99 protein-coding genes, 3 tRNA genes and 2 pseudogenes are annotated in these 97,236 nt (G+C 71.0%); 62 read left to right on the top strand and 42 right to left on the bottom strand.

What is annotated here, in order from left to right; all coding sequences use genetic code 11:
* Positions 1 to 116: 116 nt before the first annotated feature.
* From ACLQ2S_RS19800 to ACLQ2S_RS19825, 6 genes are all read right to left on the bottom strand, one after another.
* Positions 117 to 1,466, bottom strand: a complete 1,350-nt coding sequence (locus tag ACLQ2S_RS19800) for an ABC transporter substrate-binding protein (RefSeq protein ID WP_155221135.1) — start codon at positions 1,464 to 1,466, stop codon at positions 117 to 119.
* A 365-nt stretch (positions 1,467 to 1,831) separates the two neighbouring features.
* Positions 1,832 to 2,326, bottom strand: coding sequence for a TspO/MBR family protein (locus ACLQ2S_RS19805; RefSeq protein ID WP_155221133.1), 495 nt, complete (start codon positions 2,324 to 2,326; stop codon positions 1,832 to 1,834).
* 179 nt (positions 2,327 to 2,505) lie between these two features.
* The gene (locus ACLQ2S_RS19810; protein ID WP_007464364.1) at positions 2,506 to 2,649 is read right to left on the bottom strand and encodes a GPGG-motif small membrane protein; all 144 of its coding nucleotides are present in this window, start codon (positions 2,647 to 2,649) and stop codon (positions 2,506 to 2,508) included.
* Positions 2,640 to 3,416, bottom strand: coding sequence for a metallophosphoesterase family protein (locus tag ACLQ2S_RS19815; RefSeq protein WP_155221131.1), 777 nt, complete (start codon positions 3,414 to 3,416; stop codon positions 2,640 to 2,642). Before ACLQ2S_RS19815 ends, ACLQ2S_RS19810 begins: the two co-directional genes overlap by 10 nt.
* Positions 3,417 to 3,425: 9 nt before the next feature.
* Entirely contained in the window at positions 3,426 to 3,701 is a 276-nt protein-coding gene (locus ACLQ2S_RS19820; protein ID WP_309223697.1) for a hypothetical protein, read from the bottom strand.
* Positions 3,698 to 4,315 carry a nucleotidyltransferase gene (locus ACLQ2S_RS19825; protein WP_309223696.1) on the bottom strand — a complete coding sequence of 206 codons (618 nt, stop codon included), beginning with the start codon at positions 4,313 to 4,315 and terminating at the stop codon, positions 3,698 to 3,700. Before ACLQ2S_RS19825 ends, ACLQ2S_RS19820 begins: the two co-directional genes overlap by 4 nt.
* 130 nt (positions 4,316 to 4,445) lie before the next feature.
* On the opposite strand from ACLQ2S_RS19825, the gene ACLQ2S_RS19830 reads away from it, so the two are divergent.
* A complete protein-coding gene (locus tag ACLQ2S_RS19830) occupies positions 4,446 to 5,147 on the top strand; it encodes a dTMP kinase (protein ID WP_425702278.1) in 702 nt (233 codons plus the stop codon).
* Here ACLQ2S_RS19830 and ACLQ2S_RS19835 read toward each other — a convergent pair.
* Positions 5,132 to 5,827: an SDR family NAD(P)-dependent oxidoreductase gene (locus tag ACLQ2S_RS19835; protein WP_425702279.1), complete on the bottom strand. Its 696-nt coding sequence runs from the start codon at positions 5,825 to 5,827 to the stop codon at positions 5,132 to 5,134. The genes ACLQ2S_RS19830 and ACLQ2S_RS19835 overlap by 16 nt on opposite strands.
* A 169-nt stretch (positions 5,828 to 5,996) precedes the next feature.
* Here ACLQ2S_RS19835 and ACLQ2S_RS19840 point away from each other — a divergent pair, with 169 nt between their 5' ends.
* Together ACLQ2S_RS19840 and ACLQ2S_RS19845 are read left to right on the top strand one after the other, a co-directional pair.
* Positions 5,997 to 6,911: a MurR/RpiR family transcriptional regulator gene (locus ACLQ2S_RS19840; RefSeq protein WP_309223694.1), complete on the top strand. Its 915-nt coding sequence runs from the start codon at positions 5,997 to 5,999 to the stop codon at positions 6,909 to 6,911.
* A 545-nt stretch (positions 6,912 to 7,456) separates the two neighbouring features.
* Complete coding sequence (locus ACLQ2S_RS19845; protein ID WP_196222600.1) at positions 7,457 to 8,446, top strand: sigma-70 family RNA polymerase sigma factor; 990 nt, start codon at positions 7,457 to 7,459, stop codon at positions 8,444 to 8,446.
* Between the two features lie 85 nt (positions 8,447 to 8,531).
* Here the strand turns inward: ACLQ2S_RS19845 and ACLQ2S_RS19850 are convergent, their stop codons facing one another.
* Entirely contained in the window at positions 8,532 to 9,503 is a 972-nt protein-coding gene (locus ACLQ2S_RS19850) for an NlpC/P60 family protein (protein ID WP_425702280.1), read from the bottom strand.
* Positions 9,504 to 9,959: 456 nt separating this feature from the next.
* Between ACLQ2S_RS19850 and ACLQ2S_RS19855 the strand changes: the two genes are divergently transcribed.
* On the top strand, positions 9,960 to 10,514 hold the full coding sequence (locus ACLQ2S_RS19855; protein ID WP_425702281.1) for a DUF6232 family protein: 555 nt from the start codon (positions 9,960 to 9,962) through the stop codon (positions 10,512 to 10,514).
* A gap of 19 nt (positions 10,515 to 10,533) precedes the next feature.
* On the opposite strand, the gene ACLQ2S_RS19860 is transcribed toward ACLQ2S_RS19855, so the two are convergent.
* Both ACLQ2S_RS19860 and ACLQ2S_RS19865 read right to left on the bottom strand, forming a co-directional pair.
* Entirely contained in the window at positions 10,534 to 10,869 is a 336-nt protein-coding gene (locus ACLQ2S_RS19860; protein WP_309223692.1) for a DUF3817 domain-containing protein, read from the bottom strand.
* Between the two features lie 26 nt (positions 10,870 to 10,895).
* Complete coding sequence (locus tag ACLQ2S_RS19865; protein WP_155221122.1) at positions 10,896 to 11,336, bottom strand: hypothetical protein; 441 nt, start codon at positions 11,334 to 11,336, stop codon at positions 10,896 to 10,898.
* Positions 11,337 to 11,457: 121 nt separating this feature from the next.
* Here ACLQ2S_RS19865 and ACLQ2S_RS19870 point away from each other — a divergent pair, with 121 nt between their 5' ends.
* From ACLQ2S_RS19870 to ACLQ2S_RS19880, 3 genes are read left to right on the top strand one after another with little or no spacing between them, the layout of a single operon-like run.
* The gene (locus ACLQ2S_RS19870; protein ID WP_155221120.1) at positions 11,458 to 11,781 is read left to right on the top strand and encodes a DUF6158 family protein; all 324 of its coding nucleotides are present in this window, start codon (positions 11,458 to 11,460) and stop codon (positions 11,779 to 11,781) included.
* On the top strand, positions 11,781 to 12,104 hold the full coding sequence (locus tag ACLQ2S_RS19875; RefSeq protein WP_155221118.1) for a hypothetical protein: 324 nt from the start codon (positions 11,781 to 11,783) through the stop codon (positions 12,102 to 12,104). Before ACLQ2S_RS19870 ends, ACLQ2S_RS19875 begins: the two co-directional genes overlap by 1 nt.
* Positions 12,105 to 12,162: 58 nt before the next feature.
* Positions 12,163 to 12,699, top strand: coding sequence for a DUF1360 domain-containing protein (locus tag ACLQ2S_RS19880; protein ID WP_425702282.1), 537 nt, complete (start codon positions 12,163 to 12,165; stop codon positions 12,697 to 12,699).
* 62 nt (positions 12,700 to 12,761) lie between these two features.
* Here the strand turns inward: ACLQ2S_RS19880 and ACLQ2S_RS19885 are convergent, their stop codons facing one another.
* The 3 genes from ACLQ2S_RS19885 to ACLQ2S_RS19895 form a co-directional block, all read right to left on the bottom strand.
* Positions 12,762 to 12,959: a hypothetical protein gene (locus tag ACLQ2S_RS19885; protein WP_425702283.1), complete on the bottom strand. Its 198-nt coding sequence runs from the start codon at positions 12,957 to 12,959 to the stop codon at positions 12,762 to 12,764.
* Positions 12,960 to 12,997: 38 nt separating this feature from the next.
* Positions 12,998 to 13,279 (bottom strand): hypothetical protein, encoded by a 282-nt coding sequence (locus ACLQ2S_RS19890; protein WP_375335369.1) that lies wholly within the window; start codon positions 13,277 to 13,279, stop codon positions 12,998 to 13,000.
* 219 nt (positions 13,280 to 13,498) lie between these two features.
* Positions 13,499 to 14,605: a 3-deoxy-7-phosphoheptulonate synthase gene (locus tag ACLQ2S_RS19895; RefSeq protein WP_155221114.1), complete on the bottom strand. Its 1,107-nt coding sequence runs from the start codon at positions 14,603 to 14,605 to the stop codon at positions 13,499 to 13,501.
* Positions 14,606 to 14,868: 263 nt separating this feature from the next.
* Here ACLQ2S_RS19895 and ACLQ2S_RS19900 point away from each other — a divergent pair, with 263 nt between their 5' ends.
* The gene (locus tag ACLQ2S_RS19900) at positions 14,869 to 15,084 is read left to right on the top strand and encodes a hypothetical protein (protein WP_155221112.1); all 216 of its coding nucleotides are present in this window, start codon (positions 14,869 to 14,871) and stop codon (positions 15,082 to 15,084) included.
* On the opposite strand, the gene ACLQ2S_RS19905 is transcribed toward ACLQ2S_RS19900, so the two are convergent.
* The gene (locus ACLQ2S_RS19905) at positions 15,051 to 15,782 is read right to left on the bottom strand and encodes a phosphodiesterase (RefSeq protein WP_425702284.1); all 732 of its coding nucleotides are present in this window, start codon (positions 15,780 to 15,782) and stop codon (positions 15,051 to 15,053) included. The two genes, ACLQ2S_RS19900 and ACLQ2S_RS19905, sit on opposite strands and share 34 nt — an antisense overlap.
* Positions 15,783 to 15,932: 150 nt before the next feature.
* Here ACLQ2S_RS19905 and ACLQ2S_RS19910 point away from each other — a divergent pair, with 150 nt between their 5' ends.
* The 8 genes from ACLQ2S_RS19910 to ACLQ2S_RS19945 all read left to right on the top strand — a co-directional run bounded on the left by ACLQ2S_RS19910 (position 15,933) and on the right by ACLQ2S_RS19945 (position 24,413).
* Complete coding sequence (locus ACLQ2S_RS19910; protein ID WP_425702285.1) at positions 15,933 to 17,225, top strand: M16 family metallopeptidase; 1,293 nt, start codon at positions 15,933 to 15,935, stop codon at positions 17,223 to 17,225.
* Positions 17,226 to 17,357: 132 nt separating this feature from the next.
* Positions 17,358 to 18,710: a M16 family metallopeptidase gene (locus ACLQ2S_RS19915; protein ID WP_425702286.1), complete on the top strand. Its 1,353-nt coding sequence runs from the start codon at positions 17,358 to 17,360 to the stop codon at positions 18,708 to 18,710.
* Positions 18,711 to 18,955: 245 nt separating this feature from the next.
* Positions 18,956 to 19,978, top strand: coding sequence for an aspartate-semialdehyde dehydrogenase (locus ACLQ2S_RS19920; protein ID WP_155221108.1), 1,023 nt, complete (start codon positions 18,956 to 18,958; stop codon positions 19,976 to 19,978).
* Between the two features lie 20 nt (positions 19,979 to 19,998).
* Positions 19,999 to 20,439: a PPOX class F420-dependent oxidoreductase gene (locus tag ACLQ2S_RS19925; protein WP_309223689.1), complete on the top strand. Its 441-nt coding sequence runs from the start codon at positions 19,999 to 20,001 to the stop codon at positions 20,437 to 20,439.
* A 67-nt stretch (positions 20,440 to 20,506) separates the two neighbouring features.
* Positions 20,507 to 20,923, top strand: coding sequence for a CBS domain-containing protein (locus ACLQ2S_RS19930; protein ID WP_155221104.1), 417 nt, complete (start codon positions 20,507 to 20,509; stop codon positions 20,921 to 20,923).
* A 171-nt stretch (positions 20,924 to 21,094) separates the two neighbouring features.
* Positions 21,095 to 21,463 (top strand): SCP2 sterol-binding domain-containing protein, encoded by a 369-nt coding sequence (locus ACLQ2S_RS19935; protein WP_155221102.1) that lies wholly within the window; start codon positions 21,095 to 21,097, stop codon positions 21,461 to 21,463.
* Entirely contained in the window at positions 21,463 to 23,523 is a 2,061-nt protein-coding gene (locus ACLQ2S_RS19940) for an amylo-alpha-1,6-glucosidase (protein ID WP_155221100.1), read from the top strand. Before ACLQ2S_RS19935 ends, ACLQ2S_RS19940 begins: the two co-directional genes overlap by 1 nt.
* A 140-nt stretch (positions 23,524 to 23,663) precedes the next feature.
* Entirely contained in the window at positions 23,664 to 24,413 is a 750-nt protein-coding gene (locus ACLQ2S_RS19945; RefSeq protein WP_155221098.1) for a lysophospholipid acyltransferase family protein, read from the top strand.
* Between the two features lie 19 nt (positions 24,414 to 24,432).
* On the opposite strand, the gene ACLQ2S_RS19950 is transcribed toward ACLQ2S_RS19945, so the two are convergent.
* From ACLQ2S_RS19950 to ACLQ2S_RS19970, 5 genes are all read right to left on the bottom strand, one after another.
* Positions 24,433 to 25,134, bottom strand: coding sequence for a hypothetical protein (locus ACLQ2S_RS19950; RefSeq protein ID WP_155221096.1), 702 nt, complete (start codon positions 25,132 to 25,134; stop codon positions 24,433 to 24,435).
* A 74-nt stretch (positions 25,135 to 25,208) separates the two neighbouring features.
* A complete protein-coding gene (locus ACLQ2S_RS19955; protein WP_155221094.1) occupies positions 25,209 to 25,922 on the bottom strand; it encodes a response regulator in 714 nt (237 codons plus the stop codon).
* Positions 25,895 to 27,100: a hypothetical protein gene (locus tag ACLQ2S_RS19960; protein ID WP_155221092.1), complete on the bottom strand. Its 1,206-nt coding sequence runs from the start codon at positions 27,098 to 27,100 to the stop codon at positions 25,895 to 25,897. The genes ACLQ2S_RS19955 and ACLQ2S_RS19960 overlap by 28 nt, the downstream gene beginning before the upstream one ends.
* On the bottom strand, positions 27,090 to 28,268 hold the full coding sequence (locus tag ACLQ2S_RS19965; protein ID WP_425702287.1) for a sensor histidine kinase: 1,179 nt from the start codon (positions 28,266 to 28,268) through the stop codon (positions 27,090 to 27,092). Before ACLQ2S_RS19965 ends, ACLQ2S_RS19960 begins: the two co-directional genes overlap by 11 nt.
* Before the next feature lie 138 nt (positions 28,269 to 28,406).
* Positions 28,407 to 28,952: a GNAT family N-acetyltransferase gene (locus ACLQ2S_RS19970; RefSeq protein ID WP_425702288.1), complete on the bottom strand. Its 546-nt coding sequence runs from the start codon at positions 28,950 to 28,952 to the stop codon at positions 28,407 to 28,409.
* Between the two features lie 349 nt (positions 28,953 to 29,301).
* Here ACLQ2S_RS19970 and ACLQ2S_RS19975 point away from each other — a divergent pair, with 349 nt between their 5' ends.
* Complete coding sequence (locus ACLQ2S_RS19975) at positions 29,302 to 30,081, top strand: HAD family hydrolase (RefSeq protein ID WP_155221086.1); 780 nt, start codon at positions 29,302 to 29,304, stop codon at positions 30,079 to 30,081.
* 95 nt (positions 30,082 to 30,176) lie between these two features.
* On the opposite strand, the gene ACLQ2S_RS19980 is transcribed toward ACLQ2S_RS19975, so the two are convergent.
* The 3 genes from ACLQ2S_RS19980 to ACLQ2S_RS19990 all read right to left on the bottom strand — a co-directional run bounded on the left by ACLQ2S_RS19980 (position 30,177) and on the right by ACLQ2S_RS19990 (position 31,905).
* Positions 30,177 to 30,249, bottom strand: a tRNA-Arg gene (locus ACLQ2S_RS19980).
* A gap of 110 nt (positions 30,250 to 30,359) precedes the next feature.
* The gene (locus ACLQ2S_RS19985; RefSeq protein ID WP_425702289.1) at positions 30,360 to 31,394 is read right to left on the bottom strand and encodes an alpha/beta hydrolase; all 1,035 of its coding nucleotides are present in this window, start codon (positions 31,392 to 31,394) and stop codon (positions 30,360 to 30,362) included.
* Between the two features lie 106 nt (positions 31,395 to 31,500).
* Positions 31,501 to 31,905, bottom strand: a complete 405-nt coding sequence (locus ACLQ2S_RS19990) for an HPF/RaiA family ribosome-associated protein (RefSeq protein WP_155220936.1) — start codon at positions 31,903 to 31,905, stop codon at positions 31,501 to 31,503.
* Positions 31,906 to 32,247: 342 nt separating this feature from the next.
* On the opposite strand from ACLQ2S_RS19990, the gene ACLQ2S_RS19995 reads away from it, so the two are divergent.
* The 3 genes from ACLQ2S_RS19995 (at position 32,248) to ACLQ2S_RS20005 (ending at position 35,870) form a co-directional block, all read left to right on the top strand.
* Positions 32,248 to 33,093: a single-stranded DNA-binding protein gene (locus ACLQ2S_RS19995; RefSeq protein ID WP_425702290.1), complete on the top strand. Its 846-nt coding sequence runs from the start codon at positions 32,248 to 32,250 to the stop codon at positions 33,091 to 33,093.
* Between the two features lie 144 nt (positions 33,094 to 33,237).
* Positions 33,238 to 34,314 carry a cobalamin biosynthesis protein gene (locus tag ACLQ2S_RS20000; protein WP_309223688.1) on the top strand — a complete coding sequence of 359 codons (1,077 nt, stop codon included), beginning with the start codon at positions 33,238 to 33,240 and terminating at the stop codon, positions 34,312 to 34,314.
* A complete protein-coding gene (locus tag ACLQ2S_RS20005) occupies positions 34,311 to 35,870 on the top strand; it encodes a cobyric acid synthase (protein WP_309223687.1) in 1,560 nt (519 codons plus the stop codon). Before ACLQ2S_RS20000 ends, ACLQ2S_RS20005 begins: the two co-directional genes overlap by 4 nt.
* 16 nt (positions 35,871 to 35,886) lie before the next feature.
* On the opposite strand, the gene ACLQ2S_RS20010 is transcribed toward ACLQ2S_RS20005, so the two are convergent.
* Positions 35,887 to 36,288 carry a rhodanese-like domain-containing protein gene (locus tag ACLQ2S_RS20010; protein ID WP_155220933.1) on the bottom strand — a complete coding sequence of 134 codons (402 nt, stop codon included), beginning with the start codon at positions 36,286 to 36,288 and terminating at the stop codon, positions 35,887 to 35,889.
* 92 nt (positions 36,289 to 36,380) lie between these two features.
* Between ACLQ2S_RS20010 and ACLQ2S_RS20015 the strand changes: the two are divergent.
* The 4 genes and pseudogenes from ACLQ2S_RS20015 to ACLQ2S_RS20030 form a co-directional block, all read left to right on the top strand.
* A pseudogene (locus ACLQ2S_RS20015) lies at positions 36,381 to 37,084 on the top strand (uridine kinase family protein); the annotation flags it as partial.
* On the top strand, positions 37,074 to 38,420 hold the full coding sequence (locus ACLQ2S_RS20020; protein WP_196222595.1) for a dipeptidase: 1,347 nt from the start codon (positions 37,074 to 37,076) through the stop codon (positions 38,418 to 38,420). The pseudogene ACLQ2S_RS20015 and the gene ACLQ2S_RS20020, both read left to right, overlap by 11 nt.
* A 70-nt stretch (positions 38,421 to 38,490) precedes the next feature.
* A complete protein-coding gene (locus ACLQ2S_RS20025) occupies positions 38,491 to 38,697 on the top strand; it encodes a hypothetical protein (RefSeq protein WP_155220929.1) in 207 nt (68 codons plus the stop codon).
* Positions 38,698 to 38,964: 267 nt separating this feature from the next.
* Entirely contained in the window at positions 38,965 to 40,542 is a 1,578-nt protein-coding gene (locus ACLQ2S_RS20030) for an ATP-dependent DNA ligase (RefSeq protein ID WP_425702291.1), read from the top strand.
* A gap of 4 nt (positions 40,543 to 40,546) precedes the next feature.
* On the opposite strand, the gene ACLQ2S_RS20035 is transcribed toward ACLQ2S_RS20030, so the two are convergent.
* Positions 40,547 to 41,365 (bottom strand): SURF1 family cytochrome oxidase biogenesis protein, encoded by an 819-nt coding sequence (locus ACLQ2S_RS20035; protein ID WP_309223672.1) that lies wholly within the window; start codon positions 41,363 to 41,365, stop codon positions 40,547 to 40,549.
* A gap of 272 nt (positions 41,366 to 41,637) precedes the next feature.
* On the opposite strand from ACLQ2S_RS20035, the gene ACLQ2S_RS20040 reads away from it, so the two are divergent.
* Positions 41,638 to 43,119, top strand: a complete 1,482-nt coding sequence (locus tag ACLQ2S_RS20040; protein ID WP_425702292.1) for a cobyrinate a,c-diamide synthase — start codon at positions 41,638 to 41,640, stop codon at positions 43,117 to 43,119.
* A 3-nt stretch (positions 43,120 to 43,122) separates the two neighbouring features.
* Here the strand turns inward: ACLQ2S_RS20040 and ACLQ2S_RS20045 are convergent, their stop codons facing one another.
* Positions 43,123 to 45,255: a transglycosylase domain-containing protein gene (locus ACLQ2S_RS20045; RefSeq protein WP_309223671.1), complete on the bottom strand. Its 2,133-nt coding sequence runs from the start codon at positions 45,253 to 45,255 to the stop codon at positions 43,123 to 43,125.
* A gap of 121 nt (positions 45,256 to 45,376) precedes the next feature.
* On the opposite strand from ACLQ2S_RS20045, the gene cobC reads away from it, so the two are divergent.
* The 3 genes from cobC (at position 45,377) to cobA (ending at position 48,874) form a co-directional block, all read left to right on the top strand.
* Positions 45,377 to 46,462, top strand: a complete 1,086-nt coding sequence (gene cobC / locus ACLQ2S_RS20050) for an Rv2231c family pyridoxal phosphate-dependent protein CobC (RefSeq protein ID WP_155220925.1) — start codon at positions 45,377 to 45,379, stop codon at positions 46,460 to 46,462.
* Positions 46,462 to 47,544: a nicotinate-nucleotide--dimethylbenzimidazole phosphoribosyltransferase gene (cobT, locus tag ACLQ2S_RS20055; RefSeq protein WP_155221045.1), complete on the top strand. Its 1,083-nt coding sequence runs from the start codon at positions 46,462 to 46,464 to the stop codon at positions 47,542 to 47,544. The genes cobC and cobT overlap by 1 nt, the downstream gene beginning before the upstream one ends.
* An 88-nt stretch (positions 47,545 to 47,632) precedes the next feature.
* Positions 47,633 to 48,874 carry a uroporphyrinogen-III C-methyltransferase gene (gene cobA, locus ACLQ2S_RS20060; RefSeq protein ID WP_425702293.1) on the top strand — a complete coding sequence of 414 codons (1,242 nt, stop codon included), beginning with the start codon at positions 47,633 to 47,635 and terminating at the stop codon, positions 48,872 to 48,874.
* A gap of 295 nt (positions 48,875 to 49,169) precedes the next feature.
* Here the strand turns inward: cobA and ACLQ2S_RS20065 are convergent, their stop codons facing one another.
* From ACLQ2S_RS20065 to ACLQ2S_RS20075, 3 genes are all read right to left on the bottom strand, one after another.
* On the bottom strand, positions 49,170 to 49,757 hold the full coding sequence (locus ACLQ2S_RS20065) for a hypothetical protein (RefSeq protein ID WP_425702294.1): 588 nt from the start codon (positions 49,755 to 49,757) through the stop codon (positions 49,170 to 49,172).
* A gap of 565 nt (positions 49,758 to 50,322) precedes the next feature.
* Positions 50,323 to 52,929: a trehalose-phosphatase gene (gene otsB, locus ACLQ2S_RS20070; RefSeq protein ID WP_309223669.1), complete on the bottom strand. Its 2,607-nt coding sequence runs from the start codon at positions 52,927 to 52,929 to the stop codon at positions 50,323 to 50,325.
* On the bottom strand, positions 52,926 to 54,326 hold the full coding sequence (locus tag ACLQ2S_RS20075; RefSeq protein ID WP_309223668.1) for an alpha,alpha-trehalose-phosphate synthase (UDP-forming): 1,401 nt from the start codon (positions 54,324 to 54,326) through the stop codon (positions 52,926 to 52,928). The genes otsB and ACLQ2S_RS20075 overlap by 4 nt, the downstream gene beginning before the upstream one ends.
* 341 nt (positions 54,327 to 54,667) lie before the next feature.
* Between ACLQ2S_RS20075 and ettA the strand changes: the two genes are divergently transcribed.
* The 4 genes from ettA to ACLQ2S_RS20095 all read left to right on the top strand — a co-directional run bounded on the left by ettA (position 54,668) and on the right by ACLQ2S_RS20095 (position 58,198).
* Positions 54,668 to 56,344, top strand: a complete 1,677-nt coding sequence (gene ettA / locus ACLQ2S_RS20080) for an energy-dependent translational throttle protein EttA (protein ID WP_309223667.1) — start codon at positions 54,668 to 54,670, stop codon at positions 56,342 to 56,344.
* A gap of 15 nt (positions 56,345 to 56,359) precedes the next feature.
* On the top strand, positions 56,360 to 56,806 hold the full coding sequence (locus tag ACLQ2S_RS20085) for an acyl-CoA thioesterase (protein WP_309223666.1): 447 nt from the start codon (positions 56,360 to 56,362) through the stop codon (positions 56,804 to 56,806).
* On the top strand, positions 56,803 to 57,483 hold the full coding sequence (locus ACLQ2S_RS20090) for a hypothetical protein (RefSeq protein WP_309223665.1): 681 nt from the start codon (positions 56,803 to 56,805) through the stop codon (positions 57,481 to 57,483). Before ACLQ2S_RS20085 ends, ACLQ2S_RS20090 begins: the two co-directional genes overlap by 4 nt.
* Positions 57,484 to 57,613: 130 nt before the next feature.
* Entirely contained in the window at positions 57,614 to 58,198 is a 585-nt protein-coding gene (locus ACLQ2S_RS20095) for a YbjN domain-containing protein (RefSeq protein ID WP_155220921.1), read from the top strand.
* Between the two features lie 36 nt (positions 58,199 to 58,234).
* On the opposite strand, the gene ACLQ2S_RS20100 is transcribed toward ACLQ2S_RS20095, so the two are convergent.
* From ACLQ2S_RS20100 to ACLQ2S_RS20110, 3 genes are all read right to left on the bottom strand, one after another.
* Positions 58,235 to 58,663, bottom strand: a complete 429-nt coding sequence (locus ACLQ2S_RS20100) for a globin (protein ID WP_425702295.1) — start codon at positions 58,661 to 58,663, stop codon at positions 58,235 to 58,237.
* Between the two features lie 62 nt (positions 58,664 to 58,725).
* On the bottom strand, positions 58,726 to 60,105 hold the full coding sequence (locus ACLQ2S_RS20105; protein WP_425702296.1) for an MFS transporter: 1,380 nt from the start codon (positions 60,103 to 60,105) through the stop codon (positions 58,726 to 58,728).
* Between the two features lie 221 nt (positions 60,106 to 60,326).
* Positions 60,327 to 61,394, bottom strand: a complete 1,068-nt coding sequence (locus ACLQ2S_RS20110; protein ID WP_155220919.1) for a mechanosensitive ion channel family protein — start codon at positions 61,392 to 61,394, stop codon at positions 60,327 to 60,329.
* Between the two features lie 234 nt (positions 61,395 to 61,628).
* Between ACLQ2S_RS20110 and ACLQ2S_RS20115 the strand changes: the two genes are divergently transcribed.
* Positions 61,629 to 62,162, top strand: a complete 534-nt coding sequence (locus ACLQ2S_RS20115; RefSeq protein WP_099853138.1) for an HNH endonuclease — start codon at positions 61,629 to 61,631, stop codon at positions 62,160 to 62,162.
* Between the two features lie 71 nt (positions 62,163 to 62,233).
* On the opposite strand, the gene ACLQ2S_RS20120 is transcribed toward ACLQ2S_RS20115, so the two are convergent.
* The 3 genes from ACLQ2S_RS20120 to ACLQ2S_RS20130 form a co-directional block, all read right to left on the bottom strand.
* Positions 62,234 to 63,070: a class F sortase gene (locus ACLQ2S_RS20120; RefSeq protein ID WP_425702297.1), complete on the bottom strand. Its 837-nt coding sequence runs from the start codon at positions 63,068 to 63,070 to the stop codon at positions 62,234 to 62,236.
* 12 nt (positions 63,071 to 63,082) lie between these two features.
* Positions 63,083 to 63,604 carry a hypothetical protein gene (locus ACLQ2S_RS20125; protein WP_230462801.1) on the bottom strand — a complete coding sequence of 174 codons (522 nt, stop codon included), beginning with the start codon at positions 63,602 to 63,604 and terminating at the stop codon, positions 63,083 to 63,085.
* Positions 63,605 to 63,676: 72 nt separating this feature from the next.
* Positions 63,677 to 64,126, bottom strand: coding sequence for an Lrp/AsnC family transcriptional regulator (locus tag ACLQ2S_RS20130; RefSeq protein ID WP_155220915.1), 450 nt, complete (start codon positions 64,124 to 64,126; stop codon positions 63,677 to 63,679).
* Positions 64,127 to 64,273: 147 nt separating this feature from the next.
* On the opposite strand from ACLQ2S_RS20130, the gene ACLQ2S_RS20135 reads away from it, so the two are divergent.
* The 16 genes and pseudogenes from ACLQ2S_RS20135 to ACLQ2S_RS20210 all read left to right on the top strand — a co-directional run bounded on the left by ACLQ2S_RS20135 (position 64,274) and on the right by ACLQ2S_RS20210 (position 77,738).
* Complete coding sequence (locus ACLQ2S_RS20135) at positions 64,274 to 65,173, top strand: tryptophan 2,3-dioxygenase (protein ID WP_425702298.1); 900 nt, start codon at positions 64,274 to 64,276, stop codon at positions 65,171 to 65,173.
* A gap of 16 nt (positions 65,174 to 65,189) precedes the next feature.
* Positions 65,190 to 66,500, top strand: coding sequence for a kynureninase (gene kynU / locus ACLQ2S_RS20140; RefSeq protein WP_425702316.1), 1,311 nt, complete (start codon positions 65,190 to 65,192; stop codon positions 66,498 to 66,500).
* On the top strand, positions 66,497 to 67,828 hold the full coding sequence (locus tag ACLQ2S_RS20145) for an FAD-dependent oxidoreductase (protein WP_309223663.1): 1,332 nt from the start codon (positions 66,497 to 66,499) through the stop codon (positions 67,826 to 67,828). Before kynU ends, ACLQ2S_RS20145 begins: the two co-directional genes overlap by 4 nt.
* Before the next feature lie 20 nt (positions 67,829 to 67,848).
* A complete protein-coding gene (locus ACLQ2S_RS20150) occupies positions 67,849 to 69,330 on the top strand; it encodes a 2-hydroxymuconic semialdehyde dehydrogenase (protein ID WP_425702317.1) in 1,482 nt (493 codons plus the stop codon).
* Between the two features lie 76 nt (positions 69,331 to 69,406).
* Positions 69,407 to 70,228, top strand: a complete 822-nt coding sequence (locus tag ACLQ2S_RS20155) for a 2-keto-4-pentenoate hydratase (protein ID WP_155220911.1) — start codon at positions 69,407 to 69,409, stop codon at positions 70,226 to 70,228.
* Positions 70,229 to 70,346: 118 nt separating this feature from the next.
* Entirely contained in the window at positions 70,347 to 71,276 is a 930-nt protein-coding gene (locus ACLQ2S_RS20160; RefSeq protein ID WP_309223662.1) for an acetaldehyde dehydrogenase (acetylating), read from the top strand.
* A gap of 49 nt (positions 71,277 to 71,325) precedes the next feature.
* Entirely contained in the window at positions 71,326 to 72,381 is a 1,056-nt protein-coding gene (gene dmpG / locus ACLQ2S_RS20165; protein ID WP_425702299.1) for a 4-hydroxy-2-oxovalerate aldolase, read from the top strand.
* Positions 72,378 to 73,151, top strand: a complete 774-nt coding sequence (locus tag ACLQ2S_RS20170; protein ID WP_425702300.1) for a 2-keto-4-pentenoate hydratase — start codon at positions 72,378 to 72,380, stop codon at positions 73,149 to 73,151. Before dmpG ends, ACLQ2S_RS20170 begins: the two co-directional genes overlap by 4 nt.
* A gap of 78 nt (positions 73,152 to 73,229) precedes the next feature.
* Positions 73,230 to 73,658 (top strand): RidA family protein, encoded by a 429-nt coding sequence (locus tag ACLQ2S_RS20175; RefSeq protein ID WP_155220907.1) that lies wholly within the window; start codon positions 73,230 to 73,232, stop codon positions 73,656 to 73,658.
* A complete protein-coding gene (locus ACLQ2S_RS20180) occupies positions 73,655 to 74,179 on the top strand; it encodes a 3-hydroxyanthranilate 3,4-dioxygenase (RefSeq protein ID WP_155220906.1) in 525 nt (174 codons plus the stop codon). Before ACLQ2S_RS20175 ends, ACLQ2S_RS20180 begins: the two co-directional genes overlap by 4 nt.
* Positions 74,179 to 75,198, top strand: a complete 1,020-nt coding sequence (locus tag ACLQ2S_RS20185) for an amidohydrolase family protein (RefSeq protein WP_425702301.1) — start codon at positions 74,179 to 74,181, stop codon at positions 75,196 to 75,198. The genes ACLQ2S_RS20180 and ACLQ2S_RS20185 overlap by 1 nt, the downstream gene beginning before the upstream one ends.
* A gap of 29 nt (positions 75,199 to 75,227) precedes the next feature.
* Positions 75,228 to 75,293: pseudogene (locus ACLQ2S_RS20190) on the top strand (hypothetical protein); the annotation flags it as partial.
* Between the two features lie 19 nt (positions 75,294 to 75,312).
* On the top strand, positions 75,313 to 75,459 hold the full coding sequence (locus ACLQ2S_RS20195; protein ID WP_425702318.1) for a hypothetical protein: 147 nt from the start codon (positions 75,313 to 75,315) through the stop codon (positions 75,457 to 75,459).
* 57 nt (positions 75,460 to 75,516) lie between these two features.
* Entirely contained in the window at positions 75,517 to 76,980 is a 1,464-nt protein-coding gene (locus ACLQ2S_RS20200) for an amidase (protein ID WP_425702302.1), read from the top strand.
* Between the two features lie 70 nt (positions 76,981 to 77,050).
* A complete protein-coding gene (locus tag ACLQ2S_RS20205; protein ID WP_155221016.1) occupies positions 77,051 to 77,338 on the top strand; it encodes an aa3-type cytochrome oxidase subunit CtaJ in 288 nt (95 codons plus the stop codon).
* Positions 77,325 to 77,738 carry a DUF5130 family protein gene (locus tag ACLQ2S_RS20210; RefSeq protein ID WP_425702303.1) on the top strand — a complete coding sequence of 138 codons (414 nt, stop codon included), beginning with the start codon at positions 77,325 to 77,327 and terminating at the stop codon, positions 77,736 to 77,738. Before ACLQ2S_RS20205 ends, ACLQ2S_RS20210 begins: the two co-directional genes overlap by 14 nt.
* A 145-nt stretch (positions 77,739 to 77,883) precedes the next feature.
* Here the strand turns inward: ACLQ2S_RS20210 and pepN are convergent, their stop codons facing one another.
* Positions 77,884 to 80,433 (bottom strand): aminopeptidase N, encoded by a 2,550-nt coding sequence (gene pepN / locus ACLQ2S_RS20215; protein WP_425702304.1) that lies wholly within the window; start codon positions 80,431 to 80,433, stop codon positions 77,884 to 77,886.
* A 218-nt stretch (positions 80,434 to 80,651) separates the two neighbouring features.
* Here pepN and ACLQ2S_RS20220 point away from each other — a divergent pair, with 218 nt between their 5' ends.
* From ACLQ2S_RS20220 to ACLQ2S_RS20235, 4 genes are all read left to right on the top strand, one after another.
* Positions 80,652 to 81,275: a disulfide bond formation protein DsbA gene (locus ACLQ2S_RS20220; RefSeq protein WP_425702305.1), complete on the top strand. Its 624-nt coding sequence runs from the start codon at positions 80,652 to 80,654 to the stop codon at positions 81,273 to 81,275.
* 142 nt (positions 81,276 to 81,417) lie between these two features.
* Positions 81,418 to 81,816, top strand: coding sequence for a hypothetical protein (locus ACLQ2S_RS20225; protein WP_425702306.1), 399 nt, complete (start codon positions 81,418 to 81,420; stop codon positions 81,814 to 81,816).
* A 108-nt stretch (positions 81,817 to 81,924) separates the two neighbouring features.
* Positions 81,925 to 83,130 carry a DUF1015 family protein gene (locus tag ACLQ2S_RS20230; RefSeq protein WP_425702307.1) on the top strand — a complete coding sequence of 402 codons (1,206 nt, stop codon included), beginning with the start codon at positions 81,925 to 81,927 and terminating at the stop codon, positions 83,128 to 83,130.
* Between the two features lie 70 nt (positions 83,131 to 83,200).
* Complete coding sequence (locus tag ACLQ2S_RS20235; protein ID WP_155220894.1) at positions 83,201 to 83,668, top strand: ribose-5-phosphate isomerase; 468 nt, start codon at positions 83,201 to 83,203, stop codon at positions 83,666 to 83,668.
* 81 nt (positions 83,669 to 83,749) lie between these two features.
* Here ACLQ2S_RS20235 and ACLQ2S_RS20240 read toward each other — a convergent pair whose 3' ends face one another.
* Positions 83,750 to 84,076, bottom strand: a complete 327-nt coding sequence (locus ACLQ2S_RS20240) for a hypothetical protein (protein ID WP_425702308.1) — start codon at positions 84,074 to 84,076, stop codon at positions 83,750 to 83,752.
* A 96-nt stretch (positions 84,077 to 84,172) separates the two neighbouring features.
* A complete protein-coding gene (locus tag ACLQ2S_RS20245; protein WP_425702309.1) occupies positions 84,173 to 85,405 on the bottom strand; it encodes a GNAT family N-acetyltransferase in 1,233 nt (410 codons plus the stop codon).
* A gap of 111 nt (positions 85,406 to 85,516) precedes the next feature.
* Here ACLQ2S_RS20245 and ACLQ2S_RS20250 point away from each other — a divergent pair, with 111 nt between their 5' ends.
* Positions 85,517 to 86,056 (top strand): hypothetical protein, encoded by a 540-nt coding sequence (locus ACLQ2S_RS20250; protein ID WP_155220893.1) that lies wholly within the window; start codon positions 85,517 to 85,519, stop codon positions 86,054 to 86,056.
* Positions 86,057 to 86,271: 215 nt separating this feature from the next.
* On the opposite strand, the gene ACLQ2S_RS20255 is transcribed toward ACLQ2S_RS20250, so the two are convergent.
* Together ACLQ2S_RS20255 and ACLQ2S_RS20260 are read right to left on the bottom strand one after the other, a co-directional pair.
* Positions 86,272 to 86,907 carry a response regulator transcription factor gene (locus tag ACLQ2S_RS20255; protein ID WP_309223655.1) on the bottom strand — a complete coding sequence of 212 codons (636 nt, stop codon included), beginning with the start codon at positions 86,905 to 86,907 and terminating at the stop codon, positions 86,272 to 86,274.
* Entirely contained in the window at positions 86,859 to 88,166 is a 1,308-nt protein-coding gene (locus ACLQ2S_RS20260) for a sensor histidine kinase (protein WP_309223654.1), read from the bottom strand. Before ACLQ2S_RS20260 ends, ACLQ2S_RS20255 begins: the two co-directional genes overlap by 49 nt.
* Before the next feature lie 109 nt (positions 88,167 to 88,275).
* On the opposite strand from ACLQ2S_RS20260, the gene ACLQ2S_RS20265 reads away from it, so the two are divergent.
* A complete protein-coding gene (locus ACLQ2S_RS20265; protein WP_155220892.1) occupies positions 88,276 to 89,292 on the top strand; it encodes a fatty acid desaturase family protein in 1,017 nt (338 codons plus the stop codon).
* Positions 89,293 to 89,307: 15 nt separating this feature from the next.
* On the opposite strand, the gene ACLQ2S_RS20270 is transcribed toward ACLQ2S_RS20265, so the two are convergent.
* Complete coding sequence (locus tag ACLQ2S_RS20270; RefSeq protein ID WP_230462800.1) at positions 89,308 to 89,550, bottom strand: hypothetical protein; 243 nt, start codon at positions 89,548 to 89,550, stop codon at positions 89,308 to 89,310.
* Positions 89,551 to 89,663: 113 nt separating this feature from the next.
* On the opposite strand from ACLQ2S_RS20270, the gene ACLQ2S_RS20275 reads away from it, so the two are divergent.
* Positions 89,664 to 90,065 (top strand): hypothetical protein, encoded by a 402-nt coding sequence (locus tag ACLQ2S_RS20275; RefSeq protein WP_155220889.1) that lies wholly within the window; start codon positions 89,664 to 89,666, stop codon positions 90,063 to 90,065.
* 513 nt (positions 90,066 to 90,578) lie between these two features.
* On the opposite strand, the gene ACLQ2S_RS20280 is transcribed toward ACLQ2S_RS20275, so the two are convergent.
* A tRNA-Gly gene (locus ACLQ2S_RS20280) sits at positions 90,579 to 90,652 on the bottom strand.
* 242 nt (positions 90,653 to 90,894) lie between these two features.
* On the opposite strand from ACLQ2S_RS20280, the gene ACLQ2S_RS20285 reads away from it, so the two are divergent.
* The 6 genes from ACLQ2S_RS20285 (at position 90,895) to ACLQ2S_RS20310 (ending at position 96,315) form a co-directional block, all read left to right on the top strand.
* Positions 90,895 to 90,968: transfer RNA gene (locus ACLQ2S_RS20285), tRNA-Pro, on the top strand.
* A 157-nt stretch (positions 90,969 to 91,125) separates the two neighbouring features.
* Positions 91,126 to 92,472 carry a trigger factor gene (tig, locus tag ACLQ2S_RS20290; RefSeq protein ID WP_196222591.1) on the top strand — a complete coding sequence of 449 codons (1,347 nt, stop codon included), beginning with the start codon at positions 91,126 to 91,128 and terminating at the stop codon, positions 92,470 to 92,472.
* A 171-nt stretch (positions 92,473 to 92,643) separates the two neighbouring features.
* Positions 92,644 to 93,285, top strand: coding sequence for a ClpP family protease (locus ACLQ2S_RS20295; protein ID WP_425702310.1), 642 nt, complete (start codon positions 92,644 to 92,646; stop codon positions 93,283 to 93,285).
* Positions 93,286 to 93,299: 14 nt separating this feature from the next.
* Complete coding sequence (locus tag ACLQ2S_RS20300; protein WP_425702311.1) at positions 93,300 to 93,962, top strand: ATP-dependent Clp protease proteolytic subunit; 663 nt, start codon at positions 93,300 to 93,302, stop codon at positions 93,960 to 93,962.
* Positions 93,963 to 94,169: 207 nt separating this feature from the next.
* On the top strand, positions 94,170 to 95,465 hold the full coding sequence (gene clpX / locus ACLQ2S_RS20305; protein WP_309223653.1) for an ATP-dependent Clp protease ATP-binding subunit ClpX: 1,296 nt from the start codon (positions 94,170 to 94,172) through the stop codon (positions 95,463 to 95,465).
* A 52-nt stretch (positions 95,466 to 95,517) separates the two neighbouring features.
* Positions 95,518 to 96,315 carry a carbon-nitrogen hydrolase family protein gene (locus ACLQ2S_RS20310; RefSeq protein ID WP_425702312.1) on the top strand — a complete coding sequence of 266 codons (798 nt, stop codon included), beginning with the start codon at positions 95,518 to 95,520 and terminating at the stop codon, positions 96,313 to 96,315.
* A gap of 5 nt (positions 96,316 to 96,320) precedes the next feature.
* Here ACLQ2S_RS20310 and ACLQ2S_RS20315 read toward each other — a convergent pair whose 3' ends face one another.
* Complete coding sequence (locus ACLQ2S_RS20315; protein WP_155220881.1) at positions 96,321 to 96,548, bottom strand: hypothetical protein; 228 nt, start codon at positions 96,546 to 96,548, stop codon at positions 96,321 to 96,323.
* Positions 96,549 to 97,236: the final 688 nt, after the last annotated feature.

Genomic DNA, 97,236 nt, shown 5'->3' on the forward strand with positions numbered 1-97,236 from the left:
AGCAGCATAATCTGTTGGGGCGAGGGCTGGGAAAAGTCGTTTTTAATCACCCCCCCCCGGGCCCTGGGTAGTGCGGGGGGGCGGGTCCGCGTCCGCGGACCGGCCCACCGCTGGAACTACTTCCAGCTGCTCTCGATGCCCTGGAGGACGGTGGCGGTGTCCCGCCCGTTGATCCAGTCGACCATGCCCTTCCAGAAGGTCCCGGCGCCGACGGCGGCGGGCATCAGGTCGGAACCGTCGAACCGGAAGACCGAGCTCTCGTCCTGAAGGATCTCGACGGAGAGCTTGTCGATCGGGTTGGCGACGTTGGCCAGGTCGACCTTGTTGTTCGCGGACACCCAGTCGCCGATCTTCGCGCGGCTGTTGGCGTACTCACCGGAGGCGAGGTACGTCTGCACCGCCTGGACCTCGGGACGGTCGGTGAAGGCCGTCACGAACTCGCCGCCACCCAGCACCGGCTTGCCCTTGGCCGGGTCGATGGCCGGGAAGTAGAAGGCGAAGACGTCGCCGTCCTCGGCCACCCGGGTGCCCTCAGGCCACTGGTTGGCGTAGAACGACGCCTGCCGGTGCAGCGCGCACTTGCCCTGCGTGATCGGCACGCCGGCCTCCTGGAAGGAGGTGGTGGCGATGCTGCGCACCCCGCCGAAGCCGCCGTTGACGTACTTGTCGTTCTTCAGGATGGTGCCCGCGCGGTCCACCGCCTCCGCGACCCGGGGGTCGTTGAAGGGGATCTCGTGCGTGGTCCACTGGTCGTAGACCTCGGGGGTCTGCGTCCGCAGCATCAGGTCTTCGATCCAGTCCGTGGCCGGCCAGCCGGTGGCCTCACCGGACTCGATACCGGCACACCACGGCTTGATGTCGGTCCCGGCGATGGTGTCGCTGAGCTTGATCAGGTCGTCCCAGGTGGTCGGAACGGTCCAACCCTTCTCCTGGAACATCTTCGGCGAGTACCAGACGAACGACTTCACGTTCGACCCGAGCGGCGCGCCGTAGAAGGTGCCGTTGATGGTGCTGTACTTCAGCCAGTCGGGCGAGTAGTTCTGCTCGGCCATGGCCTTGGTCTCGTCGCTGGCCGGCTTCAGCTGGTTGCGTTCGGCGAACCGGGCGAGCAGGCCGGGCTGCGGGATGAAGGCCAGGTCGGGAGCGTTGCCGCCGTCGACCCGCACGGGGAGCTGGGCCTCGAACTCGCCACTGCCCTCGTGGTTGATCTTAATGCCGGTGCATTCCTCGAACTGCTTCCAGGACTCCGCCAGGCGGTCGGCCTCGATGTCCCGAATCGACGAGTAAATGTTGACCGTCTTGCCGTCGTGGCCCTGGTACTTCTCGTACGGGGCACACTCCGCGGAATCGGCGTTGCTGCTGCCGCCGTTGCTGCTGCTTCCGGTGCCGCAAGCGGTGGCGCTGAGTGCCAGTCCGATCGCGCCTACGATCGCGAGGGCCTGGCGTGGCCTGGCAGAGACCGCCATGCCGTCCTCCTTCCTGTCCGGCGCAGGCCGGGATTTGCTTCCGGTTGACCTTGTGCCGGTCCGATGGGCGTTTTCACATGTAAGCGCTTGCATCCCGCGCGGTCCACCCTTGGACGGACACGACCGAGTAACAATCCGGAAATCTGAGAAACGCCCATGGAGCCGCTTACATCGACGGCAGAGACCCCCGTCTATCAGGGGATGTTTTCTCGGCCACGACATGCGGCAGGAAGAATTACGGTCCCGACGGGCCGCCCCGGGTGGGTGCGGCGACCGCTCTGACGAGCGGGATCATGCGCTGCTCACGGTGCGGCGGGGCCCACCGCCCGGTCCGCGCTCGGCGGACCAGGCGGTGGGCCGACGGGTCAGCTGTTCAGCTGCCAGATCGCGAAGTTGAGGGCCGAGGCGAAGGTGACCCAGGCCCAGTAGGGCAGGAGCAACGCCGCCGCCAGGCGGCTCGCCCGGGAGAACAGCAGCACTGTCACGCCGATCGCCAGCCACAGCAGGATGATCTCGGCGAACGCCAGCCCGTACCGGTCACCGGCGAAGAAAAGGGGCGTCCAGGCGGCGTTGAGCACGAGCTGGACCACCCACGCGCCGAGGGCGGCACCGAACCCCACCCGCCGCCAGACCAGCCAGGCGGCGACCGCGATCATCACGTACAGGACGGTCCAGACCGGGCCGAAGAGCCAGCCAGGCGGCGACCACGAGGGCCGGTCGATGTTCGCGTACTGGTCACTCGCGCCTGCCCCGGCCAGGTTGCCGATGACGGCGACGGCCACTACGGCCAGCGCGAAACCGGCCAGCGCCCACCACTGGCGGGTGCCGTTGCGTCGGGTCTGCTCCGCGGTTGTCCCCATGGATCGGTGGTTCTCCACTCACCGGCGTCGGCAAACCTCGCGAACGGGGCCCGATCGGGTGGTGGCCGACCGACGACAGCACGCCGGGGCCGTCGCGTCCGGTGACTCCTGTCGGGAGGACGGAGTACCGGACACGACGACCCCGGCGGGTTCGGTGAGCGACGCACTGCGCCGCGACGTCAATTGAAGATGCTGACCCCACCCGGGCCGACGAGCAGCCCGACGACGATGAGGACGATGCCCCAGAGGATCTGCCGGCGGAACAGCGCGAGGATGCCGGCGACCACCAGTACGACTGCGAGAATCCAGAGAATCAGCTCCATGGTTGCTGAATACCCCCGGCAGCGACACCGGAAACCTCATCCGGATCAAGGTGATCACCGAGGTGGAAGACGCTGTACGCCTGCTTGATCACCGGATGGGCCACATTCCGGACGCGTACCCCGCCCGGGGTGATGCCGCGCTCCGAGCCGTGATGGGCATGCCCGTGCAGCGCGAGCGCGGTCGGCGCTGAGTCCACCGCCTGCCCCAGCTGGTAGCAGCCGAGGAACGGGTAGATCTCCAACGGTTCCCCGGCCAGGGTGTCCGGCACCGGGGAGTAGTGGGTGAGTGCCACCAGCACGTCGCAGTCCAGCGAGCGAAGTGCCTCGCCCAACCGGTCGGCGCTCTCGGTCGTGGTGCGTACGAACGCCTTCATCTCCGGCTCGCCGAAGTCGCTGGCGCTCCGGCCGGCGAAGCCGCCACCGAAACCCTTCACCCCGGCGACGCCGAGTCGGCCGGCGGGGCAGTCCAGCACCACTCCGTCGCCCTCCAGCACGGTGATGCCCGCCTCCTCCAGCGCGCCGACCACCTGCGGCACCTGGTCGCACTGGTGGTCGTGGTTGCCCAGCACGGCGATCACGGGTACGCCCAGGTCACCGAACTCCCGGGCCACGCAGCGGGCCTCGGCCTCGGTGCCGTGCCGGGTCAGGTCACCGGCGAGCAGCAGCGCGTCGACGGAGCCGGGTAGCTCCTCCAGCGCCGGCCGGAACCGACCGAGCACGTCCTCGTCCAGATGCACGTCCCCCACAGCGGCGATCCGGATAACCATCGAACCTCCTCAGGGCAGTTGCTCGATCTCCGTGGGTGCCTGCGCCCGGATCACCCCGATGTCACTGGTGATCGGCACGTCCGGGATGCGTTCGGCGACCCGACGCAGGATCTCCTCCCGCCGGTGTTCGCTCGCCACCTCGCCGTGCAGCACGAGGGCGCGTTCGGTGCGGACCACGGTGATGCCCTGTTCGGCGATGGACGGATCCTCGGTGAGCAGCCGGTGGATCTCCGCCTCGACGTACTCGTCGGGCGGCCCGGCACCGGAGTCGCGGTGCTCGGTCACTGTCTCCCCCTCTCGTCGGCGGTGTCGGCGTACGGCACGACGTCCAGCCTGTCCAGCAGCACCAGGAACGACTCGGCGTACGGCGAGTGCTGCGTCTCCTTGCGTACCCGTTCCCAGTCGATCTGCTCCCGTAACGAGCGGGCCAGCGGCAGCCCGCGGGCGAAATCGCAGTAGTGCTGGGAGAAGCTCAGCAGCTTGTGCACCATCAGTTGGGTGGCCGACAGCACCGGCATGTGGATGGCGTCGACCGGCCGCACGACCGTGTCGGCGAAGGTCTCCTCGGTCACCGGCGTCTCGATCGGGCGGTGGATCAGGTCCACCATCCGGCCGCCGTCGTAAACCTTGACCAGCCAGTCCTCCGGCGGCCGCTCGGCGGTGAAACCACTGCTCACCAGCGCTTCCAGTGCGGCTTCCACGTCGGACTCGCGGATCAGGAAGTCGACGTCGTGTTCGCTGGAGTGCCCGCCGTGCGCGTAGACGGCGAAGCTGCCACCCAGGGCGAACGGGATCTCCGCCTGCTTGAGTACGGCGGCGACCTTCTTGAGGGTGTGCAGGAGAGTCTCGTCGTCGCGCTCGGCCATCTCGCCTCTCCTGTCGACTCGATCGGATGCCACCGGTGGGATCCCCGATCGGTACCCGGCATTCCGGTCGGCCACACCTGCCCGACGCGGCTAACGGGATGAAAATGACAAAAGAGGATTTATTGCTCGTTCGTAGGTGCGCCGGTCCGATAGCCTTTCCAAAGTGGTCAGACCGACGGGAGCGCCCCGTTCGACGGGTGGCAGGGGGCGGCTCCGCACCGTAGCCCTGATCGGTATCGACGGTTCAGGCAAGACCACCCAGGCGTACCGGCTGGCCGAGGCGCTCACCGCGGCCGGCTACCCGGCCACCTATCACCGCAACGCCGGTGGGCGGCGCTGGCTCGGTCGGGCCGCGCACCGACTCGGCCGGTCGGATGCCCAGGGGCTCCTCGGGTGCCACGGCATGCTCCTGGTGGAATCCGTGCTCCGTTGGCTGGCCATCGCGCTGACCCTGCTCGCCGGCCGGTTCACCGACCGGATCGTCGTGATGGACCGCTACGCGGCCTGCCAGTACGCCAGCCTCCGCGCGCACGGTGGGCACCGCTGGGAGCGGTTGGTCCGAGCTGCCTACCGGGTCTTCCCCCGACCGCAGGTGACGTTCCTGCTGATCGTGGAGCCGATCGAGGCGTACCGACGGATCGAGCGCCGGGGCACCGACCACGAAACCCTGGCCTTTCTGACCGCCGCGGACCTGGCCTACCGCACGCTGCCGGAGTATCCGACGTTCGTGCCGGTCAACGCGGACCTCCCAGCCGAGGAGACGGCCCGCCAGATCCGTGGACACCTGGCCCCCTGGCTGGCGGACGGAGACGAGCCGACGGGCGACGTGCCGATGGAACTGATCCAGGTTCAGGCCCGCCCGTAGACCGGTACGGCCGCGCCGCTGGTGGGTGCCGACTCGTCCGACGCGAGGAAGCGGATCACCGAGGCGATCTCGGCCGGAGCCACCCAGCGGGAGTGATCGGCGTCCGGCATCGCGGCGCGGTTCGTCGGGGTGTCGATGACGCTGGGCAGCACCGTGTTGCAGCGGATCCCGGCTGCCTTGTACTCCACGGCCACGGCGGAGGCGAAACCGAGCACGGCGGCCTTGGCGGTCACGTAGCCGGCGACACCAGGGAAGGGAGCGACCGCCGCGCGGGCCGCGACACAGACCACCGCGCCTCCACCGGCGGCCACCAGATGCGGCAGTGCGGCCCGGGTGACCAGGTGGGTCGGGCGGAGATTGAGGGTGAGCATCCGGTCGAACTCGTCGATCGGCGTCTCGTGCACCAGCCCGCCGCTGGCGTACCCGCCGACGAGGTTGACCACCGCCCGCAGCGGCGCCTCGGGGTCACCGGCCGCCACCTCGGCCACCCGGGCGGCGTCCTGCGGATCGGTCAGGTCCGCGACGATCCGCACTGGAGCGTTGGCGTCGGGACTGCCCACCGGCTGTGGTTGCCAGCGTTGCGGGGCGACCACCCGCCACCCCGCCGCCACGAACGCGGCACTGACCGCTCCACCCAGACCACCAGTGGCCCCGGTCACCAACACACTGCGATTCGCCATGGACCGAGGTTAGTGCGGTGGCCGGTCGGCGGGTGCGCAAGCCCCACCCGACCCGACGGACCCGGCCCGGTGGGGGAGGCGGCCCGGGTCCGCCGATGGCAGGCTGGACCGGCTGGCATCGGCGTACGCCATGATTGGCGTCCTCGAACTCATGAAAGTAAGTCCAACGGTGGCGAAGAGGCCGAAGGTTCCCGACAATCCCGAGCCCGGCGGGCTGATCGTCCACATCAGCGGCTTGCTTCCGGCGTTGTCGCCGGCCGAGCAGCGGGTCGCCCGGCTGGTGGTCGCGAACCCCGCCGACGCTGCCCGTCGCACCATCACGGACCTCGCCGCCGCCGCCGAGACCTCCGAGGCGACCGTGATCCGGTTCTGTCGCTCGGTAGGGGTGGGCGGGTACCCGCAGCTACGGATCCGCCTCGCCGCCGAGGCCGCCCGGCGCGTCGAGCCACCGGACGCACGGGTGGCCGGCGGCGACATCCCGCCCGGCGCGAACCTGGCCCAGATCATCGCGACGGTCGCCTTCAACGACGCACGAGCCGTGGAGGAGACCGCCGAACAGCTCGACCCGGCGGTCTGCGAGCAGGTGGTGGACGCCATCGCCGGTGCCGGCCGGGTCGACATCTACGGTGCCGGCGCGAGTGGGTTCGTCGCCGCGGACTTCCAGCAGAAGCTGCACCGGATCGGCCGCACCGCCTTCTACTTCCCCGACGTGCACACCGCGTTGACCTCGGCGGCCCTGCTCGGCCGTGGCGACGTGGCCATCGGTCTGTCGCACAGCGGCACCACCTCCGACGTGGTCGAGGTGCTGGAGCAGGCCCGGTCCCAGCGGGCCACTACCGTGGTGCTGACCAACTTCCCGCGCTCCCCGGTCACCGAGGTCGCCGACCACGTCCTCACCACCGCCGCGCGGGAGACCACCTACCGTTCCGGCGCGACGGCCAGCCGACTGGCGCAGCTCACCGTGGTCGACTGTCTCTTCGTCGGAGTGGCCGCGCGTCACCGAACCCGGGCCCGCAGGGCCCTGGAGACGGGCGTCGAAGCCGTCCGCGCGCACCGGGTGGGTTCCGGCCGACGGCGGGTGTGACGGGGCGAAGCCGTACGCCCAGCGGATTGCCACGTTGACGTCGTCATCGGGTGGACACCGGACCACGGGTGCGGGGCCCACCCGAACCGGTGATCGAGGTGTCCCGGCCGCCCCGCCGCTGGCGGACGTGACGGACCGGCAGGCCGCGCCGACGACGCCGGGCATAGATCCGGGGTGCGGATTGTTCACCAGAGCGTGGGGTAATACCACCAGCGTGGATGAACCGAGCGGTCCACGTACGCGTATCAGGCAGTGACCAGGATCGCAGCACGGCGGTGACCTGGGTCGCTGCACCCGTCGGCCAGGCAGTGCTGCCATGGACCGGGACGGACGGCGATCCGTCGATCCGTCGACCTCACGGGTGCCCGCCGACGTCAGCCAGGCAGGGTGCTGACAGCAAACGTGGACGCTGTTCTCAGCGGATTATCAGGCATTCGTGACACTTTCGACCCACGACATGGAATCCCCGACACGTCTCATCTGTTGTGTAGATGCCAGCACCGATGGGCACAGCGGAGGTTACGGGGGAGCTGATGGGCGTGGGGATGGCAAGGAACCGGGCAACCGGCGCGAGCGAGGGGACCGTGGGCACCGTGGACAAGAACATCGGAATGCGTACTGACGAGGTCGCCGAGGAGCGCGACCTGGTCGGAGTCTACCTGCACGAGATCTCCCGGACGCCGCTGCTTGACGCCGCCATGGAGGTCGACCTCTCCAAGGCCATCGAGGCCGGGCTGTACGCCGAGCACCTGCTCGGCGAGGACCGCGTCCCCGAGGGCGTCACCCGGGAGGAACTGGAGCGGCTGATCGCCGACGGTGAGCGGGCCAAGGACCTGTTCATCAGGGCGAACCTGCGACTGGTCGTGTCGATCGCCCGACGTTACGTCCGTTCCGGCATGCCCATGCTGGACCTCATCCAGGAGGGCAACACCGGCCTGGTCCGGGCGGTCGAGAAGTTCGACTACGAGCGTGGATACAAGTTCTCGACCTATGCGACGTGGTGGATCCGCCAGGCGATCAGCCGGGCGATCGCCCAGCAGGAGCGCACCGTGCGGTTGCCGGTGCACCTGGTGGAGGACGTCAACCGGATGCGCAACGTGGCCCGGCAGCTCACCCGTGAGCTGGGCGGCGACCCGGAGCCGGAGCAGATCGCCACGGCCCTGGGGGTGACCGTCGAGCGGGTCAACGAGCTGGTTCGCTGGTCGCAGGACACCGTGTCGTTGGACACACCGGTCGGTGACGACGGTGACACCAACCTGGGCGACCTGGTCGCCGACAGTGACGCACCGTCGCCCGAGGAGATCGTCCTCACCGGGTTGGAGCGGCAGCGGATCGAAGGGCTGCTCAACCACCTCGACGACCGTTCGGCCGGCATCATGCGGGCCCGGTACGGGCTGGAGGACGGTCGGGAGCACTCGCTGACCGAGGTGGCGTCGCGGTTCTCCCTGTCCCGGGAGCGGATCCGGCAGCTGGAGATCCAGGCGCTGGGCCGGCTGCGGGAGCTGGCCCGCGCGGAGGGCCTGCAAGCGGCCTGAGTACTGACGGTCAACGGCCGGCGTCCGGTAAGGACGCCGGCCGTTGCCTGTCTGTCGCCGGGTGCGACCCACGCTGAGGCGCGACTCAGCGCACCCTCCCATATCCGTACGGTGACATGAGATCCACGGATCGCTTCTCCACGTTGCGGCCGAAGGTCGGTGCGTGGATGACCTGCCCGTCGCCGACGTAGATGGCCACGTGGCCGAGGCTGCGGTAGAAGACGAGGTCGCCGGGGCGCAACTCGCTGCGGCTGATGTGCGCCACCACACCCCACTGCCGCCGGGTGTTGTGCGGCAGGGACCGACCGGCCGCCCGCCAGGCCGCCGAGGTCAGCCCGGAGCAGTCGTAACTGCCCGGACCGTCCTGGCCCCAGGCGTACGGCTTGCCCAGCGCGCCGTAGGCGTACCGGACGGCGACGCCGGCCTGTCCGGAGACGGCGGGGGCGTCCTGCGCGCTGTTGGGTCGGTTCGTCGGCTGCTCGGTCGCCCGCCCGTACGCCTGCCGGCGCATCTCGTAGAGCTTGGCGAGATCGCGTTCGATCCGCTTCTTCGCCGAGGACAGCTCGCGCGACTGCGCCGCCTGCTGGCTGAGCGTCACGTCCAGCCGGGTCTTCTCGTCGAGCAGGCGCCGCTGGTCGGCGTTGAAACTGGCGATGGTGGCCTGCCGCTGCCGGGTCAGGTGGTCCAGCGTGCCGAGCCGGTCCAGCACCGAGGTCGAGTCATCACCGTGCAGCAGCGCGTCGACGGTGCCGAGATTGCCGGTCTTGTACGCCGTCGCGGCCAGCTCGCCGACATCCGCCCGGCTCTGCTCGGCCTGCTGCTCCAACGGGCCGAGCCGCTCCTGCAACCGCTTCACGGCGGCGCGGTTGTCCTTGATCTTCTCCCGCAGTTCGTTGTGGGCCTCCACCACGCGTTCCAACTCGACGGAGGCCTTCTCGATCCGCCGGGTCAGTTCGGCGGGTGAAGGTTCGGCCCGGACCATCGTCGCCGGCACGAGTAGCGCCAGTGCGCAGGCGGCGACCGTCAGGGCGCGCAGCGTGTGCGTCAGGGACGACAAGAGCTCGAATGCTCCTCTCCGGGGCCGGCGCGGGCGGCTGAGGCTCCGCGACGGCGACGGCCCGGTGCTGCCCGGGTGGGCAGCGGCCGGCCGAGCCGACCAGCCCAACCTAGTACGGGACGGGAGTCATCCGCAGAGAAAGCCGAGACCAATGGGGGTGCTGTGGCACAACCCGCAGCGGCTGGGCCGGATAAGCACGGCATCAGCGATATGTCGGACTGGTCGCTCTCGACATATGACGCCGGATGGCGGGGCGTTTTGACCGACAAACCGGACTTGACGCACTCTCTCCGGCACCGGGCAGGCCGGGACAGGCCCCTGACCATCGGAAACGTTCAAGCCGCAGTGGCGTCGACGGCCCACAATGAATCGCGCGGCCGGGAATCCCGTCAACCGGCGTCCACGCCCAGCCCGACGGGAACCGACCCGGTGCCACCAGCCGTGGGAGGAGGCGTCGTGAATCCTGATGGCGCGACAGTACGACCGCCCCGGAACCCCCGAGACATACGACCGCCCCGGAACCCCCGAGACACCGGCAGAGCGCCGAGGCTGCTCTACGCCCGGCCCGGGATCATCGTCACCGCCGACCGGTTCACCGTCGGCCGCAGCAGTTGGCGCGTTGCCGAGCTGACCCATCTGCACAGCAGCCGGGGGCCGCACGACCGGATGGCCACTCGGGCCGTGCTGGTGTCGACGGTGGTGATCGGTGGGGTGGGACTGCTACTGGGCTTCACCGGAGGGCTGCAACGGCTCACCGCCGGGGCGTACCTCCTGCTCGGGGCTGTCTTCCTGGTGCCGGTGCTGCTCGCGGCGGCGGGCGACCGCTGGCGTCCGCCCGCGTACGAGCTGTGGGGCCGCCGGGCGGGGGCCGACGAGCTGCTGTTCAGCAGCGACGACGAGCGCCAGTTCGGGCAGGTGAGCCGGGCCCTGCGCCGGGCCCGTGAGATGAACAGCTACGGCGGCTGGGAGGACCCGCTGGCCAGTGCCGAACCGTGGCGACCACGACGGTGACGATCGCCGTCGCGCGCAACTACCCGGCGATCGGTTCCGGCGCCGCCTCGCGTTCCCGCTGCTCGGCGGTGACCAGCGCGCTCACCCGTCGCTCCGCCCAGAAGGAGACGAACGGCACGGTGCCGGCCAACATCACCAGGATCATCCGCTTGAGCGGCCAGTCGGCCCGCCGGGAAAGGTCGAACGCGGCCACCAGGTACACCATGTAGAGGAAGCCGTGTGCCTGGCCCACGGTCTCCACCACGACCGGGTTGTCGAAGCCGTACTTCAGCGGCATGCCGATCACGACCAGCAGGATGAGCACCACGCCGACGACCCAGGCGATCACTCGGTAGCGGGTGAGGGCAGCGCGCACGTCTCGTCAGTCCTTCCGGGGCCGGCTCAGCCGGGATAGTCGCCGGGCTTCGCGCCCGGGTTGGCGTTCAACCATGACAGGTAGCGGTTGTAGGCGGCGAGGTCGGCATCGTCCTCGCCCGGACCGTCGGAGACCCGGGTGACCCGTACCGGACGTCGGATGCCGGCCCGTGGGCGCTCCGTACCGTCCTCGCCGGACGCGGCGCGGTGATCGTCGGATGCCGGCGCGGTCACCTCTCCGCCCGGTGCGGGGGCGGGGGCCGCCCGTAGCGCATGGCGTACCTCACGCCACCAGACGAAGACCACGAAACCCGCGAAGATCGGCCATTCGACGGCGTAACCCCAGCTGATGGCGTTACCCGCGGCGGCCCGGCTGACCTGCCACCAGCCGAGCCCGAGAAAGGTGGTCACCAGCACGACCATGGCCACGTGGCGTGCGATCCACGCCGGGGTCCAGAGCCGCTTCATGCCACCGAGGGTACCGGGGTCGGCCGTGGTCTCCGACGCGGTGTCGTAGCACCTTCTGGTTTGGCCACACCCGGTGCGGGCAACCGTACAGACGCCAGCCCACGACGGATGAGGGGGCGAGATGACGGCATCGGGACCACAGGACCCATTTCCTGCCGGCGGTACGGAGGTGAGCCCCGAGCAGCGGATCCCCGAGTGGGGCGACGATCGGACGGCTGCCCCCGCGTCGGACGCCGACCTGCTCGGTATCGACCCGGCGGAGCTGGGGGAGGAGGATCTCATCCGGGAGATGCAGAGTCTGCACCGCACCCGCCTGGACACCCTCCGCCACGCGACCGACTCGGCGCTCGCCAACCACCTGCGGCGTACCGCCGAGCTGGAGACCGAGTACCTCGCCCGGCACCCGGGGCGTGAGGTCGACCCGAGTCGGCTGCGGGACGCGTGATGGGGTACGCGGAGCGGGGGGTCTCCGCGCCCCCGGAGGTCGTGTTCAACACCGCCACCGACCCCAACCGGATCTCCTCCTGGCTGCCCGAGCCACTGCTCTCGGGTGACCCGGCCCGGGAGGACGACGCCGGGCGACTGCGGGCCCGCTGGGCGGCCCGCGACACCGACTGGTCGGCCGATCTCCAGGTCGAGTCGGTCGACACGGGCGGCTCCCGGCTCCGCCTCGAACTCCGCGGCGGTGGCGAGGACATCGACCGGCTCGCCGACGAGGCGCTGCACAGCCTCGCCCGCACGGTGGCCGACAACCTCCAGGCCGGCTGACCGGTCGGAATCCGCCGTCGACGTCGGCGACATCCAACGTGACCCCCGAGGAGGCCGGGTGAGCAACCTGAGACAGAAAGTGGCGCGACTACGCAAGGCGTACGCGCCGCACGAACACCGCCCACTCGGCGGCTACCTGGCGGCGATGGGCACCTACGCCGGCGTGACCGGTGCGATCGCCGGCCTGGCGAAGGTGACAGGTCGATCCGTGCCCGAGCGACCCACCACGTCGGATGTGGTGCTGCTCGCCGTCGCCACCCACAAGCTCAGTCGCCTGTTGTCCAAGGACGCGGTGACCAGCCCGTTGCGGGCCCCCTTCACCCGGTACGACCGACCCATCGGCAGCGGCGAGGTGATGGAACAGGTACGCGACTCGGGCAGCCCCACCCGCCACGCCATCGGCGAGCTGCTCAGCTGCCCGTTCTGCCTGGCCGTGTGGGTGGCTACCGGGCTCACCGGCGGGCTGGTGCTCGCGCCGCGACTGACCCGTCTCGTCGCCACCGCGCTGACCGCGGTGGCGGCCTCCGACTTCCTGCAAATGGGGTACGCGGTGGCCCAACAGGCGGCCGAGGGTGGTGGCAGGGAGGAGGACTGACCGGTTACAAGCGATGACGAGGCCGACCCCACCTGTGGGCCGGCCTCGTCGACGTACCGTGGTCAGCGCTGCATGCCGGACCAGCCGCGCGGCGACTCCGGCTCCCGCTCCTCCTCGTCCTCGCCGGTGACGATGTCCCGGTCCACGGCGGTGCGGTCATGTTCGTTGGCGAAGTCGGGCTCGGGCAGGGTGTCGCGGCCCTCGGGTGGCTGGCCGAGCGCGGGCGTACGGGGGTGCTGATCTTCCTCGCGCTGCGTCATGTGTTTCCCTCTCCTCGTCACCGGCATCGACCGGCTGGTCAGCCCGCCGAGCCACCCAGCAGGTCGGTCACCTCGTCGACCGCGTACTCGCCCTGCGGCAGTGCGTTGAGCCGGGACAGCAACTGCGCCGGCAGTTCCGCGGCGACCGCGCGGCGGTAGATGTCCACCTGGCTGATCCGCTCCTGACCGTGGTAGAGGTCGTCGAGCAGTTCGTCGAGCGGACGGGTGTCCACCTCCTCGATCTCCACCTCGTCACCGAACTCGATAGCCGTCGCGGGCAGGTCGGTGGTCGGTGGATCGAGCGCGGCGGTGTCGACCACGGGCACGTCAGCCAGGGTGGCCTCCGGCAGCTGGGCCTGCGTCGTGGGCACCGTGGGTGCCTCGGTCACGGGTACGTCGTCGTTCACCTCCGTGACCTACCCCCCTCCCACCCCCCAAAACACCCACCCTCCCGCCACCTCGCGGGCGACCGAGAGGTCGTCGCACCCAGAGCGCTCTGCGGTGGCGACGACCTCTCGGTCGACTCGGGTCAGGCGTGACTAGGCGGAGGTGGGGGTGGCCAGGGGAGCGACGGCCCGGCGGGCGCGTACGGCGGTGGCCAGGTCGGTGAGCACCTCCTCGGTGGTGTCCCAGCCGATGCAGGCGTCGGTGACCGACTGACCGTAGGTGAGTTCGCGGGTGGGGTCGAGGTCCTGGCGCCCGGGCACCAGGAAGCTCTCCAGCATGATCCCCACGATGCCCCGCTGGCCGGCGGCGATCTGCGCGGCGACGTCGGCGGCCACCCCGGGCTGGTTGCGGTGGTCCTTGCCGCTGTTGGCGTGACTGGCGTCCACCACCAGCCGCTCCGGCAACCCGGCGGCGCGGAGCAGGTCCAACGCGCCGGCCACCGACGCCGCGTCGTAGTTCGGCCGACCGCCGCCACCGCGCAGCACCAGATGCCCGTCCGCGTTACCGCGCGTGTGCATGATCGCCGGGGTGCCGGAGACGTCGATGCCGGGGAAGACGTGCGGCACCCCGGCGGCCCGGATCGCGTCGACAGCGGTGGCGATGCTGCCGTCCGGGCGGTTCTTCATGCCGATCGGCATGGACAGCCCGGAGGCGAGCTGGCGGTGCACCTGGCTCTCCACCGTCCGTGCCCCGATCGCGCCCCACGCGACGGTGTCCGCGATGTACTGCGGGGTGATCGGGTCGAGGAACTCGCAGCCCACCGGGAGACCGAGCCGCAGCACGTCGAGCAGCAGCGCCCGAGCCCGCCGCAGACCCGTGTTGACGTCCCCGGAGCCGTCCAGCCCAGGATCGTTGATCAGGCCCTTCCAACCCACCGTGGAACGCGGCTTCTCGAAGTAGACCCGCATCACGACGAGCAGGTCGTCGGCCACCCGCTCGGCCGCTGCCCGAAGCCGGTGGGCGTAGTCGAGGGCGGCGGCGGGGTCGTGGACCGAGCACGGGCCGACCACCACCAGCAGCCGGTCGTCGGCCCGGTCGAGCACCTGACCGACCGCCCGGCGGCCGGTCAGCACGGCCGTGGTCAGGGCGTCGTCCAGGGGCAACTCGTGGTGCAGCAGGGCCGGGGTGGTCAGCGGTACGACACGGTCGATCCGCTGGTCGATGACCCGGTGGTCCTCCGGGGTCGTCACGGTGGGCATCCTTCCGCCGACCGCACCCGGGGCCGGTGCCCGGGTCGAGCCGGCTGCTCGTACGCGAAAGGGCAGGAACGAAAGCTCCTGCCCGGCCGGCTCGAAATCGGTGACGTCAGATCATGGTGAGGTCACCGGCCGAGCCGGCTGCCTAAACCATCGATACGACCGCGTCACGCCGGTAAGCGTACCTGAATGTGCCCGAACGCTCACCCTCCCGTCGCCGGAGTCTCACGGAGTGCCGGAGACGCCATCGGGGTATGAGGAGCGGCATGAGTGACGAGCGAAGCGACCAGGAGCGGGTGGAGTCCCGGGCACACCTGCTACCCGAGGAGGCGGCCGCGGGCAGCGACGACGCGCAGGCGCAGGCCGACGCGATCCTCGCCGAGTCCGATGCCCGGGAGGCCGACCAGAACGCCGCCCCCGACACCGTGCTGGAACGGCGTACCTCGGATCAGACTGTCAACCCCGTCGAGCCGCCCGACTGAGCCCGGACGCCACGACCGCGCCGGGATCCCCGGTAGGTGTGTTGCCGCAGCCAGGCAAGTGGTCCGGCCAGCCGCAGTTCCTCCGGGCGGTTGCCGACGGGGTCGAAGGCGAGCGCGGCGTCGTCCCGCGCGCTGAGCTGCTCGCCGATGGTGACCCGCCCGAACGGCCGCCACGGTCCCGTCGCGGAGGCGACCGCGAGGACCAGCCCGGGGCGCTCCGCCGTCACCGCGGCGGAGAGCCCGGCCAGGTCGTGGCCCAGGTCCGGTGACTCCGGGTCGGCCAGCGCGGCCAACCACAGCCGTCGCCGGCCGGCCCGGTAGGACATGATCGAGCTGTAGGTGCCGGCGAAGCGGCGTCGGGGCAACGGCAGGTGGCGTAGCCCCGGCGCGGCGGCGCTGGAGCTGACCAGCAGGTCGAAGGGGCGACCGGTCGGACGGAGTATCCGCACGGCCAGGCCCAGCACGTCGGGCCAGCCGCCCGGGGTGGGTGTTCCCTTGGAGAGGCGGACCACGGCCGGGTAGTGCCCCGGCCGGTCGAGCAGCCGGACACCGGTCGGCTGACCGGACTCACCCCAGACGACGACCTCACCGGCGAAGGACCGGCCGGCCGGGTGCAGCAACCGGCTGCGTCGCAGCCGGGCCAGGGCGCGGGCCGCTCGTTCGGCGACGACGGCGGGCTGCGACCGGGGAAACCTCATGTCTTCCGCATACCCAGGGTCGTACCGTCGATGCCGCCTGCCTGACGGGTGCCGTCGGCGGGTACGGCCACCGTTGGGCGCCCGCGACGCGGCTCGCCGGTGCGAGCGTCCCGGAGCCTGCCGGGGCGGGAGATCGGATAGCGTCGTGCCATGCCCGACAGCGGTTACCCCTGGCCGATCTCGATGACCCGACTGGACAACGGCCTTCGTGTGGTGGTCAGCGAGGATCGCACCGCCCCGGCGGTCGCGGTGAACCTCTGGTACGACGTCGGTTCCCGACACGAGCCGACCGGACAGACCGGCTTCGCCCATCTCTTCGAACATCTGATGTTCGAGGGCTCGACGCACGTCGCGAAGACCGAGCACATGAAGCTGGTCCAAGGTGCCGGCGGCTCGCTGAACGCCACCACCAACCCGGACCGCACCAACTACTTCGAGACGGTCCCGGCCGAGCACCTTGAGCTGGCGCTCTGGCTGGAGGCCGACCGGATGGGCGGGCTGGTGCCGGCGCTGACCCAGGAGACCCTGGACAACCAGCGGGACGTGGTCAAGAACGAGCGGCGACAGCGCTACGAGAATGTGCCCTACGGCGACGCCTGGTTGCGGCTGTTGCCGCTGCTCTATCCACCCGGTCACCCCTACCATCACGCCACCATCGGGTCGATGGCCGACCTGAACGCCGCTGACCTGGCCACCTTTCAGGCGTTCCACCAGACCTACTACGCGCCGAACAACGCGGTACTCACGGTGGTCGGCGACACCACGGTGGACGAGGTGGTCACGCTGGCCGAGAAGTACTTCGGCGGCATCCCGCCCCGGCCGGAGATCCCGCCGGCACCCGACGGCCGCGTCGTGCCGGCCACCGGTGTGCCCGCCGAGGAGACGGTGGTCGCCGACGTTCCGGCACCCCGGGTGTACGTCGCGCACCGCACCCACCCGTTCGGCAGTCCCGGGTACGACGTGGTGACGGTGCTGGCCACCGTGCTCGGCAGCGGTCGGGGCAGTCGGCTCTACCAGCGGCTCGCCGACGGCGAGCGGATCGCCCAGCCCGACCTGGTCGGGGCGTACGGGGTGGACCTGGCGCACGCCCCCGCACCGCTGATCGCCACCGCCACCGCCCGGCCGGGCGTGAGCGCCGAGCAGTTGGCGGCCGGGCTGGCCGAGGTGGTCGACGAACTGGCGACCGTGCCGGTCACCACCGCCGAGCTGGACCGCGCGAAGGCGCTGCTGACCACCGCGTGGTGGCGACAGATGTCCACCGTGGACGGCCGGGCGGACGCGTTGAGTCGCTACGCCACGCAGTTCGGTGACCCGGCCACCGTCGCCGAGCGGCTACCTGGCTGGCTCGCGGTGACCGCCGAGCAGATCGCCGAGGTGGCGACGGAGACGCTCGCCGCCGCCGACCGGGTGACGCTGACCTACCTCCCCGAGGAGGCCCGGTGAGGAGAGCGGCGAGCCCCGCAGTCGCGAACGAAAGGATTGCCCGGTGAGCGCGAGGAGTGAGCGGCGCGGCCTGGTGGGTCGTCGCGGCCCGGTAGTCGCGAGCCCCGCAGTCGCGAACGAAAGGATTGCCCAGTGACGTTGATCGCTGACCGTCCCGCTCCGGGCATCGCCCGCCCGTACCGCTTCCCCCAGGTGGTCCGCCGGTCCGTCTCCGGTGGTCAGGTCGTCGCCGCGCACCTGCCCCGGCAGAACCTCGCCGTGGCGATGCTGCTGCTCGACGCGGGCGCTGGCCGGGAGCCGGTGGGCCGGGAAGGGCTCGGCGGGGTGCTGGCCAAGGCGCTGGAGGAGGGCACCGCACAGCGCGACGCGACCGCGTACGCGCTGGCCATCGAGGCGCTCGGCACCGAGCTGGTGACCGGGCTGGACTGGGACACCTTCCAGGCGAGCGTTCAGGTGCCGGTGGGTCGGCTGGGCGCGGCGGTGGAGCTGCTCGCCGAGGCGGTGCGTACCCCGAGGTTGGACCCGGACGACGTGCGGCGGGTACGCGACGACGAGGTCACCGCGCTGCGGATGGACTGGGCCAACCCGGGACCACGCGCCGACGCGGCGCTACGCGCCGACCTGTTCGGTGCCGGCAACCGGTGGGGCCGGCCGATGTACGGCGACCCCGACTCGGTGGCCGGTCTGGACGTGGAGGACGTCACCGTCTTCCACTCGGAGTGGTTCATCCGCCCGGGCACCCTCGTCGTCGCCGGTGACCTGGACCGGCTCGACCTGGACGCCCTCGCCGCGACGGCGTTCGCCGGTACCGGCGGTGGGCCGGTGGACCGGGGTGCGCCGATCGAGGTGCCGGTGCGTACCGGGCGGCGGATCATCCTCGTCGACCGGCCCGGTTCGGTGCAGTCCACGCTGCGGCTCGGTCATCCCGGGCCGCACCGGGCGCATCCGGACCACGTGCCGATCGCGCTCGCCGGCACGGTGCTCGGCGGGGCGTTCACCTCGCGGCTGAACCACCTCATCCGGGAGGTTCGCGGCTACACGTACGGCATCCGGGGGGATTTCGCCTCGTCCCGTCGGTTCGGCCGGTTCGCGGTCAGCTCCGGTGTGCAGACCGCCGTCACCGCTCCGGCGCTGGTCGAGGCGGTCGGTGAGATCGCGCGTACCCAGTCGGGTGGGGTGACCGAGGACGAGCTGGCGGTGGCCCGGTCCTGGCGGGCGGGCCAGCTCTCGGTCGAGTTGCAGAGCCCCCGGGCGATCGCCGGAGCGCTGAGCACGCTGGTGGTGCACGACCTGCCGGACGACTACCACGCCCGGCTGCGGGAGGAACTGCTCGCCGCGCAGGTGGACCAGGTCTCGGCGGCGGCTGCGACGCACCTGCACCCGGAGTCGCTGACCCTGGTGGTGGAGGGCGACGCCGCGGTGATCAGGGACGAACTGGTGGCGACCGGTCTGGGTGAGCTGATCGATCATCCGGCGGCGGGCTGACCGGCCGGAGGCCGGCCCCCGGGGTCAACCCGGTGGGTCGGCCCCGACTGTGACGTCGGTCGCGGTCGACCGGGGGCCGGGCTGAGATGCTGCGGCCGGCCCCGGTGGTGTGGCGGTGTTCTTCCGGCGGAACCGGCCGGCGAAGGGCTACTGTCCCGCAGCGGTCCGCCTCGCCCTTCCCTGGCTGGTCCCAGCGGTGGGAAAGCATTCCCGGCCGGGGTGTCAGGCTGGGTAGCCTCGCGGGCATGAGGATCGGCATTGTGGGAGCCACCGGCCAGGTCGGTGGCGTGATGCGGCAGGTGCTGGCGGAGCGCAACTTCCCGGCGGAGCAGGTGCGGTTGTTCGCCTCCGCCCGTTCGGCGGGGCGTACGCTGCCGTGGCGCGGCGAGGAGATCACGGTCGAGGACGCGGCCACCGCGGACTACTCGGGGCTGGACATCGTGCTCTTCTCGGCCGGTAAGGGCTCGGCGAAGGAGCTGGCGCCACGGGTGGCCGCCGCGGGTGCGGTCGTCATCGACAACTCCTCGGCGTTCCGGATGGACCCGCAGGTGCCGCTGGTCGTCGCCGAGGTCAACCCGCATGCCGCCGCCGTACGGCCCAAGGGCATCATCGCCAACCCGAACTGCACCACGATGGCCGCGATGCCGGTGCTGCGCCCGCTGCACGCCGAGGCGGGACTGGTCGCCCTGGTCGTCGCCACCTACCAGGCGGTCTCCGGTGCCGGTCTGGCCGGCGTCGCCGAACTGGACGAGCAGGTCCGCAAGGTGGCCGAGAACGCCACCGGGCTCACCTTCGACGGTGCCGCGGTGGAGTTCCCCGCTCCCCGCTCCTTCGCCCAGCCGATCGCCTTCAACGTGCTCCCGCTGGCCGGCTCGATCGTCGACGACGGGTCGGCGGAGACCGACGAGGAGCAGAAGCTCCGGAACGAGACCCGCAAGATCCTGGAGATTCCCGATCTGAAGGTCTCCGGCACCTGTGTGCGGGTGCCGGTCTTCACCGGTCACTCGCTCCAGATCAACGCCCGGTTCGCCCGGCCGATCAGCGCGCAACGGGCGTACGAGCTGCTCGTCGACGCGCCCGGGGTGGCGCTCTCCGACGTGCCGACCCCGTTGCAGGCCGCCGGTCAGGATCCGACCTTCGTCGGCCGGATCCGCGCCGACGAGACCGCCGAGCACGGCTTGGCGCTGTTCTGCTCCAACGACAACCTGCGCAAGGGAGCCGCGCTCAACGCCGTGCAGCTCGCCGAGCTGGTCGCCGCCGAAGGCTGACGCCCGATCCGGAGGATGCCGTGACCGAGGAACAGGTCGAACGTGCCCTGGACGATCTGATCGCCAGCCGGTCGCTGGGGGTGCTGGCGACCATCCGGCGCGACGGTCGGCCGCAACTGTCCAACGTGGTCTACGCGTACGACCGGGTGGCCGGGCTGATCAGGGTGTCGGTCACCGACGGCCGGGCGAAGACGGCCAACCTGCGTCGTGACCCGCGGGCCAGCTTCCACGTCTCCAGCGAGGACGGCTGGGCGTACGCGGTGGCCGAGGTGCGGGCCGAGCTGACCCCGGTCGCGGCGGATCCGGGCGACGACACGGTCGCCGAACTGGTCGACCTGTACCGCGCGGTGCAGGGGGAACATCCGGACTGGGACGACTTCCGTCGGGCCATGGTGGCCGAACGGCGGCTGGCGCTGCGGCTGCGCGTGGAGCGCCGGTACGGTGTGCCGCCGCGTGGCTGACCGGCCACGTTACTGGTGGCGGTGGTCGGGTAGACCCGTGGTTGCCTGACACCCAGAGGGAGGCGCCATGACAACGGTCGGAGAGTTCATGACGACCCGGTTGGTGACCATGGACGGCAACGCCACGCTTGTCGCGGCGGCTCAGGAGATGCGTGACTCGGCGATCGGTGACGTGGTGGTGACGGATGGCGACAACGTGGTCGGCATCGTCACGGACCGGGACATCACGGTCCGAGGCGTGGCGGAGAACCTGGACCCGGAGAGCACCCGGCTGAACCAGATCACCACCAAGGACGTGGTGACGGTGAGCCAGTACGACGACGCGGTCGCCGCCGCCGACCTGATGCGGACGTACGCCGTGCGCCGGCTGCCCGTGGTGGAGGACGGCCGGTTGATCGGCCTGGTGTCCATGGGTGACCTGGCGGTCGAGCGGGAGCCACAGTCGGTGCTGGCCGACATCAGCGCGGACGACCCCAACAACTGAGCGTCGCACCGACCCGAAGCCGGTTCCCGAGCGGGAGCCGGCTTCGTGCCGTTCGCGCCGGACCCGGCCGGGCCGCTCGGGCCACCGGGCGAGTTCACCCCAAGCGGGTGAGGTTGAGCAACCGGGCGGCGGGGACCCTTCCGTGACACGAGCGACCGGGAGGAGGGCCCGATGGGGGATGCGACTACGCGGTTTTTCGAGGACCTCGACCAGCGGGGATACGAGCCCGTGCTGGCCAAGGTCTCCGGAGCCCTGCGCTTCGACCTGCACGAGGGGCCGCAGACCCTGCACTGGCTGGTGCGGATCGATCGGGGCAACATCAAGGTCAGCCGGGAGGACATGGAAGCGGACACGGTGGTCGGCACCAGCCCCGCGCTCTTCGAGGAACTGGTCAGCGGCCGCGAGAACGGTCTGGCGGCGTTGCTGCGGGGGGACATGACGGTCACCGGTGACGGGCGCCTGGTGGTGCAGATGGAACGGATCTTCCCCGGTTCGGCGAACTCCCGGGGGCCACAGCGCTACCGGAAGGGGGTGCAGTGATGCCACCCAGCCACACCGTACGGATCCTCGACGGCAACAACTTCGTCGTCTGCGAGCCCACCGGGGACATCGAGGCGACACCGACCGAGCCGACCGGCCTGTTCTCCATCGACACCCGGTTCCTCTCCAAGTGGGTGCTCACGGTCAACGGCGAGCGACTCAACGCCCTCTCCTACGACGACCTCCAGTACTACGAGTCGCGTTTCTTCCTGGTGCCCGGCCTGGCCACCCACTACGTCGACGCGAAGCTGTCGATCATCCGGGAACGGGCGGTCGGTAACAGCTTCCGGGAACACATCACCATCCTCAACCACGACGAGAAGGCGGTCGATCTGGAGATCCGGATGGACGCCGGTTGCGACTTCGCCGACCTGTTCGAGGTCAAGGACGAGATCCTCAACAAGAAGGGGGAGATCTACGCCGAGGTCGAAGCGGACCGGCTGCGTCTGGGCTACCGGCGCGGCAACTTCAGGCGGGAGACCGTCATCTCGTCCTCGGAGCCGGCCCGGTACGACCGCAACGGCTTCGTGTACTCGATCCATCTGGAGCCGAACGAGCAGTGGGACACCGGCATCGACGTGCAGACCCTGGCCATCGGTCCGGGCGGCCGGGACCTCCGCCTCGGGTTGCGGGTGCACGGCAGCGAGCGGCTCACCCTGCAACAGGACCTCGAAGAGTGGATCGCCAAGGCGCCGAAGGTGAACAGTGAGCACGACGAGGTGGCCGCGACGTACCGCAAGTGCATCGTCGACCTGGCGGCGTTGCGTTTCTCGCCGCTCTCCCTGGGCGGCCAGAACATCCCCGCCGCCGGTCTGCCCTGGTTCATGACCATGTTCGGTCGGGACAGCATCCTGACCTGTTTGCAGACGTTGCCGTTCACCCCGGAGTTGAGCGCGACCACACTGCGGGTCCTGGGCTCGCTCCAGGGCACCCGGTTCGACGACTTCCGGGAGGAGGATCCGGGCCGGATCCTGCACGAGATGCGCTACGGCGAGACCGCCGCGTTCGAGGAGCAGCCGCACTCGCCGTACTACGGATCGGTCGACGCGACGCCGCTGTTCGTGGTGCTGCTCGACGAGTACGAGCAGTGGAGCGGAGACGCCGCGCTGGTCAAGGAGTTGGAGCAGGAATGCCGGCGGGCCTTCAGGTGGATCGACGACTACGCCGACCTGGTCGGCAACGGTTACATCTGGTACGAGCGGCGGAACACCGAGACCGGCCTGGAGAACCAGTGCTGGAAGGACTCCTGGGACTCCATCTCCTACCGCGACGGCACGCTACCGCCGTTTCCGCGTGCCACCTGCGAGGTGCAGGGGTACGCGTACGACGCGAAGATGCGCGGCGCGCGGCTGGCCCGCGAGTTCTGGGACGACCCGGCGTACGCCGATCAACTGGAGCGGGAGGCCGCGGCCCTGAAGGAGCGGTTCAACCGGGACTGGTGGGTCGAGGACGGCGGTTACTACGCGCTCGCGCTGGACCGGGACGGTCGCCAGTGTGACGTGCTCAGCTCCAACATCGGTCACCTGCTCTGGAGCGGCATCGTCGACGAGGACCGGGCCGAGCGGATCGCCGAGCACCTGGTCGGGCCACGGCTGTTCACCGGCTGGGGGGTGCGGACCCTGGCCGAGGGCGAGGTGCGCTACAACCCCATCGGCTACCACAACGGCACCGTCTGGCCCTTCGACAGCTCGTTCTGCGCCTGGGGTCTGCGCCGGTACGGCTTCCCGGAGGAGGCCGCCATGATCGCCAGCGGCATCCTCGACGCCGCCTGGTACTTCGACGGTCGGTTGCCGGAGGCGTTCGGCGGTTACCCACGCGAGCAGACGAAGTTCCCGGTGGAGTATCCGACGGCGTGTAGTCCGCAGGCGTGGTCGACCGGGGCGCCGCTGCTGTTGCTGCGTACGATGCTCGGCCTGGAACCACACGAGGGGCATCTGGCGGTCGAGCCCCGACTGCCCATCGGCATGGGGCGGATCGAGGTGCTGGACATCCCGGGCCGGTGGGGCCGGGTGGACGCCTTCGCCCGTGGCCGGTTGGACCTGGACCAGCTCGCCGATTGAGCGGCGCGGCCGGGTTGCCCGAAGGGCGGACGACGGGCGACCCGGCCGGGGCCGTGAACGACCACTGCCCCCTACCGGCGGCGGGCGCCCCGTGGACCTGTCCCTACCAGCGCGTAACCTACTCGGGGTAAAGTTCCGGAATGCCGGAACTCGTGTACCCGCCCGTGATCGCCGCCGCCAAGACGATGTTCCGGGTCCTCGACCTGAAGCTCACCGTCGAGGGCGACCACCACGTCCCCCGCACCGGCGGGGCGGTGCTGGCCAGCAACCACGTCAGCTACCTGGACTTCATCTTCTGCGGCCTCGGCGCCCTGGAATCCCGGCGACTCGTCCGCTTCATGGCGAAAGACTCCGTCTTCCGGCACCGGGTGTCGGGGCCGCTGATGCGCGGCATGCGCCACATCCCGGTGGACCGGCGGGCCGGGGCCGACTCGTACGCCGCCGCCGTCGGGGCGCTGCGGGCGGGGGAGGTGGTGGGCCTCTTCCCCGAGGCCACCATCAGTCGCTCCTTCACCGTCAAGGAACTCAAGAGCGGGGCCACCCGAATGGCCCGCGAGGCGCAGGTGCCGGTGTTGCCGGTCGCGCTCTGGGGCACCCAACGGCTGTGGACGAAGGGGCGTCCGCGTACGCTCACCCGCCGCCACACGCCGGTCACCATCCTGGTCGGCGAGCCGATGGACCCCAGCGGGTACCCGGACCCCGCCGCGATGACCGAGGACCTGCGCACCAGGCTGACCGCGCTGGTCGACCGGGCACAGCGGGAGTACCCGGACCAGCCGGCCTCGCCGGAGGACCGGTGGTGGCTGCCCGCGCACCTCGGCGGCACCGCGCCGACTCCCCAGGAGGCCCTCGCGCTCGACGCCGAGGAGCGGCCCTCGTCGACCCGGTGACCCCCGCCGCCGCAGCTGTCTACTGCTGCCCGGACGCCGCGTCGTACGGCTGGTCCTCGGCGTGCCTGGGCCGGTAGTAGTCGTCGCGGGAGTGGAACTCCACAGGTAGGGCGCCGGGCAGCAGCACCCGCCCCGTGCGGGGCAGCGACGCGGTCCGGGCCAGGCGGGCCAGCGCGTCCCGCTCCGGTGGGGACAGGTCCACCAGTTCCGGCCGGACCAGCCGGAACGTGGCGATCGCATGGCGGAGTTGCCGGGCGAGTTCACCGATGCGGTCGTCGGGGCCGGTCAGGGCGAGCGCCGGCTGTCGGATCGTACGTAGCGCGTCGCAGATCACCAGCAAGGTCGCCGGGTTGCCGTCGACCGCCGGCAACCACTCCAACCGGGACGGCCACTGCCAGCGGATCTGCCCGCTGACCAGCCCCGGCAGCCGGGCCGGGGCACGGCGTGCGGCTCCCACCAGCGCGAGGTGGCTACCCGCGCCCACGTACGTCAGTCGGTGATCGGTGACCGTGACGGCGACCGGGGCCGGCAGCGTCCAGGTGCGGTAGGTCTCGCTGGGGCCGAGCAGGTAGCCGGCCACATCCACCCGGTGGTGGTCGAGCACGTGCTCGCCTGTCTCCGGCACCAGCCCGTGCCGCCGGTCGAGCACCGGGCCCGTGCCGTCGTCGACCGCGTCGAATCGGTGTGGTGCGATGAAGAACGGAGAGGCGTCATCGTGCATCGTCGGGACCTCCGGTGCAGACGGCAGCTATCCACGAGCCTCGCCGAAGGCGGCCTGTGCTGTCATGACGCCTGTTAGGGGGTCGGCTGATCGGTCGCCGCCCGCGACCGGTAGATGCCGATCTCCTCCGGTCGGACTAGCCCGTCCTCGATCGCGCGGGCAAGCAGTGCCGCCTTTGTGGCGGCCGGTCGACCCGCGCGCGTGTACTTGATCCTCGCCCGATCGACGTACTGCTTGACGGTGTGCTCACTGATCCGCATCCGCCGCGCCACCGACGCCTTCGACATCGACTGGAACCACAGCAGCAGCGCCTCACGCTCCTTGTCGGACAGCACCGGCCGATCGGGTCGCGGATCGCCGACCATCGCCCCGGCCAGCGCCGGCGCGACGTACGGCCGGTCGCTCGCCGCGTCCAGCACGGTAGCCACGCAGTGTTCCCGCCCCTCGTGCTTGGCGAGGAACGCCACCGCCCCGGCGTCCAGCGCGGCCAGCATGGTGTTCGGGTCGGAATGTTCGGAGTAGACCACCACCCGTCGCCCGGCGGCGCTCAGCTCGGCCAGCTTGTCCAGCACCAGCCGCCCGCGCAACCGAAGGTCGAGCAGGATCACGTCGGCCTCCGGCGCGGCCCGCAACACCTCGTCCGGGTTGTCGCCGGTGGCCAGCACGGTCAGCCGTGGCTCGGTGGCGAGCCAGGCGCGTACCCCGTCGATGACCACCGGGTGGTCGTCCACGATCGCCACCCCGACGGGCCGTCCCGGCGTCACCGGTGCCAGCGCGTCTGCGTCCATCTGATATTCCCGTCCCGTTCGTAGAGGTGCTCTACCTGCCCGTCGCCGTCCTCCGCTGGATGCCCGGTCGTGTCCGGGCCGTCCCGGTCGGGTGTGACAAGACTGACCACCACCTCGTCGGGACCGGAGACGACTGTCAACCGGGCCCAGTCCTGGGCATCAGCGAGGCTGGCGGTGAGCGGGTCGGCCAGACTCCGGCGAACCCACACCGGCAACGGTGGCGGTGAACCAATTGTGACCAGGTCGATCGAAATACCGTTCCGTTCGGCAAGATCGGCTGCGGCCCGCAGCTCGTGCAGCAACGGGTGTGGCACGTCGTCGGACTCGGCGATCAGGCGACGCAACCGGGCGGCGGCCCGTACGCAGCGCCGTTGTACCTGCGGGTCGGTCGGGTCGACCAGCCCCTGGGCCAGGTCGGTCAGCACCTCGCTGGCGGCTCGACTGACCAGTTCCAGCCGCTCACCTCGTTCGTGCTGGGCCTGTTCGGCGGCCTCCCGCTCGGCCAGCACCGCGTTGGTGGCCGCCGCTGTGGCGGCCCGCTCCCGGGACAACGCGGCCAGCGCCGCCGCACCGACGAAGACCGCCACCGGCAGCGACGACGTGCCGTAGAACGCCATCGTGGCGCGGGCCAGATCGGCGGCGTCCGTCGCCCCGTAGAGCACGACGGCGCTGAGCGCGGTGGCCGCGTGGGCGGCCAACATGGCGAGCAGGCGGTGCACCGGCTGCCCCCAGAGCACCACCAGGAAGAACCAGGCGAGGGTGCCCCACACCCAGTTCGCCGGACTGAACAGCAGGGACCGACCCACCGCGGCGAAGACCGCCACGTCGACGACCAGCAGCAGCGCGGCCAGCGGCGCCGGAGGCAGCGGGGCGTCGCGGAGCAGCCGGATCCCGGCGAACACGCCCAACCCCGCCACCAGCACCCAGGCACCGAGCACCACCTCGGGCACGGTCAGCGTCGACCCGGCCGCCAGCACCGCCGGCAGCCCGATGGCCAGGTGCCAGACCAGCGCGATGGTGACCGCGGCGATCCGGGCACCCCGGTCCGAGGTCCGGGCCACCGCGGCGGCGGCCCGGACGACGCCGCCCTCGTCGATCCCATCGGTGACCCGCAGGGTCGGCAGCGGAACCGCTCGTGTACCCGGTGACAGGAAGGTCGTACCCGGCTCAGCCGACATCCGACCACTCCAGCCGGATCCGGGTGCCTTCGCCGGGGGCGGAGTCGATGTCGGCTCGCCCGCCGATCGTCGCCATCCGGCCGCGTACCGACTCGCGCAGACCGTAGCGGTGGAGCGGCACGGTGGCCGGGTCGAAGCCGGGACCGTTGTCGGCCACCTCGACCGTGACGGTGCCGGCGAACCGGCGTAGCCGCAGTGTCGCCCGCGCGCCGGGGGCATGGTTGGCCACATTGGCCAGCGCGGCGTACGCGCTCTCCGCGATGGCCTCCGCGACGACCGCCGCCACCGTGCACGGCGGCAGGTCGGCGACGGCCGGCAGGTTGGGCAGCCGGGCGAGCACCGCCCGGAGGCGCTCGTCCAGGCGGGCGCTCGCGTCGTGCGGCACCGAGCGAGCCTCGGCCAGGGCAGCGAGGGTACGCAGGTCGGCGGCGCACCGCTCGCGCAGCGCCGTGGAGGATCCACCCACCGCGCCCTGCCCGACCATGGTGAGCGTCGCCAGGACGGTGTCGTGCAGGTCGCGGTTCTGTCGCCGCTCCGCCTTGCGGGCGATCCGGGCGACCGTCGCGTGCCGGGTGGCCCGTTGGGCGGTCAGGAAGGCCGCGTCCGCCCGGGCGATACGTCGGCGCATCAACGCGGTCATCATCGCCGTGCAGGCGATCTGGCCCAGCAGGGTGGTCGCGTGGGCCTTCGCCTCGGTCGGGTTGCCCGCCAGGGAGGCACCCGTCGCGTACGCCGCGACGACGAGCAGCCCGGCCGGGATCGACCAGTACGCCGGTGCGGTCGCCTGAGCGTTGATCACGGTGGTGCTGGCCAGGACCGCGATCCAACTGGCCTCACCGGGCAGGACCTCGGGTGCGACCAGGACCGGGATGGCCAGGCACGCGGTGCTGGTCAGCGCCACGTCGCCGGCCACGAGTGGCGCGCCGATGCCGTTCCGCCAGGCGCGCGACGCGTACCAGAGTGACCATCCGGTCAGGACCGCCACGGCCGGCAGGAGCAGTTCCGCACGGACCGGCGGGGTACGCACGGCGAGCGCCACCACCAGGCAGAACAGGCCGCAGGAGAGCCGCAGTAGCGCCGGCAACCGGGTGAAGATGAACGCGAACGCGCCAGCGGCCGGACGGTCCACCGCGTCGGGTGACGTGATCGGGTCGGGCAAGGCCGGCATCGGGAAAGCGTCCTTTGCGACAAACGACCCGATCCGGGTCCGCGCGGCGGAGATCGACGCCGGAGAATAACACACGGCAGTGGTTCCGATGACCCTGGGTCACCCCATTGTGGACCTTGGGCTATCCGGCCGTGACGCTCAGTCGCTGTCGGTGTCCCGTAGGCCGACGCAGTCCTGGTCCCAGAAGGTTGCCGAGTAGACGAACGTACCGGTCATCCACGGCTCGTACCCGGAAAGCCTGGCGACCTGGAAGGCGGGCGCCGGGATGCGTAGCGACGGTCGGCGGAAACCCAGCTCCTCGGCGGCGGCGAAGCCGAGACGGGCGTAGTACCGGGGGTCGCCTTCGAGGAAGACCGCCGGTACGCCACGCTCGTCGAGCAGCCGCAGGCCGTGCCGGACCAGCGTGCCGCCGACACCGCGCCGCTGCCGCTGCGGCGTGACCGCGAGCGGGCTGAGCACCTGCACCTGTACGAGCCGTCGTGGCGCGTCGAGCAGGCCGCGGGTGAACAGCACGTGCCCGATGACCTCGTCCTCGGACTCGGCGACCAGGCTCAGGGCCTCCGGATCGTCGTCGCGCAGCGCCCGCACCAGCTCCACCACCATCTCCCCGTGGTCACCGAAGGCCAGCCGGTGCAACTCGTGGACAGCGTCTCGATCGGTCGCCAGTTCGTCGCGCACGCGCATGGCGTGACCGTACGGCCCGACCGCACACTCCGGCCAGCGATATCCGACCCCGGCCCCTGACCGACGGACCATGGATCGCGCTGGACCGTGATCGCGCTGGATCGTGATCGCGCCGGACCGTGATCGCGCCGGACCGTGATCGCGCTGGACCGTGATCGCGCCGGACCGTGATCGCGCTGGACCGCGATCGCGCTGGACCGTGATCGCGCGCCCACGTCGCCCAGAACGTCGCCCAGCCACCCGAGCCATCCGTCAATCTTGGGCAGTTGCCGTTCCTTGCTCGCAGGAACTGTCCAAGATTGACGATGCCGACCGCAGTGCGCCCGGTCGGGTGCGCGAGGATGAGGGCATGCTGCGGTCGCCTCGCGCACTCCTGTTGGACTTCGGTGGTGTCCTGGCCGACGCCCCACGCCAACCGGCGGCACCGCCGGACCTGGTCCGTCAGCTGTTCGACGTGACCGGCGGCACGGTGCCGGTCGAGCAGATCGTCGCCGACCTGACCGAGGGCGACCGCGCCTACGCCCGATGGCGTGACGACGTCGGGCGTACCGACGATCCGATCGAGCTGCCCCACTCCCGGGTGTGGGCGGAGTTCGTGACCCGTACCTGGCCGGCACCAGCCCGCAGGGCGGTGGAGGAAGCGGCGACCCCGCTGGCGTACGCCTGGGCCTGGCGACCGGAGTGGCACGTCCGGCCCGGCATTCCGGAGGCGCTGCGGGCCGCGGCCGATGCGGGTCTGCCGATGGCGGTGGTCAGCAACGCCCTCTGCGGTGCGGCGCATCGGGACTTCCTCGCCGCAGCCGGGCTGTCCGACCTGTTCGTGGCCGAGTTCTACAGCGACGAGGCCGGGCTCCGTAAGCCGAATCCCCGGCTGGCCTGGCTGGCCGCCGACGCCGTCGGCGTATCGATCGGCGACTGCTGGTTCGTCGGGGACAGCCTGCACCGCGACGTGGCCTGCGCTCGCCGGGCCGGTGCCGGTGCCGCCATCCTGATGCGCTCGCCGCGCACCGACCGCGAACCGGCCCACCCTGACCTGCGACCGGACTCCCAGGCCGAGGACGGACACGGTCTCCTGACCCTGCTCCGGCAGTGCCTCGACCCTGACGACGAGCCACCGGTCAGGAACTGACGGCGTCGGACCCACCTCGTCGGCTGACCCCGGCACGGGGAGCCGGTGTTCGGCCCGGCCGGGATCGGCACGCGGCTGGGCTGCTAGGACATGGGCGCGCCCGGCAGGATTCGAACCTGCGGCCTTGGGATTAGAAGTCCCCTGCTCTATCCGCTGAGCTACGGGCGCAACGTGGTTTCGCGCGAGAAGGGTACCGCCGCCGGGACCTCGCCCGGTGGAACGGGTGGTCAGGTCGTCTGTCGTATCCGTGGCGCGACCGGACACCGGCCGCAGCGGGGTCAGGCGTCGGTGGGGGAGGAGACTCCGACGGCCGGATGCCCGTCGTCGCCGGTGGGCTGCGCCGGGATCGGGTGGGTCGCCGTCGGTCCGGCGCCGAGGAAGGCTTCGGCCCACCGGCCCACCTCGGCGAAGACCTTCTGGCGTACGACGGGTCCGGAGAGCGTGAGGTCGTGCATGCCGCCGTCGAAGCGGGACACGGTGACGTGTGGGCCGAGGCGGGGCGCCCAGCGGACCATGTGCTCGACGTCGAGGACGGCGTCGGCCAGGGTGGCCGCGTCTTGCCATTTCGTGCCCCGGAACGACCGGGTCGAGCAGGCGAGCAGCACCGGCACCTGGATGTCCAGCCCGGCGCGTAGCCGTCGCTGGCCAGTGCGGATGGCGTTGAGCCAACCGGCCCGGACGGGGAAACCGGCGAGCGGCTTCCACGCCAGGTCGTACGTCCATTCGCCGCGATGGTCGGCGTGCAGGCTCTCGCCGTACACCGTGCCGAGCCCGATCGGGATGATGCGGTGCGGGGCCCTGCGGCCCAGGCGCGCGACGGCGGCCGCGAGGGGTCGCCGCACGAACCAGGGGGCGTTGAGGTCGAAGAACGGACTGTTGAGAACCAATCCGTCGACCAGCCCGGCGTCGCGGCGGGCGCTGGCCCACAGCGAGACGATCAAGCCACCGGTGGAGTGGCCCATCGCCAGCAGCGTGTCGTGTCCGTCCTCGTCACGGATGATCCGTGCGGCGGCGTCCAGTTCGGGGAAGTAGTCGCCGAGGTCACGGCAGAAGTTCGGGGTCTGGTGCGGCAGCAGACTGCGGCCGTACTTGCGCAGATCGAGGGCGTAGAAGTCCCAGCCACGTTCGGCGAAGAAGTCGGCCACGTGGGTCTGGAAGAAGTAGTCGACGAAGCCATGCACGTAGAGCACAGCGCGCCCGGTGGGGCGCCCGGCCCGGCGACGGACCAGGGTCGCCACCACCGGACCCTCGTCGTCCCTGCCCAAGTCGATGGTGTGCCGCTCGTAGGGCGGGCCAAGCACGTCCGGTTCCACCCCGACGACGGTACGCCGACCGACTACCGGGCGGTAGCCCCCGCCCACCCGCACCCGGCGGGCGGGGGCCCCGACTGGTCGGTCGCCCCGGACTCGGTGTGAGCCCCTACTGTGCGGCCGTACTCACCTCGTCGGTGGGAGCCGCCTGGCCGGGCGGCTCGTTGACCCGCAGGTGCTTGTTGTTGCGGGGCTCCTGCCGGGTCTTCGCGTCGTTCAACTGCCGGCGCAGGTCGTCACGGACGTCGTTGAGCGCGGCGTGCAGGTCCTCCTCGGACGAGGTGGCAACGATCCGCTGCCGGCCGGCGATCCAGCACTCCAGGGTCACCTTCTGGCCCTTGGCCTCCCGGTCCTTCACCGACAGTTCCATGTCGGTGGCGTCGGCGTGGAACCCGGCCAGCCGGGCGTCGAGGGTGGCGAACTGCTCGACGATGCGGTCCCGCTCACGGCCGGCGAAACCTCCGCCGAGCCGGAGGCACTTGGCGACGGTGGCGGGTTCCCGCACGGCGCTCATCGCCGCACCTGCCCGTGGGTGGATCGGCTGTTGGTCATCATCATGATCGCTGACCTTTCGTTCGACGTCGTGCTCACGGGTGCGGTTGGAGAGATCTCTACCCAGGGCGGCTCCGTCCGGAACGTAACCATTTCCGCCTCCCGGTTCGAGCATCGGCTCTCGGCCGTACGCCAGCCAGAGCCGATCGACCTACCACATCGGGACCTTGATCAGGCGGTTGTCCACAGATGGTCCGGTCGTCCACAGGTGCCCCCTTCGGGGCTGTCCGCGAGGGTCTTCGGGCCGCACTCTCGGTGGCGAGTCGACTCGCCGAAGACACGCCCCCGTCCCTTGGAGGAGACGATGTTCGACACGTATCTGACGATCGTGGGAAACGTGCTCACCGCGCCGGAGTGGCGCCGCACCACCCAGAGCAACACGTTGGTGGCCAACTTCAAGGTCGCCTCGACCGCCCGACGCCTCGACCGCGACAGCGGGCGCTGGGTCGACGGCAACAGCCTGCGCGTACGGGTCAACTGCTGGCGCAAGCTCGCCGAGGGAGTTGCCGCCTCGGTGATGGTCGGCGATCCCGTGGTGGTCTGCGGCCGGCTCTACACCCGTGACTGGATCGACGACGCCGGCAACCACCGCACGCTGTACGAGTTGGAAGCCGTCGCGGTCGGCCATGACCTGTCCCGGGGACGTAGCAGGTTCCTGCGCAACCGGCCCACCCTGGCCACCAGCACGAACGTCGACGCCGACGCCGAGCAGCGCGTGCACGGAGTGCCGACCGAGCCGGTGCCGCACGACGAGGCACCGGTCCGGCCCGACCACCGGTCGGTCGACGAGGATTTCGAGGCGGCCGACCTGCCCGGGTTCGAGGTCGGGCATGCCGACGTGCCCACCCCGGCGTCGAGAGGCGGTCTCGACCAGGCCCCGACGAACGGTCTCGACCCGGCTCGGGCGGACGGTCTCGACCCGGGTTCGACGGGTGGTCCGGACTCGTCGGGCACCGACCGGTTGCCGCCGGTCGAGTTCGACGGGTTCGACGTCGCCGGGGAGCACGTCCCGGATGATCTGACCCCGGTGCCCGACGAGGTCACCGAGGCTGAGGCCGAGTCGGCGGTACGCCCGGAGGAATCGGGGGCGGGCGATGCCGCGACCAGGCGGGGTCGGCGCGGGCGCGGACGGCTGCCACAGCCCGTCTGAGCGACGCGTGAGAGCGCCCAGCCGACGGCGGCGACACCCGGCACCACGCGGCCAGCAGGGGCGAGCCCGGCCGAGCCGGTCGGGGTGTCCGGCTCGGCTAGGCTGGCTGCCCGGGGGTGATACGCCGTGCGACACACGGGGGCGGTGGCGAACGCGACGGGACTCGTGGTGGGCTACGCGCTGGACGCGGCGTTCGGTGATCCCCGCAGGGGCCACCCGGTGTCCGGCTTCGGTCGAGCCGCCGCTGCGCTGGAACGTCGCCTCTACCGGCCCGACCGGCTGGCCGGTGGGATCTTCACCGCGGTCTGCGTGGGTGTGCCGGTGGCGATCGGGGTGGCTGCCACCGTCGGCACCCGGCACCGGCCGGTAGCCCGCGCCGCGCTGGTCGCCGTCGGCACCTGGGCGGTGCTGGGCGGGCGCAGCCTGCGCCACGAGGCGAAGTCGATGGGCCGGTCCCTGCGCGGCGGTGACCTGCCGGCTGCGCGACAGCGGCTCGGGCATCTCTGCGGGCGGGACCCGTCGACGCTCGACGAGCCCGAGATCGCCCGGGCGACGGTCGAGTCGGTGGCGGAGAACACCTCCGACGCGGTGGTCGCCCCCCTGTTCTGGGGTGCGGTCGCCGGGCTGCCCGGCCTGCTCGGTTACCGTGCGGCGAACACCCTCGACGCGATGGTGGGGCACCGCAACATCCGCTACGCCAGGTTCGGCACACCGGCCGCCCGCCTGGACGATCTGCTCAACCTGGTGCCCGCCCGCCTGACCGGTCTGCTGACCGTGGCGCTGGCGTCGGTGGGCAAAGGTGACCGGGAACGGGCCTGGCGGGTGTGGCGGCGGGACCGCGACGACCATCCCAGCCCCAATGCCGGGCAGTGCGAGGCGGCGATGGCCGGAGCGCTGGGCGTGCGGCTGGGCGGACGCAACGTGTACTTCGGGCGTACGGAGGCGCGCCCGTTCCTCGGTGACGGTCCCCGTCCCGAGGCGCGGCACCTGGTCCGGGCGGCGCGGATATCCCGGGCGGTCGGCCTGACGGCGCTCGGCATCGCGGCGGTGTATCCCCTGACCGCCGGCCGGCTCATCGGCGCGGCTGCCCGCCGGACCCGCCAAGCGCTGCCGACTCCCCGGGCGCTGCCGACGCCGCGAAGGATGCTGGCTCAGGGAGCGCTGCCGACATCGGGAGGGTTGCGGGGCCTTCGGATGCTCCGGACGTGGGGTCGCAGGTGAGCGGTGGGCTTCTGGTGGCCGGGACGACCTCGGACGCCGGGAAGAGTGTGCTCACCGCCGGTATCTGCCGCTGGCTGCGTCGTCGCGGGGTGCGGGTGGCGCCCTTCAAGGCACAGAACATGTCGAACAACTCCGCCGTGGTGCTCGGGCCGGACGGTCGGGGCGGTGAGATCGGTCGGGCTCAGGCGATGCAGGCGGCGGCCTGCGGGCTCGCGCCGGACCTGAGGTTCAACCCGGTGCTGCTCAAGCCGGGCAGCGACCTGGCCAGTCAGGTGGTGCTGCTCGGCGAGGCCGTCGGGACGATCACCGCCGACAGCTTCCGGACGCTGCGTCCCCGGCTCGCCGAGACCGCCCACACGGCCCTGGCCGAGCTGCGGTCGGAGTACGACGTGGTGATCTGCGAGGGCGCCGGCAGCCCGGCCGAGGTGAACCTGCGCGAGGGCGACTATGTGAACATGGGCCTGGCCCGGCAGGCGGGGCTTCCGACGATCGTGGTCGGTGACATCGATCGGGGCGGCGTGTTCGCCGCCATGTTCGGCACTCTCGCCCTGCTCGACCCGGCAGACCAGGCACTGGTCGCCGGGTTCGTGGTCAACAAGTTCCGGGGTGACCTGGAGTTGCTCGCCCCCGGGCTGGCACAGCTGCGGCACCTCACCGGTCGCCCGACGTACGGGGTGCTGCCCTGGGCGTTGGACCTGTGGCTCGACGCGGAGGACTCGCTCGCCTACGGCCGGGTGCTCGGCCGTCCGGCCGCTCCGCGCGGCACCGAGTGGCTCGACGTGGCCGTGCTACGGCTGCCCCGGATCAGCAACGCCACCGACGTGGAGGCGTTGGCGACCGAGCCAGGGGTGCGGGTACGGCTGACCGTCGAGCCCGCCGAACTCGCCGCCGCCGACCTGGTGGTGCTCCCCGGTTCGAAGTCGACAGTGGCCGACCTGGCCTGGCTGCGCGAGACGGGTCTGGCGGACGCCGTCACCGCCCACGCGGCGAGGGGTCGCCCGGTGCTCGGCATCTGCGGCGGCTACCAGATGCTGGCCCGCGCCATCCACGACCCGGTGGAGAGCCGGCAGGGCACGGTGCCGGGTCTCGGCCTGCTTCCCATCGAGATCACCTTCGACCGGGACAAGACCGTCCGGCCCGCGTCGGGCAGCGTCGACGGGCACCTGCCGGTCGAGGGGTACGAGATCCACCACGGGTACGTCTCGACCGCCGACCCGCAGCTGACCCCGTTGCTGCGTGACACCGGCGGCGTCGACGAGGGCGCGATGCACGGTGTCGTGCACGGCACCCACTGGCACGGCACGTTCGAGTCGGACGAGTTCCGTCGCTGGTTCCTCACCCGGGTGGCCCGCCTCGCCGGGCGTACCGGGTTCCGGGTCGCGCTGGACACGTCCTTCGCCGCCGCCCGCGAGCGCAGTCTCGACCTGCTCGGCGACCTGGTCGAGGAACACCTCGACACACCGGCTCTGTGGCGACTCATCGAGGACGGGCCACCGGTCGACCTGCCGTTCGTACCACCCGGCGCGCCACCCGTCGACGTCCGCGCCGCACGGTGACCGCTGCCGAGGTCGGTCAGTAGCGGATGTCGGCGGGCTGATCGGAGAAGGGCAGGCCGGCCGAGCGCCATGCCTCCACCCCGCCGATCATGTCGGTCGCCCGGTGCAGGCCCAGGGCGCGCAGGCTCGCGGCGGCGAGGCTGGAGCTGTAGCCCTGTCGGCACACCACGACGATCTCCAGGTCGTACCCGGTCGCCTCGGGTATCCGCCAATCACTGGCCGGGTCGAGCCGCCACTCCAGCACCGTCCGGTCGATCACGATGACGCCGGGCAGGTTGCCCTGCTCCCGACGCTGTAAGTCGGTGCGTGTGTCGATCACGAGCGCACCCCGGCTGGCGGCCTGCACCGTCTCTTGCGGGGTCAACCGGGTCATGCCCGCACGGGCCTGCTCCAGCAACGCCTCGACACCGGGACTCATCACGGAATGGGACACGCCACGATCATGCCGTTCGGCGGCGGCCCTGCGGTCCGAAGTGGCCGGGGACAACCCGATCGGTAACGTCGGTGCCCGTGGTGGTGGGCTTCGAGGCGTACGCCGGGCTGGCCCGGAGGGTGCTGGCGGGACCGGCCCGGCTGGGGCGTACCCGGTTGGTGGCTGTCGACGGTCCGAGCGGCGCGGGCAAGACGGCCTTCGCGGCGCGCCTGGCCGACGCCCTCGCCGCGACGTCCGACACCACCCGCCCGCCGGTGGTGCACACCGACGACCTGCTCGACGGGTGGGCCGACCAGCTCAGCTTCTGGCCCCGGCTGGAGGAGCAGGTGTTGGCCCCGGTTCGGGCCGGACAGGCCGGTGCCTATCGCCGGTACAACTGGACGCGGCGGTGCTTCCTGCCCGCCCCGGTGCCGGTTCCGGTCGCGCCGGTGCTCATCGTGGAGGGGGTCAGCGCGGCGCGGGCCGCCGCCGTGGTGGACCTGACCCTGGCGGTCTTCGTCACCGCACCGCAGCCGCTGCGGCTGACCCGGGCGGTCAGCCGGGACGGTCCGGAGATCCTGCCGGAGCTGCGTCGTTGGCACGTCATCGAGCGCGCTCACTTCGCCGCCGACGGTACCGAGGCCCGCGCCGATGTGGTGGTCGACGGCGCACCCGCCCTACCGCACGACCCGACGGACTACTACTGCCGGATCCTGCCGGGTCGGGATGTCACGCCGCCCGCGCCGGCTCGGTAAGGCCGACATACGATGCCGGTCATGACCACACCGATCATGACCGAGTCCGAGCTGCGGGAGGCCGTGGCGCGGGAGCTGCCCGGCGTCCGCGCCGACCTGGAGCGGCTCGTCCGCATTCCCGGCATCGCCTTCGAAGGCTTCGACCACGCGCACGTGGAGCGTTCCGCCGAGGCGGTCGCCGAGTTGCTGCGCGGGGTTGGCCTCGACGTGGAGGTGGCCCGGGCCGGTGGTCAGCCCGCGGTCATCGGCCGCAAGGCCGCACCTCCGGGTGCCCCGACCGTCATGCTCTACGCCCACCACGACGTGCAGCCGATCGGCGATCCGGCGTTGTGGGAGTCGGACCCGTTCGTGCCGGTCGAGCGGGACGGCCGCCTCTACGGGCGGGGTGCCGCCGACGACAAGGCGGGCATCATGGCGCACATCGCGGCGCTGCGCGCGTTCGGCGACCGGCTGCCGGTCGGGGTGGTCGTGTTCGTCGAGGGTGAGGAGGAGTACGGCTCCGACTCGCTGGAGCGACTGCTGGCCGAGCACCGGGACAAGCTCGACGCCGACGTCATCGTGATCGCCGACTCGGCCAACTGGGATGTCGGCCTACCGGCGCTCACCACGTCGTTGCGCGGCATCGTCAACTGCTTCGTGGAGCTGCGCACCCTGGACCAGGCCGTGCACAGCGGCATGTTCGGCGGTGCGGTACCGGACGCGCTCACCGCCCTGGTCCGGCTGCTGGCCACGCTGCACGACGACGCCGGAGACGTGGCGGTGGCGGGGCTGGTCGGCAAGGAGGCGGCCCGGGTGGACTATCCGGAGGACCGGTTCCGCGCCGAGGCCGGGCTGGCCGAGGGCGTGCAGCTGTTCGGCACCGGCCGGATCACCGACCGGCTGTGGACCAAGCCGGCGCTCGCGGTGCTCGGCATCGACGCCCCGGCCACCGGCGAGGCGCCGAACGCGCTGGTCCCGTCGGCCAAGGCCAAGCTGAGCGTACGGCTGGCGCCGGGTGACGAGCCGAAGCAGGCGTACGCGGCGCTTCGCGCCCACCTCGAGAAGTACGCGCCGTGGGGCGCACAGGTCGAGGTGACCTTCGAGCAGGAGGGTGCGCCCTGCGTCATCGACGCCAGCGGCCCGATGTTCGACGCCGCCCGGTCGGCGTTGCGTGCCGCCTGGGACGGCACCGACGCGGTGGAGATCGGGGTTGGTGGCTCCATCCCGTTCATCGCCACCTTCCAGGAGATGTTCCCGCAGGCGGCGATCCTGGTGACCGGGGTGGAGGACCCGCACGCCCGGGCTCACGGGCCGAACGAGAGCCTGCACCTGGGTGAGTTCGCCCGGGTCTGCCTCGCCGAGGCGTTGCTGCTGGCCCGGGTGGCCGAGGCGGGTCGTGGGTGAATCCGTAACCTCGCAACCTCGGTGACCGTTTCCGGTGTGTCGGACGCGGGGCTGTTGTAGCCTCTCGAACATGCGTACGAACGAGGTTCTGGCCCGCCTGGAGGCCGCCGTCATCGCTCTGGGGGACGTCGACGTCTCCGCGTGGCCCGACGACACGCTCAAGGAACAGCTCGGCGAGCTGTCCGCCGCCCTGGTCGCCCTGGACGCGTCGCTGTCCCGCATCGCCGACGGGGTCCGCGCCCGTGGGCTGCGCATCGAGGAGCCGGTCCCGGCCTGACGCCGTCGCACGCCGCCCCGATCACGACCCGCCGCGCGGGCGCCGTCGCGCGTCGCCCGACCATCGCCGGGTGCCGGGTGCCGGGTGCCGGGTGCCGGGTGCCGGGTGCCGGGTGCCGGGTGCCGGGTGCCGGGTGCCGGACGTCGGGTGTCGGACGCCGGACGCACGGGGGAGCGGTGCCGTCGGGCCGGGTGCCGACCCATCGGGCGGCTCGGCGGTCCCGCGCAGGTCGCGCCGGTTGTCGGTGCTGGCTGGCAGGATGAGGTCGTGCGGTTTCTGGACCTGGCTGCCACCTCGGCGGCCGTCGGCGCGACCAGCGGTCGGCGGGCCAAGGTCGAGTTGCTCGCCGACGCCCTGCGTCGGCTGGATCCGCCCGAGGTGGCGGCGGGCTCCGGGTGGCTCGCCGGTGAGCTGCGTCAGCGGCAGACCGGCGTCGGTTGGGCCAGCCTGCGTGACCTTCCTCCACCGGCGGCCGAGCCGACGCTGACCGTGTCGGCGGTCGACGCCGCGATCGACGAGATCGCCGCGGTACACGGCGCGGGTTCGCAGGCACGCCGTCGGGATCTGGTGCACCGGCTCTACTCGGCTGCCACCGCAGACGAGCAGCGGTTGCTGACCGGTCTCTTCCTCGGCGAGTTGCGCCACGGTGCCCAGGCCGGGCTGTTGGCCGACGCGATCGCCCGAGCGGCCGGTGTCTCCGTCTCCGTCGTACGCCGGGCCCTGCTGCTCGCCGGTGACCTGCGGGCGGTGGCGGTGGCCGCTCTCGACGGTGGCGCTGCGGCGCTGGCCGGGTTCGGGCTCCAGGTGGGCCGGGCCCTCGCGCCGATGCTGGCGCAGAGCGCGTCCACCGTCGACGAGGCGTTGGCCGCCACCGGAATGCCCGCGGTGGTCGACGTGAAGCTCGACGGCATCCGGATCCAGGCGCATCGCAGTGGTTCCGACATCGCCGTGTTCTCCCGCAGCCTCGACGAGATCACCGCCCGGGTGCCCGAGGTGGTCGCCGCCATGCGTAACCTGCCCGCGCGGGAGATCGTCCTCGACGGGGAGGCCATCGGGCTGGACGCCGCCGGGCGACCACTGCCGTTCCAGCAGACGTCCAGCGCGGCGGCTCGACGGGCCGGTGCCGTCGCGCGGGAACCGGTCGCACCGGCGGTGCGTGCCGCCGCCGAACGGACCGGCACGACCGTGCTCACGCCGTACTTCTTCGACCTGCTCCACCTCGACGGCGCGGATCTGATCGACCTGCCGGGCCGGGACCGATGGGCCGCGCTGGACGGCACCGTCGACGCGTCGCTGCTGGTCGGCCGGACGGAGGTGGACGACCCCGAGCGGGCCGGTGCGGCCTTCGCCGCCGCGCTCGACGCCGGTCAGGAGGGGGTGGTGGTCAAGGCGCCGGACGCGCCCTACGACGCCGGGCGGCGCGGCGCGGCCTGGGTCAAGGTGAAGCCCCGGCACACCCTCGACCTGGTCGTGCTCGCCGTGGAGTGGGGCAGTGGCCGTCGCACCGGATGGTTGTCGAACCTGCACCTGGGCGCCCGCGACCCGGACACCGGTGGGTTCGTGATGCTCGGCAAGACCTTCAAGGGGCTCACCGACGAACTGCTGCGCTGGCAGACCGAGCGCTTCCTCGGCCTCGCGGTGGAACGCGGGGACTGGGTCGTCCGGGTCCGACCCGAGCAGGTCGTGGAGATCGCCTTCGACGGTGTGCAGGCCAGTTCGCGCTATCCCGGCGGGGTCGCCCTGCGGTTCGCCCGGGTGGTCCGCTACCGGGACGACAAGACGGCCGCCGAGGCGGACACCATCGACGCCGTCCGGGCGATACACGCGGGCCGCCCAGCCGGTTGAGCGGTCAGGTGGCGGCCGGTGTGCCGGAGTCGGCGGCCCGGTCACGGGGGCGTTCGTCGACCACTCCGGCGAGCCGACGGGCCTCGCGGCGGACGATCCAGCCATAGCCGACCAGGGTCATCGCAGCGAAGATCCACCACTGGACGACGTAGCCGAGGTTCTGCCAGTTGTTGGCATGCCCGATCGACACCGCCCGGAACGCCGGGTCGGCGGCCGGTGTCTGCTGGTCGAGCAGCACGTACGCGCCGTGTACCGGGTACGGCAACTCGCTGGCGAGTTGGGGGACGGAGACCCGACGGCTCTCCACCCGGCCGTCACGGCGGGACACCTTGGCGTCGCCGCTCTCGCTCGCGTGCACCCGACCCTCGACGGTCACCTCACCCGTCGGTGCCGGTGGCACGTCCGGCTGGGCGAGCGCCCCACCCGGGGCGGGTGGGATCCAGCCCCGGTCCACCAGGACGGCGGTGCCGTCGGCGAGCACCAGCGGGGTGACCACCTCGAAGCCGACCCGGCTGTCGACCGTGCGGCCCCGCACCAGGACGATGTTGTCCGTGTCGTACCGGCCGGTCACGGTGACCCGGGTGAAGGTCCGCTCCTGCTGCGGCGGCGCACCGACCGTGCCAGGGCCACCGGTCGGCGCGGGCACTGCCTCCCGCAACGGCACCGGGTCCATCCGCAGGCCGGCGTCGATGCGTTCGTTGACCGCCGTCCGGCCGTGGTAGCGCTCCAGCTGCCAGTTGCCGAGCAGCACCATCACCGTGGCGGCGGCCAGGGCCAGCACGAGAAGGCCCAGCCAGCGGGGCGTCAGCAGGAAGCGGTACACGCCACGAGATTACCCGTGTGACCGCCGCCACTGGTCCGAGCCGTCACCGTGCGCGCCCGCCGGGCCGTCGTAGGCAGTGGTGTCGGTGGGGGCGGGGCACGGACGGCGTCCGGTGGCGGAGCGTACCGGCGTGGGGGCGGTCCGCCACGGACTCGGCTGACCTGGACGGGACGCGGCGGCGAGGGGTGCCTGTGGGGCGTCGGGTTCAGCTATCGTCACGCGGGCGGAGCGCGCCGACGGTCGGCACGCCGACCGCTCGCGAGGAGTCGATGATGACGGGCGTGCCGCGTCTGGTGCTCAGTGCCCCCTCCTCTGGACACGGCAAGAACACGCTGGCGATCGGGCTGCTCGCCGCGTTCGCCGACCGGGGTCTCGACGTGGCCGGCTTCAAGGTCGGACCGGACCAGGTGGACGCGGCGTATCTGGGGCTCGCCAGTGGTCGACCGGGGCGCACGCTGGATCCGCGGTTGGTGGGTGCCGATCGGGTCGCCCCGCTGTTGTCGCACGGTGCGGCCGGCGCGGACCTCGCCGTGGTGCAGGGCAGCATGGGCCTGTACGACAGCCTGACCGGCCGCAGCGAGACCGAGTCGACCGCCGCCGTCGCCACCGTGCTGCGTAGCCCGGTGGTGCTGGTGGTCGACGTCGCCGCGATGGGCCAGTCGGTGGCCGCCCTGGTGCACGGCTTCCGGGCGTACGACGAGCAGTTGTGGATCGGCGGGGTGATCCTCAACCGGGTCGCCTCAGCCCGGCACGAGGCGCTGCTGCGTGAGGCGCTGGACGACATCGGCGTACCGGTCTACGGCGCGTTGCGCCGCCAGGACCTGCCCTCGGTGCTGCCGTCCCGGCGGTACGGGGTGGTGCCGGTACTCGAAGGCGCGGGCGAGGCCACCCGGGCGGTCCGGCGGTTGGGTGAGGCGGTGACCGCCACGGTGGATCTGGAGCGGCTGCTCGGGCTGGCCCGCTCGGCACCCGCGCTGGGGGTGCAGCCGTGGTCGCCGTCGGGTGCCGACGAGGTGTCCGCACCCCTGCCCGCTGGCGCCGACCGTCCGGTGGTGGCGCTGGTCGGTGGCCCGGGCGGCAGCTTCAGCCACGCCGAGACGGCAGAGCTGCTGGCAGCCGCCGGTGCCCAGGTGGTCACGCTCGACCCGTTCACCGACGAGGTGCTGCCCGCCGGGACCAAGGCCCTGGTGGTCGGTGGTGCTCTGCCCGAGTCGTACGCGGAGCAGCTCTCCGCCAACCGGCGGCTCTGCATCGCGGTCGCCGAGCTGGCCCGCACCGGGCGGCCGGTGGTCGCGGAGGGGGCCGGTCTGCTCTGGCTGGCTCGGGAGCTGGACGGGTTGCCGATGTGCGGGGTGATCGACGCGATCGGCAGCCTCCGGGACGGGCTGGTGGTCGGCTACCGGGAGGCCACTGCCCAGGGTGACAGTGTGGTCGCCACGCGGGGCGAGGTGGTGATCGGACACAAGGAGCACCGGGCGGTTCTCACGCCCCGGGGTGGGCAGCGGCCGGCGTGGAGCTGGCCGGGCGGCGCTCCGGAGGGATTCATCTGGCGGGGCGTACACGCCTCCCAGCTCGTGCCGCACTGGGCCGCGTACCCGCGCATCGCGACGCGGCTGGTGGCCGCCGCTGCGGCCGAACCGGCCACGGTCCCGGTCGGGGTCGGCGACGGTGGCCCGGCCGGGCCGGCGGGTGCCGCCCTGGGCGACCCGGCGGGTGCGGCAGCCGCCGGGCCGGCCGGTGCGCCGACGGCCTGACCGTCAACCGACGATCCGGTCCGAGGGCGGGACGAAGTCCCGGACCGGTTTGCCCTTCAGCGCGTCGCGGAGGGTGTTCGCCACCGCCTCGATCGGGATCTGCGACTGCCCGTCGCCCACCGCGTTGAAGGGGTTGTCGGGGTCGGAGATGAAGCTGGCCGCCGCCAGTTCCGGTGTGTAGCCGACGAACCAGGCCGAACGGGTGCTGTCCGTGGTACCGGTCTTGCCGGCGACCGGGCGGCCCACCGTGCCACGCACGCTGTCCGCCGTGGACCAGCCGCCGCAGCTGCCCTTGGCCGGGGTGTCGCCGGTGGGACAGCGGGCCGCGTCGGTGGCCGCTCGCGCCGCGTCCGCGCTGACCACCTGGCGGCAGCGGGGCTTGGCGACCTCGCGTTCGATCCCACCCGGCGTGGTGTACATGACCGGGGTGCCGTCCCGGTTGTAGATGGCGTTGACCGGCAGCGCTTCGCAGTAGCGCCCGTCGGCGGCGACCGCCGCGTAGGCGTTGGCCATCTCCAACGGGGTGGCGTCGGAGACGCCCAGGGTGAAGGCACCCCACTTGTTGGCCTTCGCGGGGGAGGCGTGCTCGCGGTCCACGTCGGTACGCCACCGCAGCCCCAACTGCTCGGCGAGCCGGACGGCCCGTTCCGCCCCGACCTGTTCCTCCAGCCAGACGAAGTAGGTGTTCACCGACTTACCGAAACCGGACCACATGGTCTGGGTACCGCTCATCGCGCCGCTGGCGTTGGACGGCTGCCAGCCGTCGTAGACCTCGGAGCGGTAGCTGTGCGGCGCGTTGAAGGTGGTGTTCAACGGCAGGCCGGCGTCGAGGGCGGCCAGCATGGGGAACATCTTGAACGTCGACCCCGCCTGGTAGCCGGGCAGGTCGCCGCCGCCCATCAGCGGTGCCACCGTGTTCGGGTAGTTGGCCTTCACGTCGGGACCGGCCTCCGGATTGGAGCTGAGCGGGTTCTCGCTCAGGTCCAGGGAGTACCTGCGGTTCACCGCCATCGCCTTGACCCGGCCGGTGCCCGGTTCGGCCACCACGATCCCGTTGGCGAACGGGCTGCCGGTGTTGCCTTCGGTGCCGACGTTCTTCTCCGCCGCCTTCTGGATCTTCGGGTCCATGCTGAGCACGATCCGGTAGCCGCCCCGACGCAGCTTGTCCAACCGTTGGAGCCGGTTCTTCCCGAACGCCGGTTGAGCGCTCCACCAGTTCTTCAGGTAGTCGCAGAGGAAGCCCCAGCTGTTCCAGTCGTCGGGCACGGCGGCGCAGTCGTTGGGCGGGTAGGTCAGCCGCAGCCGGATCGGTTCGCTCTTCGCCGCCTGGGCCGAGTCCGGCGAGAGGTAGCCGAGCCGTGCCATGTTGTCGAGGACGTAGTTGCGGCGGGCGGTGGCGTCCTTCTGGTCGGAGGTGGCCGGGTCGTACTGGGAGGGTGACTTGACCAGCCCGGCGAGGGTGGCGGCCTCCACCGCGGTGAGGTCCTTGGGGGTCTTCGAGAAGAAGATCTCGCTGGCGGCGTAGATGCCGTACGCGCGGTGCCCGAAGTACGCCGAGTTGAGGTAGCGCTCCAGGATCTCCTCCTTGCTCAGCTCCTTCTCCAGGTCGACGGCCATACGCATCTCCTTGACCTTGCGCATCGGGGTCTGCGCGGTGGCCTCCTGCACCTCTCTCGGGTTGGTGGCGCTGTCCCGCAGCGCCATCCGGACGTACTGCATGGTGAGCGTGGAGGCACCCTGGGAGACGCCGCTGGAGCGGGCGTTCGCCACGAAGGCACGGGCGACACCCTTCGGGTCCACCCCGTGGTGCTGGTAGAAGCGGTTGTCCTCGGCGGCCACGATGGCCAGCTGCATGTTCGGCGAGATGTCCGACAGCTTGGTGTACTGCCGGTACTCCTCGAAGAACATGGTCAGCACGGTCTTGCCGTCCGGCGCGTACAGGTAGGAGGTCTCGGCGGGCAGGGCGGTGGTCAGCAGGCGGGTCTTGCTCTCCACGGCGTGCGCGGTGGCCTTGGCGCCGACCCCGGTCACCGCGACGACGGGGTACGCGGCGGCGGCGACGACGATACCGGCGATCAATCCGGCACGGAGGAGAGGAACGAGACGACCAGCGGCAGCAAGGGGTCGATTGCTCACACCGCTAAGTTATGACATTTCCGATTCGTACATGAGAAATACTCATGAAGTGATCGGTGGTGATGCGGCCCACCCTCCGGGTTGCTGTCCCGAGCGCCGCCTTCCCGGCAGGATCGCGGTCATGCATGGTCAGCCGACCGCGACGTCCGGCGCGCCGCCGGCCGGACCGGACCTCGCTCACCACGGCGACGCCGAAGTCGCCGAAGGGCTGGTCGACCTCGCCGTCAACGTGCGGCACGCACCGCCGCCGCCCTGGCTGGCCGGACCCATCACGGCCTCGCTCGCCGACCTCGCCGCCTACCCGGACCCCCGCCCGGCACGTGCGGCGGTCGCCGCCCGACACCGCCGACCAGCGGAGGAGGTGCTGCTCACCGCAGGAGCGGCCGAGGGATTCGTGCTGATCGCCCAGGCACTGCGTGGACTACGCCGACCGGTGGTGGTGCACCCGCAGTTCACCGAACCGGAGGCCGCGCTGCGGGCGGCCGGGCACACCGTGCGGCGGGTGCTGCTCGACGAGGCGGACGGCTTTCGGCTCCACCCCGACCGGATCCCGGCCGACGCCGACCTGGTCATGATCGGCAATCCGACGAACCCGACCTCCGTGCTGCATCCCGCTGCCGACGTCGCCGCGTTGGCCCGCCCCGGCCGGGTACTCGTGGTCGACGAGGCGTTCGCGGACACCACCGCCGCCCCCGGCGTACCCGGTGAACCCGAGTCACTCGCCGCGCGTCGGGACCTACCCGGGCTGCTGGTCGTCCGCAGCCTCACCAAGACCTGGGGGCTGGCCGGGTTGCGGATCGGCTACCTGCTCGGTGCGGCGGACCTGCTGCGCCAACTGGCTGCCGTACAGCCGCTCTGGGCAGTCTCCACCCCGGCCCTGGCCGCCGCTGCCGCCTGCGCCGGCCCGGCGGCGGCCCGGGCCGAGCGCGCCATCGCCGCGCAGCTCACCGCCGACCGCGAACACCTGGTCGCGCGGCTCAAGACCATCCCGGGCGTACGCGTGGCCGGTCGACCGGCCAGCGCCTTCGTGCTGGTACGGATCTCCGACGCCCAGCGGATCCGTGACCTGCTGCGGGAGCGTGGCTGGGCGGTGCGCCGGGGCGACACCTTCCCCGGACTCGGCACCGACTGGCTGCGGATCGCAGTTCGGGACCGGGCGACCACCGACGCGTTCATCGAGGTGCTGGCCGAGATCATGGAGGCATGATGCTGGAAGACACCATCGCGGCCGTCGGCCCGCCCGACGAACCGGCGATGAACGCCGCGCGGCAGTTGCAGGCGCGCCTGACCAAGCCGGCCGGCTCCCTCGGCGCACTGGAGGAACTGTCCGTACGCCTCGCCGGTCTGGCCGGGAGTTGCCCGCCACCGGTGCCCGCCCCGGCCGCGGTGGCGATCTTCGCCGGTGACCACGGCGTACACGCCCAGCGGGTCAGCCCCTGGCCACAGGAGGTCACCGGCCAGATGGTCGGCAACTTCTTGGCCGGCGGAGCGGTGGTCAACGCCTTCGCCCGGCAGGCGGGTGCCTCGATGACGGTGATCGACGTCGGGGTGGCCGGCCCGCTGCCGGTCGCCGTCGACGAACCGGACGCCGCCGGACCGGACACACCGAGACTGGTCGACGCCTCCGTTCGGCGGGGTACCCGGGACATGACCGTCACCGCCGCGCTGACCCGCGACGAGGCGCGAGCAGCGGTCGAGGTCGGCATCGGCGTCGCCGACGAACTGATCGCCGCCGGGGCCGGCATCCTGCTCACCGGCGACATGGGGATCGCCAACACCACTCCGGCCGCCGCCCTCGTCGCCGCCTTCACCGGAGTGGACGCCGCCGAGGCCACCGGCCGGGGCACCGGGGTCGACGACCCGACCTACCAGCACAAGATCGAGGTGGTGCGGTCCGCGCTGCGCCGCCACCGCCCCGACCCGGCGGACCCGCTCGGTGTACTGGCCGCCGTCGGCGGGCTGGAACACGCCGCGCTGACCGGGTTCGTGCTCGGCGCTGCCGCGCGGCGCGTACCGGTGCTGCTGGACGGGGTGATCGCGGTCTCCGCCGCGCTCGCCGCAGCGGCCTTCGCGCCGGACTCCGTCGCGGCCATGGTCGCCGGTCACCGCTCCGCCGAACCCGGCGCGACGGTCGCGCTGCGTCGGCTCGGTCTCACTCCCCTGATCGACCTCGGCCTGCGGCTCGGCGAGGGCACCGGCGCGCTGTTGGCGCTGCCCGTGGTCACCGGCGCGGTCCGGGTCCTACACGAGGTGGCCACCTTCGACTCCGCCGGGGTGGCCGAGAAGTGAGCGAGCGAGACAGTCGGTTCCTCCGGCGAACCAGCAACGTCGGCGGCGCGGCCCCGCGCGAGGCCGATGAGCGAAGCGGAGCAGCGGCGTGAGCGCCAACGCGTACCCCCTCGGCCTTCGGCTGGCCGGCCTGCGCGTGGTCGTGGTCGGCGGGGGAGCGGTCGCCACCCGGCGGGTTCCGGCCCTGCTCGACGCGGGCGCGGACGTACTGCTGGTGGCACCGGAACTCACCCCGGCGCTACGCGCCCACGTCGACGCCGAGCGGCTGCGATGGGTGCCGCGCCGGTTCCTCCCCGAGGACCTCGACGGTGCCTGGCTGGTGCACGTCGCCATCGACGACCCGGCTGCGGCGGCGGAGATCAGCGCCGCCGCCGCCGAACGTCGGATCTTCTGCGTACGCGCCGACGACCGGAACGCGGCGACGGCCTGGACTCCGGCGGTGACCCGGTACGGTCCGGTCACCGTGGCGGTGCTCGGCGGTGGCGATCCACGCCGCGCGGTGAGTGTCCGCGACGCCATTCGCGCCCTGCTCCAGACCAGGGCGAATCCGCTGTTGACGGAACCGGGCCCCCAGGCGTCGCCGCGCACCCCGCCCGATGGTCCGGGCCAGGTCTTCCTGGTCGGCGCGGGACCTGGCGACCCGGAACTGATCACGCTCAAGGGTTGGCGGCTGCTCAGCGAGGCCGACGTGGTGGTCGCCGACCGGCTGGTGCCCGGACTGCTGCTGGACGAGTTGCGCACCGGTGTGGAACTGGTGGACGCCTCCAAGATCCCATACGGCCCGTCGCGGACGCAGGAGGAGATCAACCGGATTCTGGTGGACCGCGCGTCGGCGGGAGCCACCGTGGTCCGGCTCAAGGGCGGCGACCCGTACGTCTTCGGCCGAGGCGGAGAGGAACTGCTCGCCTGCGCGGCGGCCGGGGTGCCGGTCACCGTGGTGCCCGGCGTGACCAGTTCGATCGCGGCCCCCGCAGCAGCGGGGATACCGGTCACCCACCGGTCGGTGGCACACGAGTTCACCGTGGTGTCCGGGCACGTCGCACCGGATTCGCCCCACTCGCTGGTCCGCTGGGACGCCCTGGCAGCCTTGCGTGGCACGCTGGTGATCCTGATGGGTCTGAAGAACCTACCGTCGATCACCCAAGCGCTGCTGACGCACGGCCGACCGGCCGGGACACCGGCCGCCGTGGTGCAGGAGGCCACCACCGGAGGCCAGCGGGTCGTCCACTCGACTCTCGGTGAGGTGGCGGACGCGGTGACCGCTGCGGGGCTGAGGCCGCCGGCTGTGGTCGTGATCGGTGACGTGGTCGAGGCGTTGCGGGTGGGGTGAGCTGGGGCTGCTTCCTGGCATCGGTGGTTGGGCTTGAGGGCTGGGGGCGACCGTACCCGGCTTCGGGCGGTCAGGCTTGATCCCTGCGCCGGGCACGGTCGCCCCCAGCCCGACCTGGCGGTCTGCCCGGAGGCTTGCCCCGGTGGAGTGGGTCGTCTTGGGGGTGCCTGCCATGTGGGTGCCTGCGACGTGGGGGTGTCGCTGGTGGATGTGCCGCTGGCCGGCACCCTGGGTCGGGTGCCGGCCAGCGGTTTGTTCCCCCTGGAGAGGAAAGTCTTCGGTTGTTCGACCGGGGTCAGCTGTTCCAGTGCTCGGCGACCAGGTCAGCGGCCTGCTGTTCCCACTGGGCGTAGTGGTCCGGGTAGGCCGAGACCTGTACGGTCTGGGCGGCCACGGTGAGGGGCATGTCCTGCCAGCCGTCGACCTGCTTCAGACCCTTGAGGAACGCCAGGGTCGAGTACTCCGGGTCGGTGATCTGCTCGACCGTGCCCCAACCACTGGACGGACGCTGCTGGAACAGACCCTGCGAGTCATGGTCGTTGCGGTCACCCAGATGACCCAGGTTCTCCAACTTCGACTCCTGCAACGCCGTCGCGATCGCCACCACCGCAGCCCGCTCGTCCATACCGGCCTTCTTCGTCGCCGCGACGATCGCCTTCGTGTTCTCGATCTGCTCATCGCCCAGGTCGACATGCGACTGACCCGTGGGGGCACCGTGCGGCAACAGCCTGCCCATGTCCGGCTTCTCGGCCTGCGCGGCGGCGACAGGAGCGGACTTGACCGGGGCGGTGTCAGCGAACGCGGCCACCGGACCGGCGACCAGACCACCGGTGACAGCCAGACCAGCAATACCCAGCACGCTCTTCCGCAGCATCGTGTTCATGGCAAAGCTCCAATCGGGGGTCACGCGCACACCCAGGGGGACGGGCACACGCACGCAAGCACCACAACAGGCGCCACAAAGGGGGAAAGAAGAAAGGGGAAACCTTCTCGATCTCGGCCCGGCACGCGGGGCAACCGCCACATCACGCCGCCGGAACCATGTACAACGACCGGCCGCCCGCCATCATTCCCGACGGCACACACCCACCATCGGCGGGCGCCGTCTTCCTCGGTCGTTCACCCGTCTACAACACCCCCGACCCGCCACCCATTTCACCCCCGGCCGACCCGCCACCCGGACACCCGGACCCAGACCGCCCACCACGAAACCACTACACCAAGATCCAACAACCGACCCGGACACCCCAGTCGCATCGGTTGAAACCGGACACCTGGCGCATCGGTGCGGAGCCTGCCCACGACGGGGGCGTGGCCCGCCGTGCCCGGCGCAGGGATCAAGCCTGACCGCCCGGAGCCGGGCACACCCCACCACACCCCAAAGCGCACACACAGCGCACGGAAGCGGCCGGAGGTGAGACCTCCGGCCGCTTCGATCTGACCATTCGTTACTGCTTGAGCATGTTGTCCAGCAGCAGCGCGCAGCGGATTACCCCGAGGTGGCTGTACGCCTGCGGGTGGTTGCCCAGACCACGCTCCGCCAGCGGGTCGTACTGCTCGGGCAGCAACCCGGTCGGACCGGCGGTGTCGATCATCTGGTGGAACAGTTCCTCGGCGTCGGTCCGCCGACCGGTGCGCAGGTACGCCTCGATCAACCACGCCGTGCAGATGTGGAACCCGCCCTCGCGGCCGGGCAGGCCGTCGTCCCAGTGGTAGCGGTAGACGACCGGCCCGCTACGCAGGTCCGCCTCGATCTTCAACACGGTGGAGAGGAAGCGAGGGTCGTCACCGGCCAGCAGCCCGGAGATCCCGATCCACAGCGACGAGGCGTCCATGTCCTCGTCGCCGTACGCGACGCTGTACGCCTCGGCGTGCTCGTGCCAGCCGAACTCAAGCACGTTGGCGCCGATCCGGTCGCGCAACTCCACCCATTCCGGCCGGTCCTCGCCGCCGTGCTGGCGAACCACGTGCAGTGCGCGGTCGACGGTCATCCAGCACATGACCTTGGAGAAGACGTGGTGCCGTGGTGGCAGACGGGCTTCCCAGATGCCGTGGTCCGGTTCGTGCCAGCGGCGGCGGACCGCCTCGACCATGTTCTCCAGCACCCGCCACTCCTCGGCGCGTACCGAGCCACGGACGTCGGCGGTGGCGGCGATCAGGTCGGCGATCGGGCCGAAGACGTCGAGCTGGAGCTGGTGGTTGGCCAGGTTGCCGACGCGTACCGGGCGTGATCCGGCGTAGCCGGGCAGGGTGTCGATGACCGCCTCGGCGCCCAGTTCGTAACCGTCGACGGTGTAGAGCGGGTGCAGCCGTTCGGGGTGACCGCCGGTGCGCTCCACGCAGCCGTCCACCCAACGGAGGAATGCCTCGGCTTCGGCGATCGAGCCCAGGTCGACCAGCGCGCGGGCGGTCATGGCGGCGTCCCGCAGCCAGCAGTAGCGGTAGTCCCAGTTGCGCACCCCGCCCAGTTCCTCCGGCAACGAGGTGGTCGCCGCCGCGAGGATCGAGCCGGTGGCCTCGTGACAGAGGCCGCGCAGGGTCAGCGCGCTGCGGGCGACCAGGTCCCGGGCGGTGGTGGGTAGGCGTAGCGAGGCCACCCACTCCTTCCAGGGGCGCTCGGCAGCGGCCTGCCGCTCGTGGATGGGCAGCCGGTGATGTTCCAGGCTGTGCGTACCGAAGCGCAGCTCCAGCACCACCTGGCCGCCGAGCGCGGCGAGGTCCACCAGGGCCTTCGCGGTCTCGTACCCGCCGTCGTTGCCGACCTCCCACTCCACGCCGGGGGAGTAGAGCGCGACCGGCTCGTTGGAGCCGAGCACCAGCAGGCCGTCGCCGACCGGCTGGAGCTGTACGGCGACCTGCGCGAACTCCGGTCGGGGCACGAACTCGAGGCGGACCCGACCGGTGCCGGTCAGTACCCGGACCAGGGTCGAGTCACCGGAGATGACCGCCGGACCGTCGGGCGTTGCCTTGGGGTCCGGCTTGTCCAGCCAGTCGGTGACGGTGAGCCCGGACCAGCGGGTCTCCACGGTCATCGTGCCCGACCGGTAGCGCTGGCCCAACGGAATGCCGCCGCGCTCCGGTGCCACGCTGAAATGCCCGGCGGGGCTGCCGCCGACCAGATCGGCGAAGATGGCTGCCGAGTCCGGCTTGGGGTTGCACAGCCAGGTTACCTTGGCGTCCGGCGTGAGCAGCGCGACCGTCCGGCCGTTGGCCAGCATCGAGTGGCGCTCGATCGGCACCGCCCGCTCACCGAACAGCCAGTGCCGCCGGGTCTCCAGCAGCAGCCCGAGTGCCCGGGCGGCCTCGATCGGCTCGGCCACCCGGTAACCGGCCTTGGTCTCGCCCGGCCCGATCTTGATGCCGACGTCGGGGCCGTGGAGGTTGCCGAAAGCGTTCTCGTCGGTGACGTCGTCGCCGATGAAGAGCACCGCGCTGGCGGAGAGCTGGGTACGCAGCTGGTCGACGGCGGTGCCCTTGTGGGTCGCCACGACGGACAGCTCGATGACCTCTTTGCCCTGCGTGACGGTGACGTCCGGCCAGGTAGCCGGGCCACTGCGTACCGCGTCGATGGCGGCGGCGGCGACCTGGGGGTCCACGCCCCGGGTGTGCACCGCGACACTGGCCGGCTTGCGTTCCAGCCGGATGCCGGGGTGGGCCGCGGCGATCTCCCGCAGGGCGTCCCGCAGCCGCGTGCGTACGGCGATCAGTTCCGGGGAGAGCCGCTCGACGAAGCCGATGTCGAACTCGGAGCCGTGGCTACCGACCAGGTGCACCTCGCTGGGCAGCCGGGAGAGCGCGGCCAGGTCCCGCAGTGCGCGGCCGGAGACGACGGCCACGGTGGTCTGCGGCAGCGCCGCCAGGGCCCGGACGGCAGCCACCGACTCCGGCAGCGGTACGGCTTTGCTGGGGTCCTCCACGATCGGTGCGAGCGTGCCGTCGTAGTCGCAGGCGACCAGGAGCTGGGGCACCCGGGCGATGCGCCCGATGGCGGCGCGCAGTTCTGGATCCACCGCGTTCGCGACGGACGTGGTGGTGCCGGTGGACGCTGCGTTCACGCCGCCTCCATGTCGGGCACACCTAGTTCGGTGAGGAAGGACTTTGCCCAATGCCCCACGTCGTGGGTGCGTAGATGGCGTTGCATTGTCCGCATACGGCGACGAGCCTCCGGCTTCTCCACGTGCACGGCCCGTAGCAGAGCGTCCTTGACCGCGTCGGGGTCGTGCGGGTTGCACAGGAACGCCTGACGCAGCTCGGTGGCGGCGCCGGCGAACTCACTGAGTACGAGTGCACCCCCGTGGTCCGCCCTCGATGCGACGTACTCCTTGGCCACCAGGTTCATTCCGTCTCGCAGCGGAGTAACCATCATCACGTCGGCGGCGGCGTACATCGCAGCCAGTTCGGTCCGACTGTACGACTGATGCAGATAATGCACGGCTGGCACGCCAACCCGCCCAAATTCGCCATTAATCCGACCAACCTCGCGCTCGACCTTGACGCGAAGTGCCTGGTAGTGCTCCACGCGTTCGCGGCTCGGCGTCGCGACCTGCACCATAACCGCGTCCGGCACTGTCAACTTTCCGTCAGCTAGCAACTCGCGGAACGCCTTGAGGCGGAGTTCGATGCCCTTGGTGTAGTCGAGCCGGTCGACGCCGAGGATGATCGTCCGGGGGTTGCCCAGCTCCTCGCGGATCTCCTTGGCCCGCGACTGGATCGCCGGGTCGGCGGCCAACCGTTCCATCTCCTTGGTGTCGATCGAGATGGGGAACGCACCGGCCTTGACCTGGCGGCCGTCCACCTGGATCATCTGGCCCTCGTAGCGCAGCCCGAGCAGGTGGCGAGCCAGCCGGACGAAGTTCTGCGCGGCGAGCCGCTGCTGGAACCCGACCAGGTCGGCGCCGAGCAGACCGCGCAGGATCTCGGTGCGGAACGGCATCTGCATGAACAACTCGATCGGCGGGAACGGGATGTGCAGGAAGAAGCCGATCCGCAGGTCGGGCCGCAGCTCCCGGAGCATCGCCGGCACCAGTTGCAGCTGGTAGTCCTGCACCCAGACGGTGGCCCCCTCGGCGGCGACCTCCGCGGCGGCCTCCGCGAACCGGGCGTTGACCAGGCGGTACGCCTCCCGCCAGCGGCGCTTGTAGGCGGGTGTCTCGACCGCGTCGTGGTACAAGGGCCAGATCGTGGCGTTGGACTGCCCCTCGTAGTAGCGCTCCAGTTCCACCGCGCTCAACGGCACCGGGTGCAGGCGGATGCCCTCCAGGTCGAACGGGTCGGGGGCCGCGCCGGTGCCGCCTGCCCAACCGACCCAGGTGCCCTGGTGCTCGGCGAGGACGGGGTGCAGCGCGGTGACCAGCCCGCCGGGGCTGCGCCGCCACTGCCGCCCTTCGGGTGTGCTCACCTCGTCGACCGGCAGTCGGTTCGCCACTACGACAAAGGAGCTACGGACGGTCACGATCGGCCACCTCCGGGTGCTGACGGGTCCACCGCGATGAGCGTACTGAGCGTAGCTGCGGCGTCTGTTCCCCTGTGCCGGACTCACCTACCCGTCTCGAACTCGGCGAACCCTGCCGTGATCATGGTGACAGCTCAACCGGCCCAGCGGGCCGTCGGGGCGGACTCCGAGGGTCGGCGTACCTCCTGCTGGCGGGGCGATGTGGGCGCTGCGTGACGTACCTGTCAGGATTGACAACGGCGTGCGCGCGGCCGGATATCGGCCGACGGCGGCGGAGGGCATCCTGGCCCGCGCCCGCACCACGCGAATCGGCGATCGACAGCGACGGAGGAGCTCGCACCGTGGCCCAGTTCATCTACGTCCTGGACAAGGCGCGTAAGGCGCACGGCGACAAGGTCGTGCTCGACAACGTGACGCTGAACTTCCTGCCGGGCGCCAAGATCGGTGTGGTCGGTCCGAACGGTGCGGGTAAGTCCAGCCTTCTCAAGATCATGGCTGGTTGGGATCAGCCGAGCAACGGCGAGGCCCGGCTGATGCCCGGCTTCACGGTGGGGATGCTCGCCCAGGAACCGCCGCTCAACGACGCCAAGACCGTGCTCGGCAACGTCGAGGAAGCGGTCGCGGAGACCAAGGCCAAGCTGGAGCGGTTCAACAAGATCGCCGAGCAGATGGCCACCGACTACTCCGACGAGCTGATGGAGGAGATGGGTCGGCTCCAGGAGGAACTCGACCACGCCGACGCGTGGGACATCGACTCCAAGCTCGAACTCGCCATGGACGCGCTGCGCTGCCCGCCGCCGGACGCCGAAGTCACCCAGCTCTCCGGGGGTGAGCGTCGCCGGGTCGCGCTGTGCAAGCTGCTGCTGGAGGCCCCGGACCTGCTGCTGCTCGACGAGCCCACCAACCACCTCGACGCGGAGAGCGTGCAGTGGCTGGAGCAGCACCTGGCCAAGTACGCCGGCACCGTCGTCGCCATCACCCACGACCGCTACTTCCTGGACAACGTGGCCAACTGGATCCTGGAGCTGGACCGTGGCCGGGCCTACCCGTACGAGGGCAACTACTCGACCTACCTGGAGAAGAAGGCCGCCCGGTTGGCCGTCGAGGGTCGCCGCGACGCCAAGATGAAGAAGCGCCTGGCCGACGAACTGGAGTGGGTGCGCTCCAACGCCAAGGCTCGCCAGACCAAGTCCAAGGCCCGTCTGGACCGGTACGACGAGATGGCCGCCGAGGCGGAGAAGACCCGCAAGCTGGACTTCGAGGAGATCCAGATCCCGCCGGGCCCCCGGCTGGGCAACACCGTCATCGAGGCGCAGAACCTCAGCAAGGGCTTCGGTGACCGGCTGCTGATCGACAACCTCTCCTTCTCGCTGCCGCGCAACGGCATCGTCGGCATCATCGGCCCGAACGGCGTCGGCAAGACCACCCTGTTCAAGACCATCGTCGGGCTGGAGAAGCCGACGAGCGGCACGGTGCGGATCGGCGAGACGGTGTCGCTGTCCTACGTCGACCAGAACCGGCAGGGCCTCGACGGCGACAAGACCGTCTGGGAGGTCGTCTCCGACGGGTTGGACCACCTCATGGTGGGCAAGGTCGAGATGCCGTCGCGGGCGTACATCGCGGCGTTCGGCTTCAAGGGGCCCGACCAGCAGAAGCCGACCAAGGTCCTCTCCGGCGGCGAGCGCAACCGGCTCAACCTGGCGCTGACCCTGAAGATCGGCGGCAACGTCATCCTGCTCGACGAGCCGACCAACGACCTGGACGTGGAGACGCTCTCCAGCCTGGAGAACGCGTTGCTGGAGTTCCCCGGCTGCGCCGTGGTCATCTCCCACGACCGGATGTTCCTGGACCGGGTCGCCACGCACATCCTGGCCTGGGAGGGCGACGAGGAGAACCCGGCGAAGTGGTTCTGGTTCGAGGGCAACTTCGAGTCGTACGAGAAGAACAAGGTCGACCGCCTGGGCGCTGAGGCGGCTCGCCCGCACCGGGTGACGTACCGCAAGCTGACCCGCGACTGACCGGGCTGGTCTGTCGTGGCTGACCGGTTCGTCTACCACTGCACGCTGCGCTGGTCCGACCTGGACGCGTACGGCCACGTCAACAACGCCCGCTTCCTCACTCTCTACGAGGAGGCGCGGGTGGCGTTGATGTTCGTCGGTGCCCGGGCGTACGGCGTCGAGTCGTTCGCCGCCGGCGTGGTGATCCGCCGGCACGAGGTCGACTACCTGCGCCCGGTGAGCTACGCCCTCGACCGGGCCACCGTCGAGACCGCACCCACCGTGCGGATCGAACTGTGGGTGGAGCAGTTGCGTGCCGGCTCCTTCACCGTCGGCTACGAGATGTACGACGATGACCTGCTCATCAGTCGGGCGCGTTCGGTGCTGGTGCCGTTCGACCTGGTGCGGCAGGTGCCTCGGCGGCTCACCGAGCTGGAACGGACGTTCCTGCTCGGCTACGCCGTCCAGGACGGCACACCGTGAGTGCCCGCCACGGCATCGTCGACATCGCCGACGCGGGGGCGTTCCTGGCCCGGCTCGTCCGCTTGGAGCGCGCCGCCCTGGTTCGACTACGGCCGGCCGCCGTCGACGCGCGTACCGCCCTCTGGGCGCGGCTGCCGTGGGGGGTGCTGGCCGTGCGGACGGTGGCCGGCGCGGGCGCCGGTGACGTCACCGTCGCCGCCGGGCAGTTGCTCGCCGAGTTCGCGGCCGGCCGTGCGGATCTGCCGGCCCGCCGCGACGCGCAGTGGCGGTGGGCGCTGCCGCCGGCCACCAGCCGCCGGGTCGAGACGCTGCCGGGCGGGGAACTGCGCCGGTTGGCCGAGGCGGCGGCGGGGACGCTGCGCGAGGCGGCCGAGCACGGCGTCGGCGGTCGGGCGGTGGGGCAGCGGATGCTGCGCGACGCCCTGCTGGACCACGTGGCGGTGGTGGTCACTCCCGACGACGAGCCTGACCGTCCGGTGGAGGTGACCCAGCGAATGGTGCAGGGTCTGGTTCGCATGGGTTTCCTCGGTCCGTCCGGGGATTCGCCGGACAGTGACGGCGTGCAGGTACGTACGGCTGGCCGATGGGTCGGACTGGTGGGACCGTACGGAGCCATTTGGTCGCAGAAGGCCACGGATTTGGTCATACGATCGTCTGCGGCTCATGCGAACGGATGACCTCGGCTCATCCTTCCGGCCTGGGGCTGGCGTTGGGGGGGTGCTTCGTTCCGGCTGTCCGGGTACCGTCCATCCTCGGATCCACCCACTGTAGGCGACCGGATCCGCTGGGGAGTGAGGTGCGCGAGCGATGCCGTGGTGGTCATGGCGTCCAGGTCCCGCCGGTGGCGGCGACCCGGAAACTCGAAGCAGGATCATGGTGGAAGGTTCGGTCCGAGTCGGTCCTCCGGCGCCCCGCCAACCGGGTGACGACTGCCCGGCCGCGGAGCGCCCGGTGATCGCCGACATGCCGGCCACAGTCGAACAGGTCACCCTGCGCCGCATCTGCGACGCGCTGGACCTGCTCGACGTGCGTTATCTGGCTGACGGAGACGGCAACCTGTTGGCCATGTGGGAACGGCACGCGGTGCTGGTCACCCTGGAGGGGCCGGAGGACGAGATCCTCGTGCTGCGGGTCCGGCCACACGCGACGGTGCCACCGGACTGGGCGGATCGTGCCTATCGGGTGGTCAACGAGTGGAACCACACGCGACGCTTCTGCAAGGCGTACGTGGGTGACGCCACCGAGCGTGGTCAACTGCCGATCTACGCCGAGTTGCAGGTTCCGCTCGCCGCCGGTGCCCACGACGCACTCCTGGTCGAGTTGCTCGACTGTGGTGCCGCCGTGGCCACCAGCTTCGTGGACTGGCTGCACGACGAGGGCGCCCTGCTCTGACCGGCGACCACCCCGCCCGGTGGCGGGGCATGGACGTCAGCCGTGGGCCGTCGGGTCCGCCATGTCGTTCACCATGAAGTACGCCGCCCGTTCGAGGTAGTTCCACAGCTCGGTGGCGAGCGCCGGAGGCAGGTCGATGCTGTCGACCGCGCGGCGCATGTGCCGCAGCCAGGCGTCCCGCTCGGCGGCGCCGATCCGGAACGGGGCATGGCGCATCCGCAGTCGGGGATGGCCTCGTTGTGCCGAGTAGGTGTTCGGACCACCCCAGTACTGCATGAGGAAGAGCCGCATCCGGTCGGCTGCCGGGCCCAGATCCTCCTCCGGGTACATCGGGCGCAGCAGCGGATCGGCGGCGATGCCCGCGTAGAACTCCTCGACCAGCTTGCGGAACGTGGGCTCGCCGCCGACGGCGTCGAAGAACGTGACCGCCTTGCCGTGGCCGTCGGACTCACCTGCTGGATTCACCGTTCCATCCTGCCAGGCGCGCACCGGCCCTCGCCCGCTCGGTAGCGGGTGAACGGGGTGGTTCAGGTCACCACCTGGCGGGCTCGTTCCGGGCCCATGTGCCCCGGGCCGGGATCGTCGGAGGAGGTCGGACCGGTCGACCCGCCGTGGGCGACCGGCTCGTCGGCTCCGCCGGACGCGGCACGGGCGGCGTCGATGGAGGCGGCCACGGTCTGCTGGTCGGGCCAGCGCAGCGCGACGATCGACATCAGCACCACCCCGGCGGCGCTCCACACCCCGACCACGATCGGCAGTGGGAAGCGCTCGGCGAGCAATCCGGTGACCAGTACGGCGGCACCCTGGATGACCTGCACGCCGGTCGCCATGACACCGAACGCCCGGGCCCGGAAGCCGTCGGGGAGGGCCTGGACGAAGAGCCCGTTGGCCATCGGGAGCAGCCCGGCGACCGCGAAGCCACAGACGGCGGCGAGCAGCGCCACCACCACCGGCGGCGGGTCGAACAGGGCGGGCACCAGTGCCATCGGCGCGATCACGGCCAACGGTCGGAGCAGGAGCAGTCGGCGGGCCGGCGCGACGGCCCGGCCGATGATCAGCCCGCCGAGGATGAAGCCGACCGGGGTGGCCGCCATGATCACAGCCTGTGCGAGCCCGGGGTTCATGCTTTCGTCGGCATGTTCGTTGGCCCAGGCGGCGGCCAGCCCCTCGGGCACGATGGAGAAGAGCATGGCGCTGAAGACCAGGACGGCGATCGCTCGCAGCACCGGGGTCCGGAAAACCATGCTGAAGCCGGCTGCGGTCTCCCGGAGCAGGTGACTACGGTGCTCACCGGTCATCGCCGGAGGCCGGTCGCGCACCCCGAGCCGGACGATCACGGCCGACAGTCCGAAGGCGCCCGCGTTCATCAGCAGCGCGGCGGTGGGGTTGACCGTCGCGACGGCGGCACCGAGGAGGTAGCCGACCACCTGGGCGGCCTGCCCCACGCTGGCGTTGACGGACAGCCCGACGACGAGCCGGTCGCCGGGCAGGATCAGCGGCAGCAGCGCCGACCGGGCGGCCTGGCTCGGTGGATTGGCCAGCGTGGTGGCGAACAGCAACGCCAGGATCACCGGCACCGGAGCCCCGGGGATGGCGACGAGCAGCATCAGCACCATCCGGAGCAGGTCGCAGACGACCATCACCCGTCGGAACGGGTGCCGTTCGGCGATGGTGGCCAGCAGCGGGCCACCGACCAACCAGGGCAGGTAGCTGACCGCGAAGGCAGCGGCCGACAGCGCGACCGACTCGGTCTCCCGGTAGATCAGGAGGGTGACCGCCGCTTTGGCGACGTAGTCGCCGACCCAGGTCAGCGTGCTGGCCGCGAAAACCGCGCGGTACTCACGCTGGGCGAAGACCTCCCGGAAGGTGGCCGGCCCTTCCGGAGAAGGTCGCTCGTCGGACACCATCGCCTCCATCGTCCCGGTGTCTGCCACTCGTGATGGCGGCCCGGGACCATCGTCAGGTCTGCGGATCAGCGAGGACGTGACACCGCTCGGTAAGCGCGTGCACCGGATTCTGCCCGATCGTCTGACAACTGGCTAGGGCGAACGGTTGGTTGGTCGCATCTCCGACTGAACGAACGGACGATACCCGAGGGGCCGCTCAGCCGCGACCCCTGCCGGTCGGCTCAGGTGGCACCGCCCTGACCGGTCTCCTCATCCGCGCGAGTAGGTAGGCCGGCAGGGAGGCGGCCCGCCGCGATCCTCGCCGTGATGCCGGAGTTCTCCAGCGCCTCGGCCAACCGGCGGCGCAGTTCCCGGCCCACGGCGGACTGGCCGTCGGCGGTGGTCTTCACCACGGTCCGGATCACCGTGCCCTCCACCGTGATCTGCTCGACGCCGAGCACCTCCGGTGGTTCGACGATCGACGGCGTCAGCTCCGGGTCGACCGCAACCGAGGCGGCGGCGGTACGCAGCACGGCCATCGCCTCCTCGGTGCCGGCGAAACCGATCGGCAGGTCGACCACCACCAGCGCCCATCCCTGGCTCTTGTTGCCCACCCGCACGATCTCGCCGTTGCGGAGGTACCAGAGCACTCCCCGCCCGTCCCGGACGGTGGTGACCCGTAGGCCGACCGCCTCCACCACGCCGGTCGCCTCGCCGAGATCGACGTTGTCGCCCACTCCGTACTGATCCTCGATCAGCATGAACAGCCCCGCGATCAGGTCCTTGACCAGGCTCTGCGCGCCGAAGCCGAGGGCCACACCGGCGATGCCGGCGCTGGCCAGCAGCGGCGCCAGGTCGAAGCTGAACTCCTTGAGCACCATCAGCACGGCGATGCCGAAGATGAACGCGGTGCTCAGGCTGCGGAGTACCGAACCGATCGCCTCGGCGCGCTGTCGACGACGCTCCGGGACGAAGCCACCGGAGTCGGCGGCGGTCGGGATGCGCTCACGCAGTGGGCGGAGCATGGTCGGCACACCGGCGTCGCTGGTGGTGCGGACCAGCCGCCGGATCGTGCGGTGCACCAGCCACCGGGCGACCAATGCGAGCAGCACGATCAGGACGATCCGCAGTGGCTTGACGAGGATCCAGAAGCTGCCCTCGGCGAACCACACCGAGTCCGTCCACCTGTAGACGATCTTGCAAAGAATCTCGTCCAGGCACTCCGGGCTGGGCTGGTCGTCGGTCGCCGGACTGGACGCGGCGAGGGTCGGGCTGAGGCTGCTGACGGTCACCCTGATTTCGTACCGCAGCCGGTCGGCGGGCTCACCGTCGACCCACCGACCGGCGCCACCTGGCCCGGTCGAGGCGTGAGCGGGGGAAAGCGGCGGGGGTACCCAGGATTAGTGCGTGCATTCGCGGGTCCGATCAGGGACGATTGGCGCAGCGGACGTCGGTGATCCGGCCGGCGTCGACGTGGTGTAGGGCTGCGCCCGGCACCGGTCGGCGGTGGCAAGTGGTAGCCGCTTGACCGGGAGGGTGACGCGATGCCTGACATACGACCCACGGTGGGCTCCGGCGCGCTGGTCCTCAACGCCACCTACGAGCCGCTGTGTGTCGTGTCAGTACGTCGTGCCGCGATTCTCGTGCTCTCCGCCAAAGCGGTCTGTGTGGCCGACGGCGATGGCATCCTGCACAGCGCCCGCAGCGCGCTGCCGGTGCCCTCGGTCGTCCGGCTCACCCGTTTCGTCCGGGTGCCGTACCGCACCCACGTGGGGTTGTCCCGTCGGGCCATCTTCGCCCGGGACGGCTGGCGTTGCGCCTACTGCCGGGGCCCGGCGGAGACCATCGACCACGTCTTCCCCCGTAGTCGGGGCGGCCGGCACGCCTGGGAGAACGTGGTCGCCGCCTGCGCCAGGTGCAACCACACCAAAGGCGACAAGACCCCGGCCGAGTTGGGCTGGCGACTGCACTCGTTGCCCACCGCCCCCAAAGGGATCGCCTGGCGGGTGCTCGGTCACCGCGCGCCCGACCCGCGCTGGGCCGACTGGCTGGACCTCCGCGAACCCGAAGCCGCCTGACCCAGCGAACGCTCACTCCCTGCCACGGGAGCCTCAATCAAGATCCTCCACCCCACACAGCAACCACAAACTCACCGAGCCTCGACCAGAGAAGCGAACACCACGACGTTGTCCGCGTACCCGGTCTCCCCGCCGACCCAGCGCCCGCCGCAGGTGATCAACCGCAGTTGCGGGCGGCTGAAGTCGCCGAACACCTCGTCCGTCGGCAACTGCTCCTTGTCGTACCGGTCGACCCGGTCGACCTCGAAGACCGCCACCGAGCCGTCGGAGCGGGCTACCTCGACCCGGTCACCGGCCCGCAGCTTCGACAGCTGATGGAAGACGGCCGGGCCGGTGGTGGTGTCGACGTGGCCGACGATGACGGCCGGGCCGTACTGGCCGGGGGTGGGCCCCTGGTCGTACCAGCCGGCCTCCTGGGCCCGTTCGGCGGGCGGCGCGGCGATGCTGCCGTCGGCGGCGATGCCCACGTTGTGCACCGGGGCGGCCAGGTCGATCGTGTTGATCTCGATGCCGACCGGCTCGCTCGCCGCCAGCACCGGGAACTCCTTGGGCGGCGGCGCGAGTCCGGCGATGAAGCGGTCCGGTAGCAGGCTCAGCCCGGTCAGTCGCTCGACGCCGAGCATCGTGATGATCAGCAGCATCAGCGAGCCGATCACCACGACCGGCAGTCCCGGACCGGATCGGCCGAGGCGTCGGGGCCCCACCACCCGGGCCCGGCGGGGCCTGGGCGGTAGCGGTGCGGCCGTGGGATCGGGCGTGGGGATGCTGGCCGAGCCCACCTGCGTGGCGACCCGGGCGAACCGGCCCGCCGCCGCGACCACCCGCCGCCAGGCACGCCGGCTGGGACGGGTGGCGGTGCGGCGCGGACCGGGGCCTGGTTCCGGCGCGGGTACGCGGAAGCCGGGCATGGCGACGGTGGGTCAGGAACCGGCCCGGCGTCGACTGCTCAGCAGCCCGAAGACCACCGCCCCGGTCACCGTGGCGACGCCGCCCAGCAGCAGCATCGATCCGGTGCCCCGGTCGGCGGTGCCACCGCCACCGGTCGCCGGTCCCTTGGTCGGCTGATCCATGTTGAGTACGGTCAGCGTGGTGCTGGCCGTCCGGTCGTTGTCACAGCGCAGGTGCACCGGATAGTCACCGGCGGCCTTGTTGCCGGGCACGGTGACCGACCCGGTGAGGAAACCGTTGTCCGGCCGGAGGAACACCCGGTCGAACGCGTCCGAGGTCACCTCGGCCTGGCGGTCGTTGGCGTTGTCGCAGCTGGCCCGGATGTGTACCCGGGAACCGGCCTGGACGCTGTTCGGCGTCACCTCGACGAAGACGTTCTCACCCGCGCGGGCGGCACCGGGCAGGAGCGTCACCCCGGCCAGCGCGAACGCCGCGATCAGGGCGAACGCCGCCAGGGCACGATGGACCCCTCCGTACTGTCGCAGACCCCGCATGATCCTCCCTCCCGGCACCGGCGCACCGGTCCTGCTGGGGCGACCCGCGTGCTTTCCCCCCTGCTCCGGCGGCTAACCGCCGGTGCCGGGCAGCGGGGCGACGGGCTGCCAGCCGAGTGGGGTGGAGAGCACCATGGTGCTCGACGGCTGCCCGTACGGGGCGAGTCGGTCGATGACCGCCTCGAAGTCCCCGATCGAACCGGCCGCGACCTTCAGCACGCTGCACGCGTCGCCGGTGATCCGGTGGATCTCCAGGATCTCCGGCCACCGGGGCACCTCGGGGTCGTGCAGGATGCAGCGGGCGCCATAGCAGGACATCCGGATCAGCGCGACCACCGTGCGCCCGGCCCGGGTCAGGTCGACGTGAGCGTGGTACCCGCTGATCACGCCGGTCTCCTCCAGCCGCCGCACCCGCTCGGCGACCGCGGGCGGCGACAGGTGCACCCGCCGGGACAGCTCGCTGAACGACAACCGTGCGTCGGCCTGCAACTCGCGGAGCAGGGCCCAGTCCATCTCGTCCATGCCGTGACCTTACGTCCGACAGGTGATTCCCGGCGAGCACCTTCCGTTCTAGAAGTGAACCGTGGGAAGCGCCGTTGAACAGGCATTCCATCGGATCAACCGCGCGGGAGATCATGACTGGACGGGCGACCCGGAAGGAGCGGACGCATGGAGCAGACGGAACTGCGCCCGGCGACCCGGACGGAGGTGCGTCCGGTCACCGCACGGCAGCGCGTGGCCCGCGCCGCGCGCAACGGTGGCGAACCCACCCTCGACTTCGCCGAACGGGTGCCCTACGACGCGTACGTGCAGGCCAGCACGCTGCATCAGTTGCAGCAGCCGTTGAGTGGCGACCCGGGTGAGATGTCCTTCCTGATGGTCAGCCAGATCATGGAGCTGTACTTCGGCCTGACCTGTCACGAACTTCGGGAGACCTCCCGGCTGTTGCGCGCCGACCGGGTGTGGGAGGCGTTGGCCCCGCTGCGCCGCGCCGCGCTGCACCTGGAAGGGCTCAACGCGGCCTGGCGGGGCCTGCGCTGGATGACCCCGGCCGACTTCAACCGCTTCCGCAACCTGCTCGGCGAGGGCTCCGGCTTCCAGTCGGCGATGTACCGCCACCTCGAGTTCCTGCTCGGGCTCCGGGACCCGGCGCTGATCCGCCCGTTCCGTCGGCAGACCGAGGTGTACGCCGAACTCACCGACACCCTGGCCACCCCGAGCGTCTGGGACGAGGTGGTCGCCCTGCTCGCCCGGCACGGTCACGAGTTGCCCGCGGAACTGCTGGAGCGGGACGTGGCCACCGAACACGAGGCGCATCCGGCCGTCGAGGCGGCCTGGGTGCGGATCTACGCGGACACCGGCCCGGAGAACCACCTGCGGCTGCTCGGCGAGGCGCTGACCGAGGTGGCCGAGCAGTTCGGTGACTGGCGGCACCACCACATCAAGGCCGTGCAGCGGACCATGGGCGCCAAGGTCGGCAGCGGCGGTTCCGCCGGGCTGGCGTGGCTGCAACGCAGCATGGCCCGGGTGGTCTTCCCGGAACTGTGGTCGGCCCGGACGGCGATGTGAGGCAGGCGTGACGAAGATGGTGAACGGGCAGGCGGACCAGGCCGCGCCGGGTCTCGATGAGGCCGAGGCGCTCCGGCTCGACGCGGCGGAGCCGGGGCACCGGCACCTGTTCCACGTGCCGCCCGCCGACGGGGGCCGCTACCCGGAGTCCGCGTACCTGGCGGGCAACTCCCTCGGCCTGCAACCGCGGGCCACCCGCGACGAACTCCTGGCCGACCTGGACGCCTGGAGCCGACTCGGCGTGGAAGGGCATCTGGCGGCGAAGCGGCCCTGGCTGCCGTACCACGAGTTGTTGACGGCCCCGGCCGCCCGACTGGTCGGCGCCCTGCCCACGGAGACCGTGGTGATGAACTCGCTGACGGTCAACCTGCACCTGCTGATGGTCAGCTTCTACCGGCCGGAGGGCGAGCGGACCCGGATCGTCATCGAGGACACCGCCTTCCCCTCGGACAGCTACGCGGTGCGCAGCCAGGCGCGGTTCCACGGCCTCGACCCGGACGCCACTGTCGTCCGGCTCGCACCGCGTCCCGGTGAGGACACCCTGCGGACCGAGGATGTCACCGGCTACCTGGCGGCCGAGGGACACACCGTGGCGTTGGTCCTGCTCGGCGGGGTCAACTATCTCACCGGCGAGCTGATGGACATCCCGGCGATCACCGCCGCCGGCCGGGCTGCCGGGGCGGTCGTCGGGTGGGATCTGGCGCACGCGGCGGGGAACGTGCCGCTGTCGCTGCACGACTGGGACGTCGACTTCGCCGCCTGGTGCTCGTACAAGTACCTGAACTCCGGGCCCGGTGCGCTGGCCGGTGTCTTCGTGCACGAACGGCACCACGGGAATCCGACGCTGCCCCGTTTCGAGGGCTGGTGGAGCACCGCGGCGGACACCCGGTTCGAGATGACGCCGGTCAGCCGGCCACCGGCCACCGTCGAGGCATGGCAGATCTCCAACCCACCGATCTTCGCGATGGGGCCGGTCCGTACGTCGCTTGAGCTGTTCGACTCGGTCGGCATGTCGGCGCTGCGGGCGCGCAGCCTGCGGCTCACCGGCTACCTGGAGCGGCTGCTGGACGAGGTCACCGCCAACCGGCCGCTCACCGTGATCACGCCACGTGAGCCGCGCCGCCGCGGATGCCAACTCTCGGTACGCCTCGGCGAGGGCAGTGCCGCCGAGCTGACCACCCGCCTGCGCCACGAGCACGGGGTGATCGCCGACGCCCGGGAACCGGATGTGATCCGATTCGCCCCGGTGCCGCTGTACTCGACGTACCACGACTGCTGGCGGGTCGCCGACGCGCTGGCCGCGACGGTCTCGGAGGTGTCCAGGTGACCGGGGAACGCGACGAGATCGCGGTGGTGGGCGCTGGTCTGGCCGGCTGCCTGCTCGCCTGCTTCCTGGCCCGCCGGGGTCATCCGGTGGCGCTCTACGAGCGGCGTCCGGACCCGCGTGGCGGGACACCCGAGCGGGGACGCTCGATCAACCTGGCGCTCTCCGAGCGGGGGCTCGACGCGCTGCGTCGGATCGGACTCGCCGAGCAGGTGATGGCGGACGCGCTGCCGATGCGGGGCCGGATGATCCACCCGGTGAACGGGGCTCCCGGCTTCCAGCCGTACAGCGTCTCCGGTGATCTGGCCATCAACTCGATCAGTCGTGGCGCGTTGAACAACGCCCTGCTGGAGGCCGCCGCCAAGCTGCCCGGGGTGCGGATCGCCTTCGACCACCGGCTGGTCGGGCTCGATCCGGCGACCGGGACGATGACCTTCGAGACACCCCAGGGCGCGGTGAGCGCGCAGGCGGGCGTGGTGCTCGGCACCGACGGCGCCGGTTCGGCAGTACGCGGGCAACTGCTCGCCCACGACCTGGTGACCGAGAGCCTCGACCTCCTCGACTACGGCTACAAGGAACTGACCATCCCGCCGCTGGGCGGTGACTTCGCCCTGGACCCGGGTGCCCTGCACATCTGGCCGCGCGGCACCTCGATGATGATCGCGCTGCCCAACCCGGACCGCTCGTTCACCTGCACCCTGTTCTGGCCCACCCACGGCACCGCCAGCTTCGCCTCGCTGGGCAGCGCGGCGGCGATCGAGCGGCATTTCGCGCAGCACTATCCGGATCTGCCGCCGATCGCGCCGAACCTGGTCGACGACTACCAGCACAACCCGGTCGGGGTGCTCGGCACGGTGCGGTGCGACCCGTGGCAGGTCGACGGGCGGGTCGCCCTGCTCGGCGACGCGGCGCACGCCATCGTGCCGTTCTACGGTCAGGGCGCGAACTGTGCCTTCGAGGACGTGGTCGAGCTGGACCGCTGCCTCGACGAGTGCGCCGAGGACTGGTCGTTGGCGCTGCCGTTGTTCCAGCACCGCCGGCAGGACAACGCCGAGGCGATCGCCCTGATGGCGCTCACCAACTTCGTGGAGATGCGCGACAAGGTCGCCTCGCCGGTCTTCCGGGCCCGCAAACGCGTCGAGCACGCGTTGGAGCGTGCCCTGCCCGGCCGGTACGTCTCCCAGTACGAACTGGTGTCCTTCTCCACCGTCCCGTACGCGCAGGTGCGGCGTCGGGTCCGCCGGCAGTACCAGGTGGTGGGCCTGGTGGCGGCCGGGCTGGTGGCGGCGGCCGGTGCGGCGGTGGCACTCGGGTTCCGGAGGCGCGGATGACGCTCTGGGATCCCCGACTGATGGCCGGGCGGGCACCGGGCGACCCCGGTCTGCTGCGCAACTTCGTCGGCGGTGAGTTCGTCGACACCGGGACCAGGTTCGTCAAGCGCAGCCCGGTGACCGGTGAACCGGTCTTCGAGGCGGTCGAGGCGGGCCGTGCCACGGTGGACGACGCGGTGGCGGCGGCCCGGACGGCGCTGCGTGGCCCGTGGGGTCGGGCCGGGGAGCGGGAACGCGCCGAGGTGCTGCGCCGGATCGCCGACGAGTTGGAACGCCGCTTCGACGACCTGGTGGCGGCCGAGGTGGCCGATACCGGCAAGTCCATCTCGCAGGCTCGTACCCTGGACATCCCGCGTGGCGCGGCCAACTTCCGGGCCTTCGCGGAGATCGTGGCGACCGCGCCGACCGAGTCGTTCACCACGGTCACGCCGACCGGTGGTCGGGCGCTCAACTACGCGGTGCGCAAGCCGGTCGGGGTGGTCGCGGTGGTCGTACCGTGGAACCTGCCGCTGCTGCTGCTCACCTGGAAGGTCGCCCCCGCGCTGGCCTGCGGTAACGCGGTGGTGGTCAAGCCGAGCGAGGAGACACCCGCGTCGGCCACGCTGCTCGCCGAGGTGATGGCGGCGGCCGGGGTGCCGGACGGCGTGTTCAACCTGGTGCACGGCTTCGGGCCCGGCTCGGCCGGAGAGTTCCTCACCCGCCATCCGGGCGTCGACGCGATCACCTTCACCGGCGAGTCGGCCACCGGCGGTGCCATCATGCGGGCCGCCGCGGACGGGGTGAAGGCGGTCAGTTTCGAGTTGGGCGGCAAGAACGCCGGGCTGGTCTTCGCCGACGCGGATCTGGACGCGGCGGTGGCCGGTTCGGTGCGGTCGAGCTTCACCAACGGTGGGCAGGTCTGCCTCTGCACCGAACGCATCTACGTGCAGCGGCCGGTGTTCGAGGAGTTCACCGCGCGGCTCGCCGAGCGGGCCGCCGAGCTGGCGTACGGCTGGCCGGCCGACGAGGCGACGGTGAACATGCCGCTGATCTCGCACGGTCACCGGGACAAGGTGCTCGGGTACTACGACCTGGCACGCGACGAGGGTGCGCGGTTCCTCACCGGCGGGGGAGTGCCCCGGTTCGACGACGCCCGCGACGGTGGCGCGTACGTGCAGCCGACGGTGCTGACCGGGCTCGGCCCGGACGCCCGCACCAACCGTGAGGAGATCTTCGGACCGGTGGTGCACGTCGCGCCCTTCGACGACGAGGACGAGGCGTACACCCTGGCCAACGGCACCGAGTACGGCCTGGCGGCGACGGTCTGGACCCGTGACGTGGGTCGCGCGCACCGGGCCGGTGCCCGACTCGACGCCGGCATCGTCTGGGTCAACACCTGGTTCCTGCGTGACCTGCGCACCCCGTTCGGTGGGGTGAAGGCCTCCGGTATCGGTCGGGAGGGTGGCGTGCACTCGCTGGATTTCTACTCGGAGCTGACGAACGTCTGTGTGGAGATGTCATGAGTGAGCGTTGCGAGCGAATCATCGGGTGCAGTGTGGTTGTGCCTCATGACGGTACGCAGCGAAGCGGAGTGGCGTCATGAGTGAGCGTTGCGAGCGAATCATCGGGTGCAGTGATGTCGAGACGGCGGCCCGGGAGCTTTCCGAGGCCCGCACGAGCGGAAAGCCGTGCCCGCCGGTACGTGGGCGGCTGGTGCCGGAGGGGGACGTCGAGACCGCGTACCGGGTGCAGCAGCGCCAGGTGGGCGAATGGTTGGCGGCGGGGCAGCGCCGGGTGGGCGCGAAGATCGGGTTGACCTCCCGGGCGGTCCAGGAGGGCTTCGGGGTGTACGAGCCGGACTTCGGGGTGCTCACCGACGCGATGGCGGTGCCCGACGGCGTCGAGGTGGCGATCGAACGCCTGCTGCAACCCCGGGTGGAGGCGGAGGTCGCCTTCGTGCTCGGCGCCGACCTGCCCGACGAGCGGGTCACCACCGTGGACGTGTTGCGCGCCGTCGACCACCTGCTGCCGGCCATCGAGATCGTGGACTCGCGGGTCGCCGGTTGGGACATCTCCATCGTGGACACGGTGGCGGACAACGCCTCCAGCGGGCTGTTCGTGCTCGGCACCACGCCCCGCCGACCGGCCGAGGTCGACCTGCGGCTGTGCGGGATGGTCCTCGAACACGCCGGTGAGCCGGTGTCGGTCGGGGCCGGCGCGGCCTGCCTGGGCAATCCGTTGCACGCGCTGGCCTGGCTGGCCGGCACCATGGCCCGCGCCGGCGACCCGTTGCGCGCCGGTGACGTGGTGCTCTCCGGCGCGCTGGGGCCGATGGTGGCGGTGACCCCCGGCGCGGCCTACGAGGCCCGGATCTCCGGTCTCGGCTCGGTGCGGACCTGCTTCACCCGGAGGGCTCAGTGAGCGCGAGGAGTGCAGCGCAGCGGAGCCCCGCAGTCGCGAACGAAGGGTGGGCTCGGTGAGCGCGAGGAGTGCAGCGCAGCGGAGCCCCGCAGTCGCGAACGAAAGGAAGCCGAGCGGCGTGACGACGGGTGTGGCGGTGATCGGGTCGGGCAACATCGGCACCGATCTGATGATCAAGGTACTGCGGCTGTCGGATTCGCTGCGGATGGTGGCGATGGCCGGTATCGATCCCGACTCCGACGGCTTGGCGCGGGCCCGACGGCTCGGTGTGGCGACCACGGCCGACGGGGTGGCGGGCCTGGTCGCGATGCCCGAGTTCGCCGACGTGGAACTGGTCTTCGACGCCACCTCGGCGGGCGCGCACCGGCACAACGACGCGGTGTTGCGGGCCCACGGGCGGACCGTGATCGACCTGACCCCGGCGGCGATCGGCCCGTACGTCGTGCCACCGGTCAACCTGGAGGAACACCTCGGCGAGACCAACCTCAACATGGTCACCTGCGGTGGGCAGGCGACCGTGCCGATCGTCGCTGCGGTGCGGCGGGTGACGCCGGTGGCGTACGGGGAGATCGTCGCCTCGATCGCCTCGCGGTCGGCGGGCCCCGGCACCCGCGCCAACATCGACGAGTTCACCGAGACCACGGCCCGGGCGATCGAGGTGGTCGGCGGTGCCGACCGGGGCAAGGCGATCATCGTGCTCAACCCGGCCGACCCGCCGTTGCTGATGCGCGACACCGTCTACTGTCTCTGTCCGGATCCGGACGCCGACCGGGACGCCATCGCCGCCTCCGTCGGCGAGATGGTGGCCACCGTGCAGGAGTACGTGCCCGGCTACCGGCTCAAGCAGGACGTGCAGTTCGACCGGGTCGACACCTACGTGCCGTCGCTGGGACGGCACCTCACCGGGTTGCAGGTCGCGGTCTTCCTGGAGGTTTCCGGCGCCGGTCACTACCTGCCCGCGTACGCCGGGAACCTGGACATCATGACCTCGGCCGCGCTGCGTACCGCGCAGCGGCTGGTCGCCCTGCGGAAGGTGGTTGCCGGGTGAGCGCGCGGAACACGGTGCGGCCCGCGGCGGCCGATGGCGGGAGGCAGCGGTGACCCAGCTGTACATCCAGGACGTGACGTTGCGCGACGGCATGCACGCCATCGCGCACCGCTACACCGTCGACCAGGTCCGGGTGATCGCCGCGGCACTCGACGCCGCCGGGGTCGCCGCGATCGAGGTCGCCCACGGCGACGGTCTGGCCGGGTCCAGCGTCAACTACGGCCACGGCGCGGCCAGCGACGCCGACTGGATCGCGGCGGCGGCCGAGGTGATGACGCGGGCGAAGCTGACCACCCTGCTGTTGCCCGGCATCGGCACCATCGCCGACCTGAAGGCCGCCCGGGCGCTCGGGGTCACCAGCGTCCGGATCGCCACCCATTGCACCGAGGCCGACATCTCCGCCCAGCACATCTCGTGGGCCCGGGAGAACGGCATGGACGTGGCCGGCTTCCTGATGATGTCCCACATGAACGATCCGGCCGGACTGGCCGCGCAGGCCAAGCTGATGGAGTCGTACGGGGCGCACTGCGTCTACGTCACCGACTCCGGCGGGCGGCTGCTGATGTCCGACGTCGCGCAGCGCGTCGACGCGTACCGGCAGGTCCTCGAACCGACCACCCAGATCGGCATCCACGCCCACCACAACCTCTCCCTCGGGGTGGCCAACAGCGTGGTCGCCGTCGAGCACGGCCGGATCGCCGGTGCCGGCCCGGTCGGGTCGCCGGTCGGCCGGACGGTCCGGGTGGACGCCTCGCTCGCCGGTATGGGTGCCGGTGCCGGCAACGCGCCCCTGGAGGTCTTCGTCGCGGTCGCCGAACTGCACGGCTGGCAGCATGGCTGTGACGTCTTCGCGCTGATGGACGCCGCCGACGACATCGTCCGCCCGTTGCAGGACCGGCCCGTCCAGGTCGACCGGGAGACCCTCTCCCTGGGGTACGCGGGGGTCTACTCCAGCTTCCTGCGCCACGCCGAACGGGCCTCGGCCCGCTACGGGGTGGACGTCCGGTCGATCCTGGTGGAATTGGGCAGACGCCGGATGGTCGGCGGGCAGGAAGACATGATTGTCGACGTGGCGCTGGACCTGGCTGGCAAGGAGAACCGATGATCGGGCCGGACATCGCAGGGATCGCCGAGACGCTCGGCGCGGCCGCCGACACGGCGACCGCGATCGGTCAGCTCGCCGCCGAGACCGGGCTGGACGTCGATGCCGCGTACGCGGTGCAGACCGCCCTGGTGCAGCGCCGACTGGACCGGGGCGAGCGGCTCGTCGGCGTGAAGATGGGCCTGACCAGCAAGGCGAAGATGGCCCAGGTCGGGGTGGACGAGGTGATCTGGGGTCGGCTCACCGACGTGATGCGGATACCCGACGGCGGCACGGTCGACGTGGCCGACTTCATCCATCCCCGGGTCGAGCCGGAGGTGGCGTTCCTGCTGGATCGGCTTCCCGAGCCGGGCGAGCCGGTCGGTGACTTCACCGACGCGGTGCGGGCGGTCGCTCCGGCGATCGAGCTGATCGACTCCCGGTACGCGAACTTCACCTTCTCCCTGCCGGACGTCATCGCCGACAACACCTCGGCGGGCGCGTTCGTTATCGGCCCGTGGTCGCCGGTGCCGGACGGCCTGGACAACCTGGGTGTGTTGCTGGAGATCGACGGACGGCTGTCGCAGGTGGGCTCGACGGCGGCCATCCTCGGTGACCCGCGCCGGGCACTCGACGAGGGTCTCCGGCTGGCGGGGCGGCACGGGGTGCGGCTGCGGGAGGGCTGGGTGTTCCTGGCCGGTGCGGCGACCGCTGCTGTTCCGCTGCGTGCGGGTGCTCATGTCCAGGCTGTCGTCGAGAAGCTCGGTACGGCTTCGTTGCGGGCGTCGTCATGAACGGTGTGGGGGTTCCGGGCGGGCCGCCCGGAACCCCTGACGTGGTCGGTCCTGTCGCGCCGGTGCGAGGTGGTCGTCATGAGTGACAGGGCTCGGGTGGTGGCTGGGAAGGCCGTGCCTCGGGGGGCGTTTCCGCACGTCAAGGTGGCAGGCGGGTTCGTCTTCGTGTCGGGTACGTCGTCCCGGCGACCGGACAACACGTTCGTGGGCGTGTCGGTGGACGAGTTCGGCACGACCGACCTGGACATCCGGGTCCAGACGCGGGCGGTGATCGAGAACATCGCGGACCTGCTGCGGTCGGTCGGCGCCGAGTTGACCGACCTGGTCCAGGTGACCACCTACCTGGTCAACATGAATGACTTCGGTGGCTACAACGAGGTGTGGGCGGAGTTCTTCGACGCGACCGGGCCGACCCGGACGACCGTCGCCGTGCACCAGTTGCCGCATCCGCACCTGCTGATCGAGATGCAGGCCGTCGCCCTGCTCCCAGAAGGAGGCCAGTCATGAGTGAGATCGCCGAGCCGTTCAGCTTTCCCGGGTGGATCGCGGAGAACCAGCACCTGCTCAAGCCGCCGGTCGGCAACAAGGAGATGCTGCCCGGCTCCGAGGACTTCATCGTGATGGTGGTCGGTGGACCGAACCAGCGGACCGACTTCCACGTCGACCCGTACGAGGAGTTCTTCTACCAGGTGAAGGGCAACATGCACATCAACCTGATGCTGCCCGAGGGCCCGCGTACGGTGCACGTGCGCGAGGGGCAGATGTGGATGTTGCCCCGGAACACACCGCATTCGCCGCAGCGGCCGGAGGCCGGCTCGATCGGGGTGGTGATCGAGCGGGTACGCGAGGAGGGGACGCTGGAGAAGTTCCAGTGGTACTGCCCCGAGTGCTCGCACAAGGTGCACGAGGTCGAGTTGCAGGTGCGGGACATCGCCGCCGACCTGCCCCCGGTCTTCGCGGCGTTCTACGCCGACGAGTCCGCGCGTACCTGCGACAACTGCGGCACCCTGCACCCGGGTAAGGGCTGATGGCGGGTCCAGCGTCGCCGGTGGTGGACGTGCACACGCACGTCGTACCGAAGGGATGGCCGGACCTGGCCGCGACCTGCGGCGGGTCCGGCTGGCCCTGGCTCCGGATCGACTCGGAGCGCGCCGCCATGATCATGGTCGGCGAGACGGCGTTCCGCCCGGTCGGCGCCGAGTGCTGGGACGCCGACACCCGGCTGGCCGACATGGCCGCCGACGGAATCGACGTGCAGGTGGTCTCGCCCACGCCGGTCTTCTTCTGCTACGACCGTCCCACCGACCAGGCGGTGAAGGTGGCCCGCATCTTCAACGACCTGACGCTGGAGGTCACCGCCGGAGGCGACGGTCGGCTGCTGCCGTTCTGCCAGGTGCCGTTGCAGGACCCGGACGCCGCCTGCGCCGAGGTGGACCGCTGCCTCGCGGCCGGTCACGTCGGTGTCGAGATCGGTAACCACGTGGGCGAGCGGGATCTGGACGACGCGGGCATCGTGACGTTCCTGACCCATTGCGCCGAGGTCGGTGCGCCGGTCTTCGTCCACCCCTGGGACATGGCCGGTGGTCCCCGGTTGGACCGTTGGATGGCCCGCTGGCTCACCGGGATGCCCGCCGAGACCCACCTGTCGGTGCTGGCGATGATCCTCGGCGGGGTGTTCGACCGGGTGCCGGAGACGTTGCGGATCTGCTTCGCCCACGGTGGTGGCAGCTTCCCGTTCTGGCTGGGGCGTGCCGACAACGCCTGGCACCGCCGCGGTGACCTGGTACGCGGTGCGTCCGCCGCCCCGCCCAGCTCCTACGTCGACCGGTTCTACGTCGACTCGGTGGTCTTCTCGACTCCGGCGTTGCGCCTGCTCGTGGACACCATGGGTGCCGATCGGGTGCTGGTGGGCAGCGACTACCCGTACCCCCTGGGGGAACGCCCGGCCGGTGCGGTGGTCCACCAGGCCGACTTCCTCACCGACGCGCAGCGTGCCGACCTGCTCTCCGCCAACGCCCTCCGCTTCCTCAACCGACTTCATATATAGGGTTTCGGATCCGGTATGTACTCGGTGCCGTGAAGACGGTCATCGACCTTGATGATGAGCTGCTCGAGCGGGCCCGTCGTGAATTGGGTACCAAGAGCAAGAAGGACGCCGTCCATGCTGCGCTCCGGATGGTCGCCGAGCGCGGCGAGCGGGATGGAGGCGGAGAGATCGACCTTCCACTACGACCGGGACTTCGACCTGTTGGCGGAGGTGGGTGGAGCACGCTCGGAGTGGGTGTCCCCACCGGGAACTCTCTCCTGAGGTGCTGACACCCGTGTCGAGGCGGCGTGGCGCGGCCGGAGCGGGCAGGATGGCGGCATGGCCGAGCCGCACGATCTGACCGCGCTGGAGCAGGCCGCCGCGATCGCCCGTGGCGAGCTGTCCAGCCTGGAACTGGTCGAGCATCACCTGCGGCGGGTGGACGCGCTCGGCGACACGGTCGGTGCCTTCGTCACCGTCACCGCGCAGTTGGCCCGTGATGCCGCCCGGGCCGCCGACGCGGTGCCGGCGGACCAGCGTGGACCACTGCACGGGGTGCCGACGGCGATCAAGGATCTGACCCTGACGGCCGGTGTCCGCACCACCTTCGGCTCGGCCGCCTTCGTCGACTTCGTGCCGCCCGTCGACGCCGACGTGGTGCGCTTCATGCGGGCCGCGGGGATGGTCAGTCTCGGCAAGACCACCACCTCTGAGCTGGGCTGCTCGCTGTACTCGGAGACCCTGGTGGCACCGCCGGCCCGCAATCCGTGGGCGTTGGCCAACACCGCCGGTGGATCGAGCGGTGGCGCGGCGGCGGCCGTGGCGGCGGGCCTGGTGCCGGTGGCACAGGGCTCCGACGGGGGCGGCTCCCTGCGGATCCCCGCGTCGCTGTGCGGGCTGATCGGCTACAAGCCCAGCCGGGGACTGGTCTCCGGTGGTCCGCTCGGCTTCGGTGCCTTCGGCCTGCCGACCCATGGACCGCTCGGCCGCACCGTCGCCGACGTGGCCGCGCTGCTGGACGTGCTGGCCGAGCCGGTGCCCGGCGAGCCGTACCTGCCGCCGGCACCGCCGCCGGGCGGCTATCTCGCCGCCGCCCGCGCCGCCGAGCCGGGCAGGTTGCGGGTCGGCCGGTTCACCACCCCGATGCTCGCCGACGAACCGGTCCACCCGGACTGCGTCGGGGCGGTGGACCGGGCCGCCGCGCTGCTCGCCGCCGCCGGGCACGAGGTCGTCGAGGTGTCGGCACCGCTCGGCCCGCAGGTGTGGCCGCTGTTCGAGATCGTCTGGTACGTCCTCGCGCTCACCCCGGTGCCGCCGCAGCGGGAGTCCGAACTGCTGCCCCTGACCCGGTTCCTGCGGACCCAGGCCGCCGAGATCTCCGCCGGCACCCTCACCGCGACCCTCGGCGAGATCCAGGCGCAGGTACGCCTCGGTGTCCGCCGCACCGCCGGGTGCGATCTGCTGCTCTGCCCGACCCTCGCGGCGCCACAGGTGCCGGTCGGCTGGTTCACCCAGGGACGCACCCCGGCGGAGGACTTCGACCGGCAACGCCGCTTCTCCCCGTACTGCGCGGTGTTCAACGTCACCGGCCAACCCTCCGTTTCGTTGCCGGTCGGTGTGACCGCCGAAGGGCTGCCGGTCGGCGTGCTGCTCACCGGTCACTACGGTGACGATGCGAGACTGATCGCGACCGCTGCGCAACTGGAGTCCTCCAGTGGCGGGTGGGATCGGCACCCCGCAGTCTGGCGGAGCGTCGGCTCCGCTAACGTGAATGACAGCGGAGTCGGGAGGTCACCACGATGATCGGCCACCCGATTCGATCAAAGGTCTCTCTTTCCGCCTGGGGGCGTTGGGATTGTCTGTAACCGACACGTTGCTGGTCTTCGTCGGCATCCCGGCAGCCATCGTGCTGGTGATCACCGGCCTTGTCTACGCGGGTAGCCAGGGCCACGGTGGTGGCGGTGCCAAGCGTTACCGGCCTGGCCGACCGTTCAGCTTCACGCCGGTGTGGTTCCTCGGGCGGCCAGAGGAGTTGGCCGACTCCGCGGGCACCTCGCTGTCGGTGGGGGCACAGGCGCCCGCGCTGACCAGCAGCACGCAGGGACAGGTCGGCGCCGAAGCACCGACCGGTGGAACCGGAGGCGCAAGTGACCGTTGGTGAGAAGCAGCACGCGGCCGGGACGGACACCCCGCCCGACGTGCTCGACGGGCCGTTCTCGACCCGCCAGCTGCTGCGCATCGACGAGGCGCTGCGGCTGGCCGACCGGACCACCGGCCTGGTCTTCTCCGTCTACGTGGGTGGCCTCGACGAGCCGATCCGGGAGCACGCCGAGCGGTTGCACCGGCAGCTCGCCGAGCCCGACCGGTCGGTGCTGATCGCGATCTCGCCAAACCAGCGGCAGCTGGAGATCGTCACCGGTCGGTACGCCCGCAAGCGCGTCCCGGACACGTACGCCAAGATCGCCGCCTTGTCGATGGTGGCCGCGTTCGGTGGCGGCGACCTCGCCGGCGGCATCATCCAGGGCCTCGACCAGCTCTCCCGCTACGCCGGCAAGGGCTGAGCCCGACCTCTACGACAAAAGCCCGGCCCGCCTCGCGTGCGGCCGGGCTTTTGCGTGCCCAGGATCACGCGCCCATTCTCACCGTGGCCAGGCAGCGAAGCCGGCGTGGGCTCCTACCCACGCCGGCTTCGAGGTCTGCGTGCGGTCAGGCCGCCCGGGCGTCGCAGGCCTGTGCGGCGAGCGCCCGGACCACGCCGTCGCGGCCCTCGGCGACCAGCCGCCGCAGCGGGCCCGGGTGGCCCTCCTGCGCCAGCCAGGCGTCGGTGGCCGCGACGGTCTCCTCCTCCACCAGGTACGCGGGGTACATGAGCATGGCGAACTCCTGCGCCGGCTCGCTGTCCCGGGTCGCCCAGACCTGCCCGACCGAGGCGAAGTACCGGTCCCGGTAGGGCGTCACCAGCTCCACCTGCGTGGGGTGGCTGAAGCCCTGCAACAGTGCCCGGTGCCGCCAGTTCGGCAACGCCTCCGGGCCGGTCAACTGGGCCCACACGGCGGCCTTGTTGGCCTCGGTCGGCACCAGCGCGTGCGCGTAGGCGGCCTCCCGTTCACCGCTGGAGGTCTTGTCCCGGGCCAGCTCCGCCTCGATCTCCGCCGGGCCGGCCACGCCGTTGGCCACCAGCGCCTGCAACACGCTCCACCGCAGCTCGGTGTCGATGGTCAGCCCGGGGGTCACCTGGGTGCCCTCCAACCAGCCGCGCAGCACGGCCAGGTCCTCGTCGGACCGGGCCGCCGAGACGTACGCGCGGGCCCAGGCCAGCTGGAAGCCGCTGCCCGGCTCGGCCGCGGCGAGCGCGGTCTTCGCGGTGCGGGCCAGGTCGGCCCAGCCGGTGGGCGCCCAGTCCCGCTCGGCGTAGAAGGTCAGGGCGCTGCTGACCTGGCGCAGCGTCGCGGTGACCAGGTTGATGTCCGTCTCCGCGGGCAACCCGGCCAGCACCAGGGCGACGTAGTCGCGGGTGGCCAGTTCGGCGTCGCGGGTCATGTCCCAGGCGGCCGTCCAGCACAGTGCTCGGGCCAGCGACGACTCCAGACCGGCGATGTGCTGCACCACCGTCGACATCGACCGCTCGTCCAACCGCAGCTTGGTGTAGCTGAGGTCGTCGTCGTTGAGCAGCAGCACGTCGGCGGCGGGCACGCCGGTGAGTTCGGTCAGCTCGGTCAGCTCGCCGTCGACGTCGACCTCGTACCGTTCACGGCGCACCAACCGACCGTCGCGGAGGTCGTAGAGACCCACCCCGATCCGGTGCGTACGCAGGGTCGGGTGGCCCTCCGGTGCCTCCTGACGGACCAGCACCTGCTGGTACGCGCCGTCCGCGCCGATGGTCAGCTCGGGACGCAGGGTGTTGACCTGCGCGGTCTCCAGCCACTGGGAGGCGAATGTGGTCAACTTGCGGCCGGAGGCGGTCTCCAACTCGGACAGCAGGTCGTCGAAGGTGGCGTTGCCCCAGGCGTGCCGGGCGAAGTAGGCGCGTAGACCGGCCAGGAACGCCTCCTCGCCGACGTAGGCGACCAGCTGCTTGAGCACGCTGGCGCCCTTGGCGTACGTGATGCCGTCGAAGTTGACCTCGACGGCCTCCAGGTCGGGCATCTCGCAGTAGACCGGGTGGGTGGAGGAGAGCTGGTCCTGCCGGTAGCCCCAGTTCTTCCGGATGGACAGGAAGGTCGTCCACGCCTCGGTGAAGCGGGTGGCGTGCGTGTTGCACCAGTGGCTGGCCCACTCGGCGAACGACTCGTTCAACCACAGGTCGTTCCACCAGCGCATGGTGACCAGGTTGCCGAACCACATGTGCGCCAGCTCGTGCAGCACGGTGTTGGCCCGCTGCTCGTACTCGAAGTCGGTGACCTGGGAGCGGAACAGGTAGTGCGACTCGGCGTGGGTCACGCAGCCGAAGTTCTCCATCGCACCGGCGTTGAAGTCCGGCACCCACAGCTGGTCGTACTTGGGCAGCGGGTAACGCACCCCGAACTGCTCGTGGAAGAAGTCGAAGCCCTGCGTGGTGACCAGGTTCAGCTCGTCGGAGTCGAGGTACTGGGCCATGCTCGCCCGGCAGAAGTAACCCAGGTCGATGCCGTCGTGGGTGTACCTGACCTCGTGGTACGGCCCGGCGCACAGCGCGGTGATGTAGGTGCTCATCCGGGCCGAGGTGGCGAAGTGTAGGGTCTTGTGGCCCTCGCCCGCCGGCTCCTCACGCTCCACCGGCATGTTGGAGATCACCTTCCAGTGCTCCGGAACGGTGGCGTGCCAGGTGTAGACGCTCTTCAGGTCCGGCTGGTCGAAGCAGGCGAAGACCCGCTGCGCGTCGGCCGTCTCGAACTGGCTGTAGAGGTAGGTCTCACCGTCGACCGGGTCGACTGACCGGTGCAGCCCCTGCCCCGAGTTGGAGAACGCGAAGTCCGCGTCGACGATCAGCGTGTTCTCGCCGGCCAGGCCGGTGAGCGTGAGCCCCTTCTCGGCGGAGAAGTCGGTCAGGTCCACCGGGTCGCCGTTGAGCGTCGCCGAGCGGACCGATTCGGCCGCTACCTCGATGAAGGTGCTGGCACCCGGTTCTGCGCAGCGGAACCGCACTTCTGTGGTCGACCGGAAGGTACGACCGTCGGCGGCGTGAACGGCACTGGACAGGTCCAGATTGATGTCGTACCCGGTCACGTCGAGCAGGCGGGCCCGCTCGGTCGCCTCGACCTGCGTCAGGTTGCGCACTCCCGGCACTGTTCGTCTCCATCCCACTAACGCCGTCCGTCACGGTCGCATGGTCCGTCGACCGCTCGTGACGGCCGGTCCGGGCCTGAGTCTTCCATGTACGGGTAGGTAGTGGTGGGCGAGGTCACGGGTCGATCCTGGGTAAGGGCGGTGAAACGGGAGCAAGATCGGAAGTACGCCGGTGCACCCGGCGTCACCAGCGCGAAAGGGACCCCGTCGTGAACGAGCGCGTCACCGTAGACATGTGGTTCGACCCGATCTGCCCCTGGGCGTGGCTGACATCCCGGTGGCTGCTGGAGGTGGAACGGGTTCGCCCCGTCGACGTCCGCTTCCACGTGATGAGCCTGTCGGTCCTCAACGAGGGCCGGGAACTGTCCGACGACTACCGGGAGTCGATGCGTCAAGCATGGGGTCCGGTGCGGGTCTGCGTCGCCGTGCAGGAGCGACACGGCGCCGACGCGGTGCGGGCGCTCTACACCGCCCTGGGTGCTCGCATCCACCTCGGCAAGGAGTCGCTCGGACCGGAGCTGTACGTCGCCGCCCTGACCGATGCCGGCCTGGATCCGGCGCTGGCCGAGGTGGCCGGGGACCACGACCTCGACGCGCCGCTGCGGGCCAGCCACGAGGCGGGGATGCGGCCGGTCGGCACCGACGTCGGCACTCCGGTCATCCACGCTCCCGGGCCCGACGGCCGGCAGGTCGCCTTCTTCGGGCCGGTGATCACCCCGGCACCCAAGGGCGAGGCCGCCGGTCGTCTCTGGGACGGTGTCCTGCTCGTCGCCGGCACCCCCGGCTTCTTCGAACTCAAGCGCAGCCGCGACCTGGAGCCGATCTTCGACTGACCGGTGTCGCCGACGCCGCGCTCCGGGCCGGCCAGGCGTCACCGGTGCCTTCCTGGGTTCGTTTGACCGGGTGTCCGCGGCGAAACCGGCGGGCGGCACCCGTGCCCGCTGGCCGCAGCCCGTCAGCTCGTGGAGGCGCCAGATGGCCAGACACCGTGCCCCGGCCGACGATCCCTGGACTCGTGAGGAGCGCCCCGGCGGTGCCGTAGCGGCGGCGCGGCTGAGCTGGCCGGCCCCCCGACAGGAGCGGCCCGCGCGTTGGTCGACGCCGGGGGAGGAGCCGACGGAGCGGGTGCCCAGCCCGCAGCCGGGGCTGTGGGGGGACACCCCGCCCGCCCGCCGGGACCGGTCCCCGAACTCGTCCGGGGTGTTGGGCAGGCCGACCGTGGTGGGGGTCGCCCGGGTGCCGGTGACCTCCCGGCTCACGCCGCCGGGTCGGCAGGTCCGTAACCAGGGCCCGCGACCGATCTCCACGGGCCGTCCGGTCGTGGTGCCCGCGTCCGGGGGCCGGCATCGGCGGGCGGTGGACCCCGGGCGGTGACCGGGGCGCCTGCGCACTGGCGGGCGTCGAGCAGGCACGCTTTCACCTGGTGGGCTACGGGTGGGTCCGGCGGCGGGCCCCGACCGGCCGCCGGTAGCGTCAACGGTCATGACGGTCGTGCACCCGATCACCCGAGCCTGGATCACCACCGGTGGTACCGGCGCCCAGAACTACGACGAGTTCGCCGACGACGCGGAGATCACCGCGATCATCGAGGCGAATCCGCACAGCGCCCTCGGCATCGAGATGCCGCACAAGGCCCCGGAGAGCCTCGGCAAGTCGTTCGCCGACGCCCTGCCGGACGCGGTGAGCCGACTCGCGGAGGCGAAGGCCGACGGCAGCTACACCCCGGCCGAACAGGTGGTGGTGCTGTACCGCATCAGCGCGCCGGGCGAGGAGACCGCCTACGGCCTGTTCGCCCTGGTCGACACCGACCAGATCTCCACCAATGCCGACGAGCCCGGCCTGGTCATCCGCAACGAGGACGTCTTCATCGCGAAGGTGCGTGAGCGGGTCGCGCTGGCCGAGGCGTTGGGCCACCTGCTCTCACCCGTACTGCTGCTGCAGACCGGCCGTGGCGACGAGCTGCACGCCGCGCTCGCGGCGGCCACCGAGGCGGCCGGGGCGCCCGCCGCCACCGACACCGACCAGGCCGGGCGTACCCACGCCATCTGGCTGGTCGGCCCCGGCCCGCAACAGGACGAGCTGACCGCCCTGGCCGGTGGTGGCGAGTTGGTGGTCGCCGACGGCAACCACCGCAGCCTGGCCGCGCAGATCGGTGGCATGTCCCGGTTCCTGGCGGTCGTCACCACCCCCGCGTCGGTGGCCATCCAGCCGTACAACCGCCTGGTCAGCGAGCTGACCACCACGCCGGGAGAGCTGCTGGAGCGGCTGGCCGCCGCTGGCGCGCAGATCGCGGCCCTCGACGGTCCGGCCGAGGTCCCGGCGACCGGCGGCACCGTCGTGCTCCAGCTTCCCGACCAGGCGTACGCGGTGACGCTGCCGCACACCGGTGACAGCCGCCTGGAGAACCTCGACCACGCCCTGGTCGAGCGGCTGCTGCTGCGGGACGCCCTCGGTCTGGATCCGGGCGACAAGCGGATCACCTACGTCGGCGGTGACTACCCGGCGAGCTGGCTCACCGGCGAGGTCGAGGCCGGTCGGGCCGAACTAGCCATCCTCATCGCCCCGGTGACCGTCGAGGATTTCGTCGCGGTCAACCTGGCCCGGCAGAAGATGCCCCGCAAGAGCACCTGGTTCACCCCGAAGGCACGCGGCGGCCTGGTGGTCGCCGAGTTGCCCGAGCGCTCCTGAACCGTCCGGCCCGTCTCACCGGCGCCGCCCCGGCGGTACGCGGTGGGACGGGCCTGACAGACTGCGCGGTATGCGCGTCTACCTGGGATCCGATCACGCCGGTTTCGAGTTGAAGGTGCACCTGGCCAACCACCTGGCCAAGCAGGGCTACGAGGTGGTCGACGTCGGCCCGCACGCCTACGACCCCGAGGACGACTATCCGGCCTTCTGCCTGCACGCCGGCACCCGCGTGGTGGCTGATCCGGGCAGTCTGGGTGTGGTCATCGGCGGCTCGGGCAACGGCGAGCAGATCGCCGCGAACAAGGTGGCGGGGGTGCGGGCGGCGCTGGCGTGGAGCGTCGAGACCGCCCAGCTGGGTCGGCAGCACAACGACGCCAACGTGGTCGCCGTCGGTGCCCGCCAGCACACCCTCGACGAGGCCACCGCCATCGTCGAGGCGTTCCTGACCACGGCGTTCTCGGGCAGCGAGCGGCACGCCCGTCGGATCGCCCAGGTCGCCGACTACGAGCGCACCGGGCAGCTGCCCGACCTGCCCTGATCCACGAGGCCCCGACCAGCACGCCTGATCCGGGTTCGGGTGGCCGCCGAGGTGCGACCACCCGGCCCGGACAGAGGCGCCTCAGCGGCGGGGAAGTTCGTCGCGCGGGGTCCAGTTGCGGCGGACGATCACGACCCGCTCCGCCGCCTCGGCGAGATCCTCGTCGGTGGGTCGGGCGGCGTCCCGGGCCCGCATCGCGGCGGTCACGCTCACCTGCGACGAGCCGGATCCGACCAGCCCACGCAGCCCGCGCTCACTCTCCTCGGGAGCGCCGTTACGTCGCCCACGTGGGGCCTCGGCACCGTCGTGCACCCCGGCCGTGGTGGCTGCCGCCGCACCGTCGCCCGCGCCACCCTGGGCGCCGTGATGCCGGTGTCGCCGTCGCCGCCGTTCCCCGCCGTCCGCCACCCCCCGACCGTACCTTCGCCCGGTCGATCATGCAGTTGTGGTCGTGGCAAACCGCACCATCCGCCACTGCTGCACGATCGACCGGCGGTGACACCGTCAGAAGACCTCCATGGCGGAGGGGGAACGGTGCCAGCCGAAGGCGGGGCTGGCGGCGGCGAGCGCGCCGGGGCGTAGCTCGCGCAACCGCCCGGCATCGGCAAGCGCGACCGGTGTCACGCCACCGAGGAACAGCTCACCGAGGCAGCGTACGTCGCAGGCCAGGTCGGCCGGTCCGCTCGCCGGGGTGCAGCTGGCCCCGGTCGGCCCGCCACGCAGCCGCCAGCGACCGGTGTTCTCCGGCAGCAGCTCGTCGGTCACCTCGATGACCACGTCGACGTCGGCGGCGTAGCGCCGGGCGGCGAGTGCGCCCGGCACGTCCACCACCCGTACCCACAGCGCGTCGACCAGCCGGAAATCGAGCCGCCGCGGTTCGTTGACCAGCCGCAGCAGCGGCTCGTCCACGGCGGCCCGCATCCAGGACAGCCGACGGGTCAGGTCGAGCGAGAGCAGCATCCGCCAGATCGCCCGGTACCCGGCCGGGGTGCTCGCCACCACCTCGTCGACCGTGACGAGGCTGTTCGGACCGGCGTCGGCCCAGTCGGACTTGGTGCGGAACAGGCCGTACCCGTCGACCCCGTCGGGCCCCTCGTGCAGCACCACCCGTCGCGCGGTGGCACCGCCACGGTGGGCCTCCGGGTCGACCAGCACGTACCGCCACCAGCGGTCGTCGCGCGAGGACCAGCCGGGACGATCGGCGCGGACCGCGTCGTACACCCGGGCCAGGTCGGCCTGTCGGTCGGCGGGCGAATCCAGGCGCAGCCGGCCCTCGTCCGGCATCGGGGCCGGCAGCCGCAGTTCGGTCGTCTCGCCGGAGACGTGGAACCGTTGCGCGGCCAGGCCGTAGCCGAAGCGCGGATAGATCCGGCCCTCGCTGGCCCAGAGGACCGCGATCGGTTCCCGGCTGCTGTCGTGAATCTGACGTAGTTGGCGGTGCATCATCGCGGTGAGCAGGCCCCGTCGACGGTGCGTGGGCGCGACCGCCACCAGGGTGACGTGCGCCGCAGGAACCGCCCCGCCGGGTACGCCCAGGTCCCGGGTGTACGCCGCAGCGCTGGCCACCAATTCTGATCCGTCGCGCACCAGCAGGGCCCGCTCCGGTTCGAAGATCGCGCGTTCGGCCTCGTGAACCTCGGGCTCGACATTCTGATGGAAGACAGCGGCGAGGAAACGACCGACCTCGTCGTAGTCCTCGGCGCGGGCAGCCTCGATGGGCAGGGTGGAGATGGTCACCGCTCGTGTCTAGCCGATCGGTGTGGGTCGGGCGACCGATTTGCGGGCTGGCTACCCTCGAAGTCTCCAGCGGCGTCCGGGGGCGCCGCCGGTGACAGGGGAGGGGACGACATGGCCGAGCAGACGCAGCCGTGGGCGGAGCGAACCGTCGAGGTGCCGCCGCAGCCCGTTGACGGGGTGCCGCCGCAGCGCGACCCGTACCGCCGTGGGGTGGCGCAGGTCGGTGCGCGGGCACCGCGTACCGAACCGTTCCCGACGGTGGAGCACACGCCGACCGGCACCGGCTGGCCCGGCGAACCGGAGCCGCGCAGGCCGTTGAGCTGGCACGTGGCCCGCCTGAAGCGCGGCGGTGAGTGGAGTGCCGCCGGGGCGCTGTTCGCGTTCGTGTGCTGGGGGATCTGGGCGATCTCCGGCGGCGGCGACCTCGTCGGACCGGTGGTGATCTTCGTGTTGAGCATGCTGGTCGCGGCGGGTCTGTTCACCCTGGCCAGGCTGCTCGGCCGGGTGGTGCTGGAACGGCAGCTGGGCCGGGTGCGGCGCACCGCCCGTGGCGCGCACCTGGTCACGGCGGTCTTCCTGACCGGTCTCGGTGTCGCGTACCTGCAACAGACGCAGTGGGTCATGGACGCCTGGAACTGGCTGACCACCTGAGGTCCACCGCCCCGCGAGCGGGGCGCGGCCCGACGGGTCGGCCACCCCGGTGGCGACGCCGGGCGGACCGACCCGTCGGCCGGTCCGCCCGGGAATGGTCGCGTGGCACCGCGACCGAGGTCGTCACTCCACCAGGACCGCGGGCTTCATACCCAGCCCGACGTGATTCATCCCCCGTTGCTGCCCTTCCTCGGGCGGCCCGGGGGCGCCGTCGATCAGGCGTCGAGATACGCCAGCACGGCCAGCACCCGACGGTTGTCGTCGTCGGAGGGCGGCATGTCGAGCTTGGTGAAGATGTTGTTGATGTGCTTGCTCACCGCCTTCTCGGTGATGCGGAGCTTGGTGGCGATGGCGGCGTTGGAGCGCCCCTCGGCCATCTCACCGAGCACCTCCCGCTCCCGGGCGGTGAGCACCGCCAGCGGCTCCCGGCGGGCGAGCAGTTGGGCGATCACCTCGGGATCCATGGCGCTGCCGCCCGCGGCGACCCGGCGGACGGCGTCGACGAACTCGCCGACGTGGGAGACGCGATCCTTGAGCAGGTAACCCACCCCGCCCTGCGGCGTGCTGAGCAGCTCACGCGCGTACAACGGCTCGACGTGCTGGGAGAGCACGAGGATCGGCAGCCCGGGTATCCGGGTCCGGGCGGCGATCGCGGCCTGTAGACCCTCGTCGGTGAAGGTCGGTGGGAGACGGACGTCGATCACCGCCACCTCGGGCCGGTGCGTGACCAGGGCGGGCAGCAGAGCCGGACCATTGTCGACGGACGCGACGACGTCGAAGTCGAACGCCTGCAACAGCCGGGTCAGTCCGTCACGAAGGAGTGCGTGGTCTTCGGCGATGACAACGCGCACGGTAGCTCCATGGTGACGACGGTGGGCCCGCCGGGCGGGCTCGACAGCGCCATCGTGCCATCGAAGGCGGCGAGGCGACGCTCGATACCGCGCAGGCCGGTGCCGGCGGCGGCATCGGCACCACCGGCACCGTCGTCGGTCACCACCAGCACCAGCCGTCCCTGCCCGTGGCGCAGCGACACCCACGCGTGCTGCGCGCGACTGTGCCGCACCACGTTGGTCAGGGTCTCCGCCACGGCGAAGTACGCCGCCGACTCGACCGGAGTGTCGAGCCGGCCGGGTAGGTCCGCGTCGACGGTGACCGCCACGGGAAGGCTGAGCGCCAAGGCACGCACCGCGCCCTCCAGGCCACGTTCCGCCAGGACGGGCGGGTGAATGCCGCGTACGAGATGCCGCAGCTCGACCAACGCCGTACCGCTCGCCGCACGCGCCTCATTGAGCATCGCGTGCGCCGCGGTCGGATCCCGGTCGATCATTTCGTCGGCGAGGCCGATCATCATGCCCAGCGAGACGAGCCGGGCCTGGATGCCGTCGTGCAGGTCCCGCTCGATGCGGCGCAACTCGGCGGCCTGAGCGTCCACCGTGCCGGCGCGCGTGACCGTCAGCTGGGTGACGCGCATCCGGAGTTCGGCGGCCCGGGTGGGCGCGAGGAGAAGCCGCGCGAAGGAGGCGTCGACGCGTCGCAGCCACGGCGCTACCCACAGGCCGACGGCCAGGATGGCGGCACCCTGCGGCAGGCAGAGCAGTGCCTCACCGGACGTGTCGACGGACCAGACGGTGCCGTAGCCGTACCAGCCGGTCCCCAGCCAGATCCACAACGGGGTCAGCGTCAGCCCCATCAGCCCGTACAGCGGTATGGCCAACGCGATCGCGCCGAGGACGATCGCGACGACGGCCCCCGGCACCAGCCAGGCGAGATCCCGCCAGGTGGCCGGGTCGGTCACCGTCCACCGGAAGCGTCGCCAACCGCCGGGCACGGCCCGCTCCGGAGGCGGATGGTACGGACGAGCCACCGGCACACCCGACCGGGCGGCGAGCCGCCGCTCAAGATCGGCGCGTTTCCTGACCAGCGTCGTCGTCCACGACACCAGCGCCATGCCCAGGAAGGGCACCGGAACCAGCACCAACGCGACGATCGACAGCACCAGCAGCGGACCGTTCGTGAGGGCCAGACCGATCGCGGCCACCCCGGCCAGCACCGAGTGCAGCCCTCGACGGACCCACGGGGGCATCCGGTCACCAGCTCCGACCACATCCACCCGTCACATTCTGCCCACGGTGACCGCGTTCGTCGGTGGTGCCAGCACCACCTCTACAGCGGGGGATAGCGCTCCTGACGATGTAGGCCGAGGGCGCTTGGCTGAAGCCATGACTACCATCACCACGACCGGCAGCGACTTCGCCGTACTCTCCCGCCGGATCGTCGCCGCGGGACTGATGCGGCGTCGGCCCGCCTACTACGCCCTCCGCCTGGGTGTCGTCGCGGTCATGTACCTCGGTGGCTGGGCGGCCTTCCTCGCCATCGGCTCCTCCTGGTGGCAGATGTTCACGGCCGTGTTCCTCGCGGTCACGTTCGCCCAGGTGGCGCTGGTGGCGCACGACCTGGCGCACCGGCAGGTGTTCCGCACCAAACGACCCAGTGAACTCGCCGGACTCATCGCCGGAAACCTCGGCGTCGGGATGAGCTACGGCTGGTGGATGGACAAGCACACCCGCCACCACAACAACCCCAACCACGACGACCTCGACCCCGACGTGGCCCCCGAGGTGCTCATCTGGGCAGCCGAGGCGGCAACCGGCCGACGCGGGTTGAAGGGCTTCATCACCCGGCACCAGGCCGCGCTGTTCTTCCCGCTGCTGACGCTGCTCGCCGTCAGCCTGAAGGTGTCCAGCGTCAAAGCCCTGCGCGACGGCACGGTGCGGCGACGCGGCACCGAGAGCGCCCTGCTGGTGCTGCATGCCGTCGGCTACCTCACCGCACTCCTGGTGGTCCTCAGACCGCTTCAGGCGGTCGCCTTCCTCCTGCTGCACCAGGCCGTGTTCGGCGTCTACCTAGGCCTGACCTTCGCGCCCAACCACAAGGGCATGCCGCACCCGACCGGCGACGAGGACTTCCTGCGCAAGCAGGTGCTGACCTCCCGCAACGTCCACGGCAACTGGCTGACCGACGTGGCGCTCGGCGGCCTGAACTACCAGATCGAACACCACCTGTTCCCCGGCATGCCGACGCCCAACCTGCGCAAGGCCCAACCCATCGTGCAGGCGTACTGCGCCGAGATCGGGGTGGCCTACGAACAGACCGGCCTCATCGACTCCTACCGGCAGGCGTTGCGTCACCTGCACGAGGTGGGCGCCCCCGCCCGCGCCGAACACGCGGCACGCTGAGCCGACGTCGCCTGGTCAGCAGCGGATACACCGTGGAGGAACCAGGCGGCCGCGCGCCAACTCCTCGACCTGGGCGAAGTTCACGACACGGTCGCACTCGTCATCGGTCAGCTTGTTGATCAGGGCCTTGGCGGCCTGGGCCTGCGGGGTGGTGGGCAACGCGCCGGCGGCGAGTTCCGGTAGCAGCAGCTCGTAGCCCACCCGGGCTCGGGGCGAATACCGATGACGGGTACGCGCCAGCGCACGCCGGACAACCACTCCGTGGAACGGACCGGGCGTGGATATCGTCCTGGGCGACGGATCCTGACCCGGCTCACGACAGTGCTCTTCTTCTCGATGAGGTGTCGTACGGTCATGGCATTCTGCTGGCCATGGCTGACCGACCAACGGTCGAGTGGCGTCGCCACCTTGACGAGCAGACCGCGCAACTCCGTGCTGGGACGCTCGACGAGTGCGACGCCTGGGCAGTGCGACTCTTCCCGGATTCACTCATCGCCGCGACCGACGCCGCGCTGGATGACTTCGAGCGGGCCCTCACGCTGATCGACGTCAGGTCGGACGTCGCCGTGCTCGCCGAGGTCGAGCGGGTGGTTGTCGCGCTCAACGGCGTCGACGAGCGCCACGGTGGCTCCGGTTACGAGACGGGGGAGCGCGAGGAACTGTGCGACTACATCGACGCGGCACTCACCGACGCGGGCGTCGACGTCGCCGCTGTGGCAGCCGGCAGCGGGCTCAAACGGTGGGAGATCACCGACCGCTGGCGTGACTGGTAGTCGGTCCGGCGGTGCCGCAGCGATCGCCCCGGCATCGACGGTGGTCGGCCAGGCTGGCGCTCGTCACGGGCGGACGTGCTGGTCACGACCAACCCGACGTCGGGCCCGATGCTCAAGGACCCCGTAGGTGACCATGAGGGTCAATCCGGCCAGCAACAGCACGGCACCGGTCCACCGGCTCGGAGTGCGCCAACCGCTGGGCGCTACCTCCGTGAGGGTTCCGAGCCCCACGAGAACGTAGAAGCCCATGCATGCTGCCCCTGCTGCCCACAGCCGGGGGTAACGCAGGGTCCGTCCGAACAGCCGAACGGTTGACACGCGTCGGCTCCGGACGGCCACCCAGGCAGCGCATCCGACCAAGGCCACAGCGGCGCCGGCAAGCAAGACATCCATGATCATATCGCCGCCTCGTAGGTCGTCACAGCCGGTGCTACTGGCGCAAGAGATCAAAGAGAGCTGAAACGCGGACGGCCCAGGGTCGGCGATTGTGCCGTTGACCTGGGCCGGAGGGTGTGGAGCGGGCGACGGGAATCGAACCCGCACCGTCAGTTTGGAAGACTGAAGCTCTGCCATTGAGCTACGCCCGCGTACGCCCGGAGGACCGGGTGCGCCCGACAGCCTACCCAATACCCGCGGCGGGCGCGCGGCCGTATCCCCGTGCCGCGCCGATGCCCGCAACATCCGGGTTGTCGCCGCCGTGCTGGCAGCGCCATCCGGGCAACCGCCGCCCGCTGTCTGCTGCTCGGATGCCTGGTTCTCCTCGTTCGGCGCGTTGGGTGACTCCCCGGCAACCTGATGTCGGAGGGACGGCATAGACTGCTCGTCGCCACGGGGTGTGGCGCAGCTTGGTAGCGCACTCGCTTTGGGAGCGAGGGGCCGTGGGTTCAAATCCCGCCACCCCGACTGCCGCAAGCACCGGACGGCGGCACCTGGACGACCGGCACATCGGGCACGCCCGCTGTCGGCCCCGGGTGCTGCTGGTCCGCCGTGGCGGCTCGCCTACACTCGATGGGCCGAAAGTGCGCCCAGACTCAACCGAGATCCGTCAAGGAGTACGCCTGTGAAGAGCACCGTCGAGACTCTGAGCCCGACGCGCGTGCGGCTCGCCATCGAGGTGCCGTTCGTCGAGCTCGAGCCGAGCCTCAAGAAGGCGTACCGGGAGATCGGTCAGCAGATCCAGATCCCCGGCTTCCGTAAGGGGAAGGTGCCGCCTGCGATCATCGACCAGCGGGTCGGCCGGGGCACCGTGCTCAATGAGGCGGTGCAGGAGGCGATCCCGCAGAACATCCTCACCGCCGTGCGTGAGCACGACCTGAAGACGCTGGGGCGTCCCGAGGTCGAGATCACCGAGTTCAACGACGGTGACTCGCTGAACTTCACCGCCGAGGTCGACGTCCGGCCGGAGATCACCGTGCCGGACCTCAGCTCGATCGAGGTCACCGTCGACGAGCTGCAGGTCGGCGACAACGAGATCGACGAGCAGGTGAACAGCCTGCGTGAGCGCTTCGCCACCCTGAAGACCGTCGAGCGTCCTGCGGCCGAGGGCGACTACGTGCAGATCGACCTGCGGGCGACCGTCGACGGCGAGGAGGTGCCGGGCGGCTCGGCCAGCAACATCTCGCACGAGGTGGGCAGCAAGCAGCTCCTGCCGGGGCTCGACGAGGCGGTCGTGGGCCTGTCCGCCGGCGAGGAGACCACCTTCACCACCCAGCTGGTCGGCGGCGACTTCGCCGGCCGTGACGCTGAGGTGCAGGTGACCGTGCGTACGGTCAAGGAGAAGGAGCTGCCCGAGCTGAACGACGAGTTCGCCCAGCTCGCCAGCGAGTTCGACACCATGGAGGAGCTGCGGGCGGACCTGCGCGAGCGGGTCAGCCGGGGCAAGCGGGTCGAGCAGATCTACGCGGCTCGGGACAAGGCGCTGGAGCAGCTCGTCGAGGCTGCCGAGGTGCCGGCGCCGGAAGGTGTGATCCGCGACGAGGTGGAGAGCCGCAAGCAGGCGATGGTCGACCAGCTGGAGCGCATCGGCGCTTCGATGGAGGACTACCTCGCCGCCGAGGAGAAGACCGAGGAGCAGATCGACGCCGAGCTGAGCGAAGCCGCCACCCAGGGCGTCAAAGTGCAGCTGCTGCTGGACACTCTCGCCGACGCCGAGGACGTGCAGGTGTCCGACGACGAGTTCGGTCACGAGATCGTCCACCGGGCCCAGCGTGCCGGCATGGCCCCCCAGCAGTACTACGACCAGCTTGTCCGCTCCGGCACCGCTGGCGCGGTCTACGGCGATGTCCGGCGGGGCAAGGCGCTGGCCTCGGTGATGGAGCGCATCACGATCAAGGATTCGGCCGGCAACGTGGTCTCCTTGGACGCGCTGCGTGAGGCGAGCGAGCAGGAGCACTCGCACGAGCACTGATCGTTGGGTGGGGCCACCGTCCGCCGGTCATGGTGGGTGGTGGCCCGATCCCTTTTCCGGGTACGTCTTCCGCCTTGCTGCGCTGAGAGCGAACAGTGCCCGGACCGGGCGTATGGCGACCGGCCCAGCGGTTAGTGTCGGACACGACGGTACGGAGAGCGAAGGGCTGCCATGACCGACATGCACATCCCAGCGACGCCAATTCGGGCAGTTGATGCCCGCGGCGGCGACACCATTGGCAACCTCGACGACTCGGTCTACAACCGGTTGCTCAAGGAGCGGATCGTCTTCCTGGGCAGCGAGGTGACCGACCAGGTCGCCAACCGCATCTGCGCGCAGCTGCTGCTGCTCGCCGCGGAGGACCCGGACCGCGACATCAATCTCTGGATCAACTCGCCTGGTGGCTCGGTCTACTCCGGCATGGCCATCTACGACACGATGCAGTTCATCGACAACGACGTGTCGACCGTGGCGATGGGCATGGCCGCGTCAATGGGCCAGCTGCTGCTCTGCGCGGGTACGAAGGGCAAGCGTTACGCCCTCCCGCACGCTCGGATCATGATGCACCAGCCCTCGGGTGGGATGGGCGGCACCGCCGCCGACATCGCGATCCAGGCCGAGCAGATGCTGTACACCAAGCGGATGTTCCAGGAGCGCGTCGCCTTCCACACCGGTCAGCAGCCGGCGCAGATCGAGGCGGACTCGGACCGGGACCGCTGGTTCACCGCCCAGGAGGCCGTCGACTACGGCTTCATCGACAAGGTGATCACGGGGGCCGCCCAGGTTCCCGAGGGCGCCGGGACCCTGAGCTGATCGAGGAGCAGACGATGACCGACCTGAGCCTGCCGCCCCAGTTCGCGGCCGTGCACAACCGCTATGTTCTGCCGTCGTTCGTCGAGCGGACGTCGTACGGGGTCAAGGAGTCCAACCCGTACAACAAGCTCTTCGAGGACCGCATCATCTTCCTCGGCGTGCAGGTGGACGACGCGTCGGCCAACGACGTGATGGCCCAGCTGCTCACCCTGGAGGGGACGGACCCCGACCGGGACATCATCATGTACATCAACTCGCCGGGTGGCTCGTTCACCGCGATGACGGCGATCTACGACACGATGCAGTACGTCCGGCCGGACATCATGACGGTCTGCCTCGGCCAGGCCGCCTCGGCGGCCGCTGTGCTGCTCTCGGCGGGCACGCCGGGCAAGCGGATGGCGCTGCCGAACTCGCGCATCATCATCCACCAGCCGGCCACCGAGGGTGGCTACGGCCAGGGGTCGGACATCGAGATCCAGGCCAAGGAGATCCTGCGGATGCGTACGCAGCTGGAGGAGATGCTCTCCCGGCACTGCAACCGCCCGGTCGAGCTGGTGCGCAAGGACATCGACCGCGACAAGATCATGACGGCTGAGGAGGCCCGCGAGTACGGGCTGGTCGATACGATCCTCACCAGTCGTAAGAAGGGTTTGCTGGCCGCGAACGCGGCGAGCTGACCGGCACCGGGTCAGAGGTCGGTCGGGCTCGTTGCCGGCCGACCTCTGACACACCCGTTTTGGGGGTCGGAGAAACCTCCGGCAGCGGGTAACGTCGGGTCCGTACCGCTTCGCCGGGCGACCGGCGGGTGGGTAAGAGACGGGCGGAGCGTCAGCGTCCGCAGGTCGTGGCCGGGGTTCCGGCCGATGAGTGCAGGGAGAACGTAGGTGGCACGGATCGGTGACGGCGGCGACCTACTGAAATGCTCCTTCTGCGGGAAGTCGCAGAAGCAGGTCAAGAAGCTCATCGCGGGCCCCGGGGTCTACATCTGTGACGAGTGCATCGATCTCTGTAACGAGATCATCGAAGAGGAGCTGGCCGAGTCCGGCGAGGTGAAGTGGGAAGAGCTTCCCAAGCCGATAGAGATCTGCCAGTTCCTCGACAACTACGTCGTGGGGCAGGAGCAGGCCAAGAAGGCGCTCGCCGTCGCGGTCTACAACCACTACAAGCGGATCCAGGCCGAGGCGGCCGGCGCGCCGGGTTCCGGCAACGACGGTGTCGAGCTGGCCAAGTCGAACATCCTGCTGCTGGGCCCGACCGGGTGCGGCAAGACCCACCTGGCGCAGACCCTGGCCCGGATGTTGAACGTGCCCTTCGCGATCGCCGATGCCACGGCGCTCACCGAGGCCGGCTACGTCGGCGAGGACGTGGAGAACATCCTCCTCAAGCTGATCCAGGCTGCGGACTACGACATCAAGCGGGCCGAGACCGGCATCATCTACATCGACGAGGTCGACAAGATCGCCCGCAAGTCGGAGAACCCGTCGATCACCCGGGACGTCTCGGGTGAGGGTGTCCAGCAGGCGCTGCTGAAGATGCTCGAGGGCACCGTCGCGAACGTGCCCCCGCAGGGCGGTCGTAAGCACCCCCACCAGGAGTTCATCCAGATCGACACCACCAACGTGCTGTTCATCTGTGGTGGGGCCTTCGCTGGTCTGGATCAGATCATCGAGGCGCGTACCGGGCACGGTGGCACCGGCTTCGGTGCCCGGCTCCGGGCCGTTTCCGACCGCTCCACCGACGACATCTTCAGCCAGGTGATGCCGGAGGACATGCTCAAGTTCGGGCTGATCCCCGAGTTCATCGGCCGACTTCCGGTGATCACGAGCGTCCGGAGCCTGGACCGCGGCGCGTTGGTGCGCATCCTCACCGAGCCGCGTAACGCACTCGTGCGGCAGTACCAACGCCTGTTCGAGCTCGACGGCGTCGAGTTGGAGTTCGAGCGGCCTGCCCTCGAAGCCATCGCCGACCAGGCCATGCTCCGTGGGACGGGTGCTCGCGGGCTGCGGGCCATCATGGAGGAGGTGCTGCTCTCCGTGATGTACGAGGTGCCCAGCAACCCCGACGCCGCACGCGTGTTGATCACGCGGGAGGCCGTGCTGGAGAACGTGAACCCGACAATCGTTCCGCGTGAGTTCACGGGTCGTCGGGCTCGGCGTGAGCGCGAGGAGAAGTCCGCCTGATCCCAGGTCTCGACACTGCGGCCGACGGCAGTCGCCCCGTACGCTGGCAGCCATGCGCGTCGCTGTCTGCCAGCTGAACTCCCGCGACGACCGAGAGGCGAATCTCGCCGCCGCGGAGGCCCTGATCGATCGTGCCGCCGAGGCCGGTGCCGACCTGGTGCTGCTCCCGGAGTACGTCGACTATCTCGGCCCCGGTGCGGGGATGCCGGTGCCGGAGTCCGTGGACGGCCGGGTGGGTTCCTTCTTCGCCGCCGCCGCCCGTCGACGGGGCGTCTGGCTGATCGCCGGCTCCTTCCACGAGGCCGGACCAGACCCGAACCGCACCTGGAACACCACGCTGGTCTTCGACCGCTCCGGCACGCTCGCCGCCACCTATCGCAAGATCCATTTGTACGACGTGGAGATCCCCGGTCGCGTCTCCTACCGGGAGTCGGCAACCGTCGCTCCCGGTGACCAGCCGGTCGTGGTGGATGTCGAAGGGCTCCGGGTGGGCTTGTCCATCTGCTACGACCTGCGTTTTCCGGAGCTTTACCGGCAGTTGGCCACCACCGGCGCCGCGCAGCTGCTGGTGGTCCCGGCGGCCTTCATGATGCATACCGGGCGGGATCACTGGGAGGTGCTGCTGCGGGCCCGTGCCATCGAGAACCAGTGCTTCGTAGCGGCAGCCGGGCAGACCGGTGACCACGATCCCGGCCGTACCTGTTACGGACGGAGCATGGTGATCGACCCGTGGGGGACGGTCCTGTCCCAGGTGCCCGACGGCCCGGGGCTCGCGGTGGCGGACATCGACCTGGACTGCCTGGACCGTATCCGCGCCGAGTTGCCGAGCCTGGCGAACCGGCGGCTCTGACGCGGTTAACCCTGGAGCAGTACGCCGACCAGAGCGAAGCCGGCGATGGCGGCGGCGGTGATCAGCAGAGCGGTGCTCATGCGGGACGGGCCACGCTGGGCCAGGCGGCGGATCGAGACGAGCACCGCGAAGACCACGAAAGCCCCGATGACCAGTTGCCAGATCGGTAACAGGAGGCCGAGCAGCGCGTCCTCGGCGAGGACCGGGCTTACGGGCCGGGACACGTCATCCATGCCAGACACAATGGCACGCCGGAACGCGTCGTGGTCGTCGGCGCGGAGACAGTCCGCCGAGAGCTGGTTCCGGGGGGCACTCGGGCCGGGTCGAACCCCGCAGCCGTACGCGGGGGACAGCCGGTGCTCGTAGGGCCCCTCCGAGGCCGCATCGGCGGCATCGACGGAGGCTGATTTGCCTTATCCGGGGCGTCCGCGTAACTTTCTCTCTGCACGCGGGAGGCCGGGGCAAACCGGCCGAGAACGGGCGCCAGCAACGCGGAGACCACATCGATGCGAGGCTGAGACCGGGCGGTGCGGAGCGGCTCTGCAAGATGGGGTTGCGATCGCGAAGCCGACCGGGTAAGGTTCTGGAGCCGGCAGGAGCCGGGCGGGTTACCTCGAGTGATCGGCCGGTCTGCGGCTCTCCACGACAGCACCGAACGCCGAAAGGCGACCGATGGCGTGGGCCCGAGCTTGTGACGAGATTCCTGATCCTTCAGGTTGCTCTCGAAGCGCGGCTCGGATAGTTTGGAGCGGTTGCCCCAGACGCGGTTCCCTTATCGGGGCCGGATCTGGTGTGTGGTTGTTCTTTGAGAACTCAACAGGGTGCTTGATAAGCCAGTGCCAATTTTGTTTGATTCCCGGGCTGGCCAGGCGTGTGTCTGGTTGGTTTGGATTCCTTTGGCAACATTTTTTGTTGTCGGGG

This window comes from Micromonospora sp. DT48 (genome assembly GCF_049844495.1).
Lineage (GTDB): Bacteria > Actinomycetota > Actinomycetes > Mycobacteriales > Micromonosporaceae > Micromonospora.

Excerpts from the sequence above, each read along its gene's own strand:
- ACLQ2S_RS19800 (WP_155221135.1), bottom strand. The coding sequence starts at position 1,466 with ATGGCGGTCTCTGCCAGGCCACGCCAGGCCCTCGCGATCGTAGGCGCG.
- ACLQ2S_RS19805 (WP_155221133.1), bottom strand. The coding sequence starts at position 2,326 with ATGGGGACAACCGCGGAGCAGACCCGACGCAACGGCACCCGCCAGTGG.
- ACLQ2S_RS19810 (WP_007464364.1), bottom strand. The coding sequence starts at position 2,649 with ATGGAGCTGATTCTCTGGATTCTCGCAGTCGTACTGGTGGTCGCCGGC.
- ACLQ2S_RS19815 (WP_155221131.1), bottom strand. The coding sequence starts at position 3,416 with ATGGTTATCCGGATCGCCGCTGTGGGGGACGTGCATCTGGACGAGGAC.
- ACLQ2S_RS19835 (WP_425702279.1), bottom strand. The coding sequence starts at position 5,827 with ATGGCGAATCGCAGTGTGTTGGTGACCGGGGCCACTGGTGGTCTGGGT.
- ACLQ2S_RS19845 (WP_196222600.1), top strand. The coding sequence starts at position 7,457 with ATGGCAAGGAACCGGGCAACCGGCGCGAGCGAGGGGACCGTGGGCACC.
- ACLQ2S_RS19865 (WP_155221122.1), bottom strand. The coding sequence starts at position 11,336 with ATGAAGCGGCTCTGGACCCCGGCGTGGATCGCACGCCACGTGGCCATG.
- ACLQ2S_RS19870 (WP_155221120.1), top strand. The coding sequence starts at position 11,458 with ATGACGGCATCGGGACCACAGGACCCATTTCCTGCCGGCGGTACGGAG.
- ACLQ2S_RS19875 (WP_155221118.1), top strand. The coding sequence starts at position 11,781 with ATGGGGTACGCGGAGCGGGGGGTCTCCGCGCCCCCGGAGGTCGTGTTC.
- ACLQ2S_RS19885 (WP_425702283.1), bottom strand. The coding sequence starts at position 12,959 with ATGACGCAGCGCGAGGAAGATCAGCACCCCCGTACGCCCGCGCTCGGC.
- ACLQ2S_RS19895 (WP_155221114.1), bottom strand. The coding sequence starts at position 14,605 with ATGCCCACCGTGACGACCCCGGAGGACCACCGGGTCATCGACCAGCGG.
- ACLQ2S_RS19900 (WP_155221112.1), top strand. The coding sequence starts at position 14,869 with ATGAGTGACGAGCGAAGCGACCAGGAGCGGGTGGAGTCCCGGGCACAC.
- ACLQ2S_RS19905 (WP_425702284.1), bottom strand. The coding sequence starts at position 15,782 with ATGAGGTTTCCCCGGTCGCAGCCCGCCGTCGTCGCCGAACGAGCGGCC.
- ACLQ2S_RS19910 (WP_425702285.1), top strand. The coding sequence starts at position 15,933 with ATGCCCGACAGCGGTTACCCCTGGCCGATCTCGATGACCCGACTGGAC.
- ACLQ2S_RS19920 (WP_155221108.1), top strand. The coding sequence starts at position 18,956 with ATGAGGATCGGCATTGTGGGAGCCACCGGCCAGGTCGGTGGCGTGATG.
- ACLQ2S_RS19930 (WP_155221104.1), top strand. The coding sequence starts at position 20,507 with ATGACAACGGTCGGAGAGTTCATGACGACCCGGTTGGTGACCATGGAC.
- ACLQ2S_RS19935 (WP_155221102.1), top strand. The coding sequence starts at position 21,095 with ATGGGGGATGCGACTACGCGGTTTTTCGAGGACCTCGACCAGCGGGGA.
- ACLQ2S_RS19940 (WP_155221100.1), top strand. The coding sequence starts at position 21,463 with ATGCCACCCAGCCACACCGTACGGATCCTCGACGGCAACAACTTCGTC.
- ACLQ2S_RS19945 (WP_155221098.1), top strand. The coding sequence starts at position 23,664 with ATGCCGGAACTCGTGTACCCGCCCGTGATCGCCGCCGCCAAGACGATG.
- ACLQ2S_RS19950 (WP_155221096.1), bottom strand. The coding sequence starts at position 25,134 with ATGCACGATGACGCCTCTCCGTTCTTCATCGCACCACACCGATTCGAC.
- ACLQ2S_RS19955 (WP_155221094.1), bottom strand. The coding sequence starts at position 25,922 with ATGGACGCAGACGCGCTGGCACCGGTGACGCCGGGACGGCCCGTCGGG.
- ACLQ2S_RS19960 (WP_155221092.1), bottom strand. The coding sequence starts at position 27,100 with ATGTCGGCTGAGCCGGGTACGACCTTCCTGTCACCGGGTACACGAGCG.
- ACLQ2S_RS19965 (WP_425702287.1), bottom strand. The coding sequence starts at position 28,268 with ATGCCGGCCTTGCCCGACCCGATCACGTCACCCGACGCGGTGGACCGT.
- ACLQ2S_RS19970 (WP_425702288.1), bottom strand. The coding sequence starts at position 28,952 with ATGCGCGTGCGCGACGAACTGGCGACCGATCGAGACGCTGTCCACGAG.
- ACLQ2S_RS19975 (WP_155221086.1), top strand. The coding sequence starts at position 29,302 with ATGCTGCGGTCGCCTCGCGCACTCCTGTTGGACTTCGGTGGTGTCCTG.
- ACLQ2S_RS19990 (WP_155220936.1), bottom strand. The coding sequence starts at position 31,905 with ATGAGCGCCGTGCGGGAACCCGCCACCGTCGCCAAGTGCCTCCGGCTC.
- ACLQ2S_RS19995 (WP_425702290.1), top strand. The coding sequence starts at position 32,248 with ATGTTCGACACGTATCTGACGATCGTGGGAAACGTGCTCACCGCGCCG.
- ACLQ2S_RS20010 (WP_155220933.1), bottom strand. The coding sequence starts at position 36,288 with ATGAGTCCCGGTGTCGAGGCGTTGCTGGAGCAGGCCCGTGCGGGCATG.
- ACLQ2S_RS20020 (WP_196222595.1), top strand. The coding sequence starts at position 37,074 with ATGACCGAGTCCGAGCTGCGGGAGGCCGTGGCGCGGGAGCTGCCCGGC.
- ACLQ2S_RS20025 (WP_155220929.1), top strand. The coding sequence starts at position 38,491 with ATGCGTACGAACGAGGTTCTGGCCCGCCTGGAGGCCGCCGTCATCGCT.
- ACLQ2S_RS20040 (WP_425702292.1), top strand. The coding sequence starts at position 41,638 with ATGACGGGCGTGCCGCGTCTGGTGCTCAGTGCCCCCTCCTCTGGACAC.
- cobC (WP_155220925.1), top strand. The coding sequence starts at position 45,377 with ATGCATGGTCAGCCGACCGCGACGTCCGGCGCGCCGCCGGCCGGACCG.
- cobT (WP_155221045.1), top strand. The coding sequence starts at position 46,462 with ATGCTGGAAGACACCATCGCGGCCGTCGGCCCGCCCGACGAACCGGCG.
- ACLQ2S_RS20065 (WP_425702294.1), bottom strand. The coding sequence starts at position 49,757 with ATGAACACGATGCTGCGGAAGAGCGTGCTGGGTATTGCTGGTCTGGCT.
- ACLQ2S_RS20095 (WP_155220921.1), top strand. The coding sequence starts at position 57,614 with ATGCCGTGGTGGTCATGGCGTCCAGGTCCCGCCGGTGGCGGCGACCCG.
- ACLQ2S_RS20105 (WP_425702296.1), bottom strand. The coding sequence starts at position 60,105 with ATGGTGTCCGACGAGCGACCTTCTCCGGAAGGGCCGGCCACCTTCCGG.
- ACLQ2S_RS20115 (WP_099853138.1), top strand. The coding sequence starts at position 61,629 with ATGCCTGACATACGACCCACGGTGGGCTCCGGCGCGCTGGTCCTCAAC.
- ACLQ2S_RS20120 (WP_425702297.1), bottom strand. The coding sequence starts at position 63,070 with ATGCCCGGCTTCCGCGTACCCGCGCCGGAACCAGGCCCCGGTCCGCGC.
- ACLQ2S_RS20125 (WP_230462801.1), bottom strand. The coding sequence starts at position 63,604 with ATGCGGGGTCTGCGACAGTACGGAGGGGTCCATCGTGCCCTGGCGGCG.
- ACLQ2S_RS20130 (WP_155220915.1), bottom strand. The coding sequence starts at position 64,126 with ATGGACGAGATGGACTGGGCCCTGCTCCGCGAGTTGCAGGCCGACGCA.
- ACLQ2S_RS20135 (WP_425702298.1), top strand. The coding sequence starts at position 64,274 with ATGGAGCAGACGGAACTGCGCCCGGCGACCCGGACGGAGGTGCGTCCG.
- kynU (WP_425702316.1), top strand. The coding sequence starts at position 65,190 with ATGGTGAACGGGCAGGCGGACCAGGCCGCGCCGGGTCTCGATGAGGCC.
- ACLQ2S_RS20150 (WP_425702317.1), top strand. The coding sequence starts at position 67,849 with ATGGCCGGGCGGGCACCGGGCGACCCCGGTCTGCTGCGCAACTTCGTC.
- ACLQ2S_RS20155 (WP_155220911.1), top strand. The coding sequence starts at position 69,407 with ATGAGTGAGCGTTGCGAGCGAATCATCGGGTGCAGTGATGTCGAGACG.
- ACLQ2S_RS20170 (WP_425702300.1), top strand. The coding sequence starts at position 72,378 with ATGATCGGGCCGGACATCGCAGGGATCGCCGAGACGCTCGGCGCGGCC.
- ACLQ2S_RS20175 (WP_155220907.1), top strand. The coding sequence starts at position 73,230 with ATGAGTGACAGGGCTCGGGTGGTGGCTGGGAAGGCCGTGCCTCGGGGG.
- ACLQ2S_RS20180 (WP_155220906.1), top strand. The coding sequence starts at position 73,655 with ATGAGTGAGATCGCCGAGCCGTTCAGCTTTCCCGGGTGGATCGCGGAG.
- ACLQ2S_RS20185 (WP_425702301.1), top strand. The coding sequence starts at position 74,179 with ATGGCGGGTCCAGCGTCGCCGGTGGTGGACGTGCACACGCACGTCGTA.
- ACLQ2S_RS20195 (WP_425702318.1), top strand. The coding sequence starts at position 75,313 with ATGCTGCGCTCCGGATGGTCGCCGAGCGCGGCGAGCGGGATGGAGGCG.
- ACLQ2S_RS20200 (WP_425702302.1), top strand. The coding sequence starts at position 75,517 with ATGGCCGAGCCGCACGATCTGACCGCGCTGGAGCAGGCCGCCGCGATC.
- ACLQ2S_RS20225 (WP_425702306.1), top strand. The coding sequence starts at position 81,418 with ATGGCCAGACACCGTGCCCCGGCCGACGATCCCTGGACTCGTGAGGAG.
- ACLQ2S_RS20230 (WP_425702307.1), top strand. The coding sequence starts at position 81,925 with ATGACGGTCGTGCACCCGATCACCCGAGCCTGGATCACCACCGGTGGT.
- ACLQ2S_RS20235 (WP_155220894.1), top strand. The coding sequence starts at position 83,201 with ATGCGCGTCTACCTGGGATCCGATCACGCCGGTTTCGAGTTGAAGGTG.
- ACLQ2S_RS20250 (WP_155220893.1), top strand. The coding sequence starts at position 85,517 with ATGGCCGAGCAGACGCAGCCGTGGGCGGAGCGAACCGTCGAGGTGCCG.
- ACLQ2S_RS20265 (WP_155220892.1), top strand. The coding sequence starts at position 88,276 with ATGACTACCATCACCACGACCGGCAGCGACTTCGCCGTACTCTCCCGC.
- ACLQ2S_RS20275 (WP_155220889.1), top strand. The coding sequence starts at position 89,664 with ATGGCTGACCGACCAACGGTCGAGTGGCGTCGCCACCTTGACGAGCAG.
- ACLQ2S_RS20295 (WP_425702310.1), top strand. The coding sequence starts at position 92,644 with ATGACCGACATGCACATCCCAGCGACGCCAATTCGGGCAGTTGATGCC.
- ACLQ2S_RS20300 (WP_425702311.1), top strand. The coding sequence starts at position 93,300 with ATGACCGACCTGAGCCTGCCGCCCCAGTTCGCGGCCGTGCACAACCGC.
- ACLQ2S_RS20310 (WP_425702312.1), top strand. The coding sequence starts at position 95,518 with ATGCGCGTCGCTGTCTGCCAGCTGAACTCCCGCGACGACCGAGAGGCG.
- ACLQ2S_RS20315 (WP_155220881.1), bottom strand. The coding sequence starts at position 96,548 with ATGGATGACGTGTCCCGGCCCGTAAGCCCGGTCCTCGCCGAGGACGCG.